Source organism: Dysgonomonas sp. PF1-14, from assembly GCF_029892965.1.
GTDB lineage: Bacteria > Bacteroidota > Bacteroidia > Bacteroidales > Dysgonomonadaceae > Dysgonomonas.
Map to the genome: position 1 here is coordinate 57,672 of NZ_JARXWN010000003.1, position 110,616 is coordinate 168,287.

Annotated in this window: 142 protein-coding genes and 1 tRNA gene (2 of these 143 running past the window's edge); 115 read left to right on the forward strand and 28 right to left on the reverse strand. The window is 39.7% G+C overall.

Annotation, left to right across the window (positions count from 1 at the left end):
- From M2448_RS04450 to M2448_RS04555, 22 genes are all read left to right on the forward strand, one after another.
- Positions 1 to 645 carry the 3' portion of a hypothetical protein gene (locus M2448_RS04450; RefSeq protein ID WP_280646641.1) on the forward strand. Its footprint begins 162 nt before the window's first position, so 645 of the gene's 807 nt are visible here — the last part of the coding sequence; its start codon lies off the left edge, out of view; it ends in the stop codon at positions 643 to 645.
- A 43-nt stretch (positions 646 to 688) separates the two neighbouring features.
- Complete coding sequence (locus M2448_RS04455; RefSeq protein WP_280646642.1) at positions 689 to 1,300, forward strand: AAA family ATPase; 612 nt, start codon at positions 689 to 691, stop codon at positions 1,298 to 1,300.
- Positions 1,297 to 1,764, forward strand: coding sequence for a hypothetical protein (locus tag M2448_RS04460; RefSeq protein WP_280646643.1), 468 nt, complete (start codon positions 1,297 to 1,299; stop codon positions 1,762 to 1,764). Before M2448_RS04455 ends, M2448_RS04460 begins: the two co-directional genes overlap by 4 nt.
- 1 nt (position 1,765) lies before the next feature.
- Complete coding sequence (locus M2448_RS04465) at positions 1,766 to 2,581, forward strand: ParB/RepB/Spo0J family partition protein (RefSeq protein WP_280646644.1); 816 nt, start codon at positions 1,766 to 1,768, stop codon at positions 2,579 to 2,581.
- On the forward strand, positions 2,574 to 3,620 hold the full coding sequence (gene dcm, locus M2448_RS04470) for a DNA (cytosine-5-)-methyltransferase (RefSeq protein ID WP_280646645.1): 1,047 nt from the start codon (positions 2,574 to 2,576) through the stop codon (positions 3,618 to 3,620). The genes M2448_RS04465 and dcm overlap by 8 nt, the downstream gene beginning before the upstream one ends.
- A gap of 5 nt (positions 3,621 to 3,625) precedes the next feature.
- Positions 3,626 to 3,850 carry a hypothetical protein gene (locus M2448_RS04475; RefSeq protein ID WP_280646646.1) on the forward strand — a complete coding sequence of 75 codons (225 nt, stop codon included), beginning with the start codon at positions 3,626 to 3,628 and terminating at the stop codon, positions 3,848 to 3,850.
- Positions 3,847 to 4,536 carry a hypothetical protein gene (locus tag M2448_RS04480; protein WP_280646647.1) on the forward strand — a complete coding sequence of 230 codons (690 nt, stop codon included), beginning with the start codon at positions 3,847 to 3,849 and terminating at the stop codon, positions 4,534 to 4,536. The genes M2448_RS04475 and M2448_RS04480 overlap by 4 nt, the downstream gene beginning before the upstream one ends.
- A 3-nt stretch (positions 4,537 to 4,539) precedes the next feature.
- Positions 4,540 to 4,725 (forward strand): hypothetical protein, encoded by a 186-nt coding sequence (locus M2448_RS04485; protein ID WP_280646648.1) that lies wholly within the window; start codon positions 4,540 to 4,542, stop codon positions 4,723 to 4,725.
- Entirely contained in the window at positions 4,706 to 4,957 is a 252-nt protein-coding gene (locus M2448_RS04490; RefSeq protein WP_280646649.1) for a hypothetical protein, read from the forward strand. The genes M2448_RS04485 and M2448_RS04490 overlap by 20 nt, the downstream gene beginning before the upstream one ends.
- Positions 4,958 to 4,964: 7 nt before the next feature.
- A complete protein-coding gene (locus M2448_RS04495; protein WP_280646650.1) occupies positions 4,965 to 5,534 on the forward strand; it encodes a 3'-5' exonuclease in 570 nt (189 codons plus the stop codon).
- 5 nt (positions 5,535 to 5,539) lie between these two features.
- Positions 5,540 to 5,965, forward strand: a complete 426-nt coding sequence (locus tag M2448_RS04500; RefSeq protein WP_280646651.1) for a hypothetical protein — start codon at positions 5,540 to 5,542, stop codon at positions 5,963 to 5,965.
- On the forward strand, positions 5,952 to 6,284 hold the full coding sequence (locus M2448_RS04505) for a hypothetical protein (RefSeq protein WP_280646652.1): 333 nt from the start codon (positions 5,952 to 5,954) through the stop codon (positions 6,282 to 6,284). The genes M2448_RS04500 and M2448_RS04505 overlap by 14 nt, the downstream gene beginning before the upstream one ends.
- Positions 6,285 to 6,385: 101 nt before the next feature.
- On the forward strand, positions 6,386 to 6,709 hold the full coding sequence (locus M2448_RS04510) for a hypothetical protein (protein WP_280646653.1): 324 nt from the start codon (positions 6,386 to 6,388) through the stop codon (positions 6,707 to 6,709).
- A gap of 84 nt (positions 6,710 to 6,793) precedes the next feature.
- Positions 6,794 to 7,207: a hypothetical protein gene (locus M2448_RS04515; RefSeq protein ID WP_280646654.1), complete on the forward strand. Its 414-nt coding sequence runs from the start codon at positions 6,794 to 6,796 to the stop codon at positions 7,205 to 7,207.
- Complete coding sequence (locus M2448_RS04520) at positions 7,194 to 8,306, forward strand: DUF4417 domain-containing protein (RefSeq protein ID WP_280646655.1); 1,113 nt, start codon at positions 7,194 to 7,196, stop codon at positions 8,304 to 8,306. Before M2448_RS04515 ends, M2448_RS04520 begins: the two co-directional genes overlap by 14 nt.
- Positions 8,287 to 8,916, forward strand: coding sequence for a hypothetical protein (locus tag M2448_RS04525; protein ID WP_280646656.1), 630 nt, complete (start codon positions 8,287 to 8,289; stop codon positions 8,914 to 8,916). Before M2448_RS04520 ends, M2448_RS04525 begins: the two co-directional genes overlap by 20 nt.
- A gap of 42 nt (positions 8,917 to 8,958) precedes the next feature.
- A complete protein-coding gene (locus M2448_RS04530) occupies positions 8,959 to 9,183 on the forward strand; it encodes a hypothetical protein (protein ID WP_280646657.1) in 225 nt (74 codons plus the stop codon).
- 72 nt (positions 9,184 to 9,255) lie between these two features.
- Positions 9,256 to 9,738 carry a hypothetical protein gene (locus M2448_RS04535; protein ID WP_280646658.1) on the forward strand — a complete coding sequence of 161 codons (483 nt, stop codon included), beginning with the start codon at positions 9,256 to 9,258 and terminating at the stop codon, positions 9,736 to 9,738.
- Positions 9,722 to 11,158 carry a phage terminase large subunit gene (locus M2448_RS04540; protein ID WP_280646659.1) on the forward strand — a complete coding sequence of 479 codons (1,437 nt, stop codon included), beginning with the start codon at positions 9,722 to 9,724 and terminating at the stop codon, positions 11,156 to 11,158. The genes M2448_RS04535 and M2448_RS04540 overlap by 17 nt, the downstream gene beginning before the upstream one ends.
- A gap of 185 nt (positions 11,159 to 11,343) precedes the next feature.
- On the forward strand, positions 11,344 to 12,594 hold the full coding sequence (locus M2448_RS04545; RefSeq protein WP_280646782.1) for a phage portal protein: 1,251 nt from the start codon (positions 11,344 to 11,346) through the stop codon (positions 12,592 to 12,594).
- 29 nt (positions 12,595 to 12,623) lie between these two features.
- On the forward strand, positions 12,624 to 12,881 hold the full coding sequence (locus tag M2448_RS04550) for a hypothetical protein (protein ID WP_280646660.1): 258 nt from the start codon (positions 12,624 to 12,626) through the stop codon (positions 12,879 to 12,881).
- A 152-nt stretch (positions 12,882 to 13,033) separates the two neighbouring features.
- Positions 13,034 to 15,508 (forward strand): hypothetical protein, encoded by a 2,475-nt coding sequence (locus M2448_RS04555; protein ID WP_280646661.1) that lies wholly within the window; start codon positions 13,034 to 13,036, stop codon positions 15,506 to 15,508.
- Between the two features lie 16 nt (positions 15,509 to 15,524).
- Here M2448_RS04555 and M2448_RS04560 read toward each other — a convergent pair whose 3' ends face one another.
- The 12 genes from M2448_RS04560 to M2448_RS04615 form a co-directional block, all read right to left on the reverse strand.
- A complete protein-coding gene (locus tag M2448_RS04560; RefSeq protein ID WP_280646662.1) occupies positions 15,525 to 16,109 on the reverse strand; it encodes a hypothetical protein in 585 nt (194 codons plus the stop codon).
- Positions 16,110 to 16,166: 57 nt separating this feature from the next.
- Positions 16,167 to 16,487 carry a hypothetical protein gene (locus tag M2448_RS04565; RefSeq protein ID WP_280646663.1) on the reverse strand — a complete coding sequence of 107 codons (321 nt, stop codon included), beginning with the start codon at positions 16,485 to 16,487 and terminating at the stop codon, positions 16,167 to 16,169.
- Positions 16,488 to 16,489: 2 nt separating this feature from the next.
- The gene (locus M2448_RS04570) at positions 16,490 to 17,284 is read right to left on the reverse strand and encodes an ADP-ribosylglycohydrolase family protein (protein ID WP_280646664.1); all 795 of its coding nucleotides are present in this window, start codon (positions 17,282 to 17,284) and stop codon (positions 16,490 to 16,492) included.
- Positions 17,278 to 17,733: a hypothetical protein gene (locus M2448_RS04575; protein WP_280646665.1), complete on the reverse strand. Its 456-nt coding sequence runs from the start codon at positions 17,731 to 17,733 to the stop codon at positions 17,278 to 17,280. Before M2448_RS04575 ends, M2448_RS04570 begins: the two co-directional genes overlap by 7 nt.
- Entirely contained in the window at positions 17,730 to 17,981 is a 252-nt protein-coding gene (locus M2448_RS04580) for a hypothetical protein (RefSeq protein WP_280646666.1), read from the reverse strand. Before M2448_RS04580 ends, M2448_RS04575 begins: the two co-directional genes overlap by 4 nt.
- A 38-nt stretch (positions 17,982 to 18,019) precedes the next feature.
- A complete protein-coding gene (locus M2448_RS04585; RefSeq protein WP_280646667.1) occupies positions 18,020 to 18,388 on the reverse strand; it encodes a hypothetical protein in 369 nt (122 codons plus the stop codon).
- Positions 18,389 to 18,704: 316 nt separating this feature from the next.
- On the reverse strand, positions 18,705 to 20,204 hold the full coding sequence (locus M2448_RS04590; RefSeq protein ID WP_280646668.1) for a DUF4942 domain-containing protein: 1,500 nt from the start codon (positions 20,202 to 20,204) through the stop codon (positions 18,705 to 18,707).
- A gap of 228 nt (positions 20,205 to 20,432) precedes the next feature.
- Positions 20,433 to 20,609, reverse strand: coding sequence for a hypothetical protein (locus tag M2448_RS04595; protein WP_280646669.1), 177 nt, complete (start codon positions 20,607 to 20,609; stop codon positions 20,433 to 20,435).
- A gap of 3 nt (positions 20,610 to 20,612) precedes the next feature.
- A complete protein-coding gene (locus tag M2448_RS04600) occupies positions 20,613 to 20,906 on the reverse strand; it encodes a hypothetical protein (protein WP_280646670.1) in 294 nt (97 codons plus the stop codon).
- A gap of 20 nt (positions 20,907 to 20,926) precedes the next feature.
- Positions 20,927 to 21,202 (reverse strand): DUF3846 domain-containing protein, encoded by a 276-nt coding sequence (locus M2448_RS04605; protein WP_280646671.1) that lies wholly within the window; start codon positions 21,200 to 21,202, stop codon positions 20,927 to 20,929.
- Positions 21,195 to 21,455, reverse strand: coding sequence for a hypothetical protein (locus tag M2448_RS04610; RefSeq protein WP_280646672.1), 261 nt, complete (start codon positions 21,453 to 21,455; stop codon positions 21,195 to 21,197). Before M2448_RS04610 ends, M2448_RS04605 begins: the two co-directional genes overlap by 8 nt.
- A gap of 31 nt (positions 21,456 to 21,486) precedes the next feature.
- On the reverse strand, positions 21,487 to 21,729 hold the full coding sequence (locus tag M2448_RS04615; protein ID WP_280646673.1) for a hypothetical protein: 243 nt from the start codon (positions 21,727 to 21,729) through the stop codon (positions 21,487 to 21,489).
- 423 nt (positions 21,730 to 22,152) lie between these two features.
- Here M2448_RS04615 and M2448_RS04620 point away from each other — a divergent pair, with 423 nt between their 5' ends.
- The 27 genes from M2448_RS04620 to M2448_RS04750 all read left to right on the forward strand — a co-directional run bounded on the left by M2448_RS04620 (position 22,153) and on the right by M2448_RS04750 (position 47,813).
- Positions 22,153 to 22,755, forward strand: coding sequence for a hypothetical protein (locus M2448_RS04620; RefSeq protein ID WP_280646674.1), 603 nt, complete (start codon positions 22,153 to 22,155; stop codon positions 22,753 to 22,755).
- Between the two features lie 8 nt (positions 22,756 to 22,763).
- Entirely contained in the window at positions 22,764 to 23,402 is a 639-nt protein-coding gene (locus M2448_RS04625; protein WP_280646675.1) for a hypothetical protein, read from the forward strand.
- A gap of 17 nt (positions 23,403 to 23,419) precedes the next feature.
- Positions 23,420 to 24,664, forward strand: a complete 1,245-nt coding sequence (locus tag M2448_RS04630; RefSeq protein ID WP_280646676.1) for a hypothetical protein — start codon at positions 23,420 to 23,422, stop codon at positions 24,662 to 24,664.
- 12 nt (positions 24,665 to 24,676) lie between these two features.
- On the forward strand, positions 24,677 to 25,018 hold the full coding sequence (locus M2448_RS04635) for a hypothetical protein (RefSeq protein ID WP_280646677.1): 342 nt from the start codon (positions 24,677 to 24,679) through the stop codon (positions 25,016 to 25,018).
- A gap of 5 nt (positions 25,019 to 25,023) precedes the next feature.
- Positions 25,024 to 25,359, forward strand: coding sequence for a DUF6706 family protein (locus M2448_RS04640; RefSeq protein ID WP_280646678.1), 336 nt, complete (start codon positions 25,024 to 25,026; stop codon positions 25,357 to 25,359).
- Between the two features lies 1 nt (position 25,360).
- The gene (locus M2448_RS04645; protein ID WP_280646679.1) at positions 25,361 to 25,699 is read left to right on the forward strand and encodes a hypothetical protein; all 339 of its coding nucleotides are present in this window, start codon (positions 25,361 to 25,363) and stop codon (positions 25,697 to 25,699) included.
- The gene (locus M2448_RS04650; RefSeq protein WP_280646680.1) at positions 25,690 to 26,160 is read left to right on the forward strand and encodes a hypothetical protein; all 471 of its coding nucleotides are present in this window, start codon (positions 25,690 to 25,692) and stop codon (positions 26,158 to 26,160) included. Before M2448_RS04645 ends, M2448_RS04650 begins: the two co-directional genes overlap by 10 nt.
- Positions 26,157 to 26,576 (forward strand): hypothetical protein, encoded by a 420-nt coding sequence (locus tag M2448_RS04655; protein ID WP_280646681.1) that lies wholly within the window; start codon positions 26,157 to 26,159, stop codon positions 26,574 to 26,576. The genes M2448_RS04650 and M2448_RS04655 overlap by 4 nt, the downstream gene beginning before the upstream one ends.
- A 17-nt stretch (positions 26,577 to 26,593) precedes the next feature.
- Positions 26,594 to 27,103: a hypothetical protein gene (locus M2448_RS04660; RefSeq protein WP_280646682.1), complete on the forward strand. Its 510-nt coding sequence runs from the start codon at positions 26,594 to 26,596 to the stop codon at positions 27,101 to 27,103.
- A gap of 68 nt (positions 27,104 to 27,171) precedes the next feature.
- Positions 27,172 to 27,822 carry a hypothetical protein gene (locus tag M2448_RS04665; RefSeq protein WP_280646683.1) on the forward strand — a complete coding sequence of 217 codons (651 nt, stop codon included), beginning with the start codon at positions 27,172 to 27,174 and terminating at the stop codon, positions 27,820 to 27,822.
- A 95-nt stretch (positions 27,823 to 27,917) separates the two neighbouring features.
- The gene (locus tag M2448_RS04670; RefSeq protein ID WP_280646684.1) at positions 27,918 to 28,058 is read left to right on the forward strand and encodes a hypothetical protein; all 141 of its coding nucleotides are present in this window, start codon (positions 27,918 to 27,920) and stop codon (positions 28,056 to 28,058) included.
- Positions 28,058 to 33,376, forward strand: coding sequence for a tape measure protein (locus M2448_RS04675; RefSeq protein ID WP_280646685.1), 5,319 nt, complete (start codon positions 28,058 to 28,060; stop codon positions 33,374 to 33,376). The genes M2448_RS04670 and M2448_RS04675 overlap by 1 nt, the downstream gene beginning before the upstream one ends.
- A gap of 80 nt (positions 33,377 to 33,456) precedes the next feature.
- Positions 33,457 to 33,885, forward strand: coding sequence for a hypothetical protein (locus tag M2448_RS04680; RefSeq protein WP_280646686.1), 429 nt, complete (start codon positions 33,457 to 33,459; stop codon positions 33,883 to 33,885).
- Between the two features lie 89 nt (positions 33,886 to 33,974).
- On the forward strand, positions 33,975 to 35,087 hold the full coding sequence (locus M2448_RS04685) for a hypothetical protein (protein ID WP_280646687.1): 1,113 nt from the start codon (positions 33,975 to 33,977) through the stop codon (positions 35,085 to 35,087).
- Positions 35,088 to 35,170: 83 nt separating this feature from the next.
- Positions 35,171 to 39,979 (forward strand): LamG-like jellyroll fold domain-containing protein, encoded by a 4,809-nt coding sequence (locus tag M2448_RS04690; protein ID WP_280646688.1) that lies wholly within the window; start codon positions 35,171 to 35,173, stop codon positions 39,977 to 39,979.
- Between the two features lie 52 nt (positions 39,980 to 40,031).
- Entirely contained in the window at positions 40,032 to 40,433 is a 402-nt protein-coding gene (locus tag M2448_RS04695; protein WP_280646689.1) for a hypothetical protein, read from the forward strand.
- Positions 40,430 to 40,663 (forward strand): hypothetical protein, encoded by a 234-nt coding sequence (locus M2448_RS04700; RefSeq protein ID WP_280646690.1) that lies wholly within the window; start codon positions 40,430 to 40,432, stop codon positions 40,661 to 40,663. Before M2448_RS04695 ends, M2448_RS04700 begins: the two co-directional genes overlap by 4 nt.
- A gap of 96 nt (positions 40,664 to 40,759) precedes the next feature.
- Positions 40,760 to 42,112 carry a hypothetical protein gene (locus tag M2448_RS04705; RefSeq protein WP_280646691.1) on the forward strand — a complete coding sequence of 451 codons (1,353 nt, stop codon included), beginning with the start codon at positions 40,760 to 40,762 and terminating at the stop codon, positions 42,110 to 42,112.
- A 40-nt stretch (positions 42,113 to 42,152) separates the two neighbouring features.
- The gene (locus tag M2448_RS04710; RefSeq protein WP_280646692.1) at positions 42,153 to 42,380 is read left to right on the forward strand and encodes a hypothetical protein; all 228 of its coding nucleotides are present in this window, start codon (positions 42,153 to 42,155) and stop codon (positions 42,378 to 42,380) included.
- A gap of 58 nt (positions 42,381 to 42,438) precedes the next feature.
- Positions 42,439 to 43,503: a reverse transcriptase/maturase family protein gene (locus tag M2448_RS04715; protein WP_280646693.1), complete on the forward strand. Its 1,065-nt coding sequence runs from the start codon at positions 42,439 to 42,441 to the stop codon at positions 43,501 to 43,503.
- Positions 43,463 to 43,897 carry a hypothetical protein gene (locus M2448_RS04720; RefSeq protein WP_280646694.1) on the forward strand — a complete coding sequence of 145 codons (435 nt, stop codon included), beginning with the start codon at positions 43,463 to 43,465 and terminating at the stop codon, positions 43,895 to 43,897. Before M2448_RS04715 ends, M2448_RS04720 begins: the two co-directional genes overlap by 41 nt.
- The gene (locus M2448_RS04725) at positions 43,890 to 44,285 is read left to right on the forward strand and encodes a hypothetical protein (RefSeq protein WP_280646695.1); all 396 of its coding nucleotides are present in this window, start codon (positions 43,890 to 43,892) and stop codon (positions 44,283 to 44,285) included. Before M2448_RS04720 ends, M2448_RS04725 begins: the two co-directional genes overlap by 8 nt.
- Positions 44,285 to 44,764: a phage holin family protein gene (locus M2448_RS04730; protein ID WP_280646696.1), complete on the forward strand. Its 480-nt coding sequence runs from the start codon at positions 44,285 to 44,287 to the stop codon at positions 44,762 to 44,764. Before M2448_RS04725 ends, M2448_RS04730 begins: the two co-directional genes overlap by 1 nt.
- Positions 44,748 to 45,332, forward strand: coding sequence for an N-acetylmuramoyl-L-alanine amidase (locus tag M2448_RS04735; protein ID WP_280646697.1), 585 nt, complete (start codon positions 44,748 to 44,750; stop codon positions 45,330 to 45,332). The genes M2448_RS04730 and M2448_RS04735 overlap by 17 nt, the downstream gene beginning before the upstream one ends.
- The gene (locus M2448_RS04740) at positions 45,329 to 45,916 is read left to right on the forward strand and encodes a DUF6549 family protein (RefSeq protein ID WP_280646698.1); all 588 of its coding nucleotides are present in this window, start codon (positions 45,329 to 45,331) and stop codon (positions 45,914 to 45,916) included. Before M2448_RS04735 ends, M2448_RS04740 begins: the two co-directional genes overlap by 4 nt.
- Before the next feature lie 340 nt (positions 45,917 to 46,256).
- Positions 46,257 to 46,328, forward strand: a tRNA-Arg gene (locus tag M2448_RS04745).
- A gap of 132 nt (positions 46,329 to 46,460) precedes the next feature.
- A complete protein-coding gene (locus tag M2448_RS04750) occupies positions 46,461 to 47,813 on the forward strand; it encodes a site-specific integrase (protein ID WP_280646699.1) in 1,353 nt (450 codons plus the stop codon).
- Here the strand turns inward: M2448_RS04750 and M2448_RS04755 are convergent.
- Genes M2448_RS04755 through M2448_RS04765 form a run of 3 tightly spaced genes read right to left on the reverse strand, consistent with a single transcriptional unit; the run spans position 47,794 to position 48,716 of the window.
- Positions 47,794 to 48,069 (reverse strand): hypothetical protein, encoded by a 276-nt coding sequence (locus tag M2448_RS04755; RefSeq protein WP_280646700.1) that lies wholly within the window; start codon positions 48,067 to 48,069, stop codon positions 47,794 to 47,796. The two genes, M2448_RS04750 and M2448_RS04755, sit on opposite strands and share 20 nt — an antisense overlap.
- A complete protein-coding gene (locus tag M2448_RS04760; RefSeq protein ID WP_280646701.1) occupies positions 48,053 to 48,271 on the reverse strand; it encodes a hypothetical protein in 219 nt (72 codons plus the stop codon). The genes M2448_RS04755 and M2448_RS04760 overlap by 17 nt, the downstream gene beginning before the upstream one ends.
- A 1-nt stretch (position 48,272) precedes the next feature.
- Positions 48,273 to 48,716, reverse strand: coding sequence for a helix-turn-helix transcriptional regulator (locus M2448_RS04765; protein WP_280646702.1), 444 nt, complete (start codon positions 48,714 to 48,716; stop codon positions 48,273 to 48,275).
- Between the two features lie 161 nt (positions 48,717 to 48,877).
- Between M2448_RS04765 and M2448_RS04770 the strand changes: the two genes are divergently transcribed.
- The 41 genes from M2448_RS04770 (at position 48,878) to M2448_RS04970 (ending at position 75,459) form a co-directional block, all read left to right on the forward strand.
- Positions 48,878 to 49,144 carry a helix-turn-helix transcriptional regulator gene (locus M2448_RS04770; protein WP_280646703.1) on the forward strand — a complete coding sequence of 89 codons (267 nt, stop codon included), beginning with the start codon at positions 48,878 to 48,880 and terminating at the stop codon, positions 49,142 to 49,144.
- Between the two features lie 4 nt (positions 49,145 to 49,148).
- Positions 49,149 to 49,703, forward strand: coding sequence for a helix-turn-helix transcriptional regulator (locus tag M2448_RS04775; protein WP_280646704.1), 555 nt, complete (start codon positions 49,149 to 49,151; stop codon positions 49,701 to 49,703).
- A 2-nt stretch (positions 49,704 to 49,705) separates the two neighbouring features.
- Complete coding sequence (locus M2448_RS04780; RefSeq protein WP_280646705.1) at positions 49,706 to 49,963, forward strand: hypothetical protein; 258 nt, start codon at positions 49,706 to 49,708, stop codon at positions 49,961 to 49,963.
- A 135-nt stretch (positions 49,964 to 50,098) separates the two neighbouring features.
- On the forward strand, positions 50,099 to 50,431 hold the full coding sequence (locus M2448_RS04785; RefSeq protein ID WP_280646706.1) for a hypothetical protein: 333 nt from the start codon (positions 50,099 to 50,101) through the stop codon (positions 50,429 to 50,431).
- A gap of 4 nt (positions 50,432 to 50,435) precedes the next feature.
- Positions 50,436 to 50,735, forward strand: coding sequence for a hypothetical protein (locus tag M2448_RS04790; protein WP_280648034.1), 300 nt, complete (start codon positions 50,436 to 50,438; stop codon positions 50,733 to 50,735).
- 7 nt (positions 50,736 to 50,742) lie between these two features.
- A complete protein-coding gene (locus M2448_RS04795; protein WP_280646708.1) occupies positions 50,743 to 52,722 on the forward strand; it encodes an AAA family ATPase in 1,980 nt (659 codons plus the stop codon).
- 11 nt (positions 52,723 to 52,733) lie between these two features.
- The gene (locus tag M2448_RS04800) at positions 52,734 to 53,687 is read left to right on the forward strand and encodes a RecT family recombinase (RefSeq protein WP_280646709.1); all 954 of its coding nucleotides are present in this window, start codon (positions 52,734 to 52,736) and stop codon (positions 53,685 to 53,687) included.
- 13 nt (positions 53,688 to 53,700) lie between these two features.
- The gene (locus M2448_RS04805) at positions 53,701 to 54,432 is read left to right on the forward strand and encodes an MBL fold metallo-hydrolase (RefSeq protein ID WP_280646710.1); all 732 of its coding nucleotides are present in this window, start codon (positions 53,701 to 53,703) and stop codon (positions 54,430 to 54,432) included.
- Positions 54,429 to 54,614, forward strand: coding sequence for a hypothetical protein (locus tag M2448_RS04810; RefSeq protein WP_280646711.1), 186 nt, complete (start codon positions 54,429 to 54,431; stop codon positions 54,612 to 54,614). The genes M2448_RS04805 and M2448_RS04810 overlap by 4 nt, the downstream gene beginning before the upstream one ends.
- Complete coding sequence (locus M2448_RS04815) at positions 54,592 to 55,194, forward strand: hypothetical protein (protein ID WP_280646712.1); 603 nt, start codon at positions 54,592 to 54,594, stop codon at positions 55,192 to 55,194. The genes M2448_RS04810 and M2448_RS04815 overlap by 23 nt, the downstream gene beginning before the upstream one ends.
- Positions 55,191 to 55,652, forward strand: a complete 462-nt coding sequence (locus M2448_RS04820; RefSeq protein ID WP_280646713.1) for a DUF4494 domain-containing protein — start codon at positions 55,191 to 55,193, stop codon at positions 55,650 to 55,652. Before M2448_RS04815 ends, M2448_RS04820 begins: the two co-directional genes overlap by 4 nt.
- A 65-nt stretch (positions 55,653 to 55,717) precedes the next feature.
- On the forward strand, positions 55,718 to 56,494 hold the full coding sequence (locus M2448_RS04825; RefSeq protein WP_280646714.1) for a hypothetical protein: 777 nt from the start codon (positions 55,718 to 55,720) through the stop codon (positions 56,492 to 56,494).
- Entirely contained in the window at positions 56,478 to 57,143 is a 666-nt protein-coding gene (locus M2448_RS04830) for an ATP-binding protein (protein ID WP_280646715.1), read from the forward strand. The genes M2448_RS04825 and M2448_RS04830 overlap by 17 nt, the downstream gene beginning before the upstream one ends.
- Positions 57,144 to 57,174: 31 nt before the next feature.
- The gene (locus M2448_RS04835; protein ID WP_280646716.1) at positions 57,175 to 57,894 is read left to right on the forward strand and encodes a DUF2786 domain-containing protein; all 720 of its coding nucleotides are present in this window, start codon (positions 57,175 to 57,177) and stop codon (positions 57,892 to 57,894) included.
- A gap of 73 nt (positions 57,895 to 57,967) precedes the next feature.
- Positions 57,968 to 58,444 (forward strand): hypothetical protein, encoded by a 477-nt coding sequence (locus M2448_RS04840; RefSeq protein ID WP_280646717.1) that lies wholly within the window; start codon positions 57,968 to 57,970, stop codon positions 58,442 to 58,444.
- Between the two features lie 14 nt (positions 58,445 to 58,458).
- Positions 58,459 to 58,866 (forward strand): NUMOD4 domain-containing protein, encoded by a 408-nt coding sequence (locus M2448_RS04845; protein ID WP_280646718.1) that lies wholly within the window; start codon positions 58,459 to 58,461, stop codon positions 58,864 to 58,866.
- Positions 58,844 to 59,062 carry a hypothetical protein gene (locus tag M2448_RS04850; protein WP_280646719.1) on the forward strand — a complete coding sequence of 73 codons (219 nt, stop codon included), beginning with the start codon at positions 58,844 to 58,846 and terminating at the stop codon, positions 59,060 to 59,062. The genes M2448_RS04845 and M2448_RS04850 overlap by 23 nt, the downstream gene beginning before the upstream one ends.
- Position 59,063: 1 nt before the next feature.
- The gene (locus M2448_RS04855) at positions 59,064 to 59,741 is read left to right on the forward strand and encodes a hypothetical protein (protein ID WP_280646720.1); all 678 of its coding nucleotides are present in this window, start codon (positions 59,064 to 59,066) and stop codon (positions 59,739 to 59,741) included.
- 5 nt (positions 59,742 to 59,746) lie between these two features.
- A complete protein-coding gene (locus tag M2448_RS04860; protein WP_280646721.1) occupies positions 59,747 to 60,262 on the forward strand; it encodes a hypothetical protein in 516 nt (171 codons plus the stop codon).
- Positions 60,263 to 60,266: 4 nt separating this feature from the next.
- Positions 60,267 to 60,872: a hypothetical protein gene (locus M2448_RS04865; protein ID WP_280646722.1), complete on the forward strand. Its 606-nt coding sequence runs from the start codon at positions 60,267 to 60,269 to the stop codon at positions 60,870 to 60,872.
- Positions 60,869 to 61,333 carry a hypothetical protein gene (locus M2448_RS04870; protein WP_280646723.1) on the forward strand — a complete coding sequence of 155 codons (465 nt, stop codon included), beginning with the start codon at positions 60,869 to 60,871 and terminating at the stop codon, positions 61,331 to 61,333. The genes M2448_RS04865 and M2448_RS04870 overlap by 4 nt, the downstream gene beginning before the upstream one ends.
- The gene (locus M2448_RS04875) at positions 61,320 to 61,655 is read left to right on the forward strand and encodes a hypothetical protein (protein ID WP_280646724.1); all 336 of its coding nucleotides are present in this window, start codon (positions 61,320 to 61,322) and stop codon (positions 61,653 to 61,655) included. Before M2448_RS04870 ends, M2448_RS04875 begins: the two co-directional genes overlap by 14 nt.
- Positions 61,652 to 61,879: a hypothetical protein gene (locus M2448_RS04880; protein WP_280646725.1), complete on the forward strand. Its 228-nt coding sequence runs from the start codon at positions 61,652 to 61,654 to the stop codon at positions 61,877 to 61,879. The genes M2448_RS04875 and M2448_RS04880 overlap by 4 nt, the downstream gene beginning before the upstream one ends.
- A gap of 2 nt (positions 61,880 to 61,881) precedes the next feature.
- Positions 61,882 to 62,451: a hypothetical protein gene (locus M2448_RS04885; RefSeq protein ID WP_280646726.1), complete on the forward strand. Its 570-nt coding sequence runs from the start codon at positions 61,882 to 61,884 to the stop codon at positions 62,449 to 62,451.
- A gap of 231 nt (positions 62,452 to 62,682) precedes the next feature.
- Positions 62,683 to 62,931, forward strand: a complete 249-nt coding sequence (locus M2448_RS04890; RefSeq protein WP_280646727.1) for a hypothetical protein — start codon at positions 62,683 to 62,685, stop codon at positions 62,929 to 62,931.
- On the forward strand, positions 62,932 to 63,144 hold the full coding sequence (locus M2448_RS04895) for a hypothetical protein (RefSeq protein WP_280646728.1): 213 nt from the start codon (positions 62,932 to 62,934) through the stop codon (positions 63,142 to 63,144).
- 1 nt (position 63,145) lies between these two features.
- A complete protein-coding gene (locus M2448_RS04900) occupies positions 63,146 to 63,475 on the forward strand; it encodes a hypothetical protein (protein ID WP_280646729.1) in 330 nt (109 codons plus the stop codon).
- Positions 63,476 to 63,480: 5 nt separating this feature from the next.
- Positions 63,481 to 63,852: a hypothetical protein gene (locus M2448_RS04905; RefSeq protein WP_280646730.1), complete on the forward strand. Its 372-nt coding sequence runs from the start codon at positions 63,481 to 63,483 to the stop codon at positions 63,850 to 63,852.
- Complete coding sequence (locus tag M2448_RS04910) at positions 63,852 to 64,490, forward strand: hypothetical protein (protein WP_280646731.1); 639 nt, start codon at positions 63,852 to 63,854, stop codon at positions 64,488 to 64,490. Before M2448_RS04905 ends, M2448_RS04910 begins: the two co-directional genes overlap by 1 nt.
- A 1-nt stretch (position 64,491) precedes the next feature.
- Positions 64,492 to 64,965, forward strand: a complete 474-nt coding sequence (locus M2448_RS04915; protein WP_280646732.1) for a hypothetical protein — start codon at positions 64,492 to 64,494, stop codon at positions 64,963 to 64,965.
- Between the two features lie 4 nt (positions 64,966 to 64,969).
- Positions 64,970 to 65,395 carry a hypothetical protein gene (locus M2448_RS04920; protein ID WP_280646733.1) on the forward strand — a complete coding sequence of 142 codons (426 nt, stop codon included), beginning with the start codon at positions 64,970 to 64,972 and terminating at the stop codon, positions 65,393 to 65,395.
- Between the two features lie 5 nt (positions 65,396 to 65,400).
- Positions 65,401 to 65,631: a hypothetical protein gene (locus tag M2448_RS04925; protein WP_280646734.1), complete on the forward strand. Its 231-nt coding sequence runs from the start codon at positions 65,401 to 65,403 to the stop codon at positions 65,629 to 65,631.
- A 77-nt stretch (positions 65,632 to 65,708) separates the two neighbouring features.
- On the forward strand, positions 65,709 to 66,161 hold the full coding sequence (ssb, locus tag M2448_RS04930; protein ID WP_280646735.1) for a single-stranded DNA-binding protein: 453 nt from the start codon (positions 65,709 to 65,711) through the stop codon (positions 66,159 to 66,161).
- Positions 66,130 to 66,657, forward strand: coding sequence for a hypothetical protein (locus tag M2448_RS04935; protein WP_280646736.1), 528 nt, complete (start codon positions 66,130 to 66,132; stop codon positions 66,655 to 66,657). Before ssb ends, M2448_RS04935 begins: the two co-directional genes overlap by 32 nt.
- A 100-nt stretch (positions 66,658 to 66,757) precedes the next feature.
- Positions 66,758 to 68,179: a site-specific DNA-methyltransferase gene (locus tag M2448_RS04940; RefSeq protein ID WP_280646737.1), complete on the forward strand. Its 1,422-nt coding sequence runs from the start codon at positions 66,758 to 66,760 to the stop codon at positions 68,177 to 68,179.
- Positions 68,118 to 68,396: an S-adenosylmethionine decarboxylase gene (locus M2448_RS04945; protein WP_280646738.1), complete on the forward strand. Its 279-nt coding sequence runs from the start codon at positions 68,118 to 68,120 to the stop codon at positions 68,394 to 68,396. The genes M2448_RS04940 and M2448_RS04945 overlap by 62 nt, the downstream gene beginning before the upstream one ends.
- 1 nt (position 68,397) lies before the next feature.
- Positions 68,398 to 69,063, forward strand: a complete 666-nt coding sequence (locus M2448_RS04950) for a hypothetical protein (RefSeq protein ID WP_280646739.1) — start codon at positions 68,398 to 68,400, stop codon at positions 69,061 to 69,063.
- A 43-nt stretch (positions 69,064 to 69,106) separates the two neighbouring features.
- Complete coding sequence (locus M2448_RS04955; protein ID WP_280646740.1) at positions 69,107 to 70,534, forward strand: heat-shock protein Hsp70; 1,428 nt, start codon at positions 69,107 to 69,109, stop codon at positions 70,532 to 70,534.
- A 30-nt stretch (positions 70,535 to 70,564) separates the two neighbouring features.
- Positions 70,565 to 71,998, forward strand: a complete 1,434-nt coding sequence (locus M2448_RS04960) for a phage portal protein (protein ID WP_280646741.1) — start codon at positions 70,565 to 70,567, stop codon at positions 71,996 to 71,998.
- Between the two features lie 7 nt (positions 71,999 to 72,005).
- Positions 72,006 to 72,266, forward strand: a complete 261-nt coding sequence (locus tag M2448_RS04965; RefSeq protein ID WP_280646742.1) for a hypothetical protein — start codon at positions 72,006 to 72,008, stop codon at positions 72,264 to 72,266.
- A 52-nt stretch (positions 72,267 to 72,318) separates the two neighbouring features.
- Positions 72,319 to 75,459 (forward strand): ADP-ribosyltransferase, encoded by a 3,141-nt coding sequence (locus M2448_RS04970; RefSeq protein ID WP_280646743.1) that lies wholly within the window; start codon positions 72,319 to 72,321, stop codon positions 75,457 to 75,459.
- Here M2448_RS04970 and M2448_RS04975 read toward each other — a convergent pair.
- The 12 genes from M2448_RS04975 to M2448_RS05030 all read right to left on the reverse strand — a co-directional run bounded on the left by M2448_RS04975 (position 75,456) and on the right by M2448_RS05030 (position 82,468).
- On the reverse strand, positions 75,456 to 75,776 hold the full coding sequence (locus M2448_RS04975; protein ID WP_280646744.1) for a hypothetical protein: 321 nt from the start codon (positions 75,774 to 75,776) through the stop codon (positions 75,456 to 75,458). The two genes, M2448_RS04970 and M2448_RS04975, sit on opposite strands and share 4 nt — an antisense overlap.
- 283 nt (positions 75,777 to 76,059) lie before the next feature.
- Complete coding sequence (locus tag M2448_RS04980; RefSeq protein ID WP_280646745.1) at positions 76,060 to 76,650, reverse strand: hypothetical protein; 591 nt, start codon at positions 76,648 to 76,650, stop codon at positions 76,060 to 76,062.
- Positions 76,651 to 76,968: 318 nt separating this feature from the next.
- On the reverse strand, positions 76,969 to 77,760 hold the full coding sequence (locus M2448_RS04985; protein WP_280646746.1) for an ADP-ribosylglycohydrolase family protein: 792 nt from the start codon (positions 77,758 to 77,760) through the stop codon (positions 76,969 to 76,971).
- Positions 77,761 to 77,762: 2 nt separating this feature from the next.
- Positions 77,763 to 78,011 (reverse strand): hypothetical protein, encoded by a 249-nt coding sequence (locus M2448_RS04990; RefSeq protein WP_280646747.1) that lies wholly within the window; start codon positions 78,009 to 78,011, stop codon positions 77,763 to 77,765.
- Entirely contained in the window at positions 77,998 to 78,315 is a 318-nt protein-coding gene (locus M2448_RS04995; RefSeq protein ID WP_280646748.1) for a hypothetical protein, read from the reverse strand. The genes M2448_RS04990 and M2448_RS04995 overlap by 14 nt, the downstream gene beginning before the upstream one ends.
- Positions 78,312 to 78,590 (reverse strand): hypothetical protein, encoded by a 279-nt coding sequence (locus M2448_RS05000; protein WP_280646749.1) that lies wholly within the window; start codon positions 78,588 to 78,590, stop codon positions 78,312 to 78,314. Before M2448_RS05000 ends, M2448_RS04995 begins: the two co-directional genes overlap by 4 nt.
- A 94-nt stretch (positions 78,591 to 78,684) precedes the next feature.
- Positions 78,685 to 79,668 carry a phosphoadenosine phosphosulfate reductase family protein gene (locus M2448_RS05005; protein WP_280646750.1) on the reverse strand — a complete coding sequence of 328 codons (984 nt, stop codon included), beginning with the start codon at positions 79,666 to 79,668 and terminating at the stop codon, positions 78,685 to 78,687.
- Between the two features lie 8 nt (positions 79,669 to 79,676).
- Positions 79,677 to 80,792 (reverse strand): hypothetical protein, encoded by a 1,116-nt coding sequence (locus M2448_RS05010; protein WP_280646751.1) that lies wholly within the window; start codon positions 80,790 to 80,792, stop codon positions 79,677 to 79,679.
- A 55-nt stretch (positions 80,793 to 80,847) separates the two neighbouring features.
- Positions 80,848 to 81,141, reverse strand: coding sequence for a hypothetical protein (locus M2448_RS05015; RefSeq protein WP_280646752.1), 294 nt, complete (start codon positions 81,139 to 81,141; stop codon positions 80,848 to 80,850).
- 20 nt (positions 81,142 to 81,161) lie between these two features.
- Complete coding sequence (locus tag M2448_RS05020; protein WP_280646753.1) at positions 81,162 to 81,884, reverse strand: hypothetical protein; 723 nt, start codon at positions 81,882 to 81,884, stop codon at positions 81,162 to 81,164.
- 13 nt (positions 81,885 to 81,897) lie between these two features.
- A complete protein-coding gene (locus tag M2448_RS05025; protein WP_280646754.1) occupies positions 81,898 to 82,110 on the reverse strand; it encodes a hypothetical protein in 213 nt (70 codons plus the stop codon).
- A 19-nt stretch (positions 82,111 to 82,129) separates the two neighbouring features.
- Entirely contained in the window at positions 82,130 to 82,468 is a 339-nt protein-coding gene (locus M2448_RS05030) for a hypothetical protein (protein ID WP_280646755.1), read from the reverse strand.
- A gap of 233 nt (positions 82,469 to 82,701) precedes the next feature.
- Here M2448_RS05030 and M2448_RS05035 point away from each other — a divergent pair, with 233 nt between their 5' ends.
- The 25 genes from M2448_RS05035 to M2448_RS05155 all read left to right on the forward strand — a co-directional run bounded on the left by M2448_RS05035 (position 82,702) and on the right by M2448_RS05155 (position 110,156).
- On the forward strand, positions 82,702 to 83,313 hold the full coding sequence (locus M2448_RS05035) for a hypothetical protein (RefSeq protein WP_280646756.1): 612 nt from the start codon (positions 82,702 to 82,704) through the stop codon (positions 83,311 to 83,313).
- 11 nt (positions 83,314 to 83,324) lie between these two features.
- The gene (locus tag M2448_RS05040; protein WP_280646757.1) at positions 83,325 to 83,951 is read left to right on the forward strand and encodes a hypothetical protein; all 627 of its coding nucleotides are present in this window, start codon (positions 83,325 to 83,327) and stop codon (positions 83,949 to 83,951) included.
- Positions 83,952 to 84,121: 170 nt separating this feature from the next.
- On the forward strand, positions 84,122 to 85,111 hold the full coding sequence (locus M2448_RS05045; RefSeq protein ID WP_280646758.1) for a major capsid protein: 990 nt from the start codon (positions 84,122 to 84,124) through the stop codon (positions 85,109 to 85,111).
- Between the two features lie 12 nt (positions 85,112 to 85,123).
- Positions 85,124 to 85,468, forward strand: a complete 345-nt coding sequence (locus M2448_RS05050; protein ID WP_280646759.1) for a hypothetical protein — start codon at positions 85,124 to 85,126, stop codon at positions 85,466 to 85,468.
- A gap of 2 nt (positions 85,469 to 85,470) precedes the next feature.
- Positions 85,471 to 85,791, forward strand: a complete 321-nt coding sequence (locus M2448_RS05055; protein ID WP_280646760.1) for a hypothetical protein — start codon at positions 85,471 to 85,473, stop codon at positions 85,789 to 85,791.
- Positions 85,772 to 86,257, forward strand: coding sequence for an HK97 gp10 family phage protein (locus M2448_RS05060; RefSeq protein WP_280646761.1), 486 nt, complete (start codon positions 85,772 to 85,774; stop codon positions 86,255 to 86,257). Before M2448_RS05055 ends, M2448_RS05060 begins: the two co-directional genes overlap by 20 nt.
- On the forward strand, positions 86,254 to 86,709 hold the full coding sequence (locus M2448_RS05065) for a hypothetical protein (RefSeq protein WP_280646762.1): 456 nt from the start codon (positions 86,254 to 86,256) through the stop codon (positions 86,707 to 86,709). Before M2448_RS05060 ends, M2448_RS05065 begins: the two co-directional genes overlap by 4 nt.
- Positions 86,710 to 86,721: 12 nt before the next feature.
- Complete coding sequence (locus M2448_RS05070) at positions 86,722 to 87,240, forward strand: hypothetical protein (protein WP_280646763.1); 519 nt, start codon at positions 86,722 to 86,724, stop codon at positions 87,238 to 87,240.
- Positions 87,241 to 87,317: 77 nt separating this feature from the next.
- Entirely contained in the window at positions 87,318 to 87,863 is a 546-nt protein-coding gene (locus M2448_RS05075; protein ID WP_280646764.1) for a hypothetical protein, read from the forward strand.
- A gap of 95 nt (positions 87,864 to 87,958) precedes the next feature.
- The gene (locus tag M2448_RS05080) at positions 87,959 to 88,084 is read left to right on the forward strand and encodes a hypothetical protein (RefSeq protein ID WP_280646765.1); all 126 of its coding nucleotides are present in this window, start codon (positions 87,959 to 87,961) and stop codon (positions 88,082 to 88,084) included.
- 2 nt (positions 88,085 to 88,086) lie between these two features.
- Positions 88,087 to 93,252 (forward strand): tape measure protein, encoded by a 5,166-nt coding sequence (locus M2448_RS05085; RefSeq protein WP_280646766.1) that lies wholly within the window; start codon positions 88,087 to 88,089, stop codon positions 93,250 to 93,252.
- Positions 93,253 to 93,256: 4 nt separating this feature from the next.
- Entirely contained in the window at positions 93,257 to 93,769 is a 513-nt protein-coding gene (locus M2448_RS05090) for a hypothetical protein (RefSeq protein WP_280646767.1), read from the forward strand.
- A gap of 8 nt (positions 93,770 to 93,777) precedes the next feature.
- Entirely contained in the window at positions 93,778 to 95,022 is a 1,245-nt protein-coding gene (locus M2448_RS05095; protein ID WP_280646768.1) for a LamG domain-containing protein, read from the forward strand.
- Positions 95,007 to 98,933, forward strand: a complete 3,927-nt coding sequence (locus tag M2448_RS05100; RefSeq protein ID WP_280646769.1) for a hypothetical protein — start codon at positions 95,007 to 95,009, stop codon at positions 98,931 to 98,933. Before M2448_RS05095 ends, M2448_RS05100 begins: the two co-directional genes overlap by 16 nt.
- Before the next feature lie 91 nt (positions 98,934 to 99,024).
- A complete protein-coding gene (locus tag M2448_RS05105; protein ID WP_280646770.1) occupies positions 99,025 to 99,354 on the forward strand; it encodes a hypothetical protein in 330 nt (109 codons plus the stop codon).
- 10 nt (positions 99,355 to 99,364) lie between these two features.
- Positions 99,365 to 100,768, forward strand: a complete 1,404-nt coding sequence (locus tag M2448_RS05110) for a hypothetical protein (protein WP_280646771.1) — start codon at positions 99,365 to 99,367, stop codon at positions 100,766 to 100,768.
- Between the two features lie 324 nt (positions 100,769 to 101,092).
- The gene (locus M2448_RS05115; RefSeq protein ID WP_280646772.1) at positions 101,093 to 102,100 is read left to right on the forward strand and encodes an RNA-directed DNA polymerase; all 1,008 of its coding nucleotides are present in this window, start codon (positions 101,093 to 101,095) and stop codon (positions 102,098 to 102,100) included.
- A gap of 5 nt (positions 102,101 to 102,105) precedes the next feature.
- Positions 102,106 to 102,495 carry a hypothetical protein gene (locus M2448_RS05120; RefSeq protein ID WP_280646773.1) on the forward strand — a complete coding sequence of 130 codons (390 nt, stop codon included), beginning with the start codon at positions 102,106 to 102,108 and terminating at the stop codon, positions 102,493 to 102,495.
- 4 nt (positions 102,496 to 102,499) lie between these two features.
- The gene (locus M2448_RS05125; protein ID WP_280646774.1) at positions 102,500 to 102,913 is read left to right on the forward strand and encodes a hypothetical protein; all 414 of its coding nucleotides are present in this window, start codon (positions 102,500 to 102,502) and stop codon (positions 102,911 to 102,913) included.
- Positions 102,914 to 102,915: 2 nt separating this feature from the next.
- A complete protein-coding gene (locus M2448_RS05130; RefSeq protein WP_280646775.1) occupies positions 102,916 to 103,563 on the forward strand; it encodes a hypothetical protein in 648 nt (215 codons plus the stop codon).
- 28 nt (positions 103,564 to 103,591) lie between these two features.
- Positions 103,592 to 104,188: an N-acetylmuramoyl-L-alanine amidase gene (locus tag M2448_RS05135; protein ID WP_280646783.1), complete on the forward strand. Its 597-nt coding sequence runs from the start codon at positions 103,592 to 103,594 to the stop codon at positions 104,186 to 104,188.
- Entirely contained in the window at positions 104,185 to 104,676 is a 492-nt protein-coding gene (locus M2448_RS05140; RefSeq protein WP_280646776.1) for a hypothetical protein, read from the forward strand. The genes M2448_RS05135 and M2448_RS05140 overlap by 4 nt, the downstream gene beginning before the upstream one ends.
- Before the next feature lie 304 nt (positions 104,677 to 104,980).
- Positions 104,981 to 105,598 (forward strand): outer membrane beta-barrel protein, encoded by a 618-nt coding sequence (locus M2448_RS05145; protein WP_280646777.1) that lies wholly within the window; start codon positions 104,981 to 104,983, stop codon positions 105,596 to 105,598.
- A 9-nt stretch (positions 105,599 to 105,607) separates the two neighbouring features.
- Positions 105,608 to 108,046 carry a primosomal protein N' gene (priA, locus tag M2448_RS05150; RefSeq protein ID WP_280646778.1) on the forward strand — a complete coding sequence of 813 codons (2,439 nt, stop codon included), beginning with the start codon at positions 105,608 to 105,610 and terminating at the stop codon, positions 108,044 to 108,046.
- A 469-nt stretch (positions 108,047 to 108,515) separates the two neighbouring features.
- The gene (locus tag M2448_RS05155) at positions 108,516 to 110,156 is read left to right on the forward strand and encodes a fumarate hydratase (protein ID WP_280646779.1); all 1,641 of its coding nucleotides are present in this window, start codon (positions 108,516 to 108,518) and stop codon (positions 110,154 to 110,156) included.
- Positions 110,157 to 110,257: 101 nt separating this feature from the next.
- On the opposite strand, the gene M2448_RS05160 is transcribed toward M2448_RS05155, so the two are convergent.
- Positions 110,258 to 110,616 carry the 3' portion of an outer membrane beta-barrel protein gene (locus M2448_RS05160; RefSeq protein WP_280645570.1) on the reverse strand. Its footprint extends 115 nt past the window's final position, so 359 of the gene's 474 nt are visible here — the last part of the coding sequence; the start codon falls outside the window, past its right edge; the stop codon is at positions 110,258 to 110,260.

Consider the following 110,616-nt stretch of genomic DNA (forward strand, 5'->3'; position numbering starts at 1 on the left):
CCGTACACCAAGGAGGAAATAACTGCAATGATCGGAACAGATTGTTCTGGCTCCTATGGATGGCTGGATGTTTTACTTGAAAATGGTGTGTGCTCTATTAGAAGTGATGGAGCCATATATAGTAGGCGAATGGTTAAAGATGAGGAAATCAGGGAAAAACGGAGGATCGCTGGTAAAAAAGGTGGAGATGTTACAAAGGCTAAAGTATTCACTAAGCAGGGCACCGAAACTAATTTACCTGGTGATGATGCCACACCACCTCCACCACTAACACCAGAACAGCAGGAAAAGGCTGAAAAAGCCAAAAAATACAAATATGCTGAGTTTGTCTCTCTTACCAGGGATGAATACGCTAAACTATGTGCTGAATATTCTGAGGAATCAGCAAAAGCAATGATAGGCATTCTTAATAGCTACAAAGGCTCTAAAGGGAAAAGATATAAGTCAGACTATCATACTATACGAGGATGGGTAAAAGATAAATATTACGAAGATCAACAGAAAAATGGAATTGAACGGAAACAAGCTAACGGAGGAAATGGCTTTGCGAATAATCAAGGAACACAGGGAGGCTCAATATTTAACCAGGGAGAAAGCCCAGAGGGAGGTTCTGAGCCACAGAAGGATTATTCTAAAAGGTTCTAAATACGATTTAGAGGATCCTGGGCAGTTTTCTCTCCATGCCTCTATGATCAAGGAAATAGGCAATAACATTATGCTACGTGAATTTTCCTCCTTTGAGGTGGATGAGCATAATTCAAAGGTTCTCAGGTTCCTTACTTACTATTTCAATGATTGTAAGCTGGCTGAGGAGGTGTTTCCTGATGAAAATTACAAGATCCATAAAAACATTCTGCTGGTTGGAGAGCCTGGAACAGGTAAAACAATGCTAATGCAAGTGTTCTCTGAATATCTCAAAAGGATAGGCGGTGAAAACTTCTTTTGGAATCTATCGACTACCCAGATGATGAATTATTATAAAATTAACGGACACATAGACCGATACACTTATAACGAGTGTGCCTCTGAGGGTAAATTTGATGGAAACCCGATAAATGTATGCTTGAATGACGTGGGGCTGCTTACCGAAAATCAAAAGAATTATGGTACCGATCTCAGCTTAATCATGGATGAGTTCCTGTTTGCCAGATACGAAATCTACCAGAACTCATATAAGAAATATCATTTAACAAGCAATTTGAGCGTGGATGAGTTTGTAAAACGCTTTGAGGGTAGGCTTGTAGATCGGTTTAAGAGCTTCAATGTAATATCGTTAAACGGAAAAAGTAGAAGAAAATGAAAGTATTAAAAAAAGCAATACTCCCTTTATCCAAGGCTTTCCCAGCTACTCATAGCAGAGCTGGAGAGCTAACCGATTTTGAGGGTAAAATCGAAAGAAACGAAAAGATCCATACAATCAGATATGATGCCAAAAGTGTATGGGAAAAACGCTTTGCTAAAATCAAGGCAGGGCTTATGTATTTGGCAATGAAAGAGTGGACTGGCAGACCATACAACTCAGAAATGAGAGATCTGTTTCAGAGAACCAGAGAGGACGGGATTGGACTGCAAACAATAGAAATGGTGTATGGTACCGATGATGCCTATCCCAAAGTTTGGGTAGATGGTAAAGAGGTAGATATACAGGAGGTGGCAAAGAATGATGGTTTGAGTGTTCCTGATTTTATTGATTGGTTCTTTGGGAAAGGCAAAGAAAACACTTTTGAGGGTAAGATTATTCATTTTACAAAATTCAGATATTGATATGAAAACTAATGCAACAAAGAGAACGGATATTTTTCTTATAGATCCTCGTAACATTGTCGTTATGAGTGATTTTAATGTTCGTAGAGATTTTGATTTAGAGGAACTTAAAGAACAAATAAAGGCTAAGGGTGTGCTCAATCCCATCACCGTTAAACCTTTCAAAGATGAAAATGGGAATGAAAAGTATGAGCTGGTGGATGGTGAGAGGCGTTTACGTGCTACAATGCTGGCTATCTCAGAGGGTGCTGATATTCCCTGGATAAAAGCACTCAAAGCTCCTAAGGATGCAAGCTATGAGGATCTACTGATAGAGCAGATGATGCGAAATGAGGGCAAACGATTCTCTGAATATGAATGTGGGATAATGTTCAAACGGTTCAAGGATGAGTTTGGATATACACAGGCTGAGATCGCTGAAAAGTTCAAAAAATCACCAGCTTATATTAGCAAATGCCTTGCTTTCATGGATCTGCCAAAAGAGATCCAGGAGAGGATTATTAGAAATGAAATTTCTGCTAAAGCTGCTAAAGATATAGTGGCTAATTATGATACAGAGGTGGAGCAGGTAGAAGCTACCAAACAAGCCGTAAAAATAGCCCAGGATCAAGGGAAAAAGACTGTTACCAATAAAGAGATCAACCTGGCTATGAAAGATGCTAAGGAGGCTAAAATAATAGCTGAATCACTAAGGAAAATATGGGCATATCTGGATGGAGAGGAGGAGGTGAATATCCTCCAGCTGGCAAAACTGCTGGATAAGACTGAGAGCCTAAGATACGCAATTAAAGAACTAAAAAAAGGATCTAATGAATAAACATAAATTCCCTTATGAATGGAAGTTAGGAGACACGGTATTTACAAAGGATAAGGGGAAAGTGTTTTCTTGTTTTTCTTGTGGAGGAGGTTCCACAATGGGGTATAAACTTGCTGGATTTGATGTTATAGGATGCAACGAGATAGATCATCGTATGATGTCTATTTATCGCAAAAATCACAACCCTACATTTTCGTTTCTTGAACCAATACAGGATTTTAGACTAAGAGAGGATTTGCCTAATGATCTTTACAATCTTGATATATTAGATGGATCTCCTCCATGTTCAACTTTTTCAATGGCTGGGAGCCGTGAGGATGCCTGGGGAGTTGAAAAAAGGTTTAGAGAGGGGCAGGCAGAGCAAATACTTGATAGATTGTTTTTTGACTTTATCGACTTGACTAAGAAGCTACAGCCTAAAATAGCAATTAGCGAAAATGTTAAGGGTATGTTACTCGGTAATGCTATTCGCTATGTTCGTGAAATATATGAGGCTTTTGATTCTGCTGGTTATTATTGCCAACATTTTCTACTTGATGCAGCAACTATGGGTGTTCCACAACATAGGGAAAGAGTGTTTTTCATCTGCTTGCGGAAAGATATTGCAACTCCTTTTCTTAGGCAGAAAGATATGTTTGAATGTGCTCCATATATAGATATGGAATTTAAAGAGAAAGAAATCCCATGTAATCAAATAGATCTCGAATTAGGAGAGAAAAAAATGCCTTGTTTGTCTGCTGATTGGGAAAGATTGAAAGCTGGGGAACCAGCCAAATATCTACAATCAGGGCTTATAAAACAAACAGATGTATATCCCACGATCACAGCTGGCTATGGTGGCAAAGCGTGCCCTATGCCTGATTGGGATAATAGCTTTCCGTCAGCAAAAGATGTATGTAAAATATCTACATTCCCGATAGATTATGATTTTATGGATCAGTCCGCAAATTATGTGTGTGGAATGAGTGTGCCTCCTGTGATGATGGCACAAGTAGCATCACGAGTTTATGATTACTGGTTATCAAAAATTAAAAACTAATTGATATGGCTAAGCTAACATATACAATAGCAACAAAAATATTTAGCGACACTAATTCCGAAAACTTGGAACAGTCAATAAACGGCTGGATAAAAGAAAATAATGTGAAAGTGTTGGATATTCAGGTAGGCGTTTATCCTATGTTCGATATGTATCAGGATCGCCAGCCCACAATTTGTAACCAGTGGGAGAAATATATAGCAACAATCATTTATAACAAATTACCATGAGTTTAAATATATCAAAAGGGAATATGTATGATTTTGTAACTCATACATGGAACACCGTTAAGGGATCCTGTCCACATGATTGTGGATATTGCTACATGAAACGCTGGGGTAAACTTAAAGATCCACGCCTGGATGAAACCGAATTTAAAACCGATCTTGGTAGCGGAAATTTCATCTTTGTAGGGAGTAGTAATGATCTATTTGCTGAGGAGTACCCTGGCTTTTGGATAGATCGGACACTGGACTACTGCAAACACTTTGATAATCGCTACCTGTTTCAGTCTAAGAATCCAGATCGCTTTCTAAGAGAGACGGTGGATCCAGTTGATAAAAAACTGGTTCATCCTGTTTTGTTAAAGTCTGTTTTTTGTACGACTATTGAAAGTAACAGGTATTATGTAGTAATGCGTAATGCTCCTGCTCCTGTTGATAGAGCAAAAGCCACTAAAGAGATAAGTGAACATATACCTACCTATGTTACCATTGAGCCTATTATGGATTTCGATCTGCCAGAGCTTGTTTCCCTGGTGAAGATGTGCAACCCTACTCAGGTGAATATCGGTGCTGATTCGGGCAATAATTCCCTGCCAGAGCCATGTAAGGAGAAAGTTCTGGAGCTAATAGCTGCTCTATCTGAGTTTACCACTGTGAAACAAAAGAAAAATTTAGGGAGGTTATTGAAATAAGATATGGCTATCAATAAAGATTACGGATACTGTACTGGCATGGATTGCCCGATACGTGAGGAATGTAAGAGATATAGTTTAGAGGCTATAAATTCACCAGAGCCTCTTTGGTGGACTGATGGCTATTATGATGAGGAAAAAAGAAATTGTGAATTTAAAGATGATAAAAATGAAACCAGTAAAATTTAAAGAACAAAATGTAGTATTTGCAGAGGATCAGCCAGAATATACCCCTCTCCCTGCTTTAGTGTTAGATACTGATGATGGGCAGGTAGTTTCGTGCTGGAGATTGTCATTCAAAGAAAGAGTGAGGATTCTGTTTACAGGCAGGATATGGGTATCTCTACTTTCATTTGGAAAACCACTTACACCCAGTTTTCTATCGACAAAGAAAACAGATCATTTTACAATCAACAAATAACAAATTTATGAAAATCGTATTTTTTGACCTGGAAACTACAGGTACCTTAGTAAACAAACATGGGATCCACCAGCTGAGCGGTGAGATCGTGATAGATGGAGTAACAAAAGAAAGTTTTGATTTCCGAGTACAACCTAACCCGAAAGCGGAAATACTCCAGGAGGCTCTGGATGTAGCTGGAGTAACTAAAGAGCAGGTTATGGCATATCCTCCTATGGGGGTGGTATATGGGCAGTTTTTGGATTTGCTTGGTAAATATGTAGATAAGTATAACAAGCAAGATAAATTCTTTTTGGCTGGCTATAATAACGCCTCTTTTGATAACCAGTTTCTCAGAGCTTGGTTCCTACAGAATGGAGATAAATACTTTGGATCCTGGTTCTGGAGTAATTCCATTGATGTTATGGTGATGGCTACTCCTTACCTTGCTGCTAAACGCTCTCAGATGGAGAATTTTAAGCAGGGTACTGTTGCTGCTGCTCTGGGGATAGCTGTTGATGAGAATAGACTGCATGATGCCATGTATGATATTCAAATCTGTAGAGAAATTTATCATATCGTTTCACATAAATACTAAAAACAATGCAAGAAAAAAAGAATGAGATCAGAGAGAAAAATCAGGTGTATTATCCTGAGTTCTGGAAAAAGAGAAAGATGAACCCTGAGTTCGTAAAGGATCTGGAGGAGAGTGCTAACAGCAAACCTATAGCAACAGATGAACATGGGGAATATAGAGCTGGGAAATTCCTCCATAGTTGTGCTATTGTGATTGTAGCCTATGCAAACAACCTCTGGAGTGTTGAGATACACAGCCAGCACCAGGTAAATTTGCCGATGATTAGAGAGATCAGGTATAAGTATCTACCCGATAATTTGATGATGGCACAGCTATTCCTGCCACGTGATCAGCGTATAACTGATAAGGCGGTTGTTCTTTATCAGATCCCTGGAGAGCTGAGAGATAATGAAGTTCCAACCGAAGAAATAGCAGAAAATGAAAGTAATTGAGAATAGACTACTGCCTCCAAAAGGTTACAGGGCTATAATGCTATTTGGGGTGATATTTGTGCGTAAAGGGGTGGAGCTTCCACCCCGAACCCTAAGGCATGAGGAGATCCACAAAAAGCAAATGATGGAGATGCTTATCCTCTTTTTTTACCTCTGGTATGGTGTTGAGTTCCTGGTGAGGCTTTGCATTTATCGGGATCGCAAAAAAGCATATAGGAATATCAGTTTTGAGAGAGAGGCTTATGTAAATGATCATCTGATTTCTTACAAGCGTAAACATTTCATCTGGTTTAGATATATGAGGGAGGGCAAAGTATGATTTATGTGGGTATCGACACTGGAGTAAATACAGGCTTTGCTATTTATAACTCAAAAACAAGGCAATTAGTTGATGTACAATCAATTAAAATACACCAGGCAATGAAAAGGATAGAGGAGCTTACAGAGGAATATCCAAAGGCTGTAGTGGTTAGAGTTGAGGATCCCAGACAGCGTACCTGGTTCGGAACCGAAAGAATGCCCAGGGATGAGGAGAGAAAGAAACTCCAGGGCGTGGGATCGGTCAAAAGAGATGCTACCATCTGGGAGGATTTCCTTATAGATCTGGGAATATCCTATGAAATGGTGCCTCCTAAAATGAATCGGACTAAATTGGATCAAGCCACATTCAAGGCTTACACCAAATGGAGTAAGCGAACAAATGAGCATGGTAGAGATGCTGCCATGTTAGTTTATGGTTTTTGATTGTTATTTATCTATTTTTTGCTTTAATATGTGTTTGTCAGACACATATTTTATATCTTTGTATCATTAAAACAGTTTATTATCATGGTTATAACTGCAATTTATATTATTATCGCTATAGTAGTTCTCTATATTGCTTTGCGTTTAATACATAAAATCTACCCTCTGGATCCTGTAACAGTGGGGAAAACGATTAATATCTACCAGGATAACACATACAACCGTACAGCAACTGTTACAGGGTTGCATAGTGATCGTGTGGTTATTTATGATGTTTTGCCTTTGCCTGTACATTACAGAGGTAGATTCTATTCTGTTGGATATACCAGCGATGGCTACTCTCTTATGTTTATAGGGAGAAAGAAACTATATTTCCTCGCACGTCTGGCTGAACTAATCAGAAAGATAGCGAACACACCCGAATATCAGGGTGATTTACTTGGTGAAAGTGCTGAGGAGACTACAGAACCAGTGGAGGGGGTTGATGATGAGATGTAGTGATATTGAATTTCGCAAAGTATCAGAGCTTTCCCTGCTGAAAGATAATCCCAGAAAGATCACGACTAAGGATCTGGAGCGGTTGATAGATTCGATTCGTATAAATGGATTCTGGAAACACCGACCTATCACACTATCAGATCGAACTGGTGAGCTTGTAGTGATCGCTGGTAATCAGAGATTGAAAGCAGCTAAGAAACTAAAGCTGAAAGAGGTTCCAGTAGTGATCTACTCTGATCTTACAGAGGAACAGGAGGCTGATATAGTTCTAAGGGATAATATCAACAATGGGGAGTGGGATGTTCTGCTATTAGAGGATGGCTGGAATGAGAAAGTAGATTTTGATTTTATCGGGTTAGAATTGCCTGAACTCAATGATGAGGAGGGTAAGAAGTCAAAAAAGAAATCCAAAGGAGAGGATCCAGAGGATGATGATGATTCGGATGGTGATGATATGCCCGATGAGAAAGAGGACTTTTACAGATCCATGCTCACTGATTGCCTCTATGAAAGCAATAACGAATTTGAGATACCTAACCTGCTGCTGGATAAACAAGCTGGAAAGTTACAGCTACCATTTGCTCCATGGGGTGCAGATAGCCGATTAAGAAAGGATGTATCAACATATCACTTTTACGTGGATGATTATCGTTTTGAGGCTATCTGGAAAGATCCTATCAAGGTGCTAACAAGTGGAGTGAAAGCGTTGGTAGAACCGAACCTCTCTGTTTATGACACAACACCGATAGCATACGGACTGCATCAAATCTATAAAAAACGCTGGATAAGTCGCTACTTTCAAGAGTGTGGTATTCTGGTATATGCAGATCTCAATGTATCTGTGAAGTTCAGAGAGTTCAATAAGCTGGGGATCCCACAAGGATACAATGCTTTCTTTACTCGTGGTTATGCTGATCGGGTTGAGTATCTAAAAATAGAGCTGGAGGTAGCCAGGGAGATCTCAGGTTTGCAAACGCCTAATTTGCTGGTTTATGGTGGAGGTGATGAGATCAGGAGATTCTGTGTAGAGAATAGTCTGGTTTATATCGAGCAATTCATTAACGATAAAAAAGGAAAAAATGGCAAAAACAAGCGGTAGCAACAAGAAACCACCAGCAAGCGGTGGATTGCAAGCAGGAGATTCTAACTACAAGGGTAAGATCGGAAAGTTGGAATCTTTAGCATCTATCAAAAACCCTCAGGTGTACAAATCGGTTAAGGAGAGTATATCTCGCTTTCACTCTGTTTTGGGTGTAAGGCAAAAGGATATAAAGATCGCTACACTACAGGCAGGAGTTGGAGGGGTACATATCTCTCAGGGAGGAGTATCTAAGCAGGTAGTTCTCAATAAGCAAGTTTTCAATGGTAAAAATACAACTAAGAAAAGTGTGGAAAGTTGGGCAAGTACAGGTTATAAGAGTGGGCACCTGACTAAAACAAACAAGCCAGTAGCTCACATCATCACCCACGAGCTGGCACACGCTACCTGGAATCAGCATCTAACATCTCCGAATGCTAAGGCAGCGACAAAAAGCATTAACTCTCTTTACAAAAAATGGAAAGGAGATAGCAAAAAGAGCGGTTATGGTAGCTATGCGAAAACAAATGTGAGTGAGTTCTGGGCTGAGGTATGTACCAAAGCCGTACATGGTAAGGCAGACAAATACACCAGATCTGCCAAAGGGATTATTAAACAGTTTAAATTATAAACTATCTTTGTAACGAATTGCAAATTAAAAACATATACGATTATGACAGAAATTGTATTAAACGAAAAACAAAAGGCTGTTTTACAGAAACATTTAGATGGTACTTACAGCCCATTCTTTTCCAGTGAGGAGGAGCAAATATCCTTTAATGAGGTTATTGATATGGCTGAGGCTCTTATGTTTGAGCTTGATGCTGTAGAGGAATCTGGAGAGGATCTTATGAGATGGTTCTGGGATAAATACCAGGAACAGGAGAGCGGAAAATAAAACTAACAGGAAATCAGGTAGAAAAGCTCTATCTGATTTTCTTTGCTTTCGATGTGTGTTTGACAAACACAGTTGAAAACAACGAACAAACAACGGATGGCACTATTTGAGAAAGGAAATACAGTCGGTAACAGGTTTACCTCCGAGAACCAGCCAAAGAAAAATGGCAGGAAGCCCTCACTGTATAAACAACTCAAAAGTATTACAGGAAAGAAAGTCGATTATGAGCTGAGCAAAGAGGATTATTTCAAAACGATCCGCTTTCTGATGGAGAGGACAAAAGACGAACTCAACTCTATTATGAAAGATGAGCAAACTCCTATCTGGGTGTGCAATATAATCAGTGCTATTTTCTCTGATATACGTTATGGGCGTACATCAACCGTTGAAATGATCTTTGATAGATTGTTTGGCAAATCCACTCAACCTATAGAGGGTGATGTGAATGCTAATGTTTCTGGATCCGTTGGTATGGTGGATCTCTCCAAACTTACCACAGAGGAGCTGGTACAATACAACCAACTGCTGGATAAAATCAATGGCAAAAAAGTTTAAGGATATAGAGATCTCTATAGCCCTTGCAGTCAAAATAGAGCTGTTCAAAAGGGGTTGCTTTGATTTTATCACCTGTAAGGATGGTAAGAAGCATGAAAAGCAGGATGAGGCTTTGAAGATCCTAACCGATTCAGAGCACACTGAATTTCTGTATGGTGGAGCTGCTGGAGGAGCAAAGTCCTGGACAGGTGCTGCCTGGTTATTGTTTATGTGTTTGGCATTCCCAGGCACTAAGTGGTTTATAGGGCGTGCTGAATTGAAGCGTATAACTCAGTCCACACTTATCACATTCTACAAAGTTTGCTCTACCTATGGAGTGAGCGATGAGCTGTATAAGTACAATGGGCAATACAATTACATTGAGCTATTCAACGGCTCCAGGATTGACCTGCTGGATTTGCAATATAAACCTGGTGATCCTCTCTATGAACGCTATGGATCTATTGAGTACACAGGAGGCTGGATCGAGGAGGGCGGTGAGGTAAACTTTGGAGCCTATGATACTCTTAAAACTCGTATAGGTAGGCACTTGAACGCTGAGCTGGGGTTAAGACGTAAACTATTCATCACCTGTAACCCTAAAAAGAACTGGATGTATGAGACATTCTACAAGCCAGCGAAAAAGGGAGATTTGCCCGAATACATGAGTTATTTGGCGTGTTTGGTACAGGAGAATCCATTTATAGATCCTGACTACATAGAGGGGCTAAAAACCACCAAGGATAAGGTAAAAAGAGAACGCCTCCTAAAAGGTAACTGGGAGTATGATGATAATCCTAATGCTTTATGTTCCCACGATGCTATTACGGCTATTTTCGGCAACCTCCTGGCAATAGTAACAGGAAACTACTACCTAACAGCGGATATAGCTCGTTTCGGTTCAGATTACGCTCGTGTTTGTGTTTGGAATGGGTATAAGATTGTGGATCTGAAATGCTTTCCGATAAGTAAGACTACAGAGATACAGACTTGTATCATGCACTTTCAGAAAAAATACAGGATCCCCAAATGTAAATGTATTGCTGATGAGGATGGTGTTGGTGGTGGTGTGGTTGATAATTGCGACATACAGGGGTTTGTCAATAACAGTAGGGCTTTCAATAATGAGAACTACCAGAATTTACAGGCTCAATGTGCATACAAGCTGGCTGAACATATTAACGCCTCTGAGGTGGGTGTAGATCCTGAGCTGGTAAGCACCACGGACATTGAGCAGATAACAATAGAGCTGGAGCAACTGCAAACGTGGGATGTTGATAGTGATGGAAAGCTAAAGATTAAGCCCAAAGAGGAGATAAAGCAGGAAATAGGTTGCTCCCCTGACTGGAGAGATGTATTCCTGATGAGATGCTGGTTTGATTACAACGAAATAGATATACCTGATGATATTGAAAATAGATTATCTGGATTAATGAGTTAAAATTTATAGCAATGGGATTATTTAACGTACTAACAAATGAGGTCAAAGCTGCTGTAGGTTATCAGCAGAACTTTGAGGAGCTTCTGGCATCTAAGGATGTAGCCAGGGCGTTAAATTTCATGCAAGATCATTCTGTATTTGCTGCCCAGGCACTCCTGGAGTACAATGTAGAAAGCCATGAAATTATGAAAAGGCAGGATAAGCCGATCTATGACAAAAAGGGGAACTTTCTAAGGTTTCAAAAGCGGTGGAAAATTCCGATCCCTTATCAAACATTCATCAATGAGATAGCCCTGGTGTTCCTATATGGCAGACCTGTTAAGTGGCTACAGGAAAGCGATGGTACCGATGAGGCATTTGAAAGCTACAAGAACCTACTGAAAGAGATCCGTTTTGATGCTCATGTAAGAGAGGCAAAGCGTGTGGCTGGTTCTGAGGGTACAGCTGCTATCCTTTTTCACACATTTAGGGATGAGGAGGGAAAACCTAATCTGCTGCTCAATGTGCTTTCAAAGAAAAATGATGATGAGATCTTTACTATCAAGGATCAGTACAAGCGTTTGAAAGCGTTTGCCTGGGGGTACTCTCTCAAAGAATCGGGATCTAAGACGGTGTACCACCTGGATATTTACACAGCCGATACTATCTACAGGTGTAAGCGTGCCAGTATGGGCTGGGAGGTTATTGTTATGCAGAATGTTGTAGGTAAGATCCCTGTTATCCTATTTGAGCAGGAACTGGAGCATAATGGAGTACAGCCGATGATTCACCGTATGGAATCAATGGGATCCACCGATGCAGATGTGAATGATCGTTTTGCTAACCCTGCTATGGTTGCAACTGCTGAGATTCTTAATAGCCTACCCAAAGCTGAGGAGGAGGCAAAGCTGTACATCCTTAAAAATGGTGGTGAGGTTAGATACCTTACCTGGGATGATGCTTCTGAGAGCAAAAAGAATGAGTATGAACGCCTGGATAAGCACATTCTCTCTAAATCGTTTACTCCTGATGTGGACTTTAACAACATGAAAGGATTGAGCGATGTATCAGCCAAAGCTCTCAAACAAATGATGATGCTGGCAGTGATCAAAGCCGATAAGAGGAAAGAAACCCACGATGGTTACATGAACCGTGTGGCTAACCTCACTCTGGCTATACTTGGTAATGTGCTGGACTACACTAATAGATCCAAATATGAGGCTCTTAAAATCGGGCATGAGTTCCAGGAGCCATTTGGTGAGGATGTTAGTGCCGTACTCAATGACTTGCTTAAACAGTTCGGATCTGGTGCCCTCTCTCTACAAACAACATTAGAGATGAGTTACCTGGTGAAGAATGCTAAGATAGAGCTTGACCGAATCAAAGAGGAACAGGCTGAGGCAATGGAGAGACAAAAGGAGTTAAACAAAATGGACGTATTTGGGGAGGCTGAATAATGGGAACAATAATTATTACTTTAATAGCCGTGGTAGTCGCTGGGTGGTGTTTCTATACTCTCTCAGAGCATGAGGTAGAATCAGGGTATGTAGTGGACAAAGAGCACCTGCCAGAAAGCACAGAAATGGTGTATGATACAACTTTCAATTTAGATACTCCACAAACTACACCCGAATGTTTTGTTATCTGGGTGGCTGATCGTAATGGTGTGGAGGAGATCTATGTGAGTGAGGATGAGTTCAACGAAATAAAGGAGGGGCAGAAATGGCAAAGAAACAGCTTGTGAATGAGGTTAAGGTAAAGTGCGTGGACTGCATTTTTTGTCCTGGTGAGCCTGTCAATCACTTGGTAGATTGTACCAATAAGAATGCTAATCCAGGAGGGCACAAAAAGGGATGCTGGGCACACGTTTGCCGACACTTTAAAAACAAATAGTGAATGGCTCAATACATCAACTCTAAAAAGCTCCAAAGGGAGTTATTTAAGCGTACAGAGGGTTATGCTGTAAATGTGCGTAATCTCTACAGGAATGCTATGGATCAGCTTATAGACCTGGTAAAGGGTACTGAGCTGGAGGATGGCAAACCTTTCTCATTTTCTGAATATGGCTATGGGGAGGAGGCTACTGCTGTTTTCCGCTCTCTGTATAGCCAGGTTTACCAGGAGATCAGAGGGGATGTAGAGAAAGAGTGGATGTTATCCAATGATAATAATGATGAGCTTGTAAAAAGTGTGTTTGGCAAACACTCTATTCAGGATAATCATTTTGCTCGTTTGTTCAATCGGAATAAGGAGGCTATGGATGCTTTCTTTGCCCGAAAAACAGGAGACGGCTTAAACCTCTCTCAAAAAGTATGGAAGTACACAGGGCAGTACAGAGAGGAACTTGAAAACTGCTTGGATCTGGCTATCGGTGAGGGTATCGGTGCTAATCAGCTGGCAACAAAGATAAAGGAATACCTACAAGATCCAGATAAGTTTTACAGGCGGTTTAGAGTAAAGACTGGAGAGGACGAAAATGGTAACTCAATCTATGGCAGGGTATGGAAACGCAGGGTATATGACAATGAAACCCAAAGCTATAAATGGATAGATGACAACCCTAAGAAATACCACCCTGGGCGTGGAGTTTACCGATCCTCTTACAGGAATGCTCAGCGTTTAGCACGTACTGAGACAAACATAGCCTATAGAACAGCTGATTTTGAACGCTGGCAGCAGCTTGATTTTGTTGTAGGAATTGAAATAAAGCTCTCCAACAATCACCCACACTCGGATATTTGTGATGATCTCCAGGGGATCTATCCCAAAACATTCAAGTGGAGAGGCTGGCACCCTAACTGTAGATGCTATCAGGTGCCTGTTCTGGCTACAGAGGCTGAGATAGATGATATGCTGGATAAAATTCTCTCTGAGGATAACGTGGATCCTATGGATAGCTCTCAGGCAGTACAGGAGTACCCCGATGAGTTCAAAGAGTGGGTTAAAACGAATGAGGAGCGGATGGAGAAAGCTGAGGCAAAGGGAACACTCCCCTACTTTGTGAAAGATAACAAGGCAGGAATAGAGGATATTCTAAAGCCCATATCACCCGAACAAAAACATCACCAGGATTTAGTTGGTAAATATGGAGAGGAGAGCGTACAACAGCTCTATGATGCTTTTGGAGCTTTCAAAGATAAGATCTCTACTGGTGATCTGGAGTATCAAATCAAAAAGCTAAAATTTGAGGCTAACTGGGTTGCTGATAAAAACAAGTTTCCAACATCTCCAGAGATGGTTAAGATGCTGGAGAAAGAACTGGCTACTGTACAGGCTAAGTATGACACACAACTGGTAGTAGAGGCAGCTCAGCCTATTCTCGGATATAAGAGCAAAAGCAAGCCGTTAAACAGCCTGTTAGAGCAGCTGAATGATGCTATTGCAAGTGGTGGATCCACAAAAGAGATACAGGATCTCACAGCTCAGGCGACTGCAAAAATAAAGGATATAGAAAAGGCTCGCCTGAATAAGATTATAAAGAGCGGATCAGATGGCTCTATTATAGATCTATATGCCACAGCTGGGGAGAAACTGGAGATTGCACGGCTACAGGATCAGTATGATAAGGCACTGGCTCAATATGGTAGCCAGTGGAATTATACCGTTAATCAGAACTATCAGGAGCTGGCTAATTATAAGAAAGAGCTGGGGCAAAAATACATGAGCAAACAGGGTGCCCTGGTTAAGCTAAATGGAGAGACCTCAGAGGCTGCTGCTAAAGCTCTGGAGGAGTATCTGAATGCACCAGAGAACAAAACGGCAAACACTCCTATAGGTGGTAGATTTCAGAACTCAACACGCTGTGATGATATTGATAAGAAACGGATAAAAGAGTACAGCAAAGTAACTGGTATTAGTGAGGATGAGCTGGGGCTGATAACCAGATATACATACGGATCCAAATGGTGTAATCAGTACGGCTATGGTATTGTAGATCCTTATTTCGGCAAAGTCCAGGATTATGATGGGTTGTGTCAGAAATACTATCCTGCTGCTAACTCTGTACTGGAGAAATTGCCCAGATTCCAGGGTACCACTTTCTCAGGGATCAATATGAGTGCTATGGAGCTGGATAAATACATCATATCCATGAAAGAATGCCTCGATACAGGTAAGCCATTTGTAAATAACGCCTTTCTATCAACCACAACCAACATAGACAAAACAACCATATTTGGCAGCAATATACAGCTTGTGATAAAGGGTAAACATGGTGTAGATGTTAAGCCTATTACACACCACTACTACAAGAGTGAGGATGAGGTTTTGTTTCGGGCTGGCACTAACTTCAAGGTGGTAGCTGTAAAGCAAGAAACAGCCCGAAAATATGGCTTTGGCAAAGGCTGGGTAATTGAGCTGGAGGAGATCTAAGGGATTATTGAGAGTATTATTCCCATATATTTTTTTCAAAAGTGATTAAGATGGAATTTGAACTCTTTGAATATTTCCCATCAATATCAAATTTCATAGTCGGCTCATTGATAACCCACCAGCACTCATAGATGAACGTATCCACATCATTCTTGATAACATAATCCCAAAACTCGTTTCTATCTTGGAAGTCTATTTGTCCTGCTGTTTTGCTGTTGTATTTTGCTCTGTATGTTTGATACATATTTGCTGAGCTGATTTTGTCCATTTCCTTTTTGTATAGCTCTATTCCATCGGAATACCCATTGCCATACAACCCATAAAGTTCAATTTTTGATACTGTGCCGTTCTCATTGCCATAGAATGTAACAAGATAAGATACATCCTTGGTGTTTAAGCGATATTTGAGCGTTGTTTTCCCCAGAGTGTTGCTCTCATTTTCAAGCTCTCCAGCAGTGAATGATGATTTAATATGATCAGGTGTAGCATCCATCATGTTGATAAAATCATTGACATTAAAAACCGATATGGTACCTAACTCATCATTACTACATCCTGTTATCAATGCTGCCAGGCAAAGCATTAAAATTACTTTCTTCATAACATTATTTTTGAGATTGAACCACAAAGATAGTGCTTTAAAAGAAAAAAGAGGCTGTTATGCCTCTCTCTTTCCTGTCTCAAATGATTTCTCCCAGTCCGTTTTGTCTCCCTCTGGATTCGGTGATTTACCTGGTAAATACTCTTTCAGCAGATTCTCTTTCCAGTGTTTGTATGATTCAGAAAGGGATTCCCCTGTCTCTGATCTATCCAAAAAAGCATAGTGAAACTCTTTCTCATACTCCCATAGAGAGGCTGCCAGAGGTCGTTTTACATCGTTCTGATAGGGGTTGCTTTTCTCTCCATTATACCATTTGTAGTTTGAGTAGTCCTCTGTAATGCCAGAAAAAAACTCCTCTTTGTTCCATTCTTTTCCCATGATTATAGTTTTAATAAGCGATCTCCGTAAATTGGATTCTCTTTAATAAATTGAGTAAATATCATAAACATATCATCTGGCAATTTGTCAATAGCAAGTACCGCTATATGATCGGGTATTTTATAGTATGATTCGGCAATGGATCCAGCAATGGCAGCAATAGTATCACTGTCTCCACCGATTGAAACAGCCAGCCTGATAGTTTCCTCAAAATCGTTTGCCTCCAAAAAGCAGCTGATAGCCTGGGGAACTGTTACATGGCACGTTTCATTAAAAGTGTTGTGCATCCTAATACTATTCACTGAGTTCACATGGTACCCATATCCGCTGATATATTGCTCTATGCCTCCTTTGTCGATCTCTCCAGTTCTTAGCTTGAATATCAAAGCAGCTACACATTGAGCACCGAATATACCTCCCATGTGATCATGGCTCGGTATGGCTGAAAGCTGAGCCTGTGAGAGAACTTTCTGGTGGCTATCAAATAACCACCCTACAGGGCTTACTCTCATTGCTGATCCGTTTCCATAGCTGTTGTAAGGTTGTGGATCATCGGACTGGATCCAGCGTGCAAATGAACCTCCATAGGCTCCTTTGGGGTTCGGGTACTTTCTGCACCATTCCAGGAGGCTATTCTTATACTTTTTCCCATTGAGGATAGCATCCGCTATAGCTATTGTACAGATAGTATCGTCTGTATATGTGCTTTCCTCTGTGAACAGATCAAAGTCTGTCCTGTTCGTATTGTTGAACTCGAAACGAGATCCTATTATATCTCCTATGATTGCTCCTAACATAATTTTACCTCCAATTCTTTCCTTGTGATTGCAAAATATAAGTTTTGTAACTGATGGGCATACTCTATTGTGTGTATCAGTCCATTGAGCATATAATAAAATGGCTCTTTAATATTATTTTCTACAGCTACAGGAGTTTTGTTAGTAAATATTATCAGGTTTCCCTGCTTGCTATAATCCTTTACAAAGCATTGTTTGGCAAAGCGATCTCTTTCAAAACCACACTTCAAAAGCAGTTCATTGGTCAGGGGGATAGGGCTAAGCCATTCTACTCCTCGCTTATCCTCTCCAAGTATTACTATCCCAGGCAAAATGCCAGTTACTTGAACGATTGATAGAGATACATTCCTCATTCCTATTACCCCATTCTCGTAATCTATATATTCTTTCCCATCCAAATTCGGGCGGTAGATATAATTACCTATTCTCAACTCGCTTGCTTGTATCATAATTCCTCCTTTCTTAATTTTCCTCTTTCGGTTTGTTTCCTCCTGAGTGCTCCCAGGCGAATAGTGCAAAGCCGATTGGAATACTCTCCAGCCTCCAGATCTACATTCCAGAGGCTTTCTTTCTTAATGCCTACAACATCCTCAGGCAGGATCTCATATATTGCAGTCTTAGAACCGAAATAGTAATGTTTCTCTCCCTGATATGCTTTCTTTAGCTCTACATGAACTACTTTAAATTTTTGTTTCATAAAAGTGTGTTTATCAAACGCAAAGATAGTGTATTCTATTACATAGAACAAACATTTACATCATAAATAATAGGCTCCCCACAAAACGAGCATTCACAAATCTGTAATAATTGATTTCTCGAAAAGCTCCAAGAACGTACCATATCAACATCATCATTTTTTAATGGAGAATAAAGCTCCTCAAATTTAGGCTCTATGGATCCTCTTATGTCGAAAAGTCTATTATGTATTTTTGTAGCAATATGATCCTTATCTTGATGAATATAAGGCTTAGCATCTGGATAGATGGATTTTAAGAATAGATGAAATTTATAACACCCTCCTCTCATAAATATGTGTTCTATGTACACATCGGAATCCCTTAAAGTAGTAATTATATGCTCTATTTGATTTATCATTTCATTCATTATTTACTTTTTGATAACTGGTATTTTGTTCCACAATCTAAACAAATAACTCTCATGGATCCGCTCCTGGTTTGCCTTAACTTCCCATTGCATTGTGAGCATTGATGTAAACTACACCATTTTTCTACAGCTTTATTCCGTTTTGTAAAATCCTTTTTAGGCATCATATCAGGGTAGAGTATTCTACATATTTTGTTATATTCTCTACTTATCCACCTCCCACCTGGCTCATGGTGTAAACCGTCTCCCATCATATCTCCAAGTTTGATGAGTTGATCATGGAGGAAATCTCGATCTTGTTTCATTTGAAATTGTTTTAATACACCTCTACTCCAGTACCCTTTTTACGTGCTGTTTTAGTCTCAGCAGATGTTTTAGGCAGTCTCCATCCACGAGCTTTAGCAACTCCAATATTAAACGCCTCCCACACTTTTACATCTCGAAACTCAAAGTGCATGGTTCCTTTCTTGAATCCCTTGATCCTGAAAAATCCCCAGTCATACCATACTCCGAACTTCATTCTCTCCCAGTCTCCTCTGTTGTTATCAGATGAATTGTGCATATTGAAAGAGAAATTATAAATGCTCTGGATGCTTTCGTATGGTGTAGCGGTGAGTAGGCACAAAGCTCTGATAAGATCATCAATTTTATCCCTATTACCACTATACCGAATACTAAGCTCTCCACCATAAGAAACCTCACACATCCAGGGTACAATGAATTTTCTATTTATCATATAATCGCTGTTTGTTTTCCATTTCTCTCCAGCTGTTGAGTTCTCAGCCGAAAAAGAGCAGATCATATCAAAAGCCTCAATTAGAACCTGGCTCATTCGGTTTTCATGTGTTCCCACAATTATCTCCATCATTTTATAGATGTTCTTAACGGTAAATGGGATGTGCTCCTGAGTTTCAACGAACTTATTAATGTTGTCTCTCACTCCTTTTGTAGAGTATTTCTCCATGTTCAGATCTCTAAACACTTTCTCCCAGCACTGCTTTTGCAGTTCTTTCTTGTACTCATCACGAGTAATTTTACGATCTGAGTAATTTGTTTCTCCAGATCTATAGGCTCCGAACTTAACACCGTATTTGCTTATGGGTGCTGTTAATTCATTTATTTTGCTGGATACCTCCATCACCTCATCAAACATTCTCACAGCAGCAACATACCTCCAAACAAGATCACGCACATAGTTAGGCTTAACCAGCCCACCTGTGAGCGATTCTGGCTCATCCTCTATAGAAAAGTAATCAGAGAACTCATCCTCCTCTGTTCGGGGCTTATAAAGCCAAATACAGCCTACCTCTACATCTGTCTGCCTCTCTGAGGTGGAGAAACACCTGCCAAAATTGTCCTTTCTGCCTGATTCTTTTATAAGCTCATATATTTGAGCTTGTTTTGTGTTATAAGCCCTGAATATAGAGGCGTTGCAAAGTGATATAATTGTACAGCCAGCTGGAGCGATCTCCCAGGCGTGTAAAATATGCCTCTCCTCATCCGAAAATGGAGGATTCATAATGATTATATCCACATGGGATATTTGTTCGCTCCTGAGACTTAAAAAGTCGGCTGTTATGTATTTGCTCTTACTGGCTACAATCTTAGCCAGATCTTTGTTAATTTCGCACGTGAGGACTTCTTTAGCTCCATTCTCATTAAGATAATCTACTATGTTACCTTTGCCAGCAGATGGCTCCAGAAAGATCTTATCAAAAACCTCTACATTCATCAGCATCTGCTCTATTACTCCAGTGGGAGTAGGGAAAAAATCTTTGTTAAACATATATTTTCTATTTGCTAAAGTTTCTACCATATCCTAAGATACATCCAGGTAGGTGATCTGGATCGTTAAAAGCGTATCTATTTGTATTGCTAAATTCGCAGAAATCACAATATGAGTTTTGGCAATAACTTGGCTGTTTTATTTTATCAATTTGAGAAATTAAATGCTCATATTTATTCTTGTACTTCTCGTGCTCATATCTCAGTTGTTTCAACTCAGATCGTAATTTTCTATATTTCTTATATGATAATATCAGTATCATGTTTTGTTGTTTTTAGCGTTATGTACTCCACGTGTATAATTACGTTCTATTTTTCTCACATCATTATATTTAGCTTGCTTGCTACTCTCAATTACTCTTTTGCCAGTTCCTAAGAGCTTACCTCCTTTGCCCTGCTCGTCCAGGGTTTCCTGTATTACTTTTAAGATTCCCATTTCTTAATTATATTGATTAGTGCTCCATGAATAATTATCACGTGTATCACGTCCATATTTAGCATCAAAAGCAATTCTCTTTTCAATCTCCTCATTTGCTTCTTTCTCAGTGTCGGCTGTACCTACATTGTACTCCTCACCATCAATCATTTCGATAATGTAAAATTTCCCTATTATTGCATTCATATTATTGTAGATTTGTATTAAATCAGTATGAGGATCGAACTCATATTTCCATGTTCCCAGTGTCCTATAATTAGACGATATACATTCTCTGGCTGTCTGGTGTCCTACCATTAGACGAACTGATTTTTTTGTTATTGTACCTCTATATCCTTACACAAAACAACATCTCCAGCTATATAATCCCAGTCGAAAATAGCACCTCTCTCCAGGGCTGTTTTCGTTGCTGTTTCGTTTCGCTCACACGTATATTTTCCCTCCTCATTGACAACATAGATCTCACCATTTTTCAGATCAATAATCTCTATGTATCCATCAACATATCCCTGGAGTTCGTCCAGCTTAAAATCGGTTCCGTTCACTGGGTGAATTTCGGTTATCTCCCCATTTACCTTGATTAGTTTAGCCATTGTTTTCCTCCTTTCTGTAGATTGAATGGATCTCTTGTAGTGTGTCTGCATCTACTATAGCAATACGCTTGTAGTATTTCTCACAGGCAGCATCAAAACCACCACACCATTCTGTTTCTTTTTGGTACTGTTCTTTCACTTTCTCAACAAAGGATGGGATAGCATCTTTATCCATCACAGGGGTAGTCATTCCGATACGGATCTGATCCTCCGTATCATGCTGTAAAACTCTTACTCTAATTAAATCGCTCATAATCATAAATCTTTAGTGTTGCATTACTATTTTAGTTGTTGGTATCGTCATTCATTTTATACTCTGGAAATCCCATTTCTCTATGAGCAATACCTGTTATATCCACATACAAGCAATACTCATCTGCTTCAACGATAAACCAGCCGTTGTTAAATCGGATGTAGCCATCTTCGTAGATGGTTTGTATCAATGTTCTATTATCGTCAAGGATAGCGGATGCAAGGTTATAAGGGTTCCTAATTGTTCCCTGATCACAATCATCAATCAAAGCCATTGCTTTTAGTGCAGCGTTTGCTAATTTTCTATTAGTGTATCCCTCTACTATCTTATGCGTTGCTTCCATTTTCTATATATTTTGCTCGTTATAAAACTAATTACGATGCAAATATAGGATATATATCCAAACAAACAAAGGAAAATGGATATAATTTGGATATATTTATAAAAATTCGGTGATTTTACGGCTTTTTTATATCCAGATTCAGGTAAATAGACTGGATATATTTTACTGCAAATTATGATATATCTATTTTCTTGGATATAATTTGTTATACTTCATACAACAAATAAAACACACTCTTTTTGTACACTTGGTAAATCTAAGCATCTGATCCTCTGTATTAAAAAGTGTGTTTGTCAGACACATATATCAGAATTTATGCTTATTTTTGTGCGAACTAATTTTTTATATAAAATCATGAATAAGAAACTCTTTGTAAAAGTTAAAGACTTGTGTAAAGACACAGGTTTATCAGAGAAGTATCTCATAGCGATAACCGAAAAAATGGGTGGCAGCATTGAGGATGATTCGACTGATGAGGCAGCTATAGAGGAAGTGGCAAATCAGATAGTGGACATTGCGAAAGAATCGCAGGGAGAGGCTACCAGATGGGCTAATAGCAAAAAGAAAGATGAAAAAGGATCCAAAGGCTCTAAGTCCGAAAAAGAAAAAGAAGAGGATGAGGAGGGTAAAGGAACCAAAGCATCTAAAGAGGATGCTGAAAATGAACGCTTAAAAGCTCTTGAAGAGGAGTTAGCTCTACTAAAGGGTGATAAAGCTAAGGAACAGCGTACAGCAGCTGTTAAATCAGCTCAGGAAAAGCACAAAATTCCCGAATGGAGAATGAAAGGGCTTGTAGTTCCAGAGGATCAGGATCCCGATGAGTACCTGGCTGCTATTAAGCAGGATCTCATCACTCAGAATCTTATGCCAGCTGATACGGAGGGCACAAAGGCAGCAAGTGAGCAGGCTCTGGATGAGGTGTCTGATAATTTGCTGGAATCAATCACAGTTAAATAATTTAAGGAATGAAAGCAAAAAGGTATTCATTTGGTGGGGAAAAGCCGATTTTCACAGGCTCTCCCTCTATTGTGCCTGGTGGTTTTAATCTGGATGTAGAGGCTCAGAACTTTATTATAGGATCCGAGATTTCACCTGGTACACTTGCAATCTTTAATGAGCAAACCCGAAAGGTGAAAGTCATTAAGACGGCAAAAGTGAAAAAGATAGAGAGTGATAGCAAAGTTATCTCTCTGGTTGCAAACGATACAGTAGAACCGTGTTTTGCTGTAGGTGATAGCATTCTGAAAGATGGTGCTATTTCTGGCTCTTTCGGGGATGCTCCAACGATTACTAAAGTGGAGAGAAAAAGTAACGGTGAGTACATCATTACTCTTTCTGCTGCTGTTTCGGGGCTGGCTGTTGATGATGCTATCGTTCAGGTAGTGGACAAAGAGGGAAATGCTGCTCTTATCGGTGATGCAAACTGTATCACATTTGACCGTACAGAGGTTAAAGAGGATGAGACAGGTATTGATGTGTGTGCTGATACAATGCAATATGCAATGTATGAAAGGAGGGTTAATCCTATCCCTGCCTCTCAGAAAGATACCACTGGTAGCTATCTGAAAGCGAACCCACATATCAAACTTTCACAATCATTTTAAAAAAGGAGGTTTGACTTATGAGATCAATTTATTCAACATTTACAGGCTTGCACAACGTACAGGGTAAGCCTCTGGATTTTCTGGCAGCGTGGAAAAAAACATTCGACAAAGCCAGTGAGAGAGAAGTGATTTTGTTCCAAAAAATGTATTCGGATGAGTATCTGGATTACGAGGCTCCACAGCTTTCTTTGACAGCTGAGGGGTTGATGGGCAAATATCGTTTCAGAGTGATGGCTACAGTTTTGGCAAATGAATCTCCAACTCCTTTGCGTAGAACTGATGGCTTTGATATTTGGACTAAGGAGATACCACGTGTAGGACACAAGTTCTTTATGAAAGTTTCGACTTATCGTAAATTGCTGGAAACTTACAAATCTCCTTATTTGAAAGAGCCACAAAAGGTTAAGCAAATTGAGAAAACATTGAAAAACGATGTTCAAAATGCTTACCTGGGATGTAAGGATTATGTGGATTACGTGATGCTGAACGCTCTCTCTAACTGGGGATTGTGTAGATTCAAACCCGACTTGAACAACCCTGGTGGACGTGAGTATGAGGTGGATTATCAGATGGATGATGCCAACAAACTTGTTTCTGCTCTCCTTTGGAACGCAGCTAACTCAAACGCTGGCAAACTGAACATCACTTTGCTTTTAACTCAGATCGTAACGCTTTTCAAAGCTAAAGGAGTTGAGTTCAAAGAGATGATGATGGCTCCTGAGTTAATCTCTTTCATTCGTATGGATGAGGGAATCAGGACTGCAATCTATGGCAAAGATAAATCTGCCAAAATCGCTAAGCTCACAGATCTTAACGAATATCTTTCTGAGAACGGAATACCTCCTATCAAAGAGGTAAAACGCTTAGTAGCTATTGAGAAAGATGGTGAAGCAAGCCCTCAGGATCCGTGGAATCACAACATGATCGTATTTATTCCTCAAACTGATAACGGCAAACTTGGTATTGTTCAGCCGTCTATCGAGGATAACGAACTCATGGAGGAGGAAAACGTGGACTACATGGATGCTGGAAACGGTATCCGTATCGCTAAATGGCGTACTGGAGATTCTACTGGACAACAAACAGGAGAATACACCCAGGGATCTGCTCGTTTATTGCCGATCATTACAGAGATCAATGCTGTAGTGATTCTGCAAGTTCGTGGGTTCGAGGAAAAAATCGAAATCACAGAGAAAGCCGATGAGGTTATGTTTAACACTCTCTCTGATTACACCGCTGCTACTGGTGTTTTGGAGGGCTAAAAATATCTGATTATGGAATTAAAAGTATTGAAGCCCTTTAGAGACAAAGAGGATGCAAAGAAAATCTATAAGGTTGGTGAAACAATCGAAATGGATAACCTGGAGAGGATCAATGATCTTGTAGTTCGGGGTATCTGCATCATCACAGCTGTGGAAACAAAGGAAAATTCTGGATCCTCTGATAAAATCGTATTCCTGGAAAAGGAGTTTGAGGTAAAAGAGGTAAAAGAGGCTTTGGTAGCTATCGGTATAACCGTGGCAGCTAACGCTGGTGCAAACTCTATCAATAAGAAAATTTCTGAATTGACTGAGGAGCAAACAAAAGCGATTACCGAAATCCTTTGTAAAGAGTAAGGCTCATGGGTAACTTAACGAAATATGAGGCATTGCTGGGGGAATTGGAACCATATACCCCCAGTGCCCTTACCCTGAAAAAAGCCCTGGCAGATACTGGTATTTCAGATCTTAACGATGAGTATGTAGCTAACAGTGATAAAAGATCTATTGCTTTAGCTGCTATAAGTGTACTCAAAAAAATGATCGTCCTTACCAGTGATAGCCTTGGTAAATCATCTCAGGGTTATAGTGTAGCTCAACTGGAGAAACGTATTAAGGATCTCTGTGCTGAGAACGGCTTGGATGCTTCGGAGTTTGTTGAAGTACCCTCTATTACGGACGGTTCAAACTTATGGTAAAATGGGCAGGAATAACGGCACTTTCAGGTATAAGATAGTTCGGGAAGCTCAGAGAGATCAGGCTACAGGGTTTTACTCTCAGCCTGATAACTCTGGATCCGATGAGTGGCTACCTGGCTGTGAGTGCCAGATCGAAAAGTACATACCAGCAAAACAACGTATTGGTGTTGATGGACAGGTACAGACTTACAATTACACGGTATTTATCCCTAAATACTTTAATGGTACGCTGGATCTGACTGCAATAATACAAATCATTGGTGAAGATGGGAGTATTGACGAATTTCCTATTCAAGGTGTAGATAATTTCAACAGAAAGTATATCGAAGTATGGGGATAGAATACACATCTGGTAAAGGTAAAATCAGTTCAGCTGTTATGGCATTCCAGAAACGGCTTGAAACGGCTACTGTTTATTTGCTTAAATACTTAGGTGAAAGCCTGGTAAAGTACGCAAAAGAGCAGCACAATTATACCGACCAGTCAGGTAATCTAACTAACTCTATGGGCTATGTGATAGTGCAAAATTCAACACCTATACACTTTGGTGGATTAAACCAGCCTGGAGAGGGGGCTGATGCAGGGTTAAAGGTTGCTATGAAATTAGCAGCTGAAACTCCAAGCTCATTCTCACTCATCATTGTGGCAGGGATGAATTATGCTGCTTATGTAGAAGCAAAGGGGTACAATGTTATACTGCCAGCTGAATTAAAAGCAAAGGCTGAATTTCCAGCAGCTATGAGTAAACTGGCTACAAAAGCTAAGGCAAAAGCAAATGAATTATTTGGTGATATTATATGATAACAACTGAGGAAATATCTGTTAGAGTTTACCAGCTACTCCAGGGGAGTGAGGTTAAGAGTATGATTTCTGGCTCTATCGACTATGAGAGATCCGATTATTCAAAAGAGGATGTTATTATAGTTCCCCACGCTATTACTGGAGAGGATTCAGTTCGTTTCGGAGAGATCAAAATAAATATTCATGTGCCTGATCTTATGAAAAAAGCCAAGCCGAACCCTGTATATAAAATCAACTTTCCACGGCTTATAGAGATACGTGCAAAGGTTATTGAGGTTCTAAAAAGCCATTATGAGCTGGGTAAAGGATATAACTGGACTATCGGTCTGTTACATCCACCCATAAAAGAACCTGATCACAATGAGCACTTTGTTTCTTTTGCTCTGGAGATAACAGTAAGAAGTAAAAAAGTTTAATCAATAAAATTTAAGTTATGCCTGTATTATCAACAATGGGATTAAAAAAGATCTGGATCACTCCATCTACTGGCAGTGAAACAATGCCTGCGAATGGTGCAGCATGGACAGATCTCGGAGACGTGTACAAGGATACTTGTACGCTGAAAGATTCTGATGGTACTGAAACCAAACACGAATCGGAAACCTCCAGCAAGAAAATAGTAATGTATGAACCTGGTGAAACCTCTGTAGAGCTTACATTGATGGATCCAGATCTGGAATTGCTTGTAAAGTATTTTGGTGGAGAGATCCAGGGAACTGGGAAAAAAAGAACCTGGAAACGTCCAAGGGTACTCCCTTACAGCGAGTGGGCTGTTTGGCAGCAACCTGAGGAGGGATTCCTGGTAGGATGTCCGAACGCTCGGATCATTCCTAAGTTTGAGATCACGTATTCTGCAAAAGGTATCTGTTTGGTTCCTATGACCATCAAATACCAAGCTGAGACACATTTCAACGAGGAAAACAAAGCTCCTACAACTGCTTAAAATTCCCAGGAGTAACATGGGAAGCCTCCTGCCTTCCGCTGGGGGCTTTCTTTTTAATATTACGAAATATGATAGATGAGGAAAAGAAAGAATTAACAAAAGAGGAACGCCTGGAGATTGAGGAACAGGCTATTCAGGCTCTTTTGCAAATGGGAGCTAAGTTCTCGGTACCATTAAAAATAGAACCACGCAAAGCTCCTAAAAGAGTGCTTATGTGGAATAAGTTATTCCCTGGTAAAGCAATAAACTGGAGGGATAAACGAATACCTAAAAAATGGGATGTGGAGACTATTTCTATACCTGATGTAGATTTTGGTGCTATCAAAGAGACTATAGTACGGAATTTCCACATCAAACCTCTTTACTTAGGTACCATAGATACGCTCAGAAAGCTGTATCTGGAAATTGAATACAATGAGGAGGCTATACAAGAGCAGCCATTAGCCGAAAGCAAGGAGCTGTTTAAATATATTCCTGTGATGGCTGAGATAGCAGCTATAGCTATAATCAATAATGGGGAGATTGCTAATCCTCTGAGTAAAGAGACAAAGGAACTGAAAGAGTTTTTCATTAAGCACTTGACTGTTGGCAGACTGCAGAAACTGGCTGGTGTGATAAATCAAATGATGAACCCAGGGGGTTTTACGACCTCTATTCGATTGATAAGGGAAGTGGGAGCGACCAAACCCAGAGCAGATCGGATAGAGTTACAGGACTAAATAGTCCGTGGGGTAGTCGTGGAGCTATACTCAAAGAGTATGGGTGGACTTATGACTATTTGCTCTGGGGAATTTCCTGGCTCAACGTGCAAATAATGATACAAGATGCTGCCAGGATAAAAGATGATCCGAAAGAGGGAGATGAGGATGATGGAGGAGCTGGATCTGGTGAAGTAATACACCAGGAATTAAAAACAAAAGAAGATATTAAAAATCACCTTAAAGGACTGATGTAATGAGTGAATTTATAGATGGTGCTTTAGCATTTCGTGCAACTTTAGATATAGATGATTTCGATGTTTCAGCGGAATCAATGGAGAGGCATATCCAAAGGGTTTCTACTACAGCCGTACAAGAAGCCGAAAAGATGGATAACGCTTTCTCCAAAGCTGCTGCTGCCTTTATCGGGATTGTTGGAGTGAATCAGGCAGCTGGGTTTGTGAAAAACATGATCCAGGTTCGCTCTGAGATGCAGAACGTAGAAGCATCATTCAAAGTGTTTTTAGGATCAGCTGAAAAAGCTGAGGCTTTCTTTGATAGGCTGAATAGATATGCTTATAACAATGTGTTTGAGTTTGCCGATCTTTCAAAATCTGCTGCTCAGTTGCTTGCATTTAGAACGGATGTAGAGGATGTTATACCAACCATTAACAAGCTATCAGAGATAGCAGCAGGTACCAATGTTCCGCTGAGTGAAATGGTTAGTCTGTTCAACAAAGCCAAAGCAAACGATAAGCTGTTATCTGTTGATATTCAGATGTGGGAAAGCCGTGGTGTTCCTTTGGTTTATGAGATGGCTAATGCCATGAATAAAGGAGAGGATGAGATCCGTGCTATGGTATCGGCTGGTAAGATCGGTTTTAAAGAACTCAACGATGTTATAGATAAGGTAACTACCAATGGAGGTATGTTTGCTGGCATGATGGTTGAAAAAATGAAAACTTTGGGAGATAGTATCGGATTGCTCCAGGATAATATCACCAATATGTTTAATTCACTCGGTGAAGCTAACCACGGAATCCTAAAAGCAGGTATAGATTCAGCATCATACTTAGTTGAACACTATGAGGAAGTAGGGCGTATTCTCGGATCACTTGTTACTGCCTATGGTACATACAAAGCTGCTGTTATTGCTACATCTTTGGCGACAAAGGGCAATACAGGAGTATCAATAATAGATAATACCGTTAAATCGGTTAAGCTGACACTCCTAAAAATGGAGGAAACAGCGACTGGTAAAACAGCTGCTCAGATAGCAGCCATGACAAAAGCAGAGGTAGCTCACACAGCAGCTCTGGAGGCTAAACTTACAGCTGAGGAAAAGAGCAACCTGGTAAAGTCTATCAGGATAGCAACGATACAGGGTTTGCTTACTGCACAACAGCAGGAATATCTCTCTAATTTAGGGATCACCACCAGCTCGCAGAATTATGAGGCTGTAGCTATGAGCGTTCTTTCTGTTGAGCAAAGAATGGCTCTCTCAAAGATAGATCTCTCCTCCAAAAGCTCTATTTATCGTGCTGCTCTCGAAAGTGAGGTAGCAGCTAAAACAAGAGGCACAGCTGCCACTCTGGAGGCAATGAGAACTGATGTTAGGGCTGCTGCTGTTCGGGTTGAATCCGCTAAACAGACAGCCATAGCAACGATGCAAGCTACAGAGGCAGCTCGTTATGAGGTTTACTGGGCTAAACAATCGGGTGATGCTACCAGGATTGCAACAGCTGAAAAGAAGTTTGAGGCAGCTGTAGAAAATCAATCCTTAGCCAGGAAAGCTGCTCTCTCCTCTCAGACTGATTTTTACACCAAAAAGAAACAGCTGGAGGCAGCAGCCACAAAACAGGCTACAGTGGCAGGTATAGCCGATACCACAAGTAAAGGAGCACAAAGTGCAGCAACATCTTTACTCACCACTATCACAACCAAATGTACAGCAGCTCTCAAAACGCTATGGGCTTCAATGATGACAAACCCGATAGGTTGGATTATCGGTATTGTGGGAGCTTTGGTAAGCGTATTCACCCTGTTTAAAAACAAGCAGGATGAAACTAATGATGCAATGGGAGAGTTCCAGGAAACAACCAAAAAGGAGATTGATAACCTCAATTTGCTTATGGCTGTACTTCGTAATACAGAGAAAGGAACAAATGCACACAAACAAGCCTTAGATAAAGTAAATGCAATATTAAAGGAGTACAATAAAGAGCTTATCACCGAATCCACCACTGTAGAGGGATTGAAAGATAAATATGATGAGCTTACCGAATCCATTAATGCCAGTGCTGCTGCCAGAGTAAAAGCCAAATACATTGAAAAGATCCAGCAAGAGCAAACCGAAACTCAGGAGGATGCAAAAAAGGATCTCAGAAAAAGTGGCAATAAACTGAAAACCTATGTAGATAATCCTTATGGAGAATACGGATACTGGGAAAGTGTACAATCTATCAGGAAAATGAATGAGGCGGTTTATGATCAGATTGAGATCATGGCTATAGAATCTGCCAATAAGCTCAAAAACCTTACAGGTGATGCTTATACTCAGGGGTTCAATAAGTCGCTACAAAATATCTCCAATTCTGTTAAAGCTGCATCTGGAGCCAGTGATAAGGATATGCAAGTATTCTCTACACATTTGCGAAAATACCTATCGGCTATTGTCGAATCAGAGAAAGATGTTGAGAGCAAAACAAATGATCTCATTGCATCTATGGAGGCTTTTGCAAACGCTGGAGGATCTGAGCCAGAGATAACAAAAACGGTTGATTATGCTGTTATGTCGTTCTCTGAACTTGATAAACTTGTAAAGGAGACACAGACAGAGATAGACGAGATCAACGCTAAAGAGATAAAAATTGATACCGACAATACTCGTTTAACTGAGTTGCTTGGAATATTATCCCAGGTGAAACAGACCATTGACGGCAAAGAGGATAATCTGAATACTGAGGCTGGTATATCAGCTCGTATCAAACAACTCAAAGAGGAGCGTGAAAATGTTGAGATCAATGGGAAAAAGTACAACGAACTTACCCAAAAGATCAATTCTCTACAAAGCAGGATCCCCGATAACTCTAAAAATGCTGGTGAGAATGCCATAAAGAAACAGGAACAGCTCGCAGATAAACAGCTCCAGGCTGATTTTAGGCTGGAACAGGCTCGTATTGAGATAATGGAGGAGGGATATGCTAAGAGAAAAGCCCAGCTGGATCTACAGCATAGAATGAACCTCGCTAACATTGAAAAAGAGCAGAAAGATCTGGAGAAAGCAAGGAAAGAGGCAGGAGCTGGAGGGCTTAGCGATGATGATAAAAAAGATATTGCCGAACGCAAAGAGTTAGAGAATAAAAGCTATGCCAAAGCTGAGAACTCTCTATTTGATGGAGAAATTGAGTACAAAAAGAAACAGTATGAGCTTTATTTCCGATGGGTTAAGAATTTAGGCAAAGATGTGGCAGATAAGCAATTTTCTGAGCTGTTAAAAGACGGTAATTCATACAAGGAGTATATTGATAAGAAAATTCAGGAGCTTAGCCAAAAGAAAGCAGCTGGCACGATCACAGAGGGAGAGGGAAATCATTTGATTGCTCTTAATATGCAATACGATGAGATTACTGGAGCTAAGACTGCAATGGATTCATTCAAAGAGAGTGTAACTCGTGCGATCTCACAAGCATCCACTCTGGCTGAAAAGATAGAGGCTATTGCAAATGCTAAGGAAAAGCTGGCAGCTGGAGGAAATGGTTTAGTTGGTGAAGATGAGCACGCTGAGGCTTCGCTTTTTGTCTCGAATGCTGAGGATGATGTAAATAAAGAGCTGGAGGATAAGATACTTAATGACTTCCAAACATTTGAGGAGGCAAAGCTGGCTATCCAGGATGAATATGCCCTATTGAGGAGAGTTGCCATGGAGCAAAATAACGCTGAACTCCTGGCTCAGATCAATAAAGGAGAGGCTGAGGCTCTTTCTGCTCTCAATGCTCAGATGTTGATGCAAACAGATAGCTGGAATAACTTATTCACTGATTTGGATGCTCTAACCATTGAGCAGATAGATAAGCTGGTTACTGAGATACAGGAGAAAATGAACACAGCAGATCTCGATCTAAACCCTGCTGATCTAAAAGCCGTGTTGGATCGCTTGGATGAGGCAAAGCAAAGGATCCTTGATGTAAATCCGTTTAAGGCTCTCGGAAAAGCTATCGGTGATGTTTTCAAAAAGACTGGACAGGGATCCAAAAAAGAAACTGGTGAGATCAAAAGAGACTGGAGTAACCTGGCTAAAGCTACACAGGGTACATTTGACTTTGTAAATGATGCCATTGATAGTTGTGATGTTCTTGGAGATCTTATCGGTGATACAGGCAAAGAGACTATAGCTATGGTTCAAGGTATCGCTATGGCTGGTATTGCTATGGCTACTGCTATTTCAACAGCAGAAAAAGGATCTGTTATCCTAACAGCTATCTCTATTGCCCTACAAGCTATCCAGTGGATTGCAAGCCTATTCAACAATGATAATAAACTGGAGGAGAGGATCCAGAATATACAGAAAAACATTGATGCTCTGGAAAATTCATTTGATCGGCTCCAGCACGCTGTTGATCAAACCTATTGGATCTATAGTGAGGAGGAGAAAACAGCCCATGATAATAGGATTCAGGCTATCAATGAGGAGATAGCAGCTTTGGAAAAACAGGCTATTGTAGCTGTTCAGAGCTGGAACTTTGTGAAATATGCCGAACTTACTAAGCAGATTAAAGAGCTGAAATATGCCCTGGAGAAAGAGGAAAACAAGGGAGATATGTTCCAGCTGTATGATTTGCAACGAAAGAACTTAGAGGAACAGCAACGGCTCATAGAGCAACAGATCCAGGCTGAGAAAGAAAAGAAAAAAACAGACTGGGATAAGATCGCTGGATGGGAGGAGGCTATCAAAGATATAGATACCCAGCTGGAGGATCTGGAGCGTGAAATGCTGATAACCTTAGCAGGTACCGATATAAAGAGTGCCATTGATGAGTTTGCCGATGCCCTGGTAGATGCTTATGTAAAGGGAGAGGATGCAGCAAAGGCTTTGGGAGAGGTTACTAAGGATGTGATGAAAAAGGCTGTTGTTGAAGCGATAAAAAAGCAATTCCTGGCTAAGGCTATCAATGATGCTGTTCTTTATCTTGGTGAATCTATGAAAGATGGAAAGCTGGATGATTCAGAGAGGGCGAAATTTGAGAGCATGGTAAATGCTGCTGGTGAGGCTACCTCAAAAGCATTAGAGGCAGTCGGTGATTGGATTAAGGATCTGGAGGATGATGTTACAGAGGATCCTCTTACAGGTGCTGTGAGATCTCTAAGTGAGGAGACAGGTGGAGTGATAGCTGGTAGGCTGAATGCGTTTGTGATCAATCAATCGGATCAGACTGCAATAATGAGGCAGAGCTTACTCTATCAGCAAGAAATAGCAATGAACACCAGGTATAACAAACACCTGGAGGGAATACTGGAAGCTCTAAAGAGAATGGAAACTAAGGACAACTCATTATTATCACAAGGAATATCATAATGGAACTGGCAGACAAATTAAAACAAGATGGTGAAGTGAAAGGACTTTGTAGGCTCTGGAGAGGTAGGCTTAAACCAGGTATGAGCATAGAGAGCATGGTAAAGCTCTTTATTCGTGGGATAGACTTCTGTATATCGGAGGATTTTCCCACTCTGGAGTTTATACGAGTTAATTTCAAGGGTAAATGTGAGCAATATGGAGCATTTGTCGATGATGAGGTGAACGGTCGTAAAAACGCACCTGATACGGTTCTTAACGGTAATTGTAAGGCTATGATGGAATATGATGGCTTTACCGTTTCCAGGATCTTTATCAGGCATAATAGCCAGGCAGCTGTGATCGCTTCTGATAATGCCATGGTTACTATTGATGCTTTTGATAACTCCAATTTAGCTGTGGCAACGGCTGGAAATAGCTCTCAGATATTTGTAAATCTGTATGGAAATGCTCAGGTTGAATGTATCGGTGAGAACATCCAGGTTAAGAAAATGAATAAAGAAACATATTAAAAATAAACAGTATGACAGTTGTTGATAAGAACTTAATTTTATACCTGCCTTTTGATGATCCAGATGGCAGTATAGCGTATGACTACTCAATGAGTAGAGCTGATGGTACTCTTTCAGGTGGAGCTTTCTTTTCAAAACAAGCTAAGATCGCCAAATCTTTAGACCTAAATGGGAAAGGTGAATGTGTAACATCAAAGGTAATACCATTCAGTTCCGATTTTACCCTTTCTTTTTATTTGAAATCTACAACTAAAAAGGTAGGATGGCTTTTGAATTTTCCTGGTATAGATAATTTCCTGGAGCAATGGCTGGATGTGGTACCTGAGCGTTTTTACTTTTTTGCTTTTGTCAAAAGCGGAAACCTGTTTACTGTGTATCAGAATGGCAATGAGGTTTACAGAGGAACACTGGCAGCAACTCCTGTGGGGTTCTCTATCAATGACTGCAATCTCTCTGGTAGTTATGCCTGTATTGATGAGCTACAGCTATTCAATGTGGCTAAAACTCCTGTGGAGATCCTTAAAATGCAAAGTGATACTGATGTAGAGTATTACATAGATGGGAAAAACTTTAAGGAGTTCGGAGTTTATGTATCGGCTTCAAACGGATTAGTTGGTAGGCTTGGCAGGAAAGAATCTCTTACTGTTGATTGGGATAATTACCATGGTATTGTGAGAGACAAAAAACGTCCTCGATACAAAGAGAGAAATATTACTCTGGATTGTTTTATTGAGGCTTCCAGTAGATCCGCTTATGTTGAGTGGGTGAATCTATTTATGGCTCAATTCGACAAAGAGGGAACTCAACGCCTCACTATTGAATACGATGGAAAAACAAAACCTTTAGTATATGAGGTTATTTCTATGGATGATGTGGATCCAGCGAAAAAGTGGGGAACTTACAACGATAACCTAATGGTGGGCACATTTAAACTCAAACTGATAGAGGATGAGCCAGTAAAGAAAGTGCTTAGGCATATAGGAGGAACTGCTAACACAAAGGTAGAAATCAATGTTACAAGCTCTAAGTTGTTAAATATTTACTGGGGTGATGGCTCCCATACATTTGATGTGTCGGGTACAAAAGCCATAGAGCACACCTACTCGGAGCCTGGGATCTATGATATAATCATTACTGGGGTGATTGAGGATATTGAAAATTTCTCTACTAATGCGATCATTGTATGGAACAAATTACTCTAATAAAGCGAAATGGAACAAATGTAAATCTCTTTAGCAAACAGCCATTCTGTACCGTGTCCAGTGCGGTGCAGAATATTACTTTGATGGGTGATGATAACGTAAAGCTATCTATCAAGTCCACTCAGTTTTTGAGCTTTGCAAAAGGAGATAAGATCCTTGTTGATGGGCAGGAGTATTCTATTCGCACAAAAGTAAATAGAGAGATCCTGGCTGATAACATATATTCGTATGAGGCTGTTTTTTACGGTGTAATGTATGAGCTGATGAAAAGCCAGTACAGAAATACTGATGCAAACGGCAAATCAACCAAATCAACATTTGACCTAACATATTCATTAAAGGATTTTATCAAAGTAGTTATCTATAATGTGAATCGTGATTATCCTGGTATATGGAGATTCGATGAGGAAAACTGCCCTGATACTGAGCCTAAAACATTGCAATTTTCAAGAAAAAACTGCTTGCAAGTCTTACAAACTGCTTGTAAAGAGTGGAAATATGAGTTCAGGATAGTTCAAGAGGATGGCATTCGTACCATTCAGATTGGAAAGTTCGGCACAAAAATTACACCTCCAGGAGGAAAAGATTTTTTTGAATGGGGTAAAGGGAATGGGTTATTCAAGCTGAAAGAGCAAAAGGTAGATGATAAAAGCATTATCACCAGGCTTTGGGTTGAGGGTGGTACACAGAACCTCAGGAGCGACTATAGAGATTACTCGGATAGGCTACAGCTCCCATATCCTAAACGATTGAACCAAAGAGAACACACGCTATCAGATGGTACTGTTATCCCTCCACTAAGTGAATATATCGGAATTGACAATGATAACGACCGATACATGGAGGATCCCGACCTGAGAGATACCATAGGTAGCGATGAGGATACTGAGTATTATGATGCAATCTATCCTAAAAGAACAGGTGAGGTTACAGCTCTTGGATCTGATATTTATTCGTTTGTGGATAACACAATGGACTTTGATCTAAATGAAAAGGATTCGGAGGGCACTAAGTATCTGATAAATGGCGTTACTGCAAAACTAACTTTCATAACAGGAAAGCTGGCAGGGCAGCAATTTGAGTTAAAGGAAAAGGGAGGTTACAACCATTCTACAAAAACATTCTCTATTATAAAATATACCGATGAGAGGGGTTTGAGCATCCCTACAGAGGATAGTGAGGCTTTCCGTATAATGGTTGGAGATAAGTATAAGATAACGGATATTAATCTCCCCAAAAGCTATGAGGATAATGCTGAGGAGGATCTATGGTATGCTGGGTATGATGATTTCAAGGATCGGAAACAGATGCGTGCTCTGTATGTGCTTACCTTTGATCGCTCCTATTTTATAAATACTCTACCCTCTGATTCCAGAACCAAAGTATTTGATTGTGGGGATTATGTTCCTGTGAAAGATGAGAGGTTTAATCTGGAGAAAAATATTCGTATTCAGAAAATGAGCCGTAATCTATTGATAGATCACGACTATACATTAACTCTCTCTGATACCACTACTATATCAATTCAGACACAAACTGTACTGGATGTGATAGAGCATAACATCATCATTGACAATCATAGGCTGAGGGATCTGAACAAAGCCAGAAGGGGCTGGAGAACCACTGAGGAGCTTAGGAATATGGTGTATGATACTGATGGGTACTTTGACGTGGATAATATCAAGCCAAACAGTATAGATACCAATATGCTCACCGTTGGATCAAAATCTCAGCAGTTTGTTCTCATTGATACAATTTTACAGGCTAATGTGAATGGCTATCCTAACCGATTTGAGGCTACAGCAGGGATCTTGGCACATCTATCCATAAATGATACGATCATACGACAATGGAATATGTCTGCTGCCAGCGTTACCCTTTCGGAGGCTGGTGGGTATTATGTGTTTGCGAAATGTAGTAAGGATGGCAGCTCTGGAGTATATTATATCACTCAGGAACAGATCAAGGTTGAGCCAGTTAGCGATCCTAACAACTACTATTTTCAAGTTGGTATTATCGGATCATTGCATCCTGATGATGGCTTTAGAGACTTCACAACCACATACGGATTTACCAGGATAAACGGAAATACTATCACTACTGGAAAAATTGTAACTTCTGATGGTGAGTGCTACCTGGATCTGGATGGGAATAAGTTTAGGATCGGAGATGCTACCAGTTCTATTGATTGGAATGTAACAGCCAGGAACCAGCTCACACTTAAAAATGTGAAGCTACAAAGCGGTTCTGGAGATCTCTCTGATATTGGTGTGTATAGAGGTGTGTATAATTCAGCATACATCTACTATAGAGGTGATGAGGTAAGCTATACGGTCAATGGTGAAACTTGTACTTATCGCTACACTAACCCTACACCAGGTAAAGGGAATCCTCCCACAAACTCTGTTTACTGGTCGGTTGTGGCAAAAGGGCAATCTGGTAAAGATGGAGAAAACGGTGTTCCAGGAAAGGATGGTGTTGATGGAAAAACAACATATTTCCATATTAAATATTCAGCAGTAGGAAACCCTACAAGCTCCAGCCAAATGTCTGAGGTACCTAACACTTACATAGGTACTTATGTGGACTATACAGAGGCTGATAGCAATGATCCTAAAAAATACACATGGGCACGCTTTCAAGGACTGCAAGGAGAGGATGGTGAGAATGGTATCCCTGGGGTAAATGGTGAGAATGGAGAGACTTCTTATCTACATATAAAGTATAGTGATGATGGAGGCTTAACATTTACGGACAATAATGGGGAAACAGCAGGTAGTTGGATAGGTCAATATACCGATTTCAACATAAAGGATAGCGATCTTACAACAGCTTACACCTGGAGCCGAATTAAAGGAGAGGACGGAACTCCTGGATCCAGCGGTATAGATGGAGTGGATGGAGATTTCTATGAGTACAGATATGCAAAAAATACATCTGAAACCACTCCTCCTGCTTTAGATAAGAATGCAGATGTACCTACTGGGTGGAGCTTGAATATGCCCAGTGTATCCGATGGAGAGTACATTTGGAGTATCATATCTAAAAAGTCCAAAGTCCTGAATAGCTCTTTAATGTATTTGCCTGTTACCGATGCTGATTCGAGAACAATAGCAGATGCTTCTGGGAATGGGAATAATGCTACTCTTTCAGGATCAAATGTCGCTGCGATCAGTGATAGTGCCAGAGGGAAAGTGTTGAAGTTTGACGGTGTTAGTAATTGCATTGCTCCCCTGGAGCTTCCATTTGATTCTGATTTCACTTTGTGTATCTGGTTAAAGCCAAAATCATCCAAAATCAGCTGGATGGTGAACTGTACCAATGGTAGAGAGTATGTAGAGAATCATATAGAGGTAACAGCTAATAAGTGGGTTCATTTTACATTTAGAAAGAATGACAAAACAATAACCGTATTCAAAGATGGTGTTGAAATTAGCCGAAATTCGACTAATAACGATCATGTGGGCTTTTCTGTCTATGATGATAATATGTTTGGCACTTTTGCGGAAATGGATGAGATCCGATTGTTCAAAAGTGCTCTTTCAGCTGATCAGATAGAATCGGTTAAGGATGGATCCATTACATCCATGATTGAGAAGTGGAGCACACCTGTTAGAGTTAATGCCTGGGATGGTGATTACTTTGAATACAGGTATGCTAAGAATGGATCTACGACTACTCCTCCAGCATTGACTGCAACAGCGGTGAATCCCAGCGGATGGAGTACGACTATGCCCACTACTGGAGCACTGGAGTATCTTTGGTGTACCGTTGCTAAAAAATCAGCAGCTGGAGCATTAATGCAAAACTGGAGCACACCTGTTCGGATAAAAGGAGCTGATGGGGCAAAAGGTGATAAGGGTGATAAGGGAGAAAATCCTGTATTGGTGTTCAGGGGTATCTATGACAGCTCTAAAACTTATTATGGTACAAATAGCCGATTAGATGCTGTAAAATACAATGGTCAATATTATATAGCTCGTATTGATGGAGGAACCATAACAGGATCTGGCAAAGCTCCAACAAATACCACCTACTGGAATACATTTGGTGCTGAATTTGAAACAATAGCCACTAACTTATTGCTTGCTGAGGGTGCAAATATCGGGGATTGGTTTATGTCTGGCGGAAAGATTGTATCTACTCTCTCTGGTAGCAATAAAATTACCCTGGATGCTTCTATGGCTCGTATTTTTGTGGAATCAGTATCATCTGGAGGAGATCACTCTTTGATAACAGGATTAGGCTCTAAAATAACCATAGATGCTAATGGAGGTGTTGTAAGGGTTCAAGCTGCTACCTCTCCTGGTTATTCTACAGGAACTGCCTATATGTCTCCTACTGGCATATTTGCTAACCTGGCTGGTACGGATGCTATGCCAGCAAGTTCTGGTTATACTCACCGTGGAGCTATTGTAGGCTTAGGGTTCGCAAATGTGGCAAAAAACGCCTGGGCTACAAATGTGGTTGATACCATTGTAGCAGGAGTATATGGCAGGGCTTCAAACAATGGCACAGCTCCTGCTTACGGTGGATTCTTTTATGACTTATACGCAGGTGGTTTAACGCTTGGTAGAAAGGCTATAACAACAGCGAGTACATCCACTTATCTAAATTCCAGCGATACTCTGGTGATAGGATATACATCTAACAGTAATCAGATTGTTTATTTACCTACAAGTCCTAAAGAGGGGCAGATTGTGTTTTTCAAACAATGGTGGACTGGCTCAATGCGTGTATATCCACGTACAGGACAGGTTTTGTATGATGATAGCTCAGAGAATAGCTACTATGATGTTTCTGAGGGTCAAATGATGATAGCTGTATTCACTATTGGTTATGTGAATAGCGTAAAAAAAGAGGCTTGGTTAGTAAGTAGATTCAAATATTAGAGATATGATCGAATACGGATATATGGAAGATGGTTATCTAAGATCAAGGATCTTGGAGCCAGTTTCGGAAAGATTCATAGATACGGATGGTGAAAGTAAAACCAGGACAATATCTATAGAGGAACAAATTGCGATGTTGTCCGATTTTTGGAAACCTGTGGAGCTGATAGATGATGAAAAGCTAAAATGTGAGGATGGTTTTATTATTACTCCTATCCCATACGATGCTGGAGATCATATAAGCTACAAGTATCATAAAAAAGCGGATATGCAAGAGGTAAGGCGTGAAATCTCCCTACTGAAAGAGCAACTATCAAATGGTGATTATAAGATAGTGAAATGCTATGAGGCTAACCTACTTGGTGAGCAACTGCCTTATGATATGGCTAAACTTCATGCTGAGAGAGATGAGATAAGAAACCGAATAAATGAATTAGAAAAATTATTGCAATGAAATGGATGAAAGAAAGTAACCGAATGAAGCATTTTTTATATGCTATTCCCTGTAGTTTGTTATTTACATTTTTCTTTTCGGCTGGGCTTGCTGCTGGAATGGAATTTAAAGACAAAACCTGGGGAGGTAAATGGGATTGGTTGGATCTGACTGCTACCTTAATGGGAGGCTTGGTAGGTCAAATCATACAGATATTGCTTATCTTAATGATTAAGCATCTATGTTTTTAAATAAAAGTGTGTTTGTCAGACACATTAAATAGTTATCTTTGCAGTATTAACTTAGTGAATATAATATGATTTCGTTAAATATAAACAGTTACAGTTATGGGATTACTTTTAGGAAGTGGCTCAACTAAGCCACAATACCCCTATGATATGTGGTATGGCGTACAAGGGGATTTTACCAGCAGGGATTATAAACTTACTCGTGTTGGTAATTTGGATTTACATAAGACTTTGCCCATTCAAAAGAAAATCAAGCGGTTTGTAGAAAACCCTGATGGTTCGGTAAAGTATTATTTGCATCAAAACGATAGCCGTAAAAAGGAGAGTGGAGCTGCTGCTATCCTTGATAGTACGGATGGAAATGTAATGCTTGAAAAGCCTGAGTATTATTTCCGCTTGGAGATTGATGGAACAAAATGGCTACGTGCGTGGTCTGAGTATCCGCTGCCTGGCTTTACTAAGATGGAAAGAAAATCTATTTCTCCATGGTATGCAACTATTGATATAACAAACAGCGTTGCTGTTTCTGGTTGCTGGCTTACATGGGCTGGGGATAATATCGCTCGTGATGCAAATGGCATTGTGATATTGACAGCTAACGCTGCTCAATTCAGAGGTGGATCTGGAGCTGGTGATGCTGCCAAAGATGGCACATATAATTCTCAGCTTGGTATGGCACGAACATCTATCTCTAAGGCTGGAGTTCGTCCGTTGTGCAAAAATGGTACTCATCATGGAGCTTACAGAGCTTACAATGAGTTAGCCTGGTTACAGCGGTGTGAATATGCCTCTCTCCATTGCCAGGACACATATAATGAAACTCTCACTTCTGAGGGCTACAAACAGGGTGGTTTAGGATCTGGCAGTGTTGTGGCTGGAGGAGAATGGAATACATGGGGAGCTTATAAGCCTTTTGTTCCTTGTGGTACAACTGCTACACTCGGAAACAACACAGGTAAGGTAGCCTACACTATCAAAGGATGGACTGGTGGAGATAAAACCGTTCAGGTAACATCATACAGAGGCTTGGAGGTTCCATTTGAGTATTTGTATATGTTGGCTGATGATGTACTTATTTATCATGGAGCGGATAGATCAACGGCTTATGTGTGTGAGGATCCATCCAAATTTACATCACACTCTGATAGTTCTACAGCAGTTCCTGTAGGATATGATCCTATCTCCGATCTGCCACGAACAAATGGTTATATCCTCCAGCTTACACATTCAGCTAAAACATACTCATTCCCTGAGACTGTTGGAGGTGCTGCTAATGCTGGAGGATGTGATTACTATTATCAACCTGTTACTGATGGTGGTTCAGGCTGGTATGGTGCCCTGTTGTCTGCTAATGCGTCTTCTGGGGCGAGTGCTGGGTTCGGTTTCCTGAACACGCTTAATCGCTCCTCGTACTCGTATGCGTACGTCGGGTTCCGCTTGTGCCGTTTTTAACGGGGGCACGGACGGCACTGCAAAAACGATAATTGAAATAATGAAAATAAAAGGTTGCAACGGTCATGGTGCCCTGTTGTCTGCTAATGCGAATAATGGGGCGAATGCTGGGTTCGGTATCCTGAACACGAATAATCGCTCCTCGAACTCGAATGCGAACATTGGGTTCCGCTTTTACCGTTACAGGTTTTCCTTGAAAAAGAAAAGAAAATCAGACCGTTGTAACCATGCCTCACAGAGACTACTTGTAGTCGGCAAAATAATATGAATTAGATCGGTGTGAGTAAGGAATTGAAAGCTCTGATATAAACCAACGGCACATTTATATGGATGAGTTGTATTTTAAAGATAGTAAACGATTAAAGAATATTTATCCATTAGTTTATGAAACATCTAATTTGGTAAGATCACAGTATAATGCACAAAAAGGAAAGGGCGTAAGAAAGGAAATAACCCGATTCAATAGCAATATCTGTGAAAACTTAGCCCACATATATGATATATTGGAAACTGAGAGCTACATACCTGGTGATTATCGTGTTAAAATCATCCAGGATCCCAAAGAGAGAACAATAATGATAGCTCCGTTTTTCCCTGATCGGATCATTCACCATTGTATCATAAATGTTTTAGGCAATGTTTGGACTAAAGTTTTTATCCCTCAAACATACGCTTGTATCAAGGGGCGTGGAACCCATAAGTGTATGGAGGATATTCACAAAGCTCTGATAAGAGATAAGAAAGGTACTAAATACTGCCTAAAGATTGACATAAAGAAATTTTACGATAATGTAGATCACTCAGTTCTTAAAAAGATCATCCGCTATAGAATAGCTGATGAACAAATGCTGAGGCTGTTGGACAAAGTTATAGATAGTAACGGTAGCGATAAGGGATTGCCTATAGGCAATTTTACAAGCCAGTACCTGGCTAATTTGTATTTAGCATACTTCGATCACTGGATCAAAGAGAATCTAAGGGTAAAGTATTATTTCAGGTACATGGATGATATTGTTATTCTGCACCAAAGCAAAGAGTTCCTACATGAACTACTTGATAAGATGGGGCTTTACCTTGGTGCTGAGTTAAAACTGGAGATAAAACAAAACTGGCAGATTTTCCCAGTTGATTCTCGTGGAATTGATTATGTAGGATTCAAACAAAACCATTACGGAATCCTACTAAGAAAAGGGATTTTAACAAGATTCTACAAGAAATACAACCGTGTGAGGAAACAGTATAACATCTCCGATGAGACAGTAATTAAACACCTCTTTCCGTCTGAATATGGCTGGATAATCAGATGCTCTGAGGAACATAGTAAATTCATAATTAAAAATTGTATCGACAATGGAAAAGCAAAATGTATTAACTATCGGGCTGCTGGCTGATGAAAAGCCTGAGGTGTTCTTTGACTTATATAATGGGCAGGGAACTATTCTATATAACCATAACATTAAAGAGGTTCTGGTTATCAAGGATGAGGATGGAGGAACAGTAATAACAACTGACAGCAAGAAATCAAACGGTAAGATGTTTCAGTATGATAGTGTTCGGGTGGACTATCCGAAAACTGGAGATAACATCTTTAGCACGTTGATCACTGCAAAATATCCACCAGCAACAGAAAGCAAATTGCTCAATGAGTATCAATCTGCTGTAATGGGATTGCTGGACAAAAGCCGTAAAAAGCCGTATGAAAATTTCCTCAAAGATCGTTTAGCAATTCGTGAGCAGATTGAGGCTGATTGTGAAACCTCTAACATCCCTATGGAGCATGAATAATATAGTCGATTTTGAAGATGATCCTATTATTGGATCTGCTGATGGAGATGATTTGTTTGATTGTGAATATTCAAGTGTTGATGCACTGATAAATGAGGTTATTGTTTTTACAGGAGTAAAGACAGATGTTCAAACTGAAAATGGTTTGCGAACACTTGTAGCCTTTGGAGAGGGATCTGCACGCTCAGCATTTTTCACAGAAAGCAAAAGATTAAAGGATGTTGTTTGTAATCCTGATCGGGTGTTTCCGTTTCGTGCTATAATTAAAGTGGTTCGATTCGGCAATAACACAGGATTCAAATTCTTTTCTCCCAGCAGTCCTATCACTCAACAGGACAAAGAAAATTTCGATTATTATAAACGTAACAAATATAAAAGAAATAGATAATGGGAGAGGTTTTTCAAGGTGCAGAAAATATGCTAATGATCGTTGTGTTAGCCTGTATTATTGTTTTTATAGCAATGTGTGTAGATCTTGTTAGTGGTTTGCATAAGGCTAAGCAACGCAAAGAGATCCGTAGCAGTTACGGATTAAAGCGATCTCTAAGTAAGTTTATCATGTATGAGGGCGGTATGCTAATAGCTTGTGGAGTAGATATATTGATCCACGTTTGCAAGCTGTTAAAGGTATTCCATTTGGATATTATCTATGGGATCCCGATTATCACCTGTTTACTTGGTATCTTTTTACTGGTGGTAGAGTTTGTGAGTGTGCGAGAAAAAGCAGACGATAAAACAAAAACAGAAATTTCCAGGGTGGAGCAATTAGCAGCTAAAATGGTTAATAAGGATGAGCTGGTAGGTGCTCTTACTCAGGCGATAATCAACGCTGGCAAAGGAGGTAATAGTGATGAAAGTTCTGATTGACAACGGACACGGTGTAAATACACCTGGTAAACGCTCTCCAGATGGTTCTCTGAGAGAGTACCTGTATGCAAGAGAAATAGCTGATAGAGTGGTATCCGAGTTGAAAAACAGTGGTATTGATGCTGAGCGTATTGTTAAGGAGGATGTTGATATATCTATCTCTGAGCGGTGTAAACGTGCGAATGCCATTTACAAAGCAACAGGAAAGAAAGCTATACTGATCTCTGTTCACTGCAATGCTGCTGGAAATGGATCCAGCTGGATGAATGCACGAGGCTGGAGTGTTCATGTTTCAACCAACGCCTCCAAAAAGAGTAAGGAGCTGGCTACTTGCTTTGCTAATATCGCTATGAGTATGGGGTTAAAGGTTCGTAAACCATTACCGAATCAACCCTACTGGGTGCAAAACCTTGGTATTTGTCGTGATACGAATTGTCCAGCTATTTTAGTTGAGAATTTTTTTATGGATAACAAACAGGATTGTGAGTTTCTTCTTTCTCCAGAGGGTAGAGATCAGATCGTGGATCTACACGTAAATGCAATCCTCAAATACATCAAAGGAGTATGAATAAATATCTAATTTCAGCAATAGCTGTATTATTTCTGGCTGTAGGGCTATTGTCCTGGCAGTTGGATAGAACGAAAACAGAGAAAAAGCGACTATCAAGCAATCAGGAGGCTTTGCTTTCTGATATTGAATTTTATAAAACAGAGGCTGGAGATAATGCTGCATCAGTTCAACGGCTGGAGCTTTCAAAATCGGAGCTGGAAAAGCATTGTGAGGATCTTACCCAAACAGTAAAGGATCTCAATCTTAAAGTTAAGCGGATCCAGGCAGCATCCACTACTGTTACCAAAACAGAGTATAAGATTCAAACGGTTGTAAAGGATAGTATAATTTATCGTGATGTTCCTGTGATTGTTCAATCCATAGTGTATAAGGATCCTTGGATAGATATAGATGGGGTTATTGATAGCTCTATGTTCTCTGGTAACATTAGTACCAGAGATACCTTAGTTCAAGTGATTCACCGAGTGCCTAAAAAGTTTTGGTTTATAAAGTACGGAACAAAAGCAATAAAACAGGAGGTGGTGAGTAAGAATCCTCATAGTAATATTGTGTTCACTGAATACATCGAATTGAAAAAATAATTTTTCTTCATATATTTTTGTAGATCGGAACTGTCTTAGCTGTGAAGCTGGGGCAGTTTTTATATTTGCTATTTTATTTGTAATTTTGCATTACCGATAATCAAAATCGGTGTTGCATTAGAGAGATCCCTTTTTGCTTTCGGGTATTGGGGATCTCCTATTTTTAGTAAAAGTTCTACAATAGTTCTACGAAAAATAGAAAATCAAATGTAACTTATTGAATATCAGAGATAGAATAGAAGTTTCCTAAACATGCGCAAAACTAAGAGGCTGTAAAAGTAGATAGATTTTTTGGAGAGGTAAAATTTAGCATTAAAATAAGATTTAAAAAATGGCGTAAGCCCCTGTAGTTCAACGGATAGAATAAGAATTTCCTAAATTTTAGATAGCAGTTCGATTCTGCTCGGGGGTACACAAAGAGAGCTAACTTTCAAAAGTTGGCTCTTTTCGTTTCAGCACTTTTGTTGCTATAAACGTATTTTTGCTGGCAATTGTGGTTCAATTGTGGTTCGTGGTTCAATCCGAGCCAAATAAAAGTAAAGGTATGGCAACAACATTTAAGGCGGTGGTATTCCAACACCATAAAAAACAAGATGGTACATATAACGTTAAAATCCGTGTTACCCATAATCGGCAAAGGCGGTTACTGGCAACAAACATTTTTGTTACTAAGGAGGATTTAACCAGAGGCTTAAAAATAAAATCCCAGAATATACTTGATAATACCAAAGCCATTATTGATGGCTATATGCGTATTACAGCTACCATTAGCATACAGGTAGCTAAAGATATGAACGTAGATGATGTATTAAAATACATAGATACCTACCAAGCTAATAATAAGGTATTCAAGTTGGATTTTATCAGCTATGCCGAAAAAATAACTAAGGAGCTGGAGGATACAGGGCGCAAAGGGAATAGCTTAATGTATAAAACTGTAGCCAATAGCTTAAAATGCTTTTTGGGCTATGATACAATTGATATTTCAGAGATAAATGTACAATTCTTAAATGACTACTGCCAGTGGTTAAAAACCAAGCCAGCACGCAAAAACAGACCAGATAAGGATACTGGCAGGCGTATGCCCTCCCTTTATTTATCCACAATCAGAGCTATACATAATAGGGCAAAATCAGAGTTTAACGATGAAGATGCTGGGATAATTAACATACCATTATCACCTTTCAAAAAGTTCAAAATACCAGCAGTACCAGTAAGTAGAAAAAGAGCATTAACTAAGGAGCAATTTACAAAGCTAATCAGCCACCCATACGAGTTGGTAATGTATAGAGGCTTTAATAGGATGAATTTGGCAAAAGATGTTTTTTTGTTATCATTCGGGCTAATGGGTATGAATGCAGTTGATTTATTTGAGTGTACAAATTATGAGGGTGGTTATTTAAACTATAACCGAACAAAAACCAAAAACAGGCGTGCGGATGCTGCACGTATGGTAGTAAAAGTGCATCCAGAGTTAATGCCATTATTTGAGAAATACAGAGATAAAAAAGGGAAAAGGGTATTCTGTTTTTACCAATATTATTCGGATGCAAATACATTTTCAGCTGCAATAAATAAAGGGCTAAAAAAGATTGGCGAAAAAATAGGGATAGCTGATTTTGAATTTTATGCAGCACGACATACATGGGCAACTCTGGCAACTAATAAAGTCGGTATTGCAAAAGATTTGGTGCATGAGGCATTAAACCATGTAGATGATAAAATGCGCATAACCGACATTTATATAGAAAAAGACTGGAGGCGTATTGATGATGCCAATAAACAAATGCTGGAATATGTTGGGTTTAGCAAGGTAAATATTAAGGAGGAGATATACCAACGGAAGTTTAATAAACACCTCCCAAAAAGAGAGCACCCTATTTTTTCAGAGGAGTAATATCCTTATTAAACATATTCCCTTTGCCAGTAAGTAGCCAAAGTGCATTTATATTAAATTCTTTAACCAGAGGTACAAGCCAATAAAGTTGCAAGAGGTTTGCATCTAAATCTTTTTCTTGTTTGTAGAAATTCCTTTTATCAATATTAGCCAGAGTACAGTATGTTTGCCGACCTCTAATAACTCTGGATTCCATCAGCATTTTTATTGCTTCATAAAAACGCTTGGTTATCTCTACATTAATTGGATTTTGCATAAGCTAAACGTTTAATTTGCATCAAATCTGATTTAAGTAACTCCAGTGCGCTGTATTCCTCATTATCCACTATTGCCTTATCAATGTGTTTTTCAATAGCCAGTATGGCACTGTTAAGCTCATCGGCTGACATAGAGCCAGTACTTACCCACTCCTCAATAGCCTTTTTAAGAGCATCTATAACTATTCTATTGCAGTCCATATTATTTTTCTTGCCCCTCCAGCTGGGCTATTTTTTGTTTAAGAGTACCAATCTCCCTATTTAACTCCTCTATCATCATATCTTTACGTTGTAGCTCTGCATCTTTCTCTTTCACAATGCTTGCAGGGTATAATTCCCCTTTGCTTATCATAGTCATTAATTGCTGGTAAAAAACATCAGCCCCCTCATTTACGACTTTTTTTGCCGTATCCATTTCTATCTGCTCATCTTTGAGCATCATATTTCCAATGCCAGTCATTAACCATGCAGGGTTAAGCCCAAAGCACTCCGACCACTTAGCAGCCGTTTTTTTACCAAACGATCTATGGTTAAGTAGTTTCTGTACAGTCTGTTGAGTAGAGCCAGTAAGTTCTGCAATTTGAACCTGTGTGATTTTCCGCTCTTTGAAAAAATCTTTTAATTTTTTTCTTTCTGTATCATCCATTGTTTCAGCACGTTATAAATTAGTCATTAAAATAAGCCAAAAAAAGGCGTATAAATATTTGGATATAAGACTAAAATAGGCTTATATTTGCATCGTTATAACGTTATAACATGACAAAGATAGTTATAAAAAGGAGTATTAACACCTAAAAATGTAGCAAAATGGAAAATATGACCGTAAAGGACTATACACAGGAAGAAAAAGAGCCCAAGAGCTTTAGTGAGGTGTATAACGGACTACCCGAGCGGACTAAGGCACCCAAACAGGCATTTGTTGAGCGCATTGCTGAATTGTGCATGTGCTCACAGCAAACAGTAAGAATGTGGATTCAAGGTAAGCAACGCCCAGATGCACTAAAGCAAAAACTTATAAGTGAAGAATTGGGCATACCACAAGACGAGTTATTTCCAACACCAGTAACAGAGTAGTAAGATGAAACCCACAGAGTTTTACAATACACCAGAGGGGCAAGTAACATTGCGAGCTATGGGAGAGCCAGAAAGGCAACTCACAGAGAACGACAGGGAGTTTATAGAGCAGTTTCTATATGTATTGCGTGAATATTACCCAGAGGCATTTGATGCTCTTATGGAGGTTTACAGCGTAAATATAAATAATAAGAGGTATCGTGATTTTCTGGCTGTACGCAGATTTATTAAATGCAACTTCGGCTTGTATGATAACCAAATAGATGTTGATGAGAACTGGAATTTTAAGTTTGAGTTCTTATGCTGCCCACTACACGGAGAATGTAAATACGATGGGGTTATATGTAAACCTAAATTTTGCTCAAAATTGAGTGATAGGCAGCTGGAGGTAATGCGTATGTGTTACGAGGGTAAAAAGGATAATGAGATAGCCGATGCTCTTTTTATAAGCCTTAATACTGTAGCAAACCACCGTAAAGCCAGTTTCAAAAAAGTAGGAGTACATGATATGGCTGAATTTATGCGATACGCATACAATAATAATTTATTCAAGTTTTGATTATGGGAACACGTGCAACAATAGCAAAAAACAATGCAGCAGCATTAATGGCACTGGATTATGAAACCCATCATTGCCATGCACAAAACCAGATGATTTTTGATTTTGGGAAAGGAAACAAAATCGTAGTAGACAGAAAAACACAAAAGGCTTATAAAATCTGGAGAAACGAGCCTAAAGACAGCTTTAGTATTAAAGATATGCCTATACAAGAGTTTGAGAGTATAATTATAGCATTTGGCAACCAAATACCAGTGTAACTATGTGGGCTATAATTATATCATTCTCATTTTTAACACTCGCTTTACTCCTTGTTATAATCATTCTACTGTGCTACATAAAAGACGTACACAAAACAGTAGATGGATTGTATAACGAATTACAAAATGTAAAGTATGGAAAATGAATTGTACAAAATCCGCTCGTTTTTAATCGGGGTTGCAGAGAGCGGTGCAGCACGTGTGTTGAAAGATTACAACCCAAAGGGTGACAGATTAACCCAGAGGCAAGCATTTGAGTTTTTTAAGCAGAGAGACACACAATTTGGAGGCGAATTTACGCACGGAGAGGCGTGGGTAAGGCGAATGGTTGAAGAGGGGCATTTACACCCTGTAAGGCTCGGAAAGGCTAAGAATAGCCCACTATACTACAGCAAAGCAGAATTATTGGCAGTGAGAGCTGCATGCGATGCATACGAGATGGGAATATTTAACGGTACTAAACTGTAAAACAATGAGTAAACAACAAAATTCGGTAGAAATGAGCGAAAAGGATTTAGAAAACATAGGATTCATTTTCTGCGAGCACAAAGGAAGAGAGGCATACCACTATTTTGGTAAAAATAGGGTATTCATGGCATACATAGAAAGGAATAATGCAAAGCCTTATTATGCTGCTGTTTACAAAGTTTGTGATGTAATGCAATTTGATAATCCAAACGACCCTAGAAATGGCAAATATGCTCAATCATGGCTTACGGATGAACAAAATATTGAAAAATTAAAAAGATGCCTTGCAATAAACGATAAATAATAAAACTATGGTTATTCGATTTTTAAGATTAAAGATGCTCAATTTTAAGGGCGTGCTGGGAGAAAGGGAGATAATATTTAATCCTCAATTAACCCAGATATTAGGTGCAAATCGCACAGGTAAAACAACTATCCCAGATGCAGCCTTATGGTGTTTATTTGGTAGAAACAGCGAGGATAAAGCGGATTTTGGTATTAAAACACGTGATAAAAATGGTGCATTCATTCCAGAGTTATCGCATGAGGTTGAGCTATTTATAGAAGTGGACGGCAAAGAGGTAAGCCTAAAACGTTGCTGGGTTGAAAAATGGAGTAAGCCAAAACAGCAAGAGGATAAAGTATTAACTGGGCATACAACCAATTATTTTGTAGATGGTAATAAATATACCGAAACAGAATATAAAGAATATATTGAGAGCCTTTGCCCAGAGAGCCTGTTTAGAGTAATTACAAACCCTGCATTTTTCCCAAGTTTGGAGGCTGGCAAACAACGTGCTTTGCTTACTAAAATGGTTGGAGAGGTAAGCAATGAAATGATTGCAGAGGGTAAGCCAGAATTTATGGCTATGCTGGAAGAGCTGGATGGGCGTACATTGGAGGCTTTTTTGCAACACCTATCCTATAAGAAAAAAGGGGTAAAGGATGAGTTGGATAGAATACCTATACGCATTAAGGAGCAAAAAGACGAGATAGTAAAAATTACTCCAGAGGATACCAGCTGGGAAAAGCTGGAGGGTGATATAACGGCTGCTGAAAATGCCATTGAGCGCATTGATGAAGAGGTTGCAGACCGTAGCAAAACTTTGGATACAGACTATGAGGCAAAAGCTACCGAGCGGAATGCAATTAACAAATTGCGAGAAAAAGTACAAAGCATTGAGTTTGAAGCACGCCAAACATACAACAATGCCAGCCGTAACAGAACCAATGCTATCCGAGAAGCCGAAAACTCTCTACAGGACACAGAAAGAGAGATTAATACCCAGAAAGGCAGAAAAGAGAGTGCAGAACGTGCGCTAAATAGCCTAGAGCAAGAAAAGGCTGATTTTCGTAACCGTTGGCAACTAGTGAACGATGAGGAGTTTATTATTAATGATAATGAGCTTATTTGCCCTACCTGCAAACGTAGGCTGGAGGAAACAGATGTGCAAGAGAAATCTAGCACTATGGAGGAGAATTTTAACCGTACCAAATCGGGTAAAATAGAGGCTCTGGAGATTGAAGCTGAACAGCTTAAAAAACGTGGCAATGGCTATAACGATACTATAGCCGAATGCAACAAAAAAATCCAAGAACTAGAGAACCTGCTACCTGCCAAAAAACAAGCTGTAGCTGATGCAAAAGCCATTGAGTTGCAAAGCGAGGAAAGTATATTGCAAGGTAACACAGAACTGGTAGAACTAAAAAAAGAGATTGAAACACGCACAACTGCACTGGATACCCCAAATGCTGCCAGTGAGGAGGTGCAAACTGGCATTAACGCTCTAAAGGGAGATAAAAAACAGCTTCAAGATAAGGTTGATAGCCTTAAAAAGCAACTTTATGTACGTGAAACTATTGCAAACAAAAACGCACGTATCAAAGAGCTGGAGGGGCAAGAAAAAACTCTTAACCAGCAACTATCCGAGCTTGAAAAGAAAGAATACACTGCACAGGAGTTTACCAAAGCTCACATTGTAGAGCTGGAGGGTAAAGTTAATGCTCTTTTCCTAAATGTACGTTTTACCATGTTCGACCACAAGTTAAATGGAGCTCTAAAGCCTATTTGTGAGTGTACGGTGGGCGGTGTACCCTACAGTGATCTAAATAATGCAGACCGCATTAATGCTGGTATAGATATAATCAATGCGATTTGCCGATTTAACAACGTATATGCTCCATGCTTCATAGATAATGCAGAGAGTATTAACGATGTAATGCCTATGGATAGCCAAGCTATTCACCTTATTGTGAGCAGAGATAAAGAGCTAGTAATAATCAACAATTAATTAGTAATAACATGGGAAATGATGCCAACAATGCTGGTGGTGCAAATACGCAGGCACAGCAACAAACGCTTACTCAAAACGCAGTAGCATTAAAAAAATTTCAAGAGGAAACAACCGAGCAGGTACTAGCTAAGATTACCCTCATGCAAGAGGCTGGAGCTATCAAATTACCTGCTAATTATTCGGCTGGCAATGCTGTTAAACTGGGATGGCTTTACCTTATGGATGTAAAGGACAGGAATAATAAGCCAGCTGTAGAGGTTTGTACACGTGAAAGTATCTGTAATACCTTTTTTAAGATGGTTATTAAAGGGCTATCTGTAGCGAAAAAACAATGCTATTTCATTGTTTATGGCAACCAGCTAACTCTACAGGAGGATTACAGAGGTAATCTAATGATAGCAAAGCGGGATACTCCTATAGCCGATGTAAACCCACAAGTAATTTACGAGGGCGACAATTTTGTATATACGGTTGATGAAAATGGTTTGTACCAGCTGGTGAAGCATGAGACCAAACTAGAGAACATTAACATAGACAAAATTACTGGAGCTTATGCAGTAGTTATAAATAAAGATGGCTCGAAAAGGCTGGAAATTATGACTATAGCACAAATCCGTAACTCATGGACGCAAGGTGCTGCTGGTGGCAAAAGTGGTGCGCATGTAAAGTTTACAGACCAAATGTGCAAGAAAACAGTTATCAACCGAGCATGTAAAATTGAGATTGGCAGCAGCGATGATAGCGCAATTATGGGAGATGATGATGATGTGGATGCAGTACTAGATATACCAGTAGAAGAAAGAAAGAGCGCACTGGAGCAAGGTACTACAATAGTGGATGCAACGGATATTACCTATGAGGAAGTAAAAGAAACTCCAGAAGCTACACCTACAGCGGAAGCCCCCCAGCCAGAGCAAACAGCAAAAGGTACAAAAGGCACACAAAAAGATTGCCCAATTTAATAAGTAGCAGATAATGGAACTAAAGATACTAGGCAGCTCCTCACATGGGAACGGATATATACTGGAGGCAGATAATGAGGCTCTGATTATAGAGGCTGGTGTTAAGCTGCTGGAGGCAAAGAAAGCCATAAATTTCAACCTTTCCAAAGTAGTGGGCTGCTTAGTATCTCACCAACACAACGACCATGCTGGCAATGCTCTGGAGTATGCCAGTGCAGGTGTAATCGTGCTAGCCTTGCCAGAGGTAATAATAGCTAAAAATATAGAGCGGAATTATAAAACGATTGAGTTTGGGAAAGGGTACAAGATGGGTAATTTCAAGATACTACCTTTTGAGCTTATGCACGATGTACCATGTGCAGGTTTTTTAATTGAGCATCCCCAGAGCGGAAAAGTGCTGTTTATTACCGACACATACGCATGCAAGTATAGGTTTACAGGCTTATCCCACATACTTATCGAAGCCAATTACGCAGATGATATTTTAACAGATAATATACTGGAGGGTAGATTACCACAAGTAATGCGCAAAAGACTATTAACAAGCCACATGGAGATAGAGAGTACAAAAGAGTTTTTGCGCTCCAGCGACTTAAAACAGGTACGCAATATTGTATTACTCCATTTAAGCGATGGAAATAGTAACGAAAAGCGGTTTGTTGATGAGTGCAAGGCTGTTACTGGGAAAAAGGTAGTAGCTGCTAATGCAGGGATGGTTATACAATTTGGAGCTTTACCATTATGAGATATTTAACAGAGGCAAATGCTAAGACTGTGATTGAAGCTCTGGAGGAAAAGATAACCGAGCTACAGCAGCTACCTAAAAAGGGCTTACGATTACAAAATAAGATAAGATTGATGCAGATTGCATTAAGTGATTTACAAAAAAATAAAATTAAGAAAAATGGAAGTATTAAAAGCAAATAAGCAGGAGGTATTAAACTGCTTTAACAAGGCTGCACAAGGAAGTGATGCCAGAACAATACTAAAGCAACTCTTTGGAGATGCAGTATTTGAGTTTGATTACAGAAGTATAAAAACGGTTGAAGATGCCTATAAAGCTATGGGTATAGACCAAGTAAACCCATTTTTCTCTAATACCCCAAAATTCGGGTTGCCATTGCTTGATATGGCTCTGGCTTCCTCTGGAGCTCTATTTGATTTGTGGGTGGTATGTGCTGCCATAAATAACGGCAAATGGGTAGACCAAGACGGATGGGGATATTACCCTTACTGGGTGCTATACTCCAAAGAGGAGATTGCGGAAATGGGCGAGGCTGAACGTAAAAAGCAGAATATTTGCCTCCTTGCTGGTGTCACTGCGCATCATGCGGAGTTTGCGGGTGTGCGTGGAGCGTATGCGGGTCGTCGTGGCTCGTATTCGGCTACGTATGGAGGTTTTCCCTTGTGCCTGAACGACAGCGAAAGGGCTATTTACTGTGGAAATCAATTCAGAGAGCTCTGGTTTAAGTATTACGGATTTATTTTAAAGGAGGGGCAAAAATGATGTGGTTTCAATGTAAAGTTAGTTACGAGAAGATTGCCGAAAATGGCATGAATGTAAAAGTAACCGAGCCCTATTTAGTTGATGCTCTTAGCTATACGGAGGCAGAGGCACGGATTATAGAGGAAATGCAGCCCTACATAAGCGGTGAGTTTACGATAGCCGATATTAAAAGAGCAAACTATGCAGAGATTTTTAATAGAGATGATGAGCAAGCAGACCGCTGGTGGGAATGTAAGGTAGAGTATATAACTCTGGATGAAAAAAGCGGTTCGGAAAAACGTACAGGGGTAAGGATGCTGGTAAAAGCCACTGATTTAAAAAATGCCTATGATGAATTAATCATAGGTATGAAAGATACAATGGCTGATTACTGGGTTAAAAACATAAAGGAAACACCCATTATGGATATTTTCCCATACAGTGCGACAACCGAGCAGACAGAGGAGACTGGTAACTAATCAATAAAATGTACCACTGTGCTAGAGAAAATAGTACAGTGGGCATAAAAAGGAGTGATTTTTTAATGAAAGGTTGGATTTGCTTACATAGACAATTTCTTAAATGGGAATGGGCGGGTGACCCTAACATGGTAGCTCTGTTTGTTTACCTACTCTTAATGGCAAACTCGGAAGAGGGCTATAAGTGGAAAGGAATTACATTAAATAGAGGCGAATTATTAACCAGCCTACCTAGAATAAGCAAGGATACTGGCTTAACAATACAGACCGTGCGCACATGCTTAAATCGGTTAAAATCAACAGGCGAAATAACAGACAAAACAACAAACAAATTTAGGGTAATAACTATCTGTAAATATGGAGATTATCAAGACTTCAACAAAAAGGATAACAGCCAAACTAACAGGCAAACTAACAGCCAGCCAACAGGCAAGCAACATCCAACTAACATCATTCAACAAAATAACAATATAACAAGTGATAACAATAATAATGATAGTATGAATGATTTAGAATTGATGTTTGAGGATTTTAGGAAAGCCTATAAGGGTACAAAAAGAGGCTTTAAGCTGGAGTTTGAGAACCTAAAAAAGAAACGCCCGAAAGATTGGCGGGAAGTTGTGCCAAAGTTAATGCCTGCATTGGAGCGATTGATAGAGTGGAGAGAGCAGGCGCAGAGTGCTGGAAAATTTGTGCCAGAGTGGGCAATGCTGCAAACGTGGATTAACCAGAGTAGATGGGAAAGTGAATTAGAAACAATTAACGAAAATGGAAGCAATAAAACTGGATACAATAATAAGGAGAATGGAGCGGGAGCACCAAACTATGACGAAGAGTTTTGAGGATTTGAGTAATGAGGATGTATATTCTCAACATGCAAACCTTACAATTCACATAGCAAACCAGCTGCTATTACCACAACGGAGGACATTTGTAGTGGATGATAGGAACAAACAAATAATGCGCTTTTTACTCTATTACTTTAATGATTGCCCTCTGGCAGAGGAGGTTTTCCCCGATAAGCATTACAAGTTGCACAAAAACTTGCTCATTTGTGGGGATGTGGGTACTGGTAAAACGCTCCTGATGCAAATATTTTCCGAATATTTGAAATACACCGATAACCCGAACCACTTTCACAACCTATCAGTAACGCAAATGGTGAACTATTATACCATACACAATAACCTTGATAGGTACACCTACAATGAGGAGAGTAGCGTAGGGTTTCAGATAAAACCAGTAAACATTTGCTTGAATGATATAGGAATTGAAAGCAAGGTACATTTTGGGATGGATACGAAAGTATTAACCAATGAGTTCCTGCATGCTCGTAATGAGGTTTGGGTACATTACCGCAAACATGGGCACTTAACCACCAATTTATCTGTAGCCCAGTTGAAAGAAGAATTTGCCGATAGCTTTGGTAGGCTGGTAGATAGGTTCAAAACGTATAACGTAATCGCCATGACTGGCGAAAGTAGGAGGTAAAAAAATAAAATAATAAAATAATAACAGCTTTATGGAAAACAAGAAAGAAGCAATTAAAAGGAAAATCAAGGCTCTATTGGTAAGAACTACAGAAAATGGAGCTACAGAGGCAGAAGCTCTGGCAGCAATGGCTAAAGCAAAAGAGTTAATGATGGAGTATTACATCTCCGAGCATGAGCTAACCGACCCCTACGCATTTGAAAAGTGTGTTTTTAAAGAGGTAGATTTAATTAAATCTGGGTATGAACTTGGAGGATTTTATAACTCCTTAACCAGATTGTTTGATTGTGAATATTTCTACAACTACAAACGTATCTCATTCTTTGGATTTGAGGAAGATACCGAGCTATGCGCTTACTTCTACACTTTCATCATTCGGGCATGTATGGCTGAAAAAGACAAGTATATGAACTCCAAAGAGTGTAAGGCTCTCAAAAACATTTATCATGGTAGAACTCTGGCAGCTTCTTTTGTTAAAGGTTTTATCTGGGGTATTAGCCAGAAAATGGAGGATATGTACCAAAGCAGGAAAAAAGATTTGCCCGAAGAGGTTGGGTTGATGGTAATTGATAAAAGGAACAAAGTTAATACCCAGTTTGAAGAGCAAAATTTGAAAATAAAAACCCATAGGAGCAACCTAGAGATAAAGCAATATAGTGCTTTTCTTGATGGGGAACATAAGGGGTTAAGTACAGAGTTAAATTATGCTCTAAACGGAGGTCAAAAAGAAGTATTATCATTACCAGAATAGAGAAACGCATAATTTTTACATAGTAACACATTGTAAAAGCGTGTATATACGCCACGTAAATAAAGAAAATGATATGAAAAATAGAATAGAAAGATTAAAGCTGGCAGTGCTCCTATTAACTGTAAATTTTTTAGCTGGGCACTCAAAAGCAGGAAAACCTACAGGATTTGCTGATGCATATAAAAGCAAAATAAAACTGCATACGATGCGGGAAAACTACGAGTACTGGGCTGCCAAAGTAGAGAAAATAAATGCTGGCAAAATGGAGCTTAGTATTAGGCAATGGGCTGGTAAACCATATAATAGTAACCAGAGCGAACTAGACCGTTTGCAGCATGTGCATTTGCAACGCTTTGAAATGTACTGGTATAAAAGCCAGAGAGAAAAAGGAGAATTACCCACTGTTTGCATTGATGGGAAGCTCTACACGGATGTAAAAACTCTTGCTGCAAATGATGGGCTAGAGCTGGAGGATTGGTTAGAGTGGTTTTTCAAGAAAAAAGAGACGGTTAGCGGGTGTATAATACATTTTACTGATTTCAAATACTAATTATTGTGGGAGCTATGGACGAACAATGGAGACCCGTAATGGGGTATGGAGGCTACGAGGTAAGTAATTTAGGTAATGTTCGCAAGCAGGGGCAAACAAAGCATCTGAAAAGGTGTACAGGGTATGGTATGAGGCGTGTTGTTTTGCGTTCTGGAAACGATTTTCACCTAATATCAGTGGCAAAATTAGTATTGGAGGCTTTTACTGGAAAAATGCCCAAAGGCATGAAGCCAAGTTGTATGGATGGTAATTATGAGCACTTAGAGCTAACAAATTTATGCTGGGTGGTACGGAGGCAAAAAAAATACAAGAAAACAAAAAGACAGCCGACAAAGCCCAGCACCACTATGGAGGATTTAATAAACAGGCATAGTAAATACATAAAAAAACAAAATGGAGATGGGAGCAACAGCACGCAGTAATTTTTTTGCAGATAAGGCTAACATGGAGAGCCAAGTATTATCTCTGGTAGAAGATTTTGCTAAAAAACATGGGGTATCTGTAGTATTTACAGCAGATATAGCTGTAGAACAGGAGTGTATTTGTGAAGTAGGCAAACCAGATAGGGTGATTGCCAATATTGTAACAAAAAAGAGTTATAAAGTTAATATCGAATAGTATGGGATTAAATAATTCAAAAGGCAATATGTATGATTTTGTAACTCATACATGGAACGCAATAAAAGGAGCATGTTTGCATGATTGCTCATATTGTTATATGAAGCGGTGGGGCAAATTAAATCCAGTACGGTTGGATGAGAGCGAGTTTAAGACAGATTTGGGAGCTGGCAACTTCATTTTTGTTGGTAGCAGCTGTGATATGTTTGCAGAGGATATACCAGAGGAATGGATACTAAAAGTATTAAACTTTTGCTATCAGCATGACAACAGGTACTTAATCCAATCAAAGAACCCTGCAAGGATTTTAGAGTTTATCAATCATCCCATTTTTTCAAAGAAAGCAGTTGTATGTACTACTCTGGAGAGTAATGTTTTTTATCCAGAGGTAATGAAAAACTCTCCTGCACCATTAGATAGAAGTGCAGCAATGAGCCAGATAAGCCATTGCGGTGTACCTACCTATGTTACCATTGAGCCAATAATGGAGTTTAGCAGCCTAGTGCTATTTTCTGAAATGATTAAACAATGCAATCCAGTACAGGTAAATATTGGAGCTGACAGCGGGAATAATCACCTACCAGAGCCCTCTATTGAAAAAATAGAGGAGCTAATAAATGCAATAAAAGAGTTTACAACAATTAACCGTAAAAGTAACTTAAAGAGAATTTTAAAATAAAAATTATGAGAATAGAGGAACAAATATGCTCTATTGAGCAAGCCAAAAAACTAAAAGAGTTGGGGTTAGTACAATCAAGCAGCTTTTATTATGTAAATAACTGGAGAAATCCACGCTGCCAGCCTATTAATGATGGTGAGCATATTGTACAAGGATGTGAAAAGCATATAACCAAACTGAAAGGTCGGGAAAGAGGTACAGAGGTTGAGTTTGTTTCAGCTTATACAGCAACCGAGTTGGGAGTATTGTTGCCCAATATATTACCATACAGAACTGTGGGTTATGGTATAGTACTTAGACAGGCTTTTCCAGATGGGAAAGAGCAAGATTATTATATGGCTGAGTATGTAGAAGTTTATTCTGACCTTGATTATGGTGCTACGGTATATGAGGGTACTGGGGAAACAGAAGCTCAATCACGTGCATGTCTCCTTATTGAGATGATAAAAGCTGGACATATTGAGGTAAAAGCTATAAATGAAGCGTGTTGCCCAGAGAAAGAAGAAACTCCTTTTTTTTAATATTATGAACAAAATTAGAAATGCAATCTGTGTAGCACTGCTACAGCTGGTGGTAAAGATTAGTAACTACCAGACTAAAAGCTGGGAGGTTAAAACGGATGGCTGTTTTAGAACCTATAAACAAATAAAGTTTAGCATACTGCACCCAGAGCCAGATATGATACATATTGAGGATATAGCAAAAGGGCTGGCATACAAACCTCATTTCTCTGGTTTTTCCCCTCAATTCTTTTCTATTGCAGAACATAGCCTTTTAGTAGAGCGGATAGTAGCAGCAAGTAACCCAGAAAACTATTATGAACGTTTAGAGGCTCTTTTGCATGATGGCTCGGAGGCTTATACTGGAGATATGATTAAGCCATTAAAAAACCTCCTGCCAAACTTTGTGGTTATTGAAAAGCGCATACAGGCGGTTATTTACAAACGTTTTGGCATATTCCCTAAAGGAGTAAAGCAAGCTGATAACGTAGCACAGGATATTGAGGCTGCTGTGTTTTACGGTAAAGCAAAGTACGATGAGATAAGATACCTTACTCCAGATAGTGCATACACAGACTTTTTGAATAAGTATAATTACCTAATGTATAAAATAAACGAGAAAAACCAATGAAAACAGCTTTAGAAGAGATGGCAGATAACATCCGCAATGCCCAAATAGCAGAGCAAGAACAATTATCAAATGCGGATAAATTGAGAGTACAAAGTGAGGCGAATTATATTCTTGAAGAGTTTGAAACGGCTTTTGCTCCAGAGCTTGAAATATTAAAAGAATCTGGGGTTACATGGAGTGCCCAGCATCAAGATAAAAGGTACTCTTCGCAAGGCTTCTATATCCAGTTTGAGAGAGAGGGTAAAATATTAAAGATGGATTTCTCAAACCGACATTCATACAGGTATGAGCATGTGCCATATAGCAGCAACCGAACTGGCTCTATGACCTATGGTAGCTGGAGTAAAGAACAGTTTATACTTTTTATCCATGATGGGTTATTTGGAAATAGAGATTATGCTACAGCTCCAGAGGAGGAAGTAGGAACAAACAAAAATAAAGAAGACAATGGAAAAATTTAATGGCACAAGAGGTAAATGGCAGCTTACAACATCTGCTTTAGAATGCGATCACAATACAGAGATAGCAACAATTTGGGGTGATAGTGAGTATGGAGAGGGAGCAACCTTAATCGCTCACATAGACAAAGGTGCTGGTGATGAGAAAGCACTAGCTAATGCGAACCTGATTGCAGCAGCTCCAGAACTGCTAAAGACACTGCAAGGTATGCAGCTCTCAATGATGGCACACCCAGACTATGTTAGCGGTGAAAATCAAGAGTTTATAGACTATGTAGATATAGCACAGGAGGTAATTAACAAAGCATTGGGTATTGAGCAATGAAAACAATTAAAGATTTTATCTGGTGGCTCTCTGTAGGTGGTGTTTTCAAACGCTACTGGGATAATATAGAGTATTTCTGTAATGATAAGAATGTTTTGGTAAGCGATTTTATACAAAACATGGATGCCAATAAGCCCGATACTTTGTTTTGGGTTGCAGAAAATGAACTCTTGTTTTTTAAGGAGGCTAAAGAGAAATATATTAACTGGTTAAAAGATAATTGATTATGAGCAACAAAAATATACCAGCAGAAATAGTTAAGCACTATGTAGAACTTAACTGGAAACTCCGAGAAGCAAGCGAGTTACCATACGGAGAGGAGAGTGATAAATATGAGTATTTGGAAACACATTACACATATTACACCTTGCCAAAAGGTTTGAGCGATGATGATAAACTAATTTGCATGCTCTTACTATTACATCAAACAGAAAGAGGGTTAGTTAAAAAGGAGCTCAAAGAAGCATTTGGCTGGAGCAAATACAAATCTGGTAAGATAGCACGGCAAAACCCTTATTGTAATACAGTAACCCTGCTTTGTGAAAATGGTGGCTATGGAGGCATAGGGTATGCTTTAGATTGGGATATGCACCGTGCCATGTTAGCATACTGTGCAGAGCATTACCCATGCACAAAGTGTACTAAACTAAGTAAATGGGAAAGCCAAAGGTTTCCTAGAAAAGATGCTATAGGTTATTGTTCGCTTGATACCCAGTGCCAAAGGTACTGTAATAGTGGGTGCGTTAATGGGCGTTATGAATTAATGGAAGAGCATGAGGTTTGCGCTACGGAATAAATCAAAGCTGATTAAAGCCTTTGGAGAGCCTTTCTATCTCCAGCTTATAAAATGCCTATCAAATCATTTTGAGAGCAATGTGCAAATTGATAGGCTGGAAATAGAGGGCTTAAACTACCAAGTTATTGAAGTGCCAAAGAGCTCCAGCGAGATTTACCAGTTCGCAGTAACCAGAGAGATGTACGATGTATTAACTCTGGCATATTATAAAACAGTAGAACGATAGAGAGTATGTACAATAAAAGAACATGGATAAACAAAGATAATTCTCCGTCCACAGGCAATGTAGTGGCTTTTGATGGAGAAGTAGACTGGGGGGATGGGAAAACACGGAGTATATTTCTCTCTGTTTCAGATTGTAATGTATCGGCAAGGTTGCATAAATCACATGATGATACAGTAGAAGACTTTATTGATAAAATGAAGTTATTACGAGATGAGATAAATTTATTTATTAATCACCTAGAGGCAAACAAATAAATGGCAACACATACATTAAAAACAAACCTAAAAGGGCTAAAGCGATGGGCTTGGCGCAAAAATCTAAGCGGTTTTTTTATTGTAAATGGCAAAGAGCTTACTGATGCACAGGTAAGAACAATGGTAGAATGGGCTATCAACAAAGGCTATGAATACGATGCCGACATACCAGAGAAAGAGGTGATAGAATTATTAAACCTACAAAACCAATAATATGGCAGCATTTGAGTATATAAAAACGACCTACAAAGTGCCTGCTGAAATCGGCAGGGAAATTCTCTATAAGGGAGATAAAAAAGGTGAGCGAAAGGGCATTATAGTTGAAGATAGGGGCAACTATATCGGGGTAAACTTTTACGATACGAAACCAGAGGATATAGTACCATTGCACCCTACATGGGAAATAGAATATCTGGGTATTGGGGAGATAAGGAAAGTTTCAAAATCAAGGATGAGAGCTAAACAACGGTATGAGGAATACCGTAGCGCAGATTGGTACTCTGGTACATTTGCCGAATGGCTGGGAATTAAACCTAAAAAGTAAGCACTATGAAAAGAGTACAAACAGCAAAAGAGCTTGATGCTTTTATTAAGAACAAAGGGCATAAGAATATAGGGTACATGCACCAACGTATGAAATACGATTGTGAACAATCACGCAGAGAGAAAGCACTTGCAAGGGCATGGAGGAAAGATAATTTATGCAATTCATGGAAAAATAGCGGGTTTGGTGTATTGCAAGATTTATTTATAAACACCGAGCACAGAGATAGAACCTATCATTTCCCAATAAGTATAATTTCAAAACGAGATAGAGTAATTGCAGCAACGGTTATCCAATGGCTGGGCTCTAATTGTGGTTTCTCATGGCTGTGTGATGTAATGAAAAGATGCGGATATAAAATAACAAAGATAAACTAATGGCAAAAATAAGATTATCAAACTTTGGTGCTCCAGAGAGCGAGTACGAAACAAAATATGATTGGGGCTTTTTCTGCCAATCAGGTGCAAATGGTGTAGTGTTCTCACAAAAAGGTAATTATCAGACAGCATTTTTTGAGGCATTCCCACGCAATCCAAAATGCTTTATACGTGGAGAGGGTGCAACAGTGGAGGAAGCCGAACAGGATGCATGGGAGCAATGGCAAAAAATACAGGTGTGTAATCACGAAATGGAGCGTAGGAATAGGAAAGATGGCTATGGGTACTGTAAATATTGCACCTATTCTGATATGGTATTTGAACCACTTACCAAGTGTTGTAAGTGTGGAGAGCCTACCAGATACACAACTGATAATAAAGAGCATTGGTACTGTAAAAAGCACTCCAGAAACATACCTAAAAGGTTAAAGCAAGAGTGGATGCTTGATAGGCACAAGCGTTTACCACGTGTAACCAAAAAGGTAATGAAAAAAGGTGCAGCCATAAAACTGACTGGCAGCAAATACGGCAAAGTTAAGTTTGAGTACAAGGTAACTATTGCTTTTAGAGCTAATGGTTACAGGCTGGATATATTTAACCGCAAACAGCGGAGGTTGTTAATTCAAATGGGTAAATGATATGCACTATAAACAGGAATATAATTACGGATGTGGACTATATACCATTGCAAATGTATTGCAAGATGGTGAAATTATTACTCCCAGAAACATTGAAGCATCTAAAAATGGGAATAATCTGGGGCAACTGAATAAATGGCTATGGGAAAGAGATTATGATATTTGGATTGGTATGTTACGGTATAACAATCAAGAGCCAATTGAAATATTTGATTTAAAACCAGATTTTGAAGCAGATGAGCGGGTGTTATGGTATCCCTTTATGATTGTGGTTATATCTACATCAAATAGAAATCACATGATAGGTTGCCGTTATATGAGGGATAGGAGCATAATTGTACATGATTCATTACAAGATACCGAAATGGTATTTAAGAGCTTTGATTTATTTGAGGAGCATTACAAAGGTAGAGTATTATCTTTTGAGTGTTTCTATACGTTAAAAAATGAAACAGTTGCAATAGTAAAAACATAAAAGCATGAGTAGCATAAAGCCTAAAGTGCTAAGGAAGCACATAAAAAGAGACAAACGAATGCTCCGACTTTTATATAGAAAAGGATTGCTAGATGCATGGATGGATTCACATATTCATTGGGCAGCATACAGGAGCTTCAATAATAGGTTTAACAAAAACCATCTGTATCATATAGAACCGTATTACTGGATTGAAGATTATTGGGGAGAGGGAGATGAAAGAGAGCTAATATCTGATGTTATAGATAACCATATATGGGAAACATTAAACCCAAAAGATGAGCACTTTAACGTAGAAAGAGAGTTTTACAAGTGGCACAAAGAGCATAGTTCTTTCAAAAAAATGATGAACTACCTGCATTCATTGCCTACAAAGAGGCGTGATAGTGGAATTAATAAATATCTGAAAATCAACTTAACAGATTTATAAAGTATATGGAATGTGTATATGAAATAAAAATTACTCGCGAAATAGTAATGGAGGCTGCAAAAAAGGCAGCAGAAAATTTTTGTAAAGAGTTAAATGGTGGTATATATACAGACAGGACAGGAGACTTACGAAACACATTCGGCTATGTTATTAAAAATGATACGATTGTTATTTTGAAAGGAATGATTGTTATTGGAACGGTAAATATACCAATGCCTGCCGACCCTACTAAGTAGTTATTATAGTAGTGTGTGTTTAGTAATATAGTAATAAATATAAATAATTAGAATTACAAAGAAAAAAGGGTAAAAAAATGGGAAGTTTAAACAGAGTACAATTAATAGGCAATTTGGGTAAAAATCCAGATGTGCGGACTATGGATAATGGCAATAAAGTTGCCTCTTTCTCAATAGCAACTACAGAGCCAGCTTATTCTTTAGCCAATGGCATAAACGTACCAGAGCGCACAGAGTGGCATAACGTAATAGCATGGGGTGCTTTGGCTGGAGTAGCAGAGAGGTTTTTACAAAAAGGACAACAGGTTTTTTTAGAGGGTAAACTAAGAACCCGAAGCTATGAGAAAAACCAAGCTAAGCACTATGTAACGGAAATAATGTGCGAGAGAATAACGCTTTTGGGTGGTAATTCGGGGCAAAATTCGCAATATCAGCCCCAAAGTGGCACAAATGTACCAGTGCAGGAAAATAATACAATGTCGAGCACGACATCAAACAATGGAGGCTATACAGATGATTTACCATTCTAAAAAATACGATAACATTGTGGCTATTGACCCTGATGTAGATAAGTCTGGAGTGGCATACCTAAAAAGAGCTACACGGCAATTGGAGGTTTCAAACCTTACTTTTCCCCAGCTGCTTGATTACTTACAGCATGTTAAACAAGTGCGAGACAATGAGGGTGAGAGTGTTATTATTGTTGTGGAAGCTGGCTGGCTTATAAGTAGTAATTGGCATCTAAAATCAAAAGACAATAAAAAAATTGCAAGCGCAAAAGGTAATTCCACTGGGAGAAATCACGAGGTGGGAAGAAAAATTGTAGAGATGTGCAAGCATTACGGATTAGATGTACATGAGCAATACCCTCTTAAAAAGAGTTGGAAAGGTAACGAGGGGAAAATAACCCATGAAGAGTTATCAAGTATTACAGGTTTAATGGGTAGAACAAACCAAGAGGCAAGAGATGCAGCTTTAATAGCATGGCATTATGCAGGTTTACCCATAAGGCTAAAAGCTATGTAAACTTTCTACTTTCATCTTTTGACTACAAGGCGTGTATATATATCACGCCTTTTTTATTTCCTTTGCAATCAAACGCAAATAAATCAAACGGTTATTAAATATGAAAGCAGAGAAAGTGTCTTTGGGTAAGATTGTCTTAAACGACAGCAACCCACGAACAATAACGGACGAGAAGTTTATAAAGCTGGTAGAGAGCATCCTAGTATTTCCTAAAATGCTGGAGTTACGCCCAGTGGTGCTGGATGAGAACTACATAGCACTGGGTGGTAACATGCGTACACGTGGGCTGCAATGGATAGTAACAGCTACACAAACGCAGATTGAGGAGCATTTACAACGGCAAAGCAAATACAGGCTCTTAACCGAGTATGAGCAACAGCAGCTTATAAACTTCTGGCTGGAGTGGAAGAGAAACCCAATGGTTTACTGTGTGTTTGCTGATGATTTAACAGAGGATGAGCGTAACGAATTTATCGTAAAAGATAATGTTGGCTTTGGTAGCTGGGATATGGATATACTGGCTAATGAGTTTGATGAGCAGTTGCTACTTGATTGGGGTATGGATGTTTGGCAAATGGATGGTGGGGATGATAACGGAGCTGGAGGCAAAGAGAAGCATGGCAGCCTACTGGATAAGTTTGTTGTTCCTCCATTTACGATACTGGATACTAGGCAGGGCTACTGGAGAGAACGTAAAGAGGTTTGGCGGGCACTCATAGATGATAATGGAGAAAGCAGGGAGGGTACACTTGCAAACGGTGAAACAAACTGTATGGCATCCATAAACAATGGGGTTTCGCTCCTTGACCCAGTAATGGCAGAGATTGTTTGTAGGTGGTTTGGCATTGAGGGTGGCAAAGCCTTTGATTGTTTTGCGGGTGATACAGTATTTGGATATGTAGCAGCTACTCTGGGGCACTCCTTTACTGGCATAGAGTTAAGAGAGGAGCAAGCAGCATTAAACAATGAGCGGGTTGCTGGTATGAGTGCAGAGTACATTTGCGATGATGGGCAAAACGTATTAAAGCACATAGGCAAAGGTACACAGGATTTGCTGTTTAGTTGTCCTCCCTACTTTGATTTGGAGGTGTACAGCGATAAACCGAACGATGCCAGCAACCAGAGCACCTATAAGGGCTTTTTGGAGATACTGGATAAAGCATTTACCGATGCTCTGGTGTGCCTTAAAGATGATAGGTTTGCTGCCATTGTAGTTGGAGACATCCGAGATAAGCAAACTGGCTTTTATCATGATTTTGTTAGCGACATCAAAGATATATTTAAGCGCAATGGTGCTCCTCTCTATAATGAGATGATAATTATTGAGCCCATAGGCACATTACCCCAGCGTGTGCAGCGATATATGAAAAACCGAAAGGTCGGCAAATGCCATCAGAATGTACTGGTATTCTACAAAGGCGACCCAGATAAAATTAAGGATAACTATAAACTTATTGAGTATGCAAGCGAAGATTTGGAATCATTCGGCATGGATAACGGAGACAGCACCAGCGAAGATTAAGGCAGAGTTTAATGCCATACTAAAGCAAAGCGGATTTAAGGTACTGGAGCTAACAGAGCACCATTTTAACCCACAGGGCTATACAGCACTATGGCTACTGGCAGAAAGCCATTTTGCTGTACATACTTTCCCAGAGTACGGTAAAACCTACATTGAGCTATCAAGCTGCAATATGGAGTATTACGCAAAATTCATTGAGCTAACAAAGGATTTGTAACATGGATACCCAAGAGTTAAACAATAGACAACAGCGGAAAGGCAGGCAGATAAAGCAGGCTAGACTGGAGATAGTGGCTGAACTCTACAAGAGGGGTAAGAGCATCAGGCAGATTGCAAAAGAGGTAAAGGTACGGCTGAACTTAGATAAAATGCCCAGCACGCAAACCATATTTGCCGATACACAGCTATTACTTAAAGAGTGGAGAGAGTACCGAATAACCAACACAGATGAGCTGGTACAGCTGGAGCTGGAGCGCATAGATGATGCCATTGTTGAGCTCTGGGATGCATGGAATAAAAGCAAGCAGGATTACCAAGCATCCAACCGCAAACAAAAAGCCCAGATTGAGAAAGCAGGTAAGGAGAAAGGGGAAGATGGAGAGCCCAAAGGTAAAGACGGCAAGGTTACTCCATACTATCTGGAAGAGGGCAAAAAGGAGGTACGCAAATATGGTGATGTTAGCTACATATCCGAGATAAGGCAACAGCTCCAAGAGAGGCGCAAACTACTGGGCTTGTACGCTCCAGATAAGAGAGAATTAACAGGGGCAAATGGCAAGCCGTTAAACCCACCACAAAGCCAAATTAACTTAGATGAGCTAACAGAGGAAGAGCAAAATGTATTGTTCCAGATAGCATTAAAACGTGAGCGGAAGCAACAGTAACATAGTAATTGATGATGCACTACTAGATAATATACAAGCTAAAATGTGCAAAAAACGCTTTTACCATTTCGTAGAAGCGTTTTGGAGCATTATTATACCAGAAGAGCCTGTATTTAATTGGCACATTGAGTATCTGTGTGATGAGCTGCAAGAATTGGCATACTATATAATAAACAGATTGCCAAAGCCTTACGATTTAATAATAAACATTCCCCCCGGTACAACAAAGAGTACCATTGTTACCATAATGTTCCCTGCATGGCTCTGGACTGTGGATGCCAGATTGCGGGTTATTAGTAGCTCTTATTCCTCCGATGTGAGCCTAGACCATGCACAGAAGAGTAAGGATATTATCACAAGTGATAAGTACCAGAGGCTATTTCCAGAGGTACAAATACGTAGGGATAAATCAGGTAAGGGGTTCTATGGTAACATCTCTGGAGGTGAGCGTTATGTAACATCTACTGGCTCTGCTGTTACAGGTAAGCACGCCCATGTAATTATCAATGACGACCCCCAGAACCCAAAACAGGCAGAGAGTGATGTAATGAGGCTACAAGCCACCGAGTTTACAAAAACGCTATCCACACGTAAAGTAAACAAGAAAAACACTCCTACCATAACCATTATGCAGCGATTGCATGAGGATGATGTTACAGGGTATTTGCTCAAAAAGAAAGGCGAAAAGATAAAGCACATTTGTTTGCCAGCAGAGCTAAGCGAGCATGTAAAACCAGTGGAGCTAAGAGAAAAGTATGTCGATGGGCTGCTAGACCCTGTACGGCTAGATAAGGAGGTTATAGAGGAAGCACGCACTGATTTGGGTACAAGGGGATTTGCGGGGCAATATGAGCAAACACCAGCCAGTGATAAGGGTAACATTATTAAAAAAGAATGGTTTGGGCACATATCTCTTGCCCAGTTCCTTGCTGTGCGTGGTGGTGCTCCCATGCACTTTTTCATTGATACAGCATACGATGAGAAAAAGAAGAAAACAGACAACGACCCCAGTGGTATTCTGGCAGCATGTAAAATCGGAAACCAGCTATTCATTTACCATGCCCAAAAGGTATGGAAAGAGTTTCCCGACCTCATACGCTTTTTGCCAGAGTATTGCGATGCGTGGGGATACGATGGGCGTAGCACGTTACGCATTGAGCCCAAAGCCAATGGTAAGAGCGTGGTGCAACAATTAAGAGATAGTACAGACTTGAATGTAACAGAAACACCAACCCCAATAGACAGCAAGGCTACAAGGCTAAAAACCGCTAGCCCTAAAGTTGAGTGTGGGCGTGTGATTTTGGTAGATGGTGATTGGAATGAGGATTTTGTAGAGGAAATATGCAAGTTCCCAAGTATGACACATGATGAGTATGTGGATATACTTTACTATGCTATTGAGTACTTCCTATTGAATGACTTAACATTACCAGAGGGCATATCTAAATCATCGTTTGGGGGGCTTTTATAATATGAATATTAACATTAAAAAATTTAAACGATGGGATTTTTAGACCTATTTTTTAGCAGAATGAGGGCAGCTGTAGGCTATAAGCAATCCTTTGAGGAAAAGATACAGGCGGGCGACATTAGTGGTGCGCTGGGGCTTATGTGCCTAGAGGATAGGAAAGTTACAAAAGCATTAAACGAGTATGATATAGAGAAGCACGAAATCATGCAAAGGCAGGATAAAGCCACGTTTGATGCTAAAGGTAATTTTAAAGGGTGGGTAAAACGATGGCGGTTGCCATTAAGTTACCCAGTGTACATTAATGAGATTGCTTTGGTGTTCATTTATGGGCGACCTGTGCAATGGCTGGAGAGAACAAAGGATACCAAAAATGCCTTTGCAGCTTTCAACCATTTTATTGAGGACACGCATTTTAATAGCAAGATAAGGCAGGCTAAACGGCTGGCAGGCTCGGAGACACAGAGTGCTTTACTCTTCCATACCTACCAAAACAAAGATGGCAAGGCTCAATGCTTGATAAAGGTGTTAGCCAAATCTCTGGGAGATGATCTATACTACATAAAAGACCAGTACGATAGGTTGCTATATTTTGCACGTGGCTACTATTTATCAGAGGGTGGTGGTAAAACTACCTACCATGTGGATATTTTCACCGATGATATTATTTACAGGTGCAAGCGTGGGGGGCTAGGCTGGGATATTGAGAAAGAGCCTAACTACATTGGAAAAAAACCTATAATACTCTTTGAGCAAGAAACAGAGTGGAGCGGTGCAAATCCTCTAATCAAAAGACAGGAATACATGAAGAGCCGTACAGCTGATGTAAACGACTACATGGCAGACCCAGCACTAGTAGCAACAGCAGATGTAGTAAAAGGGTTGCCAGAGAAAGATACCGAAAATAAGCTGTATGTGTTGAGCGAGAAAGGACAATTAAACTACTTAGTGCCAGAGACGGCAGATGAGCTCAAAAAACAGGAGCGAGAGGATAACGAAAGGCATATTTTCCGTGAAACCTTTACCCCTAATATTGACTTTGATACAATGTCTAAGCTCACAAATATATCGGCAAAGGCATTAAAGCAGATGATGATACTTGCTGATATTAAAGCTCAAATGCGCAAAGAGACCCACGATGAGTACCTAAAACGTATTGCAAACCTCATAATAACCATTATTGGCAAAGTAACCCATGTAGATGATGTGGCTGTGAGAACGGAATGCGAAAGGATGAAAGTTGGGCATGAGTACCAAGAACCATTTGGTGAGGATATAACCGAAGCAATAACCAATGCTATTAAAGAGGTTAATGCTGGTGGTATGTCTAAGGAAACCCTCATTGAGCTAAACCCACTGGTAAAAGATAAGGCACAAGAGAAACAACGTATTGCAAGTGAGGAAGCCATAAGGAAACAGGAAGAGCTAGAGCAATACAAAAGAAGCATTTTCGAACCAACAGAATAAGTAAGTTATGTATAACAAAATATTAAACGTGCTTACAAAGCACACAGATAAAGTATTGCATTTTGCAGCAGGCATGATGGTGTGCCTGATAGTATTTATACCTCTGGGCAATTACTTTGCTCTGCTAGCAGCTGTAATAGCAGGGCTGGGCAAAGAGATAAGGGATAAAATAAGTTATGGGCGTTTTGACTGGCTGGACTTATTGGTAACTGTGGCTGGAGGGGCTTTTGTGTTTGCTTGCCTCCAGCTTAGACTGCTTTTTTTGTAAAAAATCAACATTTTCCCAAACTCCAAGCTATTTATTAATAAATGATTGATAAATGAATACAAAAAAGCTATATGGCAAATTAAACAAACGTACAGAGTTTTATGCAGCACAGGTGCGTAAAATCTACAATGAAAAGATTTCGGAGATAATCGCACTCTGTGATGGCATTGAGGTAAGCGATGATACACCGTTTAAGTTTGCCGACTATGAGGATATTGCACCAGAGGTACAGAAAACCCTGCGCAATATGTACAGCCAGCTCTACCAGAGCGTTAGAGGCAATGTTACTAAAGAGTGGAACTACTCCAACGTTGCCAATGATAAGCTGGTGCAGGGGATATTTGGGAAAAAGAGCATTGAGGATAACCACTTTGCAAAATACTTCCAGCGAAACAAGGAAGCCATGAACTCCTTTTTTGCCCGCAAAGAGGATGGTTTAGATTTAAGCCAGAGGGTATGGAAGTTTGTCGGGGAGGCAAAGGAGGAGTTAGAGCTTGCACTTGATTTAGGACTGGGTGAGGGGCTTAGTGCTGATGCTCTTAGTCGTGTTGTGCGCAACTACCTGCATGATACAGATAAGCTGTTTAGGCGTGTGCGCAATAAGCATGGTGATTTAGTATTGAGCAAAGCAGCGAAAGCCTATCATCCTGGCAGGGGTGTTTACCGTTCATCCTATAAGAATGCCCAGAGGCTTACCAGAACCGAGACCAATATGGCATACAGGACAGCGGATATTACCCGCTGGCAGCAAATGGATTTCATTATTGGGTATGAGGTTAAGTTAAGCAATAACCACCCAGAGTATGATATTTGTGATGAACTGGCTGGCAAGTACAAAAAGGACTTTGTTTTCAAGGGGTGGCATCCAAATTGTCGCTGCTACATTGTGCCTATACTATGCACGGAGGATGAGCTAGAGCAATTAACAGAAATGATATTGCGGGGTGAAGAAAGCAGCTTTGTGCCAGCAGATATAGTGGAAGATGTACCAGAGGGCTTTAATGAGTGGATTGTAAGCCATACGGAGCAAATAGAGAAAGCCAAAATTAACAATACATTGCCATACTTCATTAAGGATAACTATAAAAACGGTGATATAAGCAAGGGGTTTGCATGGGCTGAAAATGACAAAAATATATCTGGGTTGCAAAACTTCAATAAGCTGCTATCTAAGCATGAGATTGATGTGGATAAGTTTACCAATATGCAGAGTTTTACAAACGAGCTCTGGAGGGAAAGCAGCAACAATGTGTATAACGATAAAGAGTTTACCCTATCTAATGCAGTACCTAAAAACAAGGTGCAGTTTGAGCAAGCAGCCAAGCTAAGCGATAAAAAGATATTGCAGGAGCTACTAGATGATGCTTTGTATGGAGATGATAATAGTTGGATGTTCCTTAATGATGATATACTGGAGGAGCTGCAAAAGGTTGCCACACAGAAAAGGTTTTTAAGTTCCAATGATGCTAAGTTTGTATTTGGGTTGGATAAGGAGGCTTTGGAAAATGCAATTAAGGGCGACACAGCCATTTTCTCTGGTAGTCGTTATATTGGCACGAATTATAGTACGATAAGCCGACAGGCAATAAAAAACGGTGTGATTTCGGGAGATAATGGTGCAATCTGTGCAGTAAACATTCCTAAAGGTAGCCGATACCTCCAAACAATGGATGGAGAGGAGCAACTAGCAATGCTATTGCCAAACTCCAGATTTAAGGTAGTGAGCACTGAAACTAAAACCATTATACAGGGAGGCAAAAGCACAAAGGTGCTACAGTACAATATGGAGCTGGTAGATGATGGCTCGGAGTACGTAAAAGGGCTTACTACTGTTAAGGCAGAGGTAAAAGCAAACATAGCTGCATATAACCAAGCCGTAAAAGTTGCAAACAATGTACTAAAGGTTGCGGATGAGTGGGATGGCGTTTATGGTGTGGATATGGATAAGCTGGCAGCTCTGGTTAAAACTGGAGGTGCAAAAGAAATAAAAGCAGAAGCAACGGCTCTGGCTAAAAGTGTGAGCAAAGCCAAGCAGCAAGCAATAAACCTCTATAAAGAGCAACCTATAGAATGGGGATTAACCAAAGAGTTTGGAGCGGATACAGCAAAGGCATTTCTGGAGAATTGGCACAAGCATGTAGATAAAGCAGCCTATATGTCTGATAGTGAGTTTTTGGAAAAGGTGATTAAGAAAGAGCTGTATTACGCAAAGCTCAATCCAACCAAGTACCCTACAACTCCAAAGTTTATCTATTACTTTGAGAAACTGGAGGTGCAATATGAGACCAAGCTAGTAAAGACACAGCTACTAGATGAAGTGCAACATTCTTTTAACTATGCACAAAAAACAAAGAGTGCCAAAGTAAAAAGTATGGTTGCAGAGCTGCAAGATATGTTTGCTGGTACTACAAATGCTGATACTCTTAAAATTAAGATTGATGCCTTAAACAAAGAGGTTGCCCGACTGGAGAAAGAAAAAGCCAAATTAGCAGCCAAGAATGGGAAACTAATACAGGAAAATGCTTTTGAGACTACAGCTTACACAAAGGCTCGTAAAGATGCTGCTATGTGGGCTAAGACAGCAGAGGAGGCAGACGAGAAACTACGTGATAAATGTGGTGAACTCTGGAGGACAGCGACACAAGCAGAAAGAGATGCAGCGTATTACTATACAAGTGGCAGCTCCTATGTAAACGAGCCATTAAGAGGCTTAACATACTATGGCAGCAAAGGGCGTAATTCGGGTGTGGATATAACCAACTTAACCAACCTCATAGATAAATCTACATACAACTTTGATATGTGGTTGCAACGTGGGGAGGGCGTAAATGGATTTAGTGGTAAGTTTGGTGTTGATTTAAGAGGTTTAACCGAGAAAGAGGCACAATCTCTGGTTGGTAAGATTGGAGAGGAAAAAGCCTTTATGTCATGTGGGGATGCAAAAGGTAAGGGTTTTACTGGAGATATTATTTATAACATATATTGCCCGAAAGGCACAAAGGGGCTATACTGTGAGCCATTTTCTGCTTTTGGGCATGGTAACGGACACTCTTGGGATGGGCTAGCGAAACAATCCAGTGTTGGATATGAAGCGGAGGTATTATTACAACGTAGTACTAAGTTCAAGATAACCAAGATTGAACAAAAGGGAGGTAGATGGTATGTTGATATGGATGTAGTAGGGCAACTTTAAAGGTTGCCCTTATATGTGGTTAAATACCATTTCTTAAACTCTGGAGGGTTTGAGTAATCCCCATTTAGATGAGTGTACCTATTAAACAACAATGCTTTGAGTGTTTGAGGAGTGCCGTCTTTTCGTTCAAAATCATAGAGCCAAGCTGCATTATACTCATCAATGTAGGAGGAAAACAGATCGCTACTATTAAGGCTCATTTCAACCCATTTACTTTCGTAAAACCAAAACATATTTTTATTTTGATTCTCGGTAAAAGGGTTTTCCTTTTCTCCTTTATAGTACCTACATTTTTGTATAAGTTGCTGCTTATCCATATCATTTACTAATTAACAACCGCAAAGGTAGACAAATTTGCTGGCATGCCAGATTTAATAAAGCCTAACTTTTGGAAGATTAATTTAGAGCTATAATTGTTATTAGTATTACAACAGATATTAATATTATTAAGTTATTAGTAATATAATTGTTGAATGATATTAGTTTGCCTGTTAGAATATTGGGTTAATGTATTGTTCCCATTTTACACATGCTGAAAATAAGCCACTTAATAACTCATTTGCCTGTTAGTAGGATGTTGATTTGTCTGTTAGTAGGTTACTAATCTTTTACATTAGTAATACTGGTTAGCTCGCTGTCAATCATAAATGTAGCTTCATTCAGTACTTTTGCTCCCATTGCATTCTTCGCTCGGTACTTGTGTTCTATTGAAAAACCATCCATAATGGGAGGGGCTTTTTTTATATTCTCTTTCTCCATTTCAAAATGTTTTAATATTTGCCGTATTGAATCTGCTGTTTTATAGTACTCGCTTTTATCCTCTTGGTTTAGAGTACTAATGCGTTCTTTTTCTTGAATCCCAATATTACTTGTTAAACTCTTATAGGTTTCCATGTCGTTTGCCTCCAGAGCCATTAAGGCATTGCTAATAAGTAGTGTGTCTTGGTATTTTTCAATTAGGGTTTTCCCTCCATACTCTAAAGCCTCTATTTTATTTTCTTGATAATCCCAAATTGTATCTATTTTAGAAAAAACAACAGACTCATAACTTTGAGGGTCATGCAGATTTTCTTTTAAATAGTTTTTTACTAATTCTTCTGCTTTTTGTTGAGGAGACTTTGAACACCCGATAAAAGCCAATGTTGCCAATAAGAAAAAGGCTGAAATTTTTACTCTACTAAACCATTTCATAATACTATTGTTTATATGTTACTAAAACCCTAAACAATAGCAATAGTGCATACCATAAAACAAGGCGTAGAACCATTGCCATACGCCGTCAAGGTTCACCACAAACCTACCTACTTAATGGAATGATTCTACGCTAATAGGTACAATACTCCCATAAGTAGGTAATCTGATAGCCTTATTCTGTTATCCGAGGTGGTGATTCTGACGACGATTAGGCTATAAGCGATAGAGAATATACCCAAGTAGCGTATATTCTCTTCCTTTTTTTCTATATGGCAAAGATATTACTTTTTTTATTTACAACCCGAAAAAATGCTATTAATGAGGTAAATGTAGCCTGTATTTGGAGTAGAAGCTATCAAAAACAGCTTTTAAATCAGATGGTACAGTACTTAATGCAGCACTCATTACCTCCATTGGTATTCCGCAATCAGGTGTAGCTTCCGCTATGCTCCCTGTAATACATGCAATAGTATCACTATCACCTCCAAGAGATACAGCCAGCCGTATAGCATCCTCAAAGCTATTACTCTCCAGATAGCATATTATTGCCTCTGGTACAGTCTGCATACAGTTTTCATAAAACTGATAAGTCGGGCGTATTTGAGCTAATTTCCTGCTTAAATTGTAATCAAAGTTTTTTTCTATGTAATGCTTTAGGTACTCTTTGGATTCTCCATTACGTGTAAGGAAAATAGCAGATGCTACAGCCATAGCACCCTTTATGCCCTCTGGATGGTTGTGTGTACACTGGGCACTACGTTGCGCCTCCCTTTGTACTTCCTCCAGAGTATCAAATGCCCAACCAATTGGGCTAACCCTCATAGCAGAACCGTTACCCCAGCTGTTATATGGTTGCGGGTTATCGCTCCTTAACCATGAGCCAAAAGAGCCACCATAAGAACCCATTGGGTTTGGGTACTTATTACCCCAGTAATGCAAACGCTCTGCGTATGGCTTACCCTGTAGTATAGCATCAGCGATAGCTAGAGTTAAAATACTATCATCTGTTATTTCGCTCTCTGGTGTTATTAAATCAAAACTGTAATTATTTGTATTGTCGAATTCGTAAGCACTGCCTACATAATCCCCTATTATTGCTCCTAACATATTTACTCCTTTCTTTTACCTCTATTTGTTTTTGCTCTTAGCAGCGTATGCTGCGATATAACCGCTCCAGTTCTGGTAGTATATGCCTCACTCTGGAGATTTATTTTACTCTGTAATGTATTGAGAGTTACCCCAACTACTTCCATAGGCAAATAATGGTATATGGCAGCTTTGCCACCAAACACCCACCGAGTAGCACCCTCATACGGTTGCCTTAACTCTACAATTATTATTTTACTACCTATTGCCATTTATTACCTCCAGTAATTCGGTTGTTACTTCATACTTAATGCCCTCTGGCAAACTTTCTATAATGCTCCTTACAATCTTGCCTTGCCTTTTGGCTCTCCATCTCCAATATACTCTTAGCAAATTGCCAGATGATATTTTGCGAGCTTTGTAAAGTTGAAAATTAGCGTACTCCTTTGCCAGTAATACCCTCAAAAACATTATAATAGTATTCTCAAAATTTGAGGAGGTTTCTAATAAGCGAGCCATTGAGCTGTTTAGCTCGTTAAAAGCTTCCGTTAGTTTATTTATACTATCTTTACTCATGGCTGCTTTTTTATAGGTACATTTACTAATGTTTTCTGGTCGCATTGTCCTATCAGGTAATCTACAGCCAGCCATGCGATAAATCGCCCTTGTGTGCTCTTTACCCTAGTGGGTATATCATCTATAGTGGTTATCTTTTCACACAATATGTGCAAAGCCTCCTTATACCCCTCCTTAATAGCTGCATTAACATGCCTGTTTATTAGTTTTTCCTGTAACCGAGCATTAACCATACCAATGGTTTCCTGTATCTCTTCGTCTGTTCTAACAATCATAATTATATTTCCTTTCTGCAAAATTAGGTATTATTTATTAATTAAATAAAGATTTTATTGAAAAATGCGTGATACATGTACACGTTTTTTTTTATTAAGCAGCTCCACAATTTTCACCATACGCTCCAGCTGGCAATAGCCATACATCATCATCGGGTATAATTATTGGCACATCGTATATGCTTTGGGTTGCCAAAGTAGCCATAAAACCATTTATTGCCTCGTATGCAGTACCAGAATCTATTAAGGTTTGCAAATCCATATTGCGCTTAATAGTACACTTAAACAACTTTTCTAGCTCAATGATATACTGTATTTGTTCTGGGCTTATTTTAGCAGCACTGGCAAACTGGTTTTTATTACCGAAAATACAGAACTTGCATGAGCATCGCCCCCAACCCATGTAATAACAAGGATGTACACGCACACGATACTTTTCTATTATTTCCCATACTTGCTGCTCTTTCCAGTCTCGTATTGGGCGAAACCTATCTACATGCCTTGTAAATGCCTTACCGTTTCGTAAGTCTGCACGATCTGGTTCAAGTATTTTGTATTTGGCTCTTTGCGGGCTCTCTTCGCCTCTTTCTCCAGAGAGTATTAGGGTTCTCTTATTTCTAAAACGCTCCTGATTTATTAAAGAGGTTGAGCACACATCAATTTTCAAATAAGCACTGCACCAACGTACTTTAAGGTCTGCGGATGCTTGTGGAAATCTCAACCTAGTAGATAGTTTACCTTTTTCTCCTCCAGCTTTGTTTATACAACCATTAGGGAGCTCGAAATATATTGGTGCAGTTAAACTGTTTTCTCTGAACATTTCCCGCTTAAAACCGCCCTCTTTCCATTGGAAATAGATTGGCACACCAAAAGCTACTGCAAACTTTCTACAATAGTCTGGGGTAATCTCCCAGTCAAAGAAAGTTTGTTCCCTGCCATCTATTTCTTGATGCCAGAGCTCAATCTTTTCTTTTGGTACTCCTTGCTCCAGCAGGTAAAGAAAGCACGCTGTGCTATCCTTACCTCCAGAGAAAGAAACTATATAATGGTCGTAACTATGTAAATCAAAAGCATCCATATAAAAGTTTATTTTGCCTGCGTTAATTGTTCGTATGTAACTGGTATTACTTTGGCAGCAGCAAAATAGGCATTAGTAGTTAATTGCCTTTGCCATGCCATAAAGCGTGGAGACCAACGGAAGCCATAGCTTTTAAGGTTAGATATAACATCTGGAGCTGGCTTACTGTCGAAAAGAATTTGTAACCTATCCTCACTGTAATTCTTAACTACAGTACCACCCTCAAAAGCTATTTCTGTATTTTCCCTATTTGCTTTATCAATCTGTTTTTCTTTAGCTGTTTCGGCAACATCTAACAGCTTAAAAAATTTATGTCGCTCTGTGATAACGATGCTCATTGTTTCGTTAAATTGCCGTATGCAATCAATAGCCTTTTGCACCATTTTTGTGTCACCTCTTTTGGCGTATGTTTCTACTTTCCCATAAATAGAGGATACAAATAGGGCTTTATGGTAGCCTCTTTCTACTCCAGTATTAATCCCATGTATAATAGCTGCGGAATGTAAAATATCTTTTTCAAGTCGTGCCCACTCTTCATTTTGCTTTTGCTCTTCTGGTTTGTTGTTTTCTATACATTTTGCAATGGCTTTTAGGGCTTTCTCTCTCCACTGTATAAACTCTCCCATTCTAGCATGTTCCCTATTGTTTGCTTTTTCAGCTTTTCTAACATTGAACCCAGAGCCACCAGTAATGGCAGAGCTGGCACAATTAGAGTGTGCAGAGAGCCATGCAGAAAAGTATTTTTTGTAGTTGGAAATGTAACGCTCTTGCTCTTCCAGAGGTATGTTTTTCAAATCATCATTAAGCTCCTTTTCATAGCTTATTATTGTGCGCTCTCCTGCTCGGTCGGGGTTAAATGAAGTCCAGTAAAATGCCCTATACGCCAAATCCCAATACTCATCCAGTGTTACATCATATTTCCATGAAACTACTTCCCAATCGCTCATATTCTCCGTGTGCAAAACTTTACTATTAGCACCCATGCCCACCACATGAGCATACCGCCCCTGCATTAATTCTTGTGCCTTATAGTGGAATGCCCATGTACCCCACTCTGGATTTTTAATATTCTGTACGACACTAGCTCTATGGCAATTTCTCTTTGATAAAATAACTTTTTCCATTGTTTTTCTTTTATATTGTGTGATGTATATACACGCTTTATGTTCAAAAAAATAATTAATAATCTCCTCTGGTTAAATACTCCAGAGCTTCTGTGTGCAGCTCCTCTAGGTTTAAGCCCTCCCTGCTGGGCTCAAATCCAGCTTGATAAGCACCCTCTATAGTTGCATTTATTTTGTTTACCTCTGTATTGGCACTGTGTACCCCACGTGTGTAATTGCGCTCTACTTTGCGGGTATCATTATACTTTGCCTGTGCTGTGCTCTCCAGTACTCGTTTGCTTGTACCTAGTAGCTTTGCTCCGTTTCCTTGCTCATCAAGGGTTTGCTGTATTACTGCTAAAATTCCCATTGTTTCAAAATTTATAGTTATTAATCAATTACATTAGCTATTTGATAGCAATAGCCATCTTCTTTATTTATTTCTGTGTTAATTATTTGCAAATTGTATTCAATCGCTTTGCACTTTACACGCTTAGCCTTACCAGCCATAACAGGTAATTCATAAGGAAATCCATTGTAGAAATATTCCTTTGTTTGCCTAAATCGGAGCTCAATATTATGCCCATCAGTAATATTAACAAAGGCTTTACCCTCACATGGGTTACTTAAAATAGTCAATATGTGCTTCCCACTTTTTAGAGGAGATATGCGAGCCAATTTGTTATTTATTTCCATTTGTATTTGAGCTTGATATTCTTTGTATTCTTTTGTAGAACATATTGCCTCTTTTTGAGCTGGTTCTATATACATATTATCCAAAGCCCATATTAAATACTGCAAATCAACAGAAGCAATATCTTCTACTGTCCTACCTGTATATTTACCAAATGTTAGATAATTGGGTGGCATATTTATCTTTACCGTCTTACCCCATTCTCTTGTAGTTATTCCCCTTAGCCCATCATCGATAGTTACACTGGGATAAAGCTCTTTAACTTTAACAATATCGGAGCTAATGTTTTTCATATAGCTATATTGATAGTGATTGCCTGTATGCCAATGTTCCCCATAAGCATCAGTTGTATATTGGGGTGTAATTACAACATTCCATAAAGTATAATACTTGCTTGCAAATCCTATAACCAAAGCCATTATATACCTCCTTTTATTTACTAATTTCCAATGTATCCCAGTAGTCTCTTAAATCAGAAAACATTTCTTTAATATCCTCCATGTTGCTCTCAATAGCAACAATGGGAGTTAGTTTCCTTTCTGCACTCTGGAGTTGAGCGAAATTATCTCCAGTTGGTTGCTCCATGTGTTTTTTGAGGCAAACCAAATAACTCTCTACTGCATCTAATAAATTCCTGTTTCTCATTGCTCTTTCATTTTAATTATTAGCATTCTTCTTCGTAAGGTTCTAAACCTTTATCGTAATCCATACTATACTCTACATCTGTCATATCTATTTCATGTAGGTATCTACCTGTAACATCAATATACATACAATACTCATCTACTTCTACCACATAATAGCCATCGTTATAATCAACATATCCATCTTCGTATATGGTTTGTATAAGCGTTCTGCCATCTTTCAAAACAGAACTTGCTAATTCATGAGGGTTGCGTATTGTTCCATTGTCATATTCTTGAATATTTGACATTGCTTTCAAAGCCATGTTGGCAATTTGGCGATTCGTTTTACCTCCTGTATACTTATGTGTTGCTCTCATTGGATTTATTTTTTTGTTCGTTATACGTGTCTATTTATCACGCTTATTGTATTGCGAAAGTAGTATGATTTATTCAATAAACAATACTTTTGGCGGAAAAATATTGACTTTTAACAAAGATTAATAAGATTCATTGGAAACTTAAAATGAATTACTTACAAAAGTTATCCGTGATATATATACACGCTTTAGTGTGGTTAGACTATTTTTGGCACAAATAACATTAAAGTCTTATGGTTAAACAGAAATTATTACAAGTATTGGTAGGCAAATGCAAAGACATGGGCTTATCGGAAAAATCTATTGAAGAAATTGCTGGCATTGCAAGCAATGGCTTGAAAGATGGTTCAACAGATGAGGAGATTGAAGCACAGGCAAACCTTTTTATGCCTGCATTAAAAACAATGCAAGGCGAAGCTACAAGGTGGGCACAACAAGCAAAAGGTACTCCTCCAACCCCTCCAAATCCTCCAGCACCTCCAGCTCCGAAACCGAATGAGGACGGAGATTGGAAACAAGCTATTGCTGATTTGGAAACAAAGTACGGTGCTATCATCAAAACACAGGGAGAAACCATTACTGGTTTACAATCTAAACTTGATGGTGCAGAGCGTGCAAACACAATTTCTGCCGAGATGAAAAAACTAGGTTTAACTGATGCCGACATGGAATTTATCTCTGTGCCCTCGGATGCTAATATTCCAGAGTTTTTGGGAAAGGTTAAGCAGAGTTTTATTAATCGTGGGCTTAAACCAGCAGACACTAGTGTTACTGCGGAAGCAAAGGAAAAAGCTAATGATGAGTTAGCTAAAACTATGCTTGCCGAGTTTGAAGTTAAACAATAATTATCAAAGTGATGAAACGACAATTTAGAGAATTTGGGGGCGACCGCCCTCTGTTTACACTAACCCCAGTACAGGTGGTTGGTGGTTTCACGCTTGACCCTGCACAAACCAACCTTACCAAAGGTGCAGTTATCCCAGCTGGTACTTTATCCCATGTGGATGAAAATACAAGGCTGGCACAGCTGATTAAGAGTGCAAGGGTTGTAGCGATTGCTGCTGGTGATGCAAAGGTTGTTACTTTGGAGTCGGACGAATTTAGCAAGCCAATATTTACAATAAACGATTTAATCGGTAAAGACTTGACAGCTACTTTGGCTAACACTCCCAAAATAACTGCCATTGCAGAAACCGCTGATGGCATGCAAATCACCCTAAGTAAAGCAATAACTGGCTTAGCCGTTGGAGATGCTTTGTTTGAGGTGGTTGCAGATGGTACTAACGTGAAGCTTTTGGCTGAACCAAACTCTATTACCATAACAGACATTGAGGTAAAAGAGGCTGGAGATACAGGTATTGATGTAACACGCAATACAGGTAACGGAGAGGCTTATGCAAGGAGATTACCACCTGTGCCTGCATCATTGCTGGAGGGCAATGTGCTGAAAGGTACAAAGGTGGCTTATACGTATTCACTCTAAAATAAGGAGGTAATAACATGGATTCTATTTTTAGTAAAATTAATTTTCCGACTATCCCAGTGGATTTGCTGGCTACGTTACGCATCTTTTTTGAGATGGGCACAAGAGAAAACAAAGTTCTCTTTGAGCAAACGTACATTGACCGCTGGTTTACATACAATTTGCCACAAATGGATTTGACCTGTGAGGCAATTATGGCAAGCTATAAGGTGCGCTTTATGGCTAGCGTGATTGGCAATGAGGCTGCAACCCCATTGCGCCCCTCTGATGGCTTCAAAACATTTACGGAAGAGATACCACGTATGGGGCACAAGTTCCCTATGTCGGCAAAGAAACTCCGTAAAATGCTAACCATTTTGGAGGCAAGTTCAAAACGGTACACAGACCAGCAAAAGTTTAATGAGGTTTATAAAATGCTCATGGGTGATACAAAAGAGGCTTATCTAGGTTGCAAGGATACAGCCGACCATATTGTATTACAAGCTCTCTCAAACGGTGGTGTAGCTCAATTTACGCCTACTCTTAATAACCCAGACGGTAAAATATTCAAAGTAGATTACCTGATGCCCGAACAAAACAAGAAAAAAGCACCTAAAAACTGGATTGATGATAACAAAAACAACATCAACCCATTTGAGGAGCTGCAAGCTATTAAGCTGGAGTTTGAGCAAGCGGGTATTACGTTTGGTGAGATGTGTGTTAGCCCTGCTCTATATGCGTGGATTATCAGTGCTCCAGCCGTTAAAAAGGCTATTCTGGGTACAGATAAGAGTGGTGGTGTGGTAACGGATGCCCAGTTAAGGGAAACCCTTTCTCAATATGATTTACCAGCATTTACCAAGATTGTAAAACGTAATGCTATCCAAAAAGATGGTAAGCGTGTAGCAAACTTGATTAATCCGTGGAATGATAACAACATTGTTTTCAAGCCAGCTGGTACTATCGGTGAAGTACAACCTGCTTTTGAGGATAACGAAATTATCCCAGAGCCAAATGTGGAGTACATAGATGCTGGCAATGGTATGCGTGTAGCCAAATGGCAGGTTGGAGAAAGCACAGGACAGCAAGCAGGCGAATACACACAAGCATCTTGGCGTGCATTGCCTATCATCACAGATATTGCTGGAGTGGTAAACTATCAGGTACGTGGTATTCAGTAATAAGGTTGGAGTATGACAAATTTGGAGGCAATACGAGTAGAAGTTAAGCCTTATGAGGCTGATGCTTTGGATTGTGAAAAAGCTCTTAGTGGAGCGTGCAAACGTACTGGTGTAAAAATCGGTATTGCAGATGAATTTGATGCTGATGATAACGAAAAGACTATTGCCCTTGCAGCTGTGTTGGTATTGTATAAATACCTAACACTAAGTAGCGAAAAAGAGGGTGAGTGGGCACAAGGCTATCATAATAATCTGAAAGAACGCATAAAGGCTCTATGTAGCATTAATGACTTGGATGTCTCCGAGTTTGTTAGCTCTGACATTATAACCATCTCCGATGGCTCTAACAGGTTTTAACAATGGGTAAATACTACGACACATTAAAAGTACACCAAAAGTCTAAATCACCACGTAACGAGGTTGGAGACCTTATACCAGAAAAATTAGACTGGGATAAGGTAAGCCCTTGCAGGGATGAACCAGCTGGAGCGGGTGCTACAGTTAATGTGGAGGGTGGTAAAACAATTACCTATAGCTCAAACATATTTTGCCCAGTAACATGCCCAGATATTGCGGAAAACTCAACTGTACAGGTTGAGAACTCCAGCGGACAGGTGCAAGTTACAGGTACGGTATTAAGATTCAAACGCTATAAGCATTATGTCAAAATATGGATTTAGAGCGATTTACAGCAGGGGTGATGTACACAAACGGTTTGCTGAATTTGCCCAGCGAATACACAAAGCCATTGTTTCTGTATTACAGTACATTGGCGAGGCGTGTGTAGCACAGGCAAGAGAGAACGGCAACTATACAGACCACACGGGTAATCTCCGTAACTCTATCGGATACGTTTTGGTACACGATGGCACTATTATAAGCCACAATTTCGAGAAACGCATACAAAGCAAAATCGAAAACAAAGCTAATGGTGTTGGAGTATTGGAGGGGAAGAAGCTGGCAGAAGAGCTGGCTAAACGATTTACCAAAGGCTATGCACTTATTGTGGTTGCGGGTATGAATTACGCCTACTATGTGGAAACTCTAAATAAAGATGTATTGGATAGTGCAGAACGTTATGCGCAGAGAGTTAAGCCCAAAATGATGAAGATGCTTAAAGAACAGGTTTATAGGGTTGTAGCATGAAAACAGAGGATATAGAATTACAGGAAAATATGCAGTTCAATACTATACAGGATGATATTCTGTACTTGGTATTGAGCAACTCCGATTTAGCAAAGGAGCTTACTGGCATTGTAAAAAAGGGTAAACGCCCTAGCCGTAAAGATTTTGCAAAGGAGGAGGATTGTACTATTCAAAGTTTGCCCATCCCTAGTGGTAGTGTGCAAATTGGCACTAGCAATGTAAACATCTATGTTCCCGATTTACCAGATAGCACTACTGCACCAGATGCAACCAACTACGATGCTAATACTGGGAGGATTAAGCAACTTGCAGGGCTTGCCTACAAGGTATTGGAGAAACATTACTGCGACAATGGTTGGGTGTTCGAATGCGTAATGCAAGATGTTATTGCTGAACCCGATATAAAGTGCCAGAGGATTTGGTTTAAGATTAGATTTATTTTTCACAATTAAAAAATTACAGACATGGGAGTAATTTCTTTAGGATTATCCGAGATACAGGTAGGAGCTATCGCAGCAGATGGAGGCGAAGCAACCACTTATTCCAAGATTGGTAAAACCTACGAAAAGACTTGCAAATTAGTGCAAGAAAAAGGTGATGTTACCGAACATTACGAGGAGGGGCAAAGTGCTCCAGAGGTGCGCAAAAAGAAAAAGAAAGTGCCTATTCTCACTTTCTCCATAATGGACCCTGACCCAACGTTTTTGAAAGCCTATTTAGGTGGTACAACTAGTGGTACTGGGGATGATATGGAATGGAGCTGGGCAGATACGGATGAGGATATTGAGGCATCAATAAGAGCCGTACCAGAGATGGGGCTTGTTTATACCATACCACGTGCAGATATTGAGGCTGTTATTAACGCTGAAATGTCCTCACAAGGTATTAACCTTGTAGACTTTACCGTAACACCATTAAAGCCTAAAAAGGCTGGTGTAGCTACAATGAGAGCACGTAAAAAAACAGCGACTTTCCCTAAATAATAATTGTTTTTCAATTTCTCCATGAAAGCCCATTACACTAACGTGGTGGGCTTTTCTGGAATAATAGCACCTTTTATATGGAAAATGTAGATTTTAACGCCATAGAGGCTGAAAAAAAGGAAATACGGTTGCTTATCTCCAATGGCATCAGTTTCGTTGTGAACTATATGGAGAAAAGAGAGGTGAAAATACCACGCTGGAGCTGGTGTAAATGGCTAAAAAAGACAGTAATCACCAAAGAGCCGAAACAAAAAGAGTTTATTGTAAAAGAACCTACTGCATTTACTCTGGATAGATTGACGGCTGAATACATTGAGCTTGCAATAGATGAAGAGAAAATAAGAGAAGCACCCAGACAACAGGCACGGCTATATTTCCAAGAGCATGACAAACGCATGGCTCTAATTATTGCAATTGCTATACTTGGTAACGATTGGGAGGATACAGAACAACTAACCGAGCTAGCCAATTTTATTTTCAAATGGACTACAAACAGCCAGCAGCATGAGCTTGTGCAGGCAATTGACTTAACTAATAATCTAGCGGATTTTATCAACTCTATTCGATTGTTATCAAGCGCAAGAACAACAATACCGAATCGGATAGAGAACCCAGAGGATTAAACAGCCTCTATGGGCAACGTGGGGCTATTTGCGCATATTTCCATTGGACTTGGGAATATCTCACAAAAGGTATTGCATGGGCGGTTGTACAGCGGATGTTAGCAGACCAAGCACGCTACGATGATGAAGAGGGCACGAACGGAGTAGCGAGCATTGACGGAGAGGTAGAACTAACCGAAGAAAATGCAGATGATATTATTAATCTCATTAACAGTTTATAATTGTGGAAAATAAAGATGGAGCTCTGGCATTTGATGTCCTCATTAGGGATAACAACCTAGAACAAATGCTATCCAAAGATGAGCAGCGCATAGCGCAATTCACGCAAAACGTTGAAAGCAACTCCCAGAGTATTGTCGATAGCTTTGGCTCAATAGGCAAGGCTGTAGGAGGTATTGCGGTTGGGGCAATGCTGAAAAGCTGGATTACAGATATAGTTAATGTAACAGGAGAGTTTCAACAATTAGAAATAGCATTTACTACCATGTTAGGGAGCGCAGAGAAATCTGCTGCTTTAATGAGACAGGTAACAGATACAGCTGCTACTACTCCTTTTGATTTGAAAGGTGTAGCAAATGGAGCAAAACAATTACTGGCTTATGGTGAGAGTGCAGAAACGGTAAATGGTACTCTGGTAAGGCTAGGTAACATTGCATCTGGATTGAGCTTGCCATTAAATGATTTGGTTTACCTGTATGGTACAACAATGGTACAGGGGCGATTATTCACACAGGATGTTAGGCAGTTTATGGGGCGTGGTATCCCACTGGTGCAAGAGCTGTCTAAGATGCTGGGGAAAACAACCGAAGAGATAAACCAAATGGTAACTGATGGGAAAATTGGTTTTCCAGAGGTGCAAAAGGTTATTGAGAGCCTAACCAATAGCGGTGGTATGTTCTTTAATCTCATGGAGGAACAAAGTAAATCACTCACAGGGCAAATAGCCAATCTGGGTGATGCATGGGATTTCATGCTAAACGATATAGGGCAAAGTAATGAGGGTATGCTTAGTTCTGGTATCAGTTTAGCTACAACGCTGGTAGAAAACTATGGTACTGTATTAAATGTACTGGAGGGAATTATAATTGCCTATGGCACATACAAAGCAGCTGTAATAGCTCTGTCTGTAGCCCAAAACAAGAGTACAGGCTTTGCCAGCATTGATAACATAGTTGCAAAGGCTCGTATGGGTGTTTATACGAGCTTGACAGCACAGACCAGAAATTATACACTGCAAAATGAGCTAATGACAAAGAGCCAGCAGGCATATACTCTGGAGCTGCAAAAGAGCCTTACACTGGAGCAACAGGAAAATGTATTACGTAACCTAAAACTAGGAGCAATACAGGCTTTACTTACAGCAGAGCAGCAAGTATATCTAAGTCGGCTTAATCTTAACGTACAGAGCGTTGAGTACATTGCAGCAGCCGAAAGCATATTAACCATAGACCAACGGCTAAGCCTGCAAAAGCAGGAACTAGGGCGTACAAGTATGGCATACAGTGTTGCTGTAGAAAATGAGGTCAGAGCTAACCAAGCAGCCAATGCCAGCGAGATAGCCAAGATGCAAACCGAAGCTAGGGCATTAAAACAAAAACAAGCTCTATTATTGGCTGAATATAGGACGAGCCTAAACAAGATAGAGCAAACACGCATCCAAATATCATTAGCCAAACTAAATGGGGATGCAATGGCTGTGGAAAATCTAAGGCTACAGCAGCATAACCAGCTTAAAGCACATGCAGCCATTGTTACCGACATGAAGAATACAAAGGCTGCACAAGAGGCTATTACAACCAGAATAGCTACAGCTGCAACCCAACAAGCTACTATAGCAGGTCGAGCCAAAGTAGCAGGAGATGTAATGCAGACTGCCAGCACCTCCATGTTAAGTACTGCTACAACATTCCTTATGGGTAAGTTAAAAGCTCTCTGGGCAACTTTGATAGCCAATCCTTTTACTGCTATTCTTAGTGTCGTGGGGCTGGCAATTAGTGCATTTATGATGTTCCGAAGCGAGGAAGAGGAAAGCATAGATGTAGCTAAAGAATTTGAGAGCCAGACCAAAAAGGAGATTGAGAGTATTAATATGCTCAAAGCTGTATTGCAAAATACGACAGAGGGCACAGAAACCCACCAAAAAGCTCTTGAAAAATTAAATGGTGTATTAACCAGCTACAACTTGGATGTAATAAAAGAGGGCGACAATATACAGGTTGTTACAGAGAAATACAATGAGCTAACCAAAGCCATAAACAAAAATACAGCAGAGAGGCTACTTGCTCAAAAAACCGAAAAGGCTTCAATACAGCAAAGTAAAGAGGAGGAGAAAGCTCTTGAAAAGTTTAAGGATAAAGTTAAGGGCATAAGGAACGTAGAAACCCATTATGGAGGTATAGCAGGCACGTACTCGTCTTATACAATACCAGAATGGGTAAGTAACCTTAAAGATGAGTATTTCCAGTACATCTATGACGAGGTTAAGGCAAGAATGGTAGAGCTTGAAAATCTCCCAGTCGGAAGCGAGGCGTACAACAAAAAACTACAGGAGATACAAAAAGTTGCTCTTAAAATGATGGCTGATGCTACAGGTGAAACCGAAAAGGAAATAAACCGTAGCAGCAAATTTGTAGAGAACTTTATAAACTCCATAGCGCAAAGTACGGCAAAAGCCAATAATGATATTGATAAAACCAGAGAGGGCTTAGAGCGCATGGCTGGAGGTTTGAGCAACAAAACCGAAACCAAAGAGGAAATAGACCTCATGACCTTATCTCTGGAAGCATTGCATAAAAAAGCATCAGAACTGAATGGGCAAAAGGTAAATCTGGAGTTTGGCAGTTTTGGGTACATTGAGCTAATGAGGCAGATTGCGGAGGTAAATGGTGCTATAGGTAAAAAACAGGCTGGATTAAATACCGAAACTGGCATAAACGATGAGATTAAACGGCTCAAAGGTTTAAGAGAGGGTGCAGCTATAGGTGGTGATGATTGGAAAAACTACGATAGCCAGATAAAAAAACTCCAAAGTAAACTACCTGATACGACCAGCGGGGCTAATAAAAAAGCTAATGCAGCCAGAGAGGTTGCGCAAAAGGAGATTGATATACAGCTAGAACTGGAAGAAAGCAAAATATCAATTATTAAAGATGGCTATACTCGTAAAGTTGCAGAACTGGAGCTACAACACAAAAGAGAGCTTGCACGGATAGACAAAGAAGAGAAAGAGCTTGCTGCCAAATACAAAGAAGCTGGAAAGAAAATGCCTAAAGAGACAACAGAGGCATTTACCACTATGCGTACCAATGAAAATGCCAATTATGAGGTATCTAAGGCAGAGTTGCTAGATGTTCAGATTGAGGAGCAAAAAAAGAAATACCAGCTTTATTACAAATGGGTTTCTGCCTATGGTGAAGATGTAGCCAATAAGCAGTTTAATGATTTAATAAGCAATGGCAAGACTTATACAGATTGGTTAAAATCTCAAATAGGAGTACTGGAAGCAAAACGCAATGATGGAACAGATTTAACCGAAACAGAAAGCAATCAGCTTATTACACTAAAAACTGAATATAAAGAGGTTACAGGTGTAAAAACCGAGATGGATAAGTTTACAGAAAGTATCTCTAAAGCAAAAGAGCAAAGTAAATCTCTATCTGAATATATGGCTAAGCTGGCAAGTATGAAACAGGATTTGCAGCAAGGTAAAACAGGGCTTATTGGCGAAGAAAGAGCAACAGCCACTAAGCAGGTTGATGAAGAGATACAGCGCAATAGCGAGGAGTTACAGCGTAAACTACTGGAAACTTACCGTACCAATGCCCAGCTAAGGCTAGATGCTGAAAAGCAATATGAAGATGAAATATTCTGGCTTAAACAGAATGGGTTTAACAAACAGGCAGAGCTGGCAGAGAAAGCTAAAATAAAAACTCTGGCTGAAATTGATGCTACACGGATACAAAGTACGGATAGTTGGAAAGGGCTTTTTGAGAACGCTTCATATTTGAGTAGTAGTGCTTTTGATGATATAGTAAAAGGGCTAAGAACACAGGTAGAAGCTATTGAGGATGTTGATATTAAAAAGGCTCTTTTGAAACAGCTGGAGGGCTTAGAGGAGCAAACACAAGCTAGCAAAAATCCTTTTGGGCAACTAGTTAAACATATAAGGGAATATAAAAAGGCTACCGATGATATTTCTAAGCAAAAAAGCCTTATTAAAGTATTTGGAGATATTGCATCCAGCGTGGATATGGTAAAAGCCTCTTTTGATGCAGTAGTGGATGGGCTAAACCAAATGGGATTGGCTGGCGATGAGAACACGCAAAGTGTGCTTAATGATATTAGCGGGCTTATGGGTGGCATCGGTGATCTGGCAGCTGGGTATGCAAGCATGAACCCTGCTCAAATGATACAGGGAGCTGTAGGGATTGTAACAAGTGCTGTTAGCCTTTTTGATAGTACAAGCAGGAGAATTAAAAAGGAGATGAAAGAACATGAGAGGCAGCTAGGACTACTCCAGAGAGCTTATAGTCAGATACAATTTAATGTAGAGAACGCTGTCGGAGAAAACTACTATAAAGAGCAAGAAAAAGCTATTGAGAACCTTAAAAAGCAGAAAAAGGAATACCAAGAACTAGCCAGATTGGAGCAAAGTAAAAAATCCAAAGATAGGGATGATGGAAAGGTGCAGGAGTATTTAGCCAATGCAGAGCAAGCCCAGAGGGATATTGAAACCATTGAGCGGGAAATTACCGAAACACTTGTACAAACCAATTTTAGGGACTTAGCCAATGATTTAGCGCAGGCATGGGCTGATGCTTTTGGTAATATGGAGGATAGCGCAGAGAGCTTTGATGAGGTTTGGAATCGCACTATAGCAAATGCTGTGAAAAACTCCTTAAAACTGAAAATCATTGAGCCAGTAGTTAGCCAGTTTACAGAAGCTTTGGCAAACTACATGGGAGCTAATAACAACAGTGTAGTTGGTTTTAATTTCGATTATTGGAAAAGGATGCTCAAAAATGCTGGTGACTCATTTACAAAAGGGTTAGAGGGCTTTGAAGAGTATTTCCAAGATGTAGCTGATGTTATTGATGATAGTACTCTGGAGGGGCAAGTAAAAAGCATTACGGAGGAAACAGGTTCTAAGCTGGCAGGAGAGATTACAGCAATGCGTATTAGGCAAGTTGAGCACCTGCTAATAAGCAAGGATATTAGAGCAACAGCAATAAGCGTACAAAACACGCTGAAAGATGCCGTAAAGCATCTAAGTGCCATTGCAACCAATACATCATACAACAAAAATCTGGTTGAAATAAAAGAGTTTTTGAGAGAGATGAGAGATACATTAAACTCTGATAATTTGAGGGCTAAAGGGTATAATATATAAAATTATGGATAGAATTAACGAGCTAAAGAACCTGATGCAAACAGGGCATTGTGCGGAAAGCATTTCTATGCTGCACAATACAAATGATAATGCAAAAAAGTTGATGGAAACCTATTTCTATTACATCAAAGCATGTACTCAAAAGGATTTTCCGAAACTGGAGTTTCTACGTACTCATTTTGGCAAGCAGGTAGCACCATTTGGCGGTTATGTCGATGCTACAGGTGAACAAAAAGCACACAGAAATAATGCACTGGTAGGTGATAGCAATGTAACAATGCGTACAGAGGGCTATAACATTGTAAAATGCTGGGTAAGGCATAATTCTAAATTGGAAGTAACAGCTACAGAAAACAGCCATTTACATATTGATTGCTTTGAAAATACAGAGGTTAAGATTTGCATAGAGGGCAATGCAAAGGTTTTTGTAAACCAATATGGGCAAAGCAAAGTAGAAATTAGTGGTAATACGGCTAATGCTTCGGTGAAACTATTTGATTGTGAAACATATAAATAATAAAACTCATGGCTTTAGATGAATATTTAGTATTGAATATGCCATTTGATGAAACAGATGGCTCTAAAATAGCGTATGATTACAGCCCTAACCGAGCAGATGGAGTGGTAACTAATGCACACTATGAGGCGGGTAAAAGTAGTAATTGTATTAGGTTTGATGGAGATGGCAAATGTGAGGTTAATAAATCCGTGCTTGCTTTTAATGGGAGCTTTACACTATGCACATTTGTAAAATCGCATAGCATAGCATCCAAAATCATTGTATTGATTAACTATAATGGAGTCAATAAGTTTTTCCAATCGTTTATTGATGTGAGTCCAGACCAATGGTATTACCTTGCTGTAGTACGTGAAAGCAACTACATTACAATCTATCTGAATGGTACGCAGATTGGTAGAACTACATTACCTACTGATTACGGCAACCCAATAGGTTTTAGCATTGCACAGGATTGCTATTTAACCCAGTTGGGGCATGGTTGCTTGGATGAAACAAAATTGTATTCAAAAGCTCTCTCACAAGAGGAGATTTTAGGGTTATTGGATAATACAAAACAGCTGGCTTATCTACTAGATGGCATCAATTTCAAAGATTATGGTGTTTCTGTAAGCAAAAGCATGGGTCTTCTGGATGCTCTAAAGATGAAAGAACCTCTTAAATTGGATTGGGATGGCTATCATGGTGAAGCTATAGACTTAACCAGACCGAGGATGCAAGCTAGGGATATTACATTGCAATGCTTTATCACTACAGATGGTGGGAAAATTGCTTTTGTTAAAGCGGTTAAGGATTTTCTGGAGCTATTTTATACTCCTCATGTAAAACCAGCTGGAGCAAAAGCCGAAATAGTTGGAGCTGGCTTGCATCGTTTAACTATTGATATTCACCCTACAAAGGCTTTGGTGTATGAGGTGTATATGCCAGATGGTACAGATTTGGATAAGGAGTGGAACGATGATAAAATGACTGGTACATTTTCCTTAAAGCTCCGAGAACCAGAGCCAGTAAAGCGAGTATTGAAACATCTTAGGGTAAATGAGAGTAGTAAACGTATAACAATTACACTTACTACAGAAAAACTGGTAAATATCTACTGGGGTGATGGTACTACAAGCCAAGATGTATATGGTACTACAACCATTACGCATGATTATGATGAGAATGGAGAGTATTACGTAATTCTTACTGGTGTTATTGAGGATATTAAAGACTTTTCCACTAATGCTATTATTGTATGGAACAAATTATAGTATATAAGCGCAATGGTGCGGAAAGATACAAGTTAAATAACTATGCTAAGCTCTGTACTGTAAAAAGTGCAGAGCAAAAGCGTGAACTACTTGGAGAGGATACCGTAACCATTAAAACAGAAAGTGCAGAGCCTCTGGATTTTGCTATTGGTGATTATGTTATTGTTTATGGAGATATTTACACGCTGAACAAATTGCCAGAGCCTAAAAAAACAGGTGAAAGGTTATTTGAAACGAGCTTTATATTTGAGGGATTGCAATACAAATTACTGGATGCCCAGTATAGGAGTGCTGATGCTTTAGGCAAAAATCCTACTGCAAATTTTCCTCTGGTTGCAAATATGGAGCTGGCAATGCAAGTTCTTATTAATAACATTAATAGAGTTGGTAAAGATTTAGGTGATACATGGGTGTTAGGTGATTGTATAGAAACTGAGCATAAGGAGCTTACATTTAATAATGAGAATTGTTTAGCTGTACTCCAGAGGCTTTGCGGAGAATTTGAAACAGAGTTTGAGATAGAGGCTCTGGGCAATAAAAAATACAGGCTGCATATACGAAAAGCAGGCTCTCTGTTTGGAGCAACGTTTACTTTTGGCAAAGGTGGTGGTATATACACTCTAAAGCGGAAAAATGTAAATAGTAGCAATGTAGTTACTAAGTTATATGTAGAGGGTGGTACAAAAAACATAAAGGTTGGCTACAGGGATAATGCTACACGGTTAAGGCTGGCTATAAACGAAGAAAGCTATATACAACAAAGTACAGCTGTAGCAGCTATGGGTATTAAGGAGGGTGGTAAAATCTTTGAGGATATTTACCCACACCGTACAGGAGTTATTACTAGTCTCGGTGCAGATAGGTTTACGTTTGTTGATAAAGATATGTTCGACCTTAACGAAAAAGAAAGTGATGGTAAAACTACAAAATGGCTTATTGATGGCACATCTGCTAAAATAAAATTCACTAAGGGCAACATTGCTGGCTATGAGTTTGAGGTAAAATCTTATGATACAAAAACACATACTTTTGTGATTAAAGAGTATGAAGATTCCAGAGGCTTTAAGATACCCAGCACGGATGCTGCCTACCAAATAGAGGTTGATGATGAGTATGTTTTGATTGATATTATAATGCCTAACAATCCCTATGTAGTAGATGCCGAAGCTGCATTGTTGGATGCAGGAACAAAATATTATGAGCAAAACAGCCAGCCTAAAGTTGAGTATGAGCTGGAAATATCCTCTATGTTTTTAAACCGTAAATACAATAATAATGGTGCAGTTATAAATGTATTTAAGCTCGGAGATTATATTCCAGTAAAAGATGCAGATATTAACGTGGATAAAGCTATAAGGGTAAAAGGTTTTACACGAGATGTGGCAACAGACCCTTACAAATACAAGTTGACTATTAGTGATACGGTTGATATTAGTATTATTGAGAAACTTATAGCGGATAACATTGAGCAAGAGAAGATAATAAACATTAATAACCTCACAGATGTAGCCAAAGCCCGAAGCAACTGGAGAACAACGCAGGAATTGTTAAATATGGTGTTTGATGGTGATGGCTATTTTGATGCAGAAAATATACGCCCAAACAGTATAGAAACATTAATGTTAAGTGTCGGCAACAGAGCTGGGCAATTTATTTTGCGCAATATTACTTTTGTTGCCAATGCAGTTGTAGGAAGTACGCCGAACCCTAATGTATTCCAAACTATAAGTAATAGCGGTGTGCTTATCCATTATGCTATTGAGGAAAAAGATAGGACTTGGAATATTGCATCTGCTACACATACATTGTCAAGTAGTAGCTCTGCTTATTACATTTATGCAAAATGCAGTAAAACTGGCAATGCTTGTACAATAATAAGTAGTACAAATAAGCTATCGGTAGAGCAAGATGCAGGCTATTATTATTTTCTTATAGGTGTTCTATCTTCATCCTATAATGGCTACAGAGATTTTGTTACTACCTATGGAGCAACCAGAATAACAGGGCGTACCATTAATTGTGGAAGAATTGAGAGTATTGATAAACAAACGTATTTTGACCTTGATAACTCGGAAATTGGTGGGCGTATTGTTTTTAAATCAAATGGAGAAACAAAAACTCTGGATGAGCTGGGGGCTGAATCCTTAGAAACTAAAGATTTTATTAATAACACATTGCCTAGCATTTTGGATGAGATACAGGCACAATTAGATGGGCAAATTGAGCAATTTTTTGAAACTTACAACCCCACCACTTCAAATGCTCCAGCTAACACTTGGACTACAGCAGCATTAAAAGAGAACCATTTAGGAGACCTTTTTTATAATACAAGTACTGGAAAGGTTTGGCGTTGGGTTAAAGAGGGCAATGTTTATAAATGGCAAGAGCTGCAAGATACCGAGCTGGCACAGGCTTTGGCTTTAGCAAATGAGGCTCTGGCACTAGCAAAAGATAAAAATAGGATTTTTACAACTACACCTTTTACACCGTATGAGAAAGGTGATTTATGGGTGCAAGGTGCAAGTGGTGGCATAATGAGGTGTAAAACTACACGCCTATCAGGTGCATACTCCTCTAGTGATTGGGAGAGAGCGTCCAACTACACGGATGATAGTGGGCTTAATAATTTTATAAATGGAGCTTACAACAGCCAAATAAATGATTTAGTAAACCAGATTGATGGGAAAATAGAAACATGGTTTCAAACAGCCGACCCATCAACAGCTTGGACTACAGCAGCGGTAAGAGCAAAGCATGTCGGTGATATGTGGTATAGTTCTACTACCAAACAGTTAAAACGCTACAGCTCCTCATATACTTGGACTACCATAGAAGATGCAAAAGCTATTGCAGCTTATGAGGCTGCCAGCAAAGCACAGGATACAGCAGATGGCAAAAGGCGTGTATTTGTAGCTACTCCTTACCCTCCTTATGATGTAGGAGATTTATGGGTTAATGGTGTTGATTTAAGGAGATGTGCAACAAAGCGGGCTTCTGGTAGCTATGTTGCAAATGATTGGGTAATTGCAGTACATTACGACAATACAAAAACTACCATTGATGGTGGTATTGTTACATCTGGTACGGTACAGCTGGCTGGCTCTGGAGGTTCTATATTGGCTGGTATTACAGGAGATGGTACAGCTGCTACTTCAATAAGGATTTGGGCTGGAGCATCCTTTGAGAATAGAGCTACTGCACCTTTCAGAGTAAGACAAAACGGCTCTGTAGTTATGACTGATGCAGATATTACAGGTGTGATAAATGCAACCTCTGGCACATTCTCTGGCACACTCAAAGGCGTTACTGGTTCTTTTCGCTCACTCAATTGTGTAGATTCAAATGGTAAAGTAGTTGGTAGTATTACCTTTGGTAGTGATGGTAATATTTGGTTTCAAGGTGGTTTATACCACCAAGCAAGTTCAACACCATTTTACATGAGTAACGTGTTTGTACGTGGAACTTTTGGAGCATACACACGCAATGCACTGGTTATTTATGGCAATTATGGTTATTATTATCCTCGTGGGCTTTATGATTCATCTAACCGTGTGTATGTTTCTCTTTCTCAACAGCAAACCTCTAATAATAAAACCTACTATATTATACCGTTATATGGGCAATCTGGAAATGCAGCAGGCATGCCAGTGGATTTGGTAATTATAAATGTTTCATCTGGTACGTACAGGTATGCAATGAGTAGAACAGCTGGTAAAAAGGTAACTGTAGTTAATGCAAATGATAAGAACAGCGACATTTACATTTATAGTTGTGGAAAGGAGATACGGCACGTAGGAGGAGAAATAGCAGATTGGGTATGTTTAGATGGCTTCCTTTCTCCAGCACCCGCTAGTAATGTAGTAGGTAATGGATGGCTTGTGTGCGCTTCTAGGGATAACACTTGGTCGTAAAAACGGCTACTTTCATCTTTTGTCGCTCTGGTAGCGTGTATATGTTTCACACTTTGACTAATTTTCGGACAATTTTAACAATTACAAAAACATGAGTAAAAACAAGAATTATGTAAGTGAAACAATGTTTGTTTCTCGCATAGTAGCCAAAGGTAAGGTTACAGACCTTACAAATGGTTTTAAGCTCAAAGATGGTGCTCCCTTTTCTATTTATGTGAGACCTAAAACCCTCACAACATTAGATCGGGATGCAATCATTAACTGTAAACTCTACAAAGAGGATGATTTTAGCGAGTGCCCAGTATCATTGTTTACATGGGTTGAGCTGGTACTTATTGAGATAGCACCTAGTGAGGATTTACTTGGTAAATATGAAATCTACTGGGGTAGTGGTGATGGTGCAGAGTTAATAACAACTTAATTTTTTAGATATGGGTTTATTGATTGGTGTGGGGAATACAACCCCACAATTTCCATACAATTCACTTTGGTATGGAATAAAAATTAACCTCAAAAACACAGGCAAGAGTACGGATGATGGTAAACTGGAGCGGGTTGGAAACTTAGACCTGCACAGAAGTTTGCCAGTGCATAGCCGTATTAAACGCTTTGTAGCTAAAGAGGATGGAACAGTAAATTATTGGCTTGGAGCTAATGACAGTACATTAAAAGAGGGCGGTGGTGCTGCAAAGCTAAATGCTGTAGATGGCAATGTAATGCTTTACAAACCCGATTACTGGAGGCGAATAGAGTTTGATGGTGATTACATGCTGGTTGCTGTTAGTGAGGTAGAATTACCGGGATTTACTTATATGAAAGAGAGCGCACGTAGTCCGTGGTTAGCTACTCTTGATAGGGTAAATAACAAGGCTGTTAGTGCATCCTTTTTGCAATGGAATACTGATGGCTCAATAAAAAGAGATGGTACTACAGGTTTACCTGCTTTGACCGATAATGCTGCTGACTTTAGAGGAGGCAATAATACAGCTGGCAATGACAATACAGTAAAGACACAACTGGGTATGCCTGCAACATCCATTACCAAAGCAACTGCACGTACAAGATGCAAAGCCATTAACGCAAAATGGCATCTTGGTGGCTATCGGTTCAGAGAGGAAATGTCTTGGCTTATGGCTATTGAGTTTGGTACTCTGGATTCACAAGCTGCCTACAATGCAGCAAAAACAGCAGATGGATATGCACAGGGAGGGCTTGGTAATGGTACTTATGTTGTTAGTGGAGAATGGAGTGCTTTTAATGGCTATTATCCTTTTATCCCATGTGGTGTAACAGCAAAACTGGGTAATAACACAGGTATTGTAGATTATGTTATTAAAGGCTGGACTACAGGAGTAGACAAAACGGTAAAGGTTGCCAGCTATAGAGGCTGGGAAGCTCCACAACAATACCTTTGGGATTTAAACGATGATGTTATTATCTGGCATGGTAAGCCTAGCGATGGTAACACATCTCTTTTCTATGTATGCGAGGATAGCAGCAAGTTTGTTACTCCAGCAGATACTTCTACAGATATACCTGATGGATACAAAGAAGTTGGAGCTTTGCCCAGAGCATCTGGCTATATTGTTTCTATGGCTTCTGGTAATGGTTGGACTTGCCCAGATAGCGTAACTGGAGGGGCTAGTAACAAAAATTATTGTGATTATTATTGGTATCCTGCTGTTAGTGATACAGCTAACTGGGGTTGGTTTTGCCTCCTTGCTGGTGTCAGTGCGACTTCTGCGGAGGATGCGGGTGTGCGTGGAGCGTATGCGGGTACTCGTGGCTCGACTTCGGATACGCATGGAGGTTTTCCCTTGTGCCTTGATTTATAGGGCAATGCGTGGCGTTTTTTTGAACACATGGGTGTGTTTCAATACAAAGTTTCTTTGAAATAATAATAAAACGGTTTACGGAGATGCGGTTTTGCCTCCTTGCTGGTGTCAATGCGAATAATGCGGAGAATGCGGGTGTGCGTGGAGCGAATGCGAATAATCGTGGCTCGAATTCGGATACGAATGGAGGTTTTCCCTTGAACCATTACGGTTTTCCTTTAATGCGAGAACTATTCTTATCTCCGTAAACCTTGCCACTTGGCAAAATAATACGGTTAAAATAAAGTGCTGGTAGGCTTTATGCTCGAAAGCTCTTATTAGACAATGGCACAGAGAATATATAATTGTTACTGGAAAGTATGCGACCCACAAAATGTATTACATGCAACATATAATACAGTAAAGGGCAAAAAGCGTAGGCATGATGTTCAACGCCTATTAAACGGCAATTACATACAATCCGTTACAGATGTATGGGAGATGTTGGAGAAGCAAACCTATGTGCCAAGTAAATATCACACGAAAATTATCAACGATGGTAAAGAACGTAGGCTTATTATAGCTCCTCTATACCCAGATAGGATAGTACACCATTGTTTGATTGATGTGATTGAGAATGATTTAAGGAAACTATTTATTGCAAACACCTATGCCTGTATAAAAGGGCGTGGAATGCACAGCTGCTTATACTCTTTGAATAAGGCTCTACAAAGAGATAAGAGAGGTACTAAATATTGCTTAAAACTCGACATACGGCATTATTACGATAGTATTGTGCATGATATACTGAAAGATATTATTGCGCATAAAATCGGAGATAAACAAATGCTCTGGTTAATAAATACAATAATTGATAGTACGGAGGGTGGTATCGGTTTGCCAATAGGTTTTTTAACTAGCCAGCATTTTGCTAACCTTTATTTAACTCCTTTTGACCACTGGGTTAAGGAGGTATTGAGGGTAAGATATTATTATCGGTACATGGATGATATGGTAATATTGAGTGATAGCAAGGATAAACTACATACCATACTGGATAGAATAAGAGAGTACTTACAGGAAAGGCTACAGCTAAAAATAAAAGATAATTGGCAGATATTCCCTGTAGATGCACGCTCTATAGACTTTGTGGGCTATAAAAGCAACCACTATAATATACTAGTCCGAAAGAGTATTTTATACAGGTATTGGAAAAAGTTACACAAGGTTGCCAAAAAGTATGGGTTTATTGATGAGACTATAATAAAGAAAGAGTTAGCTGCCCACTGGGGATGGCTTTTGCATTGCAGTGAGGAGCATAAAAATAAAATATTTGAAATTTCTAAAATGTAAAAATTATGAATGACAGATTAAGTAAAGGGATACGTAGCGATGAGCTACAGCCCACATTCGATGTTATCGACAAACTGAAAGGTACAACGCTTTACAACTATAACCAGCACTGGGTAGAAGTAGAGCAAGAAGATGGTAAAAAGGCAAAAAAGAATGAGTATAATAGCCTTAGAGTTGATTATCCAGTAAATGCCAATACCGTTTTTGGCACTCTTCTTACAGCGGTTTATCCAGAGAATGAAGAGCAAAAGTTACTCAACGATTACAATGCAGCCATTGCTGGTATTGAGCCAGAGGAGAAAAAGCAGCCGTATTTAGATTTTCTAAATGCCCGCAAATCTTTTCGTGCAATGGTTGATGCAGATTGTACAACAAACAATATCCCATTGAAATGATAGTATGGGAGCGGAAACATTTGATTTTGCAGACCTTCCACTGCAAGGGGAGGCTGCAAGCTCTACAATGCCCAGCGGTGATTATCCCTCTATTGATGAGGTAATAAATAAACCGATATGGGTTACTGGTTTTACCAATAATGTAGAGACTGCAAATGGCAACAGATGTGTAGTTAATTTTAAGTGGGAACTGGAGGAGGCAGAAACAGCCTTTTTTACATCCTCTAAAAAGCTAATATCTGTGCTAACCAATGCGGGCATACGTTTTCCTTTTCATACAATAATTAAGGTGGTGTTCATCCGTGAAATGGCTTCTTTCGTTTTTCGCAGTAGTAAAGAAGCAATTTCACAGGAGGACATGGATAGCCTTAATATGTATTTAATTAAGAAACGTAGTTATTTGAAACAAAGAAGATAAACATGGACTGGCAAGGAATAGCAACGCTCGTAACGGCTTTAGGTGTAATAATACTCGGTATTGCAGTGCCTATCATAAACTCTAAACAAAAGAGGAAAGAAAAAGAGTGGGATTTAGAACTAAACAGGAGGTTTGATAAGGCAAAAAAAGAGGATGATATTGAAAAGGCAAAATTAAGTGAAACATACTCCAAACTTTATGGCTATATGTGGAAGTTGCTTTTTGCTGTAGATGCGGATAGGGTATTTATAATACAACCACATCCGATGATTGACAAGCAATATATATCCGTTTCTCTGGAGATAACGCATCCCGATAGGGATGTAGCCACTCATAAAGAGAATTTCCAATTTAAGCGCATGTCTGAATGGGCTGGGCTGGTTGCCAAAATAGGTAATGATGATTGGATGATCTACCGAAGCGTTGCCGAGATAAAAGATAATAAAATATTTTCGGAAGCACATAGGCGAGGCTTACAAACGTTGTTATTCCGTAAACTGGTTGATGAAAATGGTTATTGGGAGGGTAATTTGTGCGTGGAGTACACGCACACCCGCCCAGATAATCTGGATTATATTAAGGAGCAAATGACTACTAAAGCGAGATTAATAGAGGACATTTTACCCGAATATCAACCTTTACATGCTTAAAAAGCGTGTATATATACCACACTTTATGATGAAAATTTTAATTGATAACGGACATGGGGAGAATACAGCTGGCAAGCGGTCTCCCCGCTGGGCTGACGGCTCACAATTGTTTGAATGGAAATACACACGTGAAATAGCAAAGCGTGTGGAGGAAGAGCTTAAAAAGCATGGTGTAGATGTGGAGAGAATTGTACCAGAGGATACCGATATATCCATTACTGAAAGATGCAGGAGGGCAAACCAAATAGCAGCCAGAGTAGGTAAACAAAACTGCTTGCTGGTATCCATCCACAATAATGCATCACAAAATGGTAAAGCTCGTGGCTGGGAAGTACATACTTATTTGGGACAGAGCAAGAGCGATGAGTATGCTACAGTATTTTGGGAAACAGCAAAGGAGTTCCTGCCAGTAGGAGCAAACAAGATGCGTTCAGATTGGAGCGATGGCGACCCTGATTGGGATAGCAATTTTGGTATTTTGCGGGGCACTACTTGCTGGGCATTATTAACAGAAAACCTTTTTATGGATAATGAGGAGGATTGCCGTTTCTTACTATCTCCAGAGGGCAAATCGGTTATTGTAGATATCCATGTTAAAGCCATACTTAAAATTGTTGGAAAATGAAACCTATATACTTAATTCTGCTGCTTTTCTTTATCTCATGTGGCAGCTCCAAAAAAGCACTCAAAACAGAGGATACGGAAACCAAGAAAAGCAATGTGGCTGTAGCTGATAGTACCCACACGAAAGAAGATAAGAGTACTCTGGAGAAAATGGAGGAAAATAATTCTTTTGAGTATGTAAAAATTGAGTTTGATACAGATAAGCCAGTAGATAAAGATACTGGTTTGCCTCCTATTAAGTCGGTTGTATCTGCCAATAAAAACAAAAATACCAAAAAGGAAAAGGACACAAACGAAACCAAAGAGGAGGTAAAAAAAACAGATGCCAATATTAATACAGAGGAGAATAAAACCAATGTAGCCGATACCAAAGAAGAAAAGAACCCTACCAATATAGTACAGGATTTTACTAAACTTATATGGGCTCTGGTGGTACTCGGTATTTGTGTTGCTGTTTGGTGGCTGGTGAAAAAAGGCAAGAAAAAATAAGCTCATTAAGATTACATTGTTTATATTTGCAGCGATAACCATATCAAGAACCACAACCCATGAAATTCACCATTTTTGCAGTTGTGGTTCAAATGTGGCTCAAAAAGTAAAACTAAAAAACGTAAGTAATTGATAACCAGCCGAGATAGATGGAACTATCTAAAGTTTCCTAAACTTTAGATCGGGGTTCGATTCCCCGCTGTGCTACTTTTTTAATGATCCTCAGGGTTTTATAGTTTGCCGGAAAACCTTGCCCTCTGCCTGTCTGTTATATCCTTATAGATAATTCTAACTGAATTTCGTTATGAGAACAAACTGCTATTCAGCTATCGTCCTGTTATTCTTACTGTCTGTGTTCAATATACATTCGTCTTCTGCCCAAATACGGTTTGGAGTGAGAGGCGGTGTTGATGTGATAAGTAATAAACTTGATTTCAAAATACTGAAGGCGAGTAATCGCTTGGGCTATCATATAGGGCCTACTTTGGAGTTCATCGTTCCGGCTTCGGGCTTTGGCGCTGATGTGGCAGTGCTGTATGGTCGCAAGGAGTATAAAATACAAGATAAGGAAAGTGATGCTTCCATCTCTGACTATGATTATATAAGCATCCCTGTGAATATAAAGCAACGTTTTAATATACTGGCGATAGGTGTATTCGTTACAGGAGGAGTCTATGGGAATGTAAAAGTAAGCGGAGGCGATATAAACAATATCGGCGATGTTGTAGACGAGTATAAAGCGAAGAACTTTATCTTCGGACTTGGAGCCGGAGCCGGTGTCACGATACTAAAACATGTCGATCTCGGTATTTATTTTCGTGGAGACCTGACCAAGAGGTATGGCGACGAATATATGGATGCGGGAGTATTCCAGAATAAGAAGAATCAAACCTGGACAGTCGGTCTGAGCTATTACTTCTAACCCCTTGAGATGTTATACGTCGACGTAGTATTACCTCTGCCACTGCAAGGACTTTACACTTATGCTGTTCCCTCCGTACTGGATCATACATTGCATGAAGGGAGCAGGATTATTGTGCAGTTCGGCAAAAAGAAGTTTTATACGGCGATTGTTTTCCGCATCTACGAATCGGAAATAGAAATTCCCTCCGTTAAGGAAATAGTTTCTACCCTTGAAGATTATCCGGTTGTTACCACCACCCAGTTGAAATTCTGGGAGTGGATATCCTTTTACTATATGTGTTCTCTGGGTGATGTGTATAGAGCAGCTTTGCCTTCTGCTTTGAAGCTTGAGAGCGAAACCCATGTCCTGTTAAACCCCGATTTTGAGGGTGATGATCCTTTTACTACAAACGAGAAGAAAGTGTTTTATCGCCTGTCTTCCGACAAGGCACTGAGCATAGCCGAAATAGAAAAGCTCACCGGACTATCGAATGCTATATCTGCGGTGAAATCATTGGTAGATAAACAAGCCGCCTTTATAAATGAGAACGTACACAATGCTTATTCAGCAAAGACTAAGTCGGCAGTCCGTCTGGTTAGGGATTTTTCTGAGGAGGAATTGATCGGGGTACTGGATGATCTGAGTCGTGCTAAAAAGCAACAGCATCTTCTGACTGTTTTTCTCGGCCTGAATAGTGGTGGTAACCCTGTGTTCAAGAAACAGTTGCTGGATGAATCGGACACTTCACCTGCGGTTCTGACCGGACTTGTAGAAAAAGGAATACTGGAAGTCTATAATTTTGAGGTCAGCCGTTTCGATTATGGTGAATCTGATTTGGATTCAGCTTATGAGCTTAATGCCTATCAGCAGAAAGCCTATGAGCAAATCTGCGAATCGTTCGAAGTGAAAGACACTACCTTGCTGCATGGTGTAACATCGAGCGGTAAGACTGAAATATATATCCGGCTGATAAAAGACGCTATTGCCAAAGGTAAACAGGTCTTGTACCTGCTCCCTGAGATTGCGCTTACTACCCAGATAACAAACCGCTTGAAATCGGTCTTCGGAAATAAGCTGGCTGTTTATCATTCCAAGTTCAACGATAATGAGCGTGCCGAAACATGGAACAGACTTCTGACGGATGATGAAGTACAGGTCGTTCTTGGCGCACGTTCTGCTATATTCCTACCGTTCCGTTCGCTCGCTCTGATTATTGTAGATGAGGAACATGAAGGCTCTTACAAGCAGCAAGACCCCGCCCCCCGCTACAACGCGCGTAATGCCGCTATTGTACTGGCAGGAATGTACAATGCAAAAGTATTACTGGGTACAGCTACTCCATCGGTGGAGACTTATTACAATGCCTTGACCAATCGTTACGGACTGGTAGGGCTTACTAAGCGGCATGAAGATATAGAACTGCCCGAAATTGCAGTAGTCAACACAAAGGAACTCCGGCGAACAAAGCAGATGAAGTCTATCCTGTCTCCTCCTCTTATCGGAAAGATGCGGGAAGCACTATCGAAGAAAGAGCAGATTATCCTCTTTCAGAACAGGCGCGGCTTTTCTTCCATGCTGGAATGCAAAAACTGTTCGTGGACACTTCACTGTACGAACTGTGATGTAAGCCTTACCTATCACAAAGGACAACGGTTGATGGTGTGCCACTATTGTGCTGCTTCATATCCTGTGCCCTCTGTGTGCCCCGAATGCCAAACTCCTACATTGGAAACACTGGGCTATGGTACTGAGCGTATCGAAGAAGAAGTAAAGGCCGAGTTTCCCGAAGCATCCGTTGCGCGTATGGACTTGGATACCACGCGGGGAAAACGGTCATATGAGCATATTATCTCCGAATTTGAAGATAACAAAACCAATATACTTATCGGTACACAGATGGTATCGAAAGGGCTCGACTTCGATAATGTGTCTATTGTTGGCATACTGAATGCCGACAATCTGTTGAATTATCCTGATTTCAGGGCTCACGAGAAGGCTTTTCAGCTGATGACACAGGTCAGCGGACGTGCAGGACGAAAAAATAAGCAAGGGCTTGTTGTGCTACAAACGGCTCATCCGTCACACGCCATCATCAGATATGTAAGACAAAATGATTATGAGTCATTCTACCAGAGCCAGACCGAAGAGCGTAAGATATTTCGTTATCCCCCATATTTCAGACTCATATCCATTGTTTTGCGGGCGAAGGACGAGCGCGTTGTCGACAGTGCCGCCACTCAGTTTGCACAGGCTCTCAGGCAGACATTCGCCGGACGTGTTCTAGGGCCGGGTAAGCCGCCTGTAGCCCGAGTGCAATCCCTTTATATTCGTACTATTCTGTTGAAGATAGAGAATAATGCTTCCATACAGAAAGTACGCGAATCCATACACTTTCATCAGTCTGTGGTGACCGCGAATTCTGCTTTCAGGTCGGTATTGCTGCACTATGATGTCGATCCGGTATGATTTCAGTTAACAGTCAACAGTGATCAGTTAACAAAAAGTTTACAAACTTGACACATTCTCCATTGTTTTTATGTCTGTCATTTTTCTCTTTATTATATTCTATAACTGTAGGGGCGAAATGCTTTCGCCCGCTTATTTGATTCGCTATATTTATCGGGCGAAAGCATTTCGCCCCTACAAAAGGTAACAAAAGTAACAACTTAGTACTATCTTTTATATCTGTAACTTTCCCTGTTTATTAAATAACTGATCGCTATCAGTATTCATTTCATGAATAAAATAGTATAGATAAATTTGATTAAAAAAATAACATTCCTTCTGCCGGATTCTTCCTATTTCCAACAATTAAATATAATTAATTTGATTGTTGAACACTGTGTCTTTTTACTGTTTTGATAATCTCGCTACAGGTTTATTTCGTACTTTTGCATATAAAACTAAAAACAAACTATTAAAATATTATCAAGTTATGGCAACACCTCCGTTTAAGTATCAGGAAACTTTCCCGTTGGGAAAAGATACAACTGAGTATTATCTCTTGTCGAAAGATTACGTTTCTACCGCAAATTTTGATGGTCAGGAAATGTTGAAAGTAGAGCCCGAAGCTCTGACGCTGCTTTCGCAGCATGCTTTCCATAATGTGGAATTTCTGCTTCGCCCCGAGCATCAGGCACAGGTGGCAAAAATACTGTCCGATCCTGAAGCAAGCGATAACGATAAATTTGTAGCGCTTACTTTCCTTCGTAACTCCGAGATATCGGCAAAGGGGATTCTTCCTTTCTGTCAGGATACCGGTACGGCTATCATAATGGGAAAGAAAGGTCAGAATGTATGGACCGGAGGAAATGATGAGGAAGCCTTGTCGAAAGGTGTGTATAATACTTTTACGGAAGACAATCTGCGTTATTCACAGAATGCACCGCTTGATATGTATAAAGAAGTGAATACAGGAACAAACCTTCCTGCACAGATAGACCTGTATGCTGTTAACGGTAACGAATATAAGTTCCTGTTTGTAGCTAAAGGAGGAGGTTCAGCAAACAAAACATATCTGTATCAGGAAACAAAAGCATTGCTTACTCCCGAAAAGTTGGAACCGTTCCTGATCGAAAAAATGAAATCACTGGGTACTGCTGCGTGTCCTCCATACCATATTGCATTCGTGATAGGTGGTACATCAGCCGAAACCAATCTGAAAACCGTAAAGCTTGCATCTACTAAATATTATGATGAATTGCCGACTTCGGGTAACGAAGGTGGACGCGCATTCCGCGATCTGGAAATGGAAGCGAGATTGCTGAAAGCTGCACAACAGCTAGGTTTAGGCGCACAGTTCGGAGGTAAATTCTTTGCACATGATATACGTGTCGTTCGTTTACCACGACATGGAGCATCATGTCCGGTAGGTATGGGCGTATCGTGTTCAGCAGATCGTAACATAAAAGGCAAGATCAACAAAGACGGAATATGGCTCGAAAAACTGGAAGATAATCCTACTCGTCTGATTCCGGAAGAATTACGTAATGCCGGAGAGGGTGGGGGAATAAAAATAGACCTCAACCGTCCGATGAAAGAAATTTTGGCTGAGCTGACTAAATATCCGGTATCTACACGCTTATCGCTTACAGGAACTATCATTGTAGGACGCGACATTGCCCATGCAAAATTACAGGAAAGAATTGATAAGGGTGAAGGCCTGCCTCAATATATAAAAGATCATCCTATCTATTATGCGGGGCCTGCGAAAACACCGAAAGGATATGCAAGTGGTTCAATGGGGCCTACTACGGCAGGACGTATGGACTCTTATGTAGATTCGTTCCAATCGAACGGCGGTAGTCTGATAATGATAGCTAAAGGTAATCGCAGCCAGCAGGTGACTGATGCCTGTAAGAAACATGGTGGTTTCTATTTGGGAAGTATAGGTGGCCCTGCCGCTATCCTTGCTCAGAATAGCATTAAGAGCCTTGAATGCCTTGAGTATCCTGAATTGGGTATGGAAGCTATCTGGAAAATTGAGGTAGTTGATTTCCCAGCATTTATATTGGTCGATGATAAAGGAAATGATTTCTTCCAGCAACTGAAACCTATTAATTGCGCTATGTGCTAAGAAATATATATTGGTATCTATATATGAATAAAGGCTGCTGAAGGATTTCAGCAGCCTTTTCTCGATTTTTATGTAGCCCAATTAATTACGCAAGCCTGTGGTTAGAATCTAATTCCGTATCCCAACGTAAAATAGGCAGGGTCGGTATGTTCTTTGATTGTATATTTGAATTCAAAATTGAGATAGCCATTACTCATAATATCATACTGTACGCCTGCTCCGATATTCAGACCGAAGTCAGTCCAGCTATCGCTTACGCCATTGTTTGAGAACCTGTTATTCAGCATAGCTCCACCTACCAGTGGATAAAATGCGAATCCACCTTCTATAGGGATCAGATAATGTAGATTGATGTCCACATCCAGACCTGTTACATGATCGTTCGGAAACAATACAGATATACCCGGTGCCAGACGGATGTTGTTTGTAATGGAATACCGGCCTTCAACTCCTAAAAGGA

Excerpts from the sequence above, each read along its gene's own strand:
- M2448_RS04455 (WP_280646642.1), top strand. The coding sequence starts at position 689 with ATGATCAAGGAAATAGGCAATAACATTATGCTACGTGAATTTTCCTCC.
- M2448_RS04460 (WP_280646643.1), top strand. The coding sequence starts at position 1,297 with ATGAAAGTATTAAAAAAAGCAATACTCCCTTTATCCAAGGCTTTCCCA.
- M2448_RS04465 (WP_280646644.1), top strand. The coding sequence starts at position 1,766 with ATGAAAACTAATGCAACAAAGAGAACGGATATTTTTCTTATAGATCCT.
- dcm (WP_280646645.1), top strand. The coding sequence starts at position 2,574 with ATGAATAAACATAAATTCCCTTATGAATGGAAGTTAGGAGACACGGTA.
- M2448_RS04475 (WP_280646646.1), top strand. The coding sequence starts at position 3,626 with ATGGCTAAGCTAACATATACAATAGCAACAAAAATATTTAGCGACACT.
- M2448_RS04480 (WP_280646647.1), top strand. The coding sequence starts at position 3,847 with ATGAGTTTAAATATATCAAAAGGGAATATGTATGATTTTGTAACTCAT.
- M2448_RS04485 (WP_280646648.1), top strand. The coding sequence starts at position 4,540 with ATGGCTATCAATAAAGATTACGGATACTGTACTGGCATGGATTGCCCG.
- M2448_RS04490 (WP_280646649.1), top strand. The coding sequence starts at position 4,706 with ATGAAACCAGTAAAATTTAAAGAACAAAATGTAGTATTTGCAGAGGAT.
- M2448_RS04495 (WP_280646650.1), top strand. The coding sequence starts at position 4,965 with ATGAAAATCGTATTTTTTGACCTGGAAACTACAGGTACCTTAGTAAAC.
- M2448_RS04500 (WP_280646651.1), top strand. The coding sequence starts at position 5,540 with ATGCAAGAAAAAAAGAATGAGATCAGAGAGAAAAATCAGGTGTATTAT.
- M2448_RS04505 (WP_280646652.1), top strand. The coding sequence starts at position 5,952 with ATGAAAGTAATTGAGAATAGACTACTGCCTCCAAAAGGTTACAGGGCT.
- M2448_RS04510 (WP_280646653.1), top strand. The coding sequence starts at position 6,386 with ATGAAAAGGATAGAGGAGCTTACAGAGGAATATCCAAAGGCTGTAGTG.
- M2448_RS04515 (WP_280646654.1), top strand. The coding sequence starts at position 6,794 with ATGGTTATAACTGCAATTTATATTATTATCGCTATAGTAGTTCTCTAT.
- M2448_RS04520 (WP_280646655.1), top strand. The coding sequence starts at position 7,194 with ATGATGAGATGTAGTGATATTGAATTTCGCAAAGTATCAGAGCTTTCC.
- M2448_RS04525 (WP_280646656.1), top strand. The coding sequence starts at position 8,287 with ATGGCAAAAACAAGCGGTAGCAACAAGAAACCACCAGCAAGCGGTGGA.
- M2448_RS04530 (WP_280646657.1), top strand. The coding sequence starts at position 8,959 with ATGACAGAAATTGTATTAAACGAAAAACAAAAGGCTGTTTTACAGAAA.
- M2448_RS04540 (WP_280646659.1), top strand. The coding sequence starts at position 9,722 with ATGGCAAAAAAGTTTAAGGATATAGAGATCTCTATAGCCCTTGCAGTC.
- M2448_RS04545 (WP_280646782.1), top strand. The coding sequence starts at position 11,344 with ATGAAAAGGCAGGATAAGCCGATCTATGACAAAAAGGGGAACTTTCTA.
- M2448_RS04555 (WP_280646661.1), top strand. The coding sequence starts at position 13,034 with ATGGCTCAATACATCAACTCTAAAAAGCTCCAAAGGGAGTTATTTAAG.
- M2448_RS04560 (WP_280646662.1), bottom strand. The coding sequence starts at position 16,109 with ATGAAGAAAGTAATTTTAATGCTTTGCCTGGCAGCATTGATAACAGGA.
- M2448_RS04565 (WP_280646663.1), bottom strand. The coding sequence starts at position 16,487 with ATGGGAAAAGAATGGAACAAAGAGGAGTTTTTTTCTGGCATTACAGAG.
- M2448_RS04570 (WP_280646664.1), bottom strand. The coding sequence starts at position 17,284 with ATGTTAGGAGCAATCATAGGAGATATAATAGGATCTCGTTTCGAGTTC.
- M2448_RS04575 (WP_280646665.1), bottom strand. The coding sequence starts at position 17,733 with ATGATACAAGCAAGCGAGTTGAGAATAGGTAATTATATCTACCGCCCG.
- M2448_RS04580 (WP_280646666.1), bottom strand. The coding sequence starts at position 17,981 with ATGAAACAAAAATTTAAAGTAGTTCATGTAGAGCTAAAGAAAGCATAT.
- M2448_RS04585 (WP_280646667.1), bottom strand. The coding sequence starts at position 18,388 with ATGAATGAAATGATAAATCAAATAGAGCATATAATTACTACTTTAAGG.
- M2448_RS04590 (WP_280646668.1), bottom strand. The coding sequence starts at position 20,204 with ATGGTAGAAACTTTAGCAAATAGAAAATATATGTTTAACAAAGATTTT.
- M2448_RS04595 (WP_280646669.1), bottom strand. The coding sequence starts at position 20,609 with ATGGGAATCTTAAAAGTAATACAGGAAACCCTGGACGAGCAGGGCAAA.
- M2448_RS04600 (WP_280646670.1), bottom strand. The coding sequence starts at position 20,906 with ATGGTAGGACACCAGACAGCCAGAGAATGTATATCGTCTAATTATAGG.
- M2448_RS04605 (WP_280646671.1), bottom strand. The coding sequence starts at position 21,202 with ATGGCTAAACTAATCAAGGTAAATGGGGAGATAACCGAAATTCACCCA.
- M2448_RS04610 (WP_280646672.1), bottom strand. The coding sequence starts at position 21,455 with ATGAGCGATTTAATTAGAGTAAGAGTTTTACAGCATGATACGGAGGAT.
- M2448_RS04615 (WP_280646673.1), bottom strand. The coding sequence starts at position 21,729 with ATGGCTTTGATTGATGATTGTGATCAGGGAACAATTAGGAACCCTTAT.
- M2448_RS04620 (WP_280646674.1), top strand. The coding sequence starts at position 22,153 with ATGAATAAGAAACTCTTTGTAAAAGTTAAAGACTTGTGTAAAGACACA.
- M2448_RS04625 (WP_280646675.1), top strand. The coding sequence starts at position 22,764 with ATGAAAGCAAAAAGGTATTCATTTGGTGGGGAAAAGCCGATTTTCACA.
- M2448_RS04630 (WP_280646676.1), top strand. The coding sequence starts at position 23,420 with ATGAGATCAATTTATTCAACATTTACAGGCTTGCACAACGTACAGGGT.
- M2448_RS04635 (WP_280646677.1), top strand. The coding sequence starts at position 24,677 with ATGGAATTAAAAGTATTGAAGCCCTTTAGAGACAAAGAGGATGCAAAG.
- M2448_RS04640 (WP_280646678.1), top strand. The coding sequence starts at position 25,024 with ATGGGTAACTTAACGAAATATGAGGCATTGCTGGGGGAATTGGAACCA.
- M2448_RS04645 (WP_280646679.1), top strand. The coding sequence starts at position 25,361 with ATGGGCAGGAATAACGGCACTTTCAGGTATAAGATAGTTCGGGAAGCT.
- M2448_RS04650 (WP_280646680.1), top strand. The coding sequence starts at position 25,690 with ATGGGGATAGAATACACATCTGGTAAAGGTAAAATCAGTTCAGCTGTT.
- M2448_RS04655 (WP_280646681.1), top strand. The coding sequence starts at position 26,157 with ATGATAACAACTGAGGAAATATCTGTTAGAGTTTACCAGCTACTCCAG.
- M2448_RS04660 (WP_280646682.1), top strand. The coding sequence starts at position 26,594 with ATGCCTGTATTATCAACAATGGGATTAAAAAAGATCTGGATCACTCCA.
- M2448_RS04665 (WP_280646683.1), top strand. The coding sequence starts at position 27,172 with ATGATAGATGAGGAAAAGAAAGAATTAACAAAAGAGGAACGCCTGGAG.
- M2448_RS04670 (WP_280646684.1), top strand. The coding sequence starts at position 27,918 with ATGATACAAGATGCTGCCAGGATAAAAGATGATCCGAAAGAGGGAGAT.
- M2448_RS04675 (WP_280646685.1), top strand. The coding sequence starts at position 28,058 with ATGAGTGAATTTATAGATGGTGCTTTAGCATTTCGTGCAACTTTAGAT.
- M2448_RS04680 (WP_280646686.1), top strand. The coding sequence starts at position 33,457 with ATGAGCATAGAGAGCATGGTAAAGCTCTTTATTCGTGGGATAGACTTC.
- M2448_RS04685 (WP_280646687.1), top strand. The coding sequence starts at position 33,975 with ATGAGTAGAGCTGATGGTACTCTTTCAGGTGGAGCTTTCTTTTCAAAA.
- M2448_RS04690 (WP_280646688.1), top strand. The coding sequence starts at position 35,171 with ATGGGTGATGATAACGTAAAGCTATCTATCAAGTCCACTCAGTTTTTG.
- M2448_RS04700 (WP_280646690.1), top strand. The coding sequence starts at position 40,430 with ATGAAATGGATGAAAGAAAGTAACCGAATGAAGCATTTTTTATATGCT.
- M2448_RS04705 (WP_280646691.1), top strand. The coding sequence starts at position 40,760 with ATGGGATTACTTTTAGGAAGTGGCTCAACTAAGCCACAATACCCCTAT.
- M2448_RS04710 (WP_280646692.1), top strand. The coding sequence starts at position 42,153 with ATGAAAATAAAAGGTTGCAACGGTCATGGTGCCCTGTTGTCTGCTAAT.
- M2448_RS04715 (WP_280646693.1), top strand. The coding sequence starts at position 42,439 with ATGGATGAGTTGTATTTTAAAGATAGTAAACGATTAAAGAATATTTAT.
- M2448_RS04720 (WP_280646694.1), top strand. The coding sequence starts at position 43,463 with ATGGAAAAGCAAAATGTATTAACTATCGGGCTGCTGGCTGATGAAAAG.
- M2448_RS04725 (WP_280646695.1), top strand. The coding sequence starts at position 43,890 with ATGAATAATATAGTCGATTTTGAAGATGATCCTATTATTGGATCTGCT.
- M2448_RS04730 (WP_280646696.1), top strand. The coding sequence starts at position 44,285 with ATGGGAGAGGTTTTTCAAGGTGCAGAAAATATGCTAATGATCGTTGTG.
- M2448_RS04735 (WP_280646697.1), top strand. The coding sequence starts at position 44,748 with ATGAAAGTTCTGATTGACAACGGACACGGTGTAAATACACCTGGTAAA.
- M2448_RS04740 (WP_280646698.1), top strand. The coding sequence starts at position 45,329 with ATGAATAAATATCTAATTTCAGCAATAGCTGTATTATTTCTGGCTGTA.
- M2448_RS04750 (WP_280646699.1), top strand. The coding sequence starts at position 46,461 with ATGGCAACAACATTTAAGGCGGTGGTATTCCAACACCATAAAAAACAA.
- M2448_RS04755 (WP_280646700.1), bottom strand. The coding sequence starts at position 48,069 with ATGCAAAATCCAATTAATGTAGAGATAACCAAGCGTTTTTATGAAGCA.
- M2448_RS04760 (WP_280646701.1), bottom strand. The coding sequence starts at position 48,271 with ATGGACTGCAATAGAATAGTTATAGATGCTCTTAAAAAGGCTATTGAG.
- M2448_RS04765 (WP_280646702.1), bottom strand. The coding sequence starts at position 48,716 with ATGGATGATACAGAAAGAAAAAAATTAAAAGATTTTTTCAAAGAGCGG.
- M2448_RS04770 (WP_280646703.1), top strand. The coding sequence starts at position 48,878 with ATGGAAAATATGACCGTAAAGGACTATACACAGGAAGAAAAAGAGCCC.
- M2448_RS04775 (WP_280646704.1), top strand. The coding sequence starts at position 49,149 with ATGAAACCCACAGAGTTTTACAATACACCAGAGGGGCAAGTAACATTG.
- M2448_RS04780 (WP_280646705.1), top strand. The coding sequence starts at position 49,706 with ATGGGAACACGTGCAACAATAGCAAAAAACAATGCAGCAGCATTAATG.
- M2448_RS04785 (WP_280646706.1), top strand. The coding sequence starts at position 50,099 with ATGGAAAATGAATTGTACAAAATCCGCTCGTTTTTAATCGGGGTTGCA.
- M2448_RS04790 (WP_280648034.1), top strand. The coding sequence starts at position 50,436 with ATGAGTAAACAACAAAATTCGGTAGAAATGAGCGAAAAGGATTTAGAA.
- M2448_RS04795 (WP_280646708.1), top strand. The coding sequence starts at position 50,743 with ATGGTTATTCGATTTTTAAGATTAAAGATGCTCAATTTTAAGGGCGTG.
- M2448_RS04800 (WP_280646709.1), top strand. The coding sequence starts at position 52,734 with ATGGGAAATGATGCCAACAATGCTGGTGGTGCAAATACGCAGGCACAG.
- M2448_RS04805 (WP_280646710.1), top strand. The coding sequence starts at position 53,701 with ATGGAACTAAAGATACTAGGCAGCTCCTCACATGGGAACGGATATATA.
- M2448_RS04810 (WP_280646711.1), top strand. The coding sequence starts at position 54,429 with ATGAGATATTTAACAGAGGCAAATGCTAAGACTGTGATTGAAGCTCTG.
- M2448_RS04815 (WP_280646712.1), top strand. The coding sequence starts at position 54,592 with ATGGAAGTATTAAAAGCAAATAAGCAGGAGGTATTAAACTGCTTTAAC.
- M2448_RS04820 (WP_280646713.1), top strand. The coding sequence starts at position 55,191 with ATGATGTGGTTTCAATGTAAAGTTAGTTACGAGAAGATTGCCGAAAAT.
- M2448_RS04825 (WP_280646714.1), top strand. The coding sequence starts at position 55,718 with ATGAAAGGTTGGATTTGCTTACATAGACAATTTCTTAAATGGGAATGG.
- M2448_RS04830 (WP_280646715.1), top strand. The coding sequence starts at position 56,478 with ATGACGAAGAGTTTTGAGGATTTGAGTAATGAGGATGTATATTCTCAA.
- M2448_RS04835 (WP_280646716.1), top strand. The coding sequence starts at position 57,175 with ATGGAAAACAAGAAAGAAGCAATTAAAAGGAAAATCAAGGCTCTATTG.
- M2448_RS04840 (WP_280646717.1), top strand. The coding sequence starts at position 57,968 with ATGAAAAATAGAATAGAAAGATTAAAGCTGGCAGTGCTCCTATTAACT.
- M2448_RS04845 (WP_280646718.1), top strand. The coding sequence starts at position 58,459 with ATGGACGAACAATGGAGACCCGTAATGGGGTATGGAGGCTACGAGGTA.
- M2448_RS04850 (WP_280646719.1), top strand. The coding sequence starts at position 58,844 with ATGGGAGCAACAGCACGCAGTAATTTTTTTGCAGATAAGGCTAACATG.
- M2448_RS04855 (WP_280646720.1), top strand. The coding sequence starts at position 59,064 with ATGGGATTAAATAATTCAAAAGGCAATATGTATGATTTTGTAACTCAT.
- M2448_RS04860 (WP_280646721.1), top strand. The coding sequence starts at position 59,747 with ATGAGAATAGAGGAACAAATATGCTCTATTGAGCAAGCCAAAAAACTA.
- M2448_RS04865 (WP_280646722.1), top strand. The coding sequence starts at position 60,267 with ATGAACAAAATTAGAAATGCAATCTGTGTAGCACTGCTACAGCTGGTG.
- M2448_RS04870 (WP_280646723.1), top strand. The coding sequence starts at position 60,869 with ATGAAAACAGCTTTAGAAGAGATGGCAGATAACATCCGCAATGCCCAA.
- M2448_RS04875 (WP_280646724.1), top strand. The coding sequence starts at position 61,320 with ATGGAAAAATTTAATGGCACAAGAGGTAAATGGCAGCTTACAACATCT.
- M2448_RS04880 (WP_280646725.1), top strand. The coding sequence starts at position 61,652 with ATGAAAACAATTAAAGATTTTATCTGGTGGCTCTCTGTAGGTGGTGTT.
- M2448_RS04885 (WP_280646726.1), top strand. The coding sequence starts at position 61,882 with ATGAGCAACAAAAATATACCAGCAGAAATAGTTAAGCACTATGTAGAA.
- M2448_RS04890 (WP_280646727.1), top strand. The coding sequence starts at position 62,683 with ATGTACAATAAAAGAACATGGATAAACAAAGATAATTCTCCGTCCACA.
- M2448_RS04895 (WP_280646728.1), top strand. The coding sequence starts at position 62,932 with ATGGCAACACATACATTAAAAACAAACCTAAAAGGGCTAAAGCGATGG.
- M2448_RS04900 (WP_280646729.1), top strand. The coding sequence starts at position 63,146 with ATGGCAGCATTTGAGTATATAAAAACGACCTACAAAGTGCCTGCTGAA.
- M2448_RS04905 (WP_280646730.1), top strand. The coding sequence starts at position 63,481 with ATGAAAAGAGTACAAACAGCAAAAGAGCTTGATGCTTTTATTAAGAAC.
- M2448_RS04910 (WP_280646731.1), top strand. The coding sequence starts at position 63,852 with ATGGCAAAAATAAGATTATCAAACTTTGGTGCTCCAGAGAGCGAGTAC.
- M2448_RS04915 (WP_280646732.1), top strand. The coding sequence starts at position 64,492 with ATGCACTATAAACAGGAATATAATTACGGATGTGGACTATATACCATT.
- M2448_RS04920 (WP_280646733.1), top strand. The coding sequence starts at position 64,970 with ATGAGTAGCATAAAGCCTAAAGTGCTAAGGAAGCACATAAAAAGAGAC.
- M2448_RS04925 (WP_280646734.1), top strand. The coding sequence starts at position 65,401 with ATGGAATGTGTATATGAAATAAAAATTACTCGCGAAATAGTAATGGAG.
- ssb (WP_280646735.1), top strand. The coding sequence starts at position 65,709 with ATGGGAAGTTTAAACAGAGTACAATTAATAGGCAATTTGGGTAAAAAT.
- M2448_RS04935 (WP_280646736.1), top strand. The coding sequence starts at position 66,130 with ATGGAGGCTATACAGATGATTTACCATTCTAAAAAATACGATAACATT.
- M2448_RS04940 (WP_280646737.1), top strand. The coding sequence starts at position 66,758 with ATGAAAGCAGAGAAAGTGTCTTTGGGTAAGATTGTCTTAAACGACAGC.
- M2448_RS04945 (WP_280646738.1), top strand. The coding sequence starts at position 68,118 with ATGCAAGCGAAGATTTGGAATCATTCGGCATGGATAACGGAGACAGCA.
- M2448_RS04950 (WP_280646739.1), top strand. The coding sequence starts at position 68,398 with ATGGATACCCAAGAGTTAAACAATAGACAACAGCGGAAAGGCAGGCAG.
- M2448_RS04955 (WP_280646740.1), top strand. The coding sequence starts at position 69,107 with ATGTGCAAAAAACGCTTTTACCATTTCGTAGAAGCGTTTTGGAGCATT.
- M2448_RS04960 (WP_280646741.1), top strand. The coding sequence starts at position 70,565 with ATGGGATTTTTAGACCTATTTTTTAGCAGAATGAGGGCAGCTGTAGGC.
- M2448_RS04965 (WP_280646742.1), top strand. The coding sequence starts at position 72,006 with ATGTATAACAAAATATTAAACGTGCTTACAAAGCACACAGATAAAGTA.
- M2448_RS04970 (WP_280646743.1), top strand. The coding sequence starts at position 72,319 with ATGAATACAAAAAAGCTATATGGCAAATTAAACAAACGTACAGAGTTT.
- M2448_RS04975 (WP_280646744.1), bottom strand. The coding sequence starts at position 75,776 with ATGGATAAGCAGCAACTTATACAAAAATGTAGGTACTATAAAGGAGAA.
- M2448_RS04980 (WP_280646745.1), bottom strand. The coding sequence starts at position 76,650 with ATGAAATGGTTTAGTAGAGTAAAAATTTCAGCCTTTTTCTTATTGGCA.
- M2448_RS04985 (WP_280646746.1), bottom strand. The coding sequence starts at position 77,760 with ATGTTAGGAGCAATAATAGGGGATTATGTAGGCAGTGCTTACGAATTC.
- M2448_RS04990 (WP_280646747.1), bottom strand. The coding sequence starts at position 78,011 with ATGGCAATAGGTAGTAAAATAATAATTGTAGAGTTAAGGCAACCGTAT.
- M2448_RS04995 (WP_280646748.1), bottom strand. The coding sequence starts at position 78,315 with ATGAGTAAAGATAGTATAAATAAACTAACGGAAGCTTTTAACGAGCTA.
- M2448_RS05000 (WP_280646749.1), bottom strand. The coding sequence starts at position 78,590 with ATGATTGTTAGAACAGACGAAGAGATACAGGAAACCATTGGTATGGTT.
- M2448_RS05005 (WP_280646750.1), bottom strand. The coding sequence starts at position 79,668 with ATGGATGCTTTTGATTTACATAGTTACGACCATTATATAGTTTCTTTC.
- M2448_RS05010 (WP_280646751.1), bottom strand. The coding sequence starts at position 80,792 with ATGGAAAAAGTTATTTTATCAAAGAGAAATTGCCATAGAGCTAGTGTC.
- M2448_RS05015 (WP_280646752.1), bottom strand. The coding sequence starts at position 81,141 with ATGGGAATTTTAGCAGTAATACAGCAAACCCTTGATGAGCAAGGAAAC.
- M2448_RS05020 (WP_280646753.1), bottom strand. The coding sequence starts at position 81,884 with ATGGCTTTGGTTATAGGATTTGCAAGCAAGTATTATACTTTATGGAAT.
- M2448_RS05025 (WP_280646754.1), bottom strand. The coding sequence starts at position 82,110 with ATGAGAAACAGGAATTTATTAGATGCAGTAGAGAGTTATTTGGTTTGC.
- M2448_RS05030 (WP_280646755.1), bottom strand. The coding sequence starts at position 82,468 with ATGAGAGCAACACATAAGTATACAGGAGGTAAAACGAATCGCCAAATT.
- M2448_RS05035 (WP_280646756.1), top strand. The coding sequence starts at position 82,702 with ATGGTTAAACAGAAATTATTACAAGTATTGGTAGGCAAATGCAAAGAC.
- M2448_RS05040 (WP_280646757.1), top strand. The coding sequence starts at position 83,325 with ATGAAACGACAATTTAGAGAATTTGGGGGCGACCGCCCTCTGTTTACA.
- M2448_RS05045 (WP_280646758.1), top strand. The coding sequence starts at position 84,122 with ATGGATTTGACCTGTGAGGCAATTATGGCAAGCTATAAGGTGCGCTTT.
- M2448_RS05050 (WP_280646759.1), top strand. The coding sequence starts at position 85,124 with ATGACAAATTTGGAGGCAATACGAGTAGAAGTTAAGCCTTATGAGGCT.
- M2448_RS05055 (WP_280646760.1), top strand. The coding sequence starts at position 85,471 with ATGGGTAAATACTACGACACATTAAAAGTACACCAAAAGTCTAAATCA.
- M2448_RS05060 (WP_280646761.1), top strand. The coding sequence starts at position 85,772 with ATGTCAAAATATGGATTTAGAGCGATTTACAGCAGGGGTGATGTACAC.
- M2448_RS05065 (WP_280646762.1), top strand. The coding sequence starts at position 86,254 with ATGAAAACAGAGGATATAGAATTACAGGAAAATATGCAGTTCAATACT.
- M2448_RS05070 (WP_280646763.1), top strand. The coding sequence starts at position 86,722 with ATGGGAGTAATTTCTTTAGGATTATCCGAGATACAGGTAGGAGCTATC.
- M2448_RS05075 (WP_280646764.1), top strand. The coding sequence starts at position 87,318 with ATGGAAAATGTAGATTTTAACGCCATAGAGGCTGAAAAAAAGGAAATA.
- M2448_RS05080 (WP_280646765.1), top strand. The coding sequence starts at position 87,959 with ATGTTAGCAGACCAAGCACGCTACGATGATGAAGAGGGCACGAACGGA.
- M2448_RS05090 (WP_280646767.1), top strand. The coding sequence starts at position 93,257 with ATGGATAGAATTAACGAGCTAAAGAACCTGATGCAAACAGGGCATTGT.
- M2448_RS05095 (WP_280646768.1), top strand. The coding sequence starts at position 93,778 with ATGGCTTTAGATGAATATTTAGTATTGAATATGCCATTTGATGAAACA.
- M2448_RS05100 (WP_280646769.1), top strand. The coding sequence starts at position 95,007 with ATGGAACAAATTATAGTATATAAGCGCAATGGTGCGGAAAGATACAAG.
- M2448_RS05105 (WP_280646770.1), top strand. The coding sequence starts at position 99,025 with ATGAGTAAAAACAAGAATTATGTAAGTGAAACAATGTTTGTTTCTCGC.
- M2448_RS05110 (WP_280646771.1), top strand. The coding sequence starts at position 99,365 with ATGGGTTTATTGATTGGTGTGGGGAATACAACCCCACAATTTCCATAC.
- M2448_RS05115 (WP_280646772.1), top strand. The coding sequence starts at position 101,093 with ATGGCACAGAGAATATATAATTGTTACTGGAAAGTATGCGACCCACAA.
- M2448_RS05120 (WP_280646773.1), top strand. The coding sequence starts at position 102,106 with ATGAATGACAGATTAAGTAAAGGGATACGTAGCGATGAGCTACAGCCC.
- M2448_RS05125 (WP_280646774.1), top strand. The coding sequence starts at position 102,500 with ATGGGAGCGGAAACATTTGATTTTGCAGACCTTCCACTGCAAGGGGAG.
- M2448_RS05130 (WP_280646775.1), top strand. The coding sequence starts at position 102,916 with ATGGACTGGCAAGGAATAGCAACGCTCGTAACGGCTTTAGGTGTAATA.
- M2448_RS05135 (WP_280646783.1), top strand. The coding sequence starts at position 103,592 with ATGAAAATTTTAATTGATAACGGACATGGGGAGAATACAGCTGGCAAG.
- M2448_RS05140 (WP_280646776.1), top strand. The coding sequence starts at position 104,185 with ATGAAACCTATATACTTAATTCTGCTGCTTTTCTTTATCTCATGTGGC.
- M2448_RS05145 (WP_280646777.1), top strand. The coding sequence starts at position 104,981 with ATGAGAACAAACTGCTATTCAGCTATCGTCCTGTTATTCTTACTGTCT.
- priA (WP_280646778.1), top strand. The coding sequence starts at position 105,608 with ATGTTATACGTCGACGTAGTATTACCTCTGCCACTGCAAGGACTTTAC.
- M2448_RS05155 (WP_280646779.1), top strand. The coding sequence starts at position 108,516 with ATGGCAACACCTCCGTTTAAGTATCAGGAAACTTTCCCGTTGGGAAAA.